Annotated in this window: 96 protein-coding genes, 1 tRNA gene and 4 pseudogenes (2 of these 101 running past the window's edge); 57 read left to right on the top strand and 44 right to left on the bottom strand. The window is 71.8% G+C overall.

Annotated elements, in window-relative coordinates; genetic code table 11:
* Both AB0383_RS22655 and AB0383_RS22650 read right to left on the bottom strand, forming a co-directional pair.
* Positions 1-246, bottom strand: the 5' end (the start) of a protein-coding gene (locus AB0383_RS22655; RefSeq protein WP_364170790.1) for a CDP-alcohol phosphatidyltransferase family protein. 348 nt of this gene lie to the left of the window's left edge; only the first 246 of its 594 coding nucleotides appear in the window; it begins with the start codon at positions 244-246; the stop codon falls past the left edge of the window.
* Positions 247-439: 193 nt separating this feature from the next.
* Positions 440-691, bottom strand: coding sequence for a hypothetical protein (locus tag AB0383_RS22650; protein ID WP_220240887.1), 252 nt, complete (start codon positions 689-691; stop codon positions 440-442).
* Positions 692-1,014: 323 nt separating this feature from the next.
* On the opposite strand from AB0383_RS22650, the gene AB0383_RS22645 reads away from it, so the two are divergent.
* Positions 1,015-1,521 carry a hypothetical protein gene (locus AB0383_RS22645; protein ID WP_364170792.1) on the top strand — a complete coding sequence of 169 codons (507 nt, stop codon included), beginning with the start codon at positions 1,015-1,017 and terminating at the stop codon, positions 1,519-1,521.
* A gap of 27 nt (positions 1,522-1,548) precedes the next feature.
* Here the strand turns inward: AB0383_RS22645 and AB0383_RS22640 are convergent, their stop codons facing one another.
* Together AB0383_RS22640 and AB0383_RS22635 are read right to left on the bottom strand one after the other, a co-directional pair.
* The gene (locus tag AB0383_RS22640; RefSeq protein WP_364170794.1) at positions 1,549-3,267 is read right to left on the bottom strand and encodes an AMP-binding protein; all 1,719 of its coding nucleotides are present in this window, start codon (positions 3,265-3,267) and stop codon (positions 1,549-1,551) included.
* A 34-nt stretch (positions 3,268-3,301) separates the two neighbouring features.
* The gene (locus tag AB0383_RS22635) at positions 3,302-4,144 is read right to left on the bottom strand and encodes a crotonase/enoyl-CoA hydratase family protein (RefSeq protein WP_364170796.1); all 843 of its coding nucleotides are present in this window, start codon (positions 4,142-4,144) and stop codon (positions 3,302-3,304) included.
* 113 nt (positions 4,145-4,257) lie between these two features.
* On the opposite strand from AB0383_RS22635, the gene AB0383_RS22630 reads away from it, so the two are divergent.
* On the top strand, positions 4,258-5,133 hold the full coding sequence (locus tag AB0383_RS22630; RefSeq protein ID WP_364170799.1) for an alpha/beta fold hydrolase: 876 nt from the start codon (positions 4,258-4,260) through the stop codon (positions 5,131-5,133).
* A 10-nt stretch (positions 5,134-5,143) separates the two neighbouring features.
* Here the strand turns inward: AB0383_RS22630 and cobA are convergent, their stop codons facing one another.
* From cobA to rpmB, 6 genes and pseudogenes are all read right to left on the bottom strand, one after another.
* Positions 5,144-6,370 (bottom strand): uroporphyrinogen-III C-methyltransferase, encoded by a 1,227-nt coding sequence (gene cobA, locus AB0383_RS22625; protein WP_364170801.1) that lies wholly within the window; start codon positions 6,368-6,370, stop codon positions 5,144-5,146.
* A 28-nt stretch (positions 6,371-6,398) separates the two neighbouring features.
* Positions 6,399-6,790: pseudogene (locus tag AB0383_RS22620) on the bottom strand (ankyrin repeat domain-containing protein).
* A gap of 40 nt (positions 6,791-6,830) precedes the next feature.
* On the bottom strand, positions 6,831-7,067 hold the full coding sequence (rpsR, locus tag AB0383_RS22615; RefSeq protein WP_364170803.1) for a 30S ribosomal protein S18: 237 nt from the start codon (positions 7,065-7,067) through the stop codon (positions 6,831-6,833).
* Between the two features lie 5 nt (positions 7,068-7,072).
* Positions 7,073-7,378 (bottom strand): 30S ribosomal protein S14, encoded by a 306-nt coding sequence (rpsN, locus tag AB0383_RS22610; protein WP_364170805.1) that lies wholly within the window; start codon positions 7,376-7,378, stop codon positions 7,073-7,075.
* A complete protein-coding gene (gene rpmG, locus AB0383_RS22605) occupies positions 7,378-7,545 on the bottom strand; it encodes a 50S ribosomal protein L33 (protein ID WP_220240903.1) in 168 nt (55 codons plus the stop codon). Before rpmG ends, rpsN begins: the two co-directional genes overlap by 1 nt.
* Entirely contained in the window at positions 7,546-7,782 is a 237-nt protein-coding gene (gene rpmB, locus AB0383_RS22600; RefSeq protein ID WP_364170808.1) for a 50S ribosomal protein L28, read from the bottom strand.
* Positions 7,783-7,860: 78 nt separating this feature from the next.
* On the opposite strand from rpmB, the gene AB0383_RS22595 reads away from it, so the two are divergent.
* From AB0383_RS22595 to AB0383_RS22555, 9 genes are all read left to right on the top strand, one after another.
* A complete protein-coding gene (locus AB0383_RS22595) occupies positions 7,861-9,120 on the top strand; it encodes a GTP-binding protein (RefSeq protein WP_364170810.1) in 1,260 nt (419 codons plus the stop codon).
* Complete coding sequence (locus AB0383_RS22590; protein WP_364170812.1) at positions 9,117-9,380, top strand: type B 50S ribosomal protein L31; 264 nt, start codon at positions 9,117-9,119, stop codon at positions 9,378-9,380. Before AB0383_RS22595 ends, AB0383_RS22590 begins: the two co-directional genes overlap by 4 nt.
* Positions 9,380-9,538 carry a 50S ribosomal protein L32 gene (gene rpmF, locus AB0383_RS22585; protein WP_364170814.1) on the top strand — a complete coding sequence of 53 codons (159 nt, stop codon included), beginning with the start codon at positions 9,380-9,382 and terminating at the stop codon, positions 9,536-9,538. The genes AB0383_RS22590 and rpmF overlap by 1 nt, the downstream gene beginning before the upstream one ends.
* Positions 9,535-10,629, top strand: a complete 1,095-nt coding sequence (locus tag AB0383_RS22580) for a GTP-binding protein (protein ID WP_364170816.1) — start codon at positions 9,535-9,537, stop codon at positions 10,627-10,629. The genes rpmF and AB0383_RS22580 overlap by 4 nt, the downstream gene beginning before the upstream one ends.
* A 214-nt stretch (positions 10,630-10,843) precedes the next feature.
* Complete coding sequence (locus AB0383_RS22575; protein WP_364170818.1) at positions 10,844-11,035, top strand: hypothetical protein; 192 nt, start codon at positions 10,844-10,846, stop codon at positions 11,033-11,035.
* Positions 11,032-11,286, top strand: coding sequence for a MarR family winged helix-turn-helix transcriptional regulator (locus AB0383_RS22570; RefSeq protein ID WP_364170820.1), 255 nt, complete (start codon positions 11,032-11,034; stop codon positions 11,284-11,286). The genes AB0383_RS22575 and AB0383_RS22570 overlap by 4 nt, the downstream gene beginning before the upstream one ends.
* Positions 11,283-13,010 (top strand): MFS transporter, encoded by a 1,728-nt coding sequence (locus AB0383_RS22565; protein ID WP_364170822.1) that lies wholly within the window; start codon positions 11,283-11,285, stop codon positions 13,008-13,010. Before AB0383_RS22570 ends, AB0383_RS22565 begins: the two co-directional genes overlap by 4 nt.
* A complete protein-coding gene (locus AB0383_RS22560) occupies positions 13,007-13,750 on the top strand; it encodes a dienelactone hydrolase family protein (RefSeq protein ID WP_364170824.1) in 744 nt (247 codons plus the stop codon). Before AB0383_RS22565 ends, AB0383_RS22560 begins: the two co-directional genes overlap by 4 nt.
* 27 nt (positions 13,751-13,777) lie before the next feature.
* Positions 13,778-14,050: a DUF6295 family protein gene (locus AB0383_RS22555; protein ID WP_220240918.1), complete on the top strand. Its 273-nt coding sequence runs from the start codon at positions 13,778-13,780 to the stop codon at positions 14,048-14,050.
* Between the two features lie 40 nt (positions 14,051-14,090).
* On the opposite strand, the gene AB0383_RS22550 is transcribed toward AB0383_RS22555, so the two are convergent.
* From AB0383_RS22550 to AB0383_RS22535, 4 genes are all read right to left on the bottom strand, one after another.
* On the bottom strand, positions 14,091-15,509 hold the full coding sequence (locus tag AB0383_RS22550; RefSeq protein WP_366188437.1) for an aminotransferase class V-fold PLP-dependent enzyme: 1,419 nt from the start codon (positions 15,507-15,509) through the stop codon (positions 14,091-14,093).
* Positions 15,506-16,825, bottom strand: a complete 1,320-nt coding sequence (locus AB0383_RS22545) for an MFS transporter (RefSeq protein WP_366188436.1) — start codon at positions 16,823-16,825, stop codon at positions 15,506-15,508. The genes AB0383_RS22550 and AB0383_RS22545 overlap by 4 nt, the downstream gene beginning before the upstream one ends.
* Before the next feature lie 134 nt (positions 16,826-16,959).
* On the bottom strand, positions 16,960-17,985 hold the full coding sequence (locus AB0383_RS22540) for an LLM class F420-dependent oxidoreductase (protein ID WP_364170830.1): 1,026 nt from the start codon (positions 17,983-17,985) through the stop codon (positions 16,960-16,962).
* 15 nt (positions 17,986-18,000) lie between these two features.
* On the bottom strand, positions 18,001-18,927 hold the full coding sequence (locus tag AB0383_RS22535) for an oxygenase MpaB family protein (protein WP_364171366.1): 927 nt from the start codon (positions 18,925-18,927) through the stop codon (positions 18,001-18,003).
* A gap of 91 nt (positions 18,928-19,018) precedes the next feature.
* Between AB0383_RS22535 and AB0383_RS22530 the strand changes: the two genes are divergently transcribed.
* A complete protein-coding gene (locus AB0383_RS22530) occupies positions 19,019-19,615 on the top strand; it encodes a TetR family transcriptional regulator (RefSeq protein WP_364170831.1) in 597 nt (198 codons plus the stop codon).
* A gap of 2 nt (positions 19,616-19,617) precedes the next feature.
* On the opposite strand, the pseudogene dmpG reads toward AB0383_RS22530, so the two are convergent.
* Positions 19,618-20,587, bottom strand: a pseudogene (dmpG, locus tag AB0383_RS22525) (4-hydroxy-2-oxovalerate aldolase).
* 79 nt (positions 20,588-20,666) lie between these two features.
* Positions 20,667-21,440, bottom strand: a pseudogene (locus tag AB0383_RS22520) (acetylating acetaldehyde dehydrogenase).
* Positions 21,441-21,481: 41 nt separating this feature from the next.
* Here AB0383_RS22520 and AB0383_RS22515 point away from each other — a divergent pair.
* The 4 genes from AB0383_RS22515 (at position 21,482) to AB0383_RS22500 (ending at position 25,686) form a co-directional block, all read left to right on the top strand.
* On the top strand, positions 21,482-22,240 hold the full coding sequence (locus AB0383_RS22515) for an IclR family transcriptional regulator (protein WP_364170833.1): 759 nt from the start codon (positions 21,482-21,484) through the stop codon (positions 22,238-22,240).
* A 111-nt stretch (positions 22,241-22,351) separates the two neighbouring features.
* A complete protein-coding gene (locus AB0383_RS22510; RefSeq protein ID WP_364170835.1) occupies positions 22,352-24,196 on the top strand; it encodes a phospholipid carrier-dependent glycosyltransferase in 1,845 nt (614 codons plus the stop codon).
* Positions 24,197-24,218: 22 nt separating this feature from the next.
* On the top strand, positions 24,219-25,085 hold the full coding sequence (locus AB0383_RS22505) for a DUF4397 domain-containing protein (RefSeq protein WP_364170837.1): 867 nt from the start codon (positions 24,219-24,221) through the stop codon (positions 25,083-25,085).
* Positions 25,075-25,686 carry a class F sortase gene (locus tag AB0383_RS22500; protein ID WP_364170839.1) on the top strand — a complete coding sequence of 204 codons (612 nt, stop codon included), beginning with the start codon at positions 25,075-25,077 and terminating at the stop codon, positions 25,684-25,686. The genes AB0383_RS22505 and AB0383_RS22500 overlap by 11 nt, the downstream gene beginning before the upstream one ends.
* Position 25,687: 1 nt before the next feature.
* On the opposite strand, the gene AB0383_RS22495 is transcribed toward AB0383_RS22500, so the two are convergent.
* The 6 genes from AB0383_RS22495 to AB0383_RS22470 all read right to left on the bottom strand — a co-directional run bounded on the left by AB0383_RS22495 (position 25,688) and on the right by AB0383_RS22470 (position 30,902).
* Positions 25,688-26,848: an LLM class flavin-dependent oxidoreductase gene (locus tag AB0383_RS22495; protein ID WP_366188435.1), complete on the bottom strand. Its 1,161-nt coding sequence runs from the start codon at positions 26,846-26,848 to the stop codon at positions 25,688-25,690.
* Positions 26,845-27,873, bottom strand: a complete 1,029-nt coding sequence (locus AB0383_RS22490; protein ID WP_366188452.1) for an ABC transporter substrate-binding protein — start codon at positions 27,871-27,873, stop codon at positions 26,845-26,847. Before AB0383_RS22490 ends, AB0383_RS22495 begins: the two co-directional genes overlap by 4 nt.
* On the bottom strand, positions 27,866-28,594 hold the full coding sequence (locus AB0383_RS22485; protein WP_366188434.1) for an ABC transporter ATP-binding protein: 729 nt from the start codon (positions 28,592-28,594) through the stop codon (positions 27,866-27,868). The genes AB0383_RS22490 and AB0383_RS22485 overlap by 8 nt, the downstream gene beginning before the upstream one ends.
* The gene (locus tag AB0383_RS22480; RefSeq protein WP_366188433.1) at positions 28,579-29,412 is read right to left on the bottom strand and encodes an ABC transporter permease; all 834 of its coding nucleotides are present in this window, start codon (positions 29,410-29,412) and stop codon (positions 28,579-28,581) included. Before AB0383_RS22480 ends, AB0383_RS22485 begins: the two co-directional genes overlap by 16 nt.
* 261 nt (positions 29,413-29,673) lie before the next feature.
* The gene (locus tag AB0383_RS22475; RefSeq protein WP_366188432.1) at positions 29,674-30,384 is read right to left on the bottom strand and encodes an MBL fold metallo-hydrolase; all 711 of its coding nucleotides are present in this window, start codon (positions 30,382-30,384) and stop codon (positions 29,674-29,676) included.
* 17 nt (positions 30,385-30,401) lie between these two features.
* Positions 30,402-30,902, bottom strand: coding sequence for a DUF664 domain-containing protein (locus AB0383_RS22470; RefSeq protein WP_366188451.1), 501 nt, complete (start codon positions 30,900-30,902; stop codon positions 30,402-30,404).
* A 191-nt stretch (positions 30,903-31,093) separates the two neighbouring features.
* Here AB0383_RS22470 and AB0383_RS22465 point away from each other — a divergent pair, with 191 nt between their 5' ends.
* From AB0383_RS22465 to AB0383_RS22450, 4 genes are all read left to right on the top strand, one after another.
* A complete protein-coding gene (locus AB0383_RS22465) occupies positions 31,094-31,465 on the top strand; it encodes a hypothetical protein (protein ID WP_364170849.1) in 372 nt (123 codons plus the stop codon).
* A 516-nt stretch (positions 31,466-31,981) separates the two neighbouring features.
* The gene (locus AB0383_RS22460; protein WP_366188431.1) at positions 31,982-33,157 is read left to right on the top strand and encodes a serine hydrolase domain-containing protein; all 1,176 of its coding nucleotides are present in this window, start codon (positions 31,982-31,984) and stop codon (positions 33,155-33,157) included.
* 428 nt (positions 33,158-33,585) lie between these two features.
* A complete protein-coding gene (locus tag AB0383_RS22455) occupies positions 33,586-33,708 on the top strand; it encodes a hypothetical protein (RefSeq protein ID WP_366188430.1) in 123 nt (40 codons plus the stop codon).
* Between the two features lie 82 nt (positions 33,709-33,790).
* A complete protein-coding gene (locus AB0383_RS22450; RefSeq protein ID WP_366188429.1) occupies positions 33,791-34,630 on the top strand; it encodes a DMT family transporter in 840 nt (279 codons plus the stop codon).
* Between the two features lie 3 nt (positions 34,631-34,633).
* Here the strand turns inward: AB0383_RS22450 and AB0383_RS22445 are convergent, their stop codons facing one another.
* Positions 34,634-35,674, bottom strand: a complete 1,041-nt coding sequence (locus tag AB0383_RS22445) for an iron chelate uptake ABC transporter family permease subunit (protein WP_366188428.1) — start codon at positions 35,672-35,674, stop codon at positions 34,634-34,636.
* Positions 35,671-36,723, bottom strand: coding sequence for an iron chelate uptake ABC transporter family permease subunit (locus AB0383_RS22440; protein WP_366188427.1), 1,053 nt, complete (start codon positions 36,721-36,723; stop codon positions 35,671-35,673). Before AB0383_RS22440 ends, AB0383_RS22445 begins: the two co-directional genes overlap by 4 nt.
* 114 nt (positions 36,724-36,837) lie before the next feature.
* Here AB0383_RS22440 and AB0383_RS22435 point away from each other — a divergent pair, with 114 nt between their 5' ends.
* The 3 genes from AB0383_RS22435 to AB0383_RS22425 all read left to right on the top strand — a co-directional run bounded on the left by AB0383_RS22435 (position 36,838) and on the right by AB0383_RS22425 (position 41,460).
* The gene (locus AB0383_RS22435) at positions 36,838-38,529 is read left to right on the top strand and encodes an ABC transporter ATP-binding protein (protein ID WP_366188426.1); all 1,692 of its coding nucleotides are present in this window, start codon (positions 36,838-36,840) and stop codon (positions 38,527-38,529) included.
* The gene (locus tag AB0383_RS22430) at positions 38,526-40,301 is read left to right on the top strand and encodes an ABC transporter ATP-binding protein (protein ID WP_366188425.1); all 1,776 of its coding nucleotides are present in this window, start codon (positions 38,526-38,528) and stop codon (positions 40,299-40,301) included. Before AB0383_RS22435 ends, AB0383_RS22430 begins: the two co-directional genes overlap by 4 nt.
* A gap of 82 nt (positions 40,302-40,383) precedes the next feature.
* On the top strand, positions 40,384-41,460 hold the full coding sequence (locus AB0383_RS22425) for an iron-siderophore ABC transporter substrate-binding protein (protein WP_366188424.1): 1,077 nt from the start codon (positions 40,384-40,386) through the stop codon (positions 41,458-41,460).
* A gap of 157 nt (positions 41,461-41,617) precedes the next feature.
* Here AB0383_RS22425 and AB0383_RS22420 read toward each other — a convergent pair whose 3' ends face one another.
* The 4 genes from AB0383_RS22420 to AB0383_RS22405 form a co-directional block, all read right to left on the bottom strand.
* On the bottom strand, positions 41,618-41,920 hold the full coding sequence (locus AB0383_RS22420; RefSeq protein ID WP_366188423.1) for a DUF885 family protein: 303 nt from the start codon (positions 41,918-41,920) through the stop codon (positions 41,618-41,620).
* 216 nt (positions 41,921-42,136) lie between these two features.
* Positions 42,137-42,346: an MbtH family protein gene (locus AB0383_RS22415; protein ID WP_364170864.1), complete on the bottom strand. Its 210-nt coding sequence runs from the start codon at positions 42,344-42,346 to the stop codon at positions 42,137-42,139.
* Positions 42,347-42,360: 14 nt separating this feature from the next.
* Positions 42,361-65,916 carry a non-ribosomal peptide synthase/polyketide synthase gene (locus AB0383_RS22410; protein ID WP_366188422.1) on the bottom strand — a complete coding sequence of 7,852 codons (23,556 nt, stop codon included), beginning with the start codon at positions 65,914-65,916 and terminating at the stop codon, positions 42,361-42,363.
* Between the two features lie 53 nt (positions 65,917-65,969).
* On the bottom strand, positions 65,970-67,310 hold the full coding sequence (locus AB0383_RS22405; protein WP_364170868.1) for a lysine N(6)-hydroxylase/L-ornithine N(5)-oxygenase family protein: 1,341 nt from the start codon (positions 67,308-67,310) through the stop codon (positions 65,970-65,972).
* A 146-nt stretch (positions 67,311-67,456) separates the two neighbouring features.
* Between AB0383_RS22405 and AB0383_RS22400 the strand changes: the two genes are divergently transcribed.
* Both AB0383_RS22400 and AB0383_RS22395 read left to right on the top strand, forming a co-directional pair.
* Positions 67,457-68,404 carry a methionyl-tRNA formyltransferase gene (locus AB0383_RS22400; RefSeq protein WP_366188421.1) on the top strand — a complete coding sequence of 316 codons (948 nt, stop codon included), beginning with the start codon at positions 67,457-67,459 and terminating at the stop codon, positions 68,402-68,404.
* Between the two features lie 122 nt (positions 68,405-68,526).
* Positions 68,527-68,841 carry a pyridoxamine 5'-phosphate oxidase family protein gene (locus AB0383_RS22395; protein ID WP_366188420.1) on the top strand — a complete coding sequence of 105 codons (315 nt, stop codon included), beginning with the start codon at positions 68,527-68,529 and terminating at the stop codon, positions 68,839-68,841.
* Positions 68,842-69,001: 160 nt separating this feature from the next.
* On the opposite strand, the gene AB0383_RS22390 is transcribed toward AB0383_RS22395, so the two are convergent.
* Positions 69,002-70,639: an ABC-F family ATP-binding cassette domain-containing protein gene (locus AB0383_RS22390; protein WP_364170873.1), complete on the bottom strand. Its 1,638-nt coding sequence runs from the start codon at positions 70,637-70,639 to the stop codon at positions 69,002-69,004.
* A gap of 132 nt (positions 70,640-70,771) precedes the next feature.
* On the opposite strand from AB0383_RS22390, the gene AB0383_RS22385 reads away from it, so the two are divergent.
* Entirely contained in the window at positions 70,772-71,683 is a 912-nt protein-coding gene (locus AB0383_RS22385; protein WP_364170875.1) for a PaaX family transcriptional regulator C-terminal domain-containing protein, read from the top strand.
* The gene (locus AB0383_RS22380) at positions 71,680-72,450 is read left to right on the top strand and encodes an enoyl-CoA hydratase/isomerase family protein (protein ID WP_364170877.1); all 771 of its coding nucleotides are present in this window, start codon (positions 71,680-71,682) and stop codon (positions 72,448-72,450) included. Before AB0383_RS22385 ends, AB0383_RS22380 begins: the two co-directional genes overlap by 4 nt.
* A 4-nt stretch (positions 72,451-72,454) precedes the next feature.
* On the opposite strand, the gene AB0383_RS22375 is transcribed toward AB0383_RS22380, so the two are convergent.
* Positions 72,455-73,324 (bottom strand): CU044_5270 family protein, encoded by an 870-nt coding sequence (locus AB0383_RS22375; protein ID WP_364170879.1) that lies wholly within the window; start codon positions 73,322-73,324, stop codon positions 72,455-72,457.
* The gene (locus tag AB0383_RS22370; protein ID WP_364170881.1) at positions 73,317-73,889 is read right to left on the bottom strand and encodes an RNA polymerase sigma factor; all 573 of its coding nucleotides are present in this window, start codon (positions 73,887-73,889) and stop codon (positions 73,317-73,319) included. The genes AB0383_RS22375 and AB0383_RS22370 overlap by 8 nt, the downstream gene beginning before the upstream one ends.
* A 208-nt stretch (positions 73,890-74,097) precedes the next feature.
* Here AB0383_RS22370 and AB0383_RS22365 point away from each other — a divergent pair, with 208 nt between their 5' ends.
* Both AB0383_RS22365 and AB0383_RS22360 read left to right on the top strand, forming a co-directional pair.
* Complete coding sequence (locus tag AB0383_RS22365; RefSeq protein WP_364170883.1) at positions 74,098-75,273, top strand: alginate lyase family protein; 1,176 nt, start codon at positions 74,098-74,100, stop codon at positions 75,271-75,273.
* 151 nt (positions 75,274-75,424) lie between these two features.
* A tRNA-Pro gene (locus tag AB0383_RS22360) sits at positions 75,425-75,498 on the top strand.
* A 312-nt stretch (positions 75,499-75,810) separates the two neighbouring features.
* Here AB0383_RS22360 and AB0383_RS22355 read toward each other — a convergent pair.
* Together AB0383_RS22355 and AB0383_RS22350 are read right to left on the bottom strand one after the other, a co-directional pair.
* Entirely contained in the window at positions 75,811-76,434 is a 624-nt protein-coding gene (locus AB0383_RS22355; protein ID WP_364170885.1) for a hypothetical protein, read from the bottom strand.
* A gap of 646 nt (positions 76,435-77,080) precedes the next feature.
* Positions 77,081-77,494, bottom strand: a complete 414-nt coding sequence (locus tag AB0383_RS22350) for a hypothetical protein (protein WP_364170887.1) — start codon at positions 77,492-77,494, stop codon at positions 77,081-77,083.
* A gap of 311 nt (positions 77,495-77,805) precedes the next feature.
* On the opposite strand from AB0383_RS22350, the gene AB0383_RS22345 reads away from it, so the two are divergent.
* The 4 genes from AB0383_RS22345 to AB0383_RS22330 all read left to right on the top strand — a co-directional run bounded on the left by AB0383_RS22345 (position 77,806) and on the right by AB0383_RS22330 (position 85,241).
* Positions 77,806-78,312, top strand: a complete 507-nt coding sequence (locus tag AB0383_RS22345) for a hypothetical protein (protein WP_364170889.1) — start codon at positions 77,806-77,808, stop codon at positions 78,310-78,312.
* 585 nt (positions 78,313-78,897) lie between these two features.
* Positions 78,898-79,305 (top strand): hypothetical protein, encoded by a 408-nt coding sequence (locus tag AB0383_RS22340; protein ID WP_364170891.1) that lies wholly within the window; start codon positions 78,898-78,900, stop codon positions 79,303-79,305.
* 194 nt (positions 79,306-79,499) lie between these two features.
* Positions 79,500-84,461: an AAA family ATPase gene (locus AB0383_RS22335; RefSeq protein ID WP_364170893.1), complete on the top strand. Its 4,962-nt coding sequence runs from the start codon at positions 79,500-79,502 to the stop codon at positions 84,459-84,461.
* 336 nt (positions 84,462-84,797) lie between these two features.
* Complete coding sequence (locus tag AB0383_RS22330) at positions 84,798-85,241, top strand: hypothetical protein (protein ID WP_364170894.1); 444 nt, start codon at positions 84,798-84,800, stop codon at positions 85,239-85,241.
* A gap of 64 nt (positions 85,242-85,305) precedes the next feature.
* On the opposite strand, the gene AB0383_RS22325 is transcribed toward AB0383_RS22330, so the two are convergent.
* Positions 85,306-86,217, bottom strand: coding sequence for an alpha/beta hydrolase (locus AB0383_RS22325; protein WP_366188419.1), 912 nt, complete (start codon positions 86,215-86,217; stop codon positions 85,306-85,308).
* A 148-nt stretch (positions 86,218-86,365) separates the two neighbouring features.
* Between AB0383_RS22325 and AB0383_RS22320 the strand changes: the two genes are divergently transcribed.
* Positions 86,366-87,226 (top strand): helix-turn-helix domain-containing protein, encoded by an 861-nt coding sequence (locus AB0383_RS22320; RefSeq protein ID WP_364170898.1) that lies wholly within the window; start codon positions 86,366-86,368, stop codon positions 87,224-87,226.
* Positions 87,223-87,567 carry a DUF2255 family protein gene (locus AB0383_RS22315; RefSeq protein ID WP_364170900.1) on the top strand — a complete coding sequence of 115 codons (345 nt, stop codon included), beginning with the start codon at positions 87,223-87,225 and terminating at the stop codon, positions 87,565-87,567. Before AB0383_RS22320 ends, AB0383_RS22315 begins: the two co-directional genes overlap by 4 nt.
* Before the next feature lie 25 nt (positions 87,568-87,592).
* Here the strand turns inward: AB0383_RS22315 and AB0383_RS22310 are convergent, their stop codons facing one another.
* The 4 genes from AB0383_RS22310 to AB0383_RS22295 all read right to left on the bottom strand — a co-directional run bounded on the left by AB0383_RS22310 (position 87,593) and on the right by AB0383_RS22295 (position 91,822).
* Entirely contained in the window at positions 87,593-87,850 is a 258-nt protein-coding gene (locus tag AB0383_RS22310; protein WP_364170902.1) for a hypothetical protein, read from the bottom strand.
* Positions 87,851-88,051: 201 nt separating this feature from the next.
* On the bottom strand, positions 88,052-89,581 hold the full coding sequence (locus tag AB0383_RS22305) for an AMP-binding protein (protein ID WP_364170903.1): 1,530 nt from the start codon (positions 89,579-89,581) through the stop codon (positions 88,052-88,054).
* A 677-nt stretch (positions 89,582-90,258) separates the two neighbouring features.
* Positions 90,259-91,236, bottom strand: a complete 978-nt coding sequence (locus tag AB0383_RS22300; protein WP_366188418.1) for a flavin reductase family protein — start codon at positions 91,234-91,236, stop codon at positions 90,259-90,261.
* Positions 91,237-91,291: 55 nt separating this feature from the next.
* A complete protein-coding gene (locus AB0383_RS22295) occupies positions 91,292-91,822 on the bottom strand; it encodes a PadR family transcriptional regulator (protein ID WP_364170907.1) in 531 nt (176 codons plus the stop codon).
* A gap of 94 nt (positions 91,823-91,916) precedes the next feature.
* Here AB0383_RS22295 and AB0383_RS22290 point away from each other — a divergent pair, with 94 nt between their 5' ends.
* From AB0383_RS22290 to AB0383_RS22265, 6 genes are read left to right on the top strand one after another with little or no spacing between them, the layout of a single operon-like run.
* Positions 91,917-93,473, top strand: a complete 1,557-nt coding sequence (locus AB0383_RS22290; protein WP_364170909.1) for an AMP-binding protein — start codon at positions 91,917-91,919, stop codon at positions 93,471-93,473.
* Positions 93,470-95,854 (top strand): xanthine dehydrogenase family protein molybdopterin-binding subunit, encoded by a 2,385-nt coding sequence (locus tag AB0383_RS22285; protein ID WP_364170911.1) that lies wholly within the window; start codon positions 93,470-93,472, stop codon positions 95,852-95,854. The genes AB0383_RS22290 and AB0383_RS22285 overlap by 4 nt, the downstream gene beginning before the upstream one ends.
* Positions 95,854-96,633 (top strand): enoyl-CoA hydratase/isomerase family protein, encoded by a 780-nt coding sequence (locus tag AB0383_RS22280; RefSeq protein ID WP_366188417.1) that lies wholly within the window; start codon positions 95,854-95,856, stop codon positions 96,631-96,633. Before AB0383_RS22285 ends, AB0383_RS22280 begins: the two co-directional genes overlap by 1 nt.
* A gap of 3 nt (positions 96,634-96,636) precedes the next feature.
* Complete coding sequence (locus tag AB0383_RS22275) at positions 96,637-97,479, top strand: FAD binding domain-containing protein (protein ID WP_366188416.1); 843 nt, start codon at positions 96,637-96,639, stop codon at positions 97,477-97,479.
* Positions 97,476-98,693, top strand: coding sequence for a 2Fe-2S iron-sulfur cluster-binding protein (locus tag AB0383_RS22270; RefSeq protein ID WP_364170917.1), 1,218 nt, complete (start codon positions 97,476-97,478; stop codon positions 98,691-98,693). Before AB0383_RS22275 ends, AB0383_RS22270 begins: the two co-directional genes overlap by 4 nt.
* The gene (locus AB0383_RS22265; protein WP_364170919.1) at positions 98,690-99,850 is read left to right on the top strand and encodes a serine hydrolase domain-containing protein; all 1,161 of its coding nucleotides are present in this window, start codon (positions 98,690-98,692) and stop codon (positions 99,848-99,850) included. The genes AB0383_RS22270 and AB0383_RS22265 overlap by 4 nt, the downstream gene beginning before the upstream one ends.
* Here AB0383_RS22265 and AB0383_RS22260 read toward each other — a convergent pair.
* Positions 99,804-100,682 (bottom strand): SDR family oxidoreductase, encoded by an 879-nt coding sequence (locus AB0383_RS22260; protein ID WP_366188415.1) that lies wholly within the window; start codon positions 100,680-100,682, stop codon positions 99,804-99,806. The genes AB0383_RS22265 and AB0383_RS22260 overlap by 47 nt on opposite strands.
* Positions 100,683-100,782: 100 nt before the next feature.
* Between AB0383_RS22260 and AB0383_RS22255 the strand changes: the two genes are divergently transcribed.
* Together AB0383_RS22255 and AB0383_RS22250 are read left to right on the top strand one after the other, a co-directional pair.
* Positions 100,783-101,139: an ArsR family transcriptional regulator gene (locus tag AB0383_RS22255; RefSeq protein ID WP_364170924.1), complete on the top strand. Its 357-nt coding sequence runs from the start codon at positions 100,783-100,785 to the stop codon at positions 101,137-101,139.
* Positions 101,140-101,173: 34 nt separating this feature from the next.
* Positions 101,174-102,007, top strand: a complete 834-nt coding sequence (locus AB0383_RS22250) for an alpha/beta hydrolase (protein ID WP_366188414.1) — start codon at positions 101,174-101,176, stop codon at positions 102,005-102,007.
* A gap of 4 nt (positions 102,008-102,011) precedes the next feature.
* On the opposite strand, the gene AB0383_RS22245 is transcribed toward AB0383_RS22250, so the two are convergent.
* Positions 102,012-102,533, bottom strand: coding sequence for a hypothetical protein (locus AB0383_RS22245; RefSeq protein ID WP_366188413.1), 522 nt, complete (start codon positions 102,531-102,533; stop codon positions 102,012-102,014).
* A gap of 169 nt (positions 102,534-102,702) precedes the next feature.
* On the opposite strand from AB0383_RS22245, the gene AB0383_RS22240 reads away from it, so the two are divergent.
* From AB0383_RS22240 to AB0383_RS22210, 7 genes and pseudogenes are all read left to right on the top strand, one after another.
* Positions 102,703-103,170, top strand: a complete 468-nt coding sequence (locus AB0383_RS22240) for an SRPBCC family protein (protein ID WP_364170930.1) — start codon at positions 102,703-102,705, stop codon at positions 103,168-103,170.
* 55 nt (positions 103,171-103,225) lie between these two features.
* Positions 103,226-103,525 carry a hypothetical protein gene (locus AB0383_RS22235; protein WP_366188412.1) on the top strand — a complete coding sequence of 100 codons (300 nt, stop codon included), beginning with the start codon at positions 103,226-103,228 and terminating at the stop codon, positions 103,523-103,525.
* A 50-nt stretch (positions 103,526-103,575) separates the two neighbouring features.
* A pseudogene (locus AB0383_RS22230) lies at positions 103,576-103,906 on the top strand (plasmid stabilization protein).
* 94 nt (positions 103,907-104,000) lie between these two features.
* Entirely contained in the window at positions 104,001-104,360 is a 360-nt protein-coding gene (locus tag AB0383_RS22225; protein WP_364170934.1) for a VOC family protein, read from the top strand.
* Between the two features lie 37 nt (positions 104,361-104,397).
* Positions 104,398-104,859 carry a hypothetical protein gene (locus AB0383_RS22220; protein ID WP_366188411.1) on the top strand — a complete coding sequence of 154 codons (462 nt, stop codon included), beginning with the start codon at positions 104,398-104,400 and terminating at the stop codon, positions 104,857-104,859.
* A 70-nt stretch (positions 104,860-104,929) separates the two neighbouring features.
* On the top strand, positions 104,930-105,430 hold the full coding sequence (locus AB0383_RS22215; protein WP_366188410.1) for a hemerythrin domain-containing protein: 501 nt from the start codon (positions 104,930-104,932) through the stop codon (positions 105,428-105,430).
* Positions 105,431-105,469: 39 nt separating this feature from the next.
* On the top strand, positions 105,470-106,081 hold the full coding sequence (locus AB0383_RS22210) for an endonuclease (protein WP_366188409.1): 612 nt from the start codon (positions 105,470-105,472) through the stop codon (positions 106,079-106,081).
* A gap of 42 nt (positions 106,082-106,123) precedes the next feature.
* Here AB0383_RS22210 and AB0383_RS22205 read toward each other — a convergent pair whose 3' ends face one another.
* Complete coding sequence (locus AB0383_RS22205) at positions 106,124-106,531, bottom strand: SRPBCC family protein (protein ID WP_366188408.1); 408 nt, start codon at positions 106,529-106,531, stop codon at positions 106,124-106,126.
* A 232-nt stretch (positions 106,532-106,763) separates the two neighbouring features.
* Between AB0383_RS22205 and AB0383_RS22200 the strand changes: the two genes are divergently transcribed.
* Genes AB0383_RS22200 through AB0383_RS22185 form a run of 4 tightly spaced genes read left to right on the top strand, consistent with a single transcriptional unit; the run spans position 106,764 to position 110,446 of the window.
* Positions 106,764-107,177, top strand: coding sequence for a phage holin family protein (locus AB0383_RS22200; protein WP_366188407.1), 414 nt, complete (start codon positions 106,764-106,766; stop codon positions 107,175-107,177).
* Positions 107,174-107,485, top strand: coding sequence for a DUF3618 domain-containing protein (locus AB0383_RS22195; RefSeq protein WP_366188406.1), 312 nt, complete (start codon positions 107,174-107,176; stop codon positions 107,483-107,485). Before AB0383_RS22200 ends, AB0383_RS22195 begins: the two co-directional genes overlap by 4 nt.
* Before the next feature lie 49 nt (positions 107,486-107,534).
* Positions 107,535-109,325: a thiamine pyrophosphate-requiring protein gene (locus tag AB0383_RS22190; RefSeq protein WP_366188405.1), complete on the top strand. Its 1,791-nt coding sequence runs from the start codon at positions 107,535-107,537 to the stop codon at positions 109,323-109,325.
* A 26-nt stretch (positions 109,326-109,351) separates the two neighbouring features.
* Positions 109,352-110,446, top strand: coding sequence for a Vms1/Ankzf1 family peptidyl-tRNA hydrolase (locus AB0383_RS22185; RefSeq protein ID WP_366188404.1), 1,095 nt, complete (start codon positions 109,352-109,354; stop codon positions 110,444-110,446).
* A gap of 149 nt (positions 110,447-110,595) precedes the next feature.
* Here the strand turns inward: AB0383_RS22185 and AB0383_RS22180 are convergent, their stop codons facing one another.
* Positions 110,596-111,696, bottom strand: coding sequence for a malic enzyme-like NAD(P)-binding protein (locus tag AB0383_RS22180; protein ID WP_364170952.1), 1,101 nt, complete (start codon positions 111,694-111,696; stop codon positions 110,596-110,598).
* Positions 111,697-111,771: 75 nt separating this feature from the next.
* The gene (locus tag AB0383_RS22175; RefSeq protein ID WP_364170954.1) at positions 111,772-112,734 is read right to left on the bottom strand and encodes a TIGR03557 family F420-dependent LLM class oxidoreductase; all 963 of its coding nucleotides are present in this window, start codon (positions 112,732-112,734) and stop codon (positions 111,772-111,774) included.
* Between the two features lie 207 nt (positions 112,735-112,941).
* On the opposite strand from AB0383_RS22175, the gene AB0383_RS22170 reads away from it, so the two are divergent.
* From AB0383_RS22170 to AB0383_RS22160, 3 genes are all read left to right on the top strand, one after another.
* Complete coding sequence (locus AB0383_RS22170; RefSeq protein WP_364170956.1) at positions 112,942-114,042, top strand: ionic transporter y4hA; 1,101 nt, start codon at positions 112,942-112,944, stop codon at positions 114,040-114,042.
* 79 nt (positions 114,043-114,121) lie between these two features.
* Complete coding sequence (locus tag AB0383_RS22165) at positions 114,122-114,709, top strand: TIGR03086 family metal-binding protein (protein ID WP_366188403.1); 588 nt, start codon at positions 114,122-114,124, stop codon at positions 114,707-114,709.
* Positions 114,710-115,053: 344 nt separating this feature from the next.
* The gene (locus AB0383_RS22160; protein WP_364170960.1) at positions 115,054-115,164 is read left to right on the top strand and encodes a hypothetical protein; all 111 of its coding nucleotides are present in this window, start codon (positions 115,054-115,056) and stop codon (positions 115,162-115,164) included.
* Between the two features lie 58 nt (positions 115,165-115,222).
* On the opposite strand, the gene AB0383_RS22155 is transcribed toward AB0383_RS22160, so the two are convergent.
* Positions 115,223-115,343, bottom strand: the final stretch of a protein-coding gene (locus AB0383_RS22155) for a hypothetical protein (RefSeq protein ID WP_366188402.1). The gene runs 749 nt beyond the window's last position; only the last 121 of its 870 coding nucleotides appear in the window; its start codon lies beyond the right edge, outside the window; its stop codon occupies positions 115,223-115,225.

Below are 115,343 nucleotides of genomic sequence, written 5' to 3'. Positions count from 1 at the left end.
GGCGGGGTCGAGAAGCTGGCCCAGCCGCGACATCTGGTCGAGCCAGCGGGCGAGCTTGCCGTCGAGCCAGTCGGTCAGCGCCGAGAAGACGAGCAGCGCGAGCGCCCAGCCGTCCTCCTTCGGGCCGAGCAGCAGCCAGAGGAACACGGGCACGCCCGCGAGCCGCAGCAGCGACAGGAGGTTGGGGACGTTGAACGCCTGCCGCAGCAGGGAAGGCTCCGTCTTGGGCTCGGGGACCGTGGTCACTCGCTCAGCCTAGAGGTGAGGACCGGCGCCGACGCCGGTGGTCACGCGGTCGGGTCGCGGGTTCGTGGCGCGCGACCCGACCGCGGGGCTGTGGGTGGAAAAGCCGTCGGGCATCGAAGCCGTGGGCCCTCAAGCTGTCGGCTCTCCGGCAGTGGGGCTTCGAGGTGGTCGGCCGGGAAAGCCGCGGCGGTGCTCAGCCGGCGCGGCGGTGGCTCCAGCCGCGGCGCTGCAGCTCCGCGCTGCTGAGGCGCTCGGGGCGGCCGCGGTCGTCGTTGCCGACCCAGCGGGCTCGGCCGGCTCGGCCTTCGAGGACGTACGGGCGGCCGCAGCACCACACCACGCTGCAGGGCGCGGTGGGCGGAGTGGTCTCAGTGGGCCGCTCGGACGGGTCGGTGAGGGCGGACGCTGACGGGATGGCGGGCTCGCTGGCCGTTTCGGTGGTCATGCTGTGCGGTGCTCTTGTCTCTCGGGGTCGGCGGGTGATCGGGGACGGGAACGCGCCGGGGCGCTCCTCACCTATTTCGGTCCGAGAGCGCCAGACGTTAACGTCCGCGCCGGAGATTCGTCCGATCGGTGAGCGAGCGGTTCCCGGTGTCTCACTTCGTGAACGCGATGTTAACCGTCCACAATAGACAGACTTTCGCGGGAGCCCGGCGAGGCGGAAGCCCCGGTTCCGGTAACCTCCGCCCGCCGCGCCGGGTGTCGGTGCGGGTCACGGCGCCGGCGGCGGGCCAGAATGCCGGGAAGACCTCTGGCGAAAGGACCCCGGTGCCCCCGTCGAAGCCCGCGTGGCGGCCGCTGCTCGCGGCCTGGCTCGTGCTGCCGGCGCTCGCCGCCTGTTCGGGGGAACCCGAGCCCCGGGCGGCGGTACCGCCGCCACCGTCCGCGACCACGCCCCCACCGACGACCTCGTCGGCGCACTCGGTTCCTCCCCCGCCGCCTGAAACGACACAGGCGCCGCCGAGCACGCACACTCGGGCCCCGAGCACCACGCCGGCCGTCCCGGGGTCCTGCGGCACCGTGACGGCCGCGAGCGGGCTGACCCTGTACGTGTTCGACAGCCGGGCGGGCGGGGTGCCGTGCGCCGAGGCCATGGCGCTCGTGCGCGACTTCCACGCGAAGATCGCCGGCCGGCAGGACACGGGGTCCAACGACGCCGTCAACGACACCGTGTCGGGCTGGCTGTGCACCTCCGGCCCGCCGGCGGCGCAGGGCGGCACGACGTGCAGCAAGGGCGAGCAGACGGTGTTCGCGGCCGTCGTCCCCTCGGAGTGAAGCCGAGGGGGACGACGGCCGCACGGCTCAGGCCTTGAGGTCCGGGAAGTCGTCCTCGCGGTACTCGCCCTCGGGGCGGGTGTTCTCGCGCCCGCGCAGCTCGACGCGGCGGATCTTGCCGGAGATCGTCTTCGGCAGCTCGGCGAACTCCAGGCGCCGGATCCGCTTGTACGGGGCGAGGTGCTCCCGCGCGTAGGCCAGGATCGCACGCGCGGTGTCCGCGGTGGCCTCGTGGCCCGCGGCCAGCACGACGTAGGCCTTCGGCACGGCGAGCCGGATCGGGTCCGGCGCGGGCACCACGGCGGCCTCGGCGACGGCTTCGTGCTCCAGCAGCACGCTCTCCAGCTCGAACGGCGAGATCCGGTAGTCCGACGCCTTGAACACGTCGTCGGTGCGCCCGACATAGGTGATGTAGCCGCGTTCGTCGACCGAACCGACGTCACCCGTGTGGTAGTAGCCGTCGCGGAAGGCTTCCGAGGTGCGCTCGTCGTCGTCCGCGTAGCCCGTCATCAGGCCGACCGGCCGGTGCGCGAGGTCGAGGCAGATCTCGCCTTCCGCGGCGCGCTCGCCGGTGACCGGGTCGACCAGCGCGACCACGAAGCCCGGCAGCGGCCGGCCCATCGAGCCGGGAACCACATCCTGGCCGGGAGTGTTGGCGATCTGCACGCTGCTCTCGGTCTGGCCGAACCCGTCGCGGATGGTGACGCCCCAGGCCTTCTCGATCTGCTCGATCACCTCGGGGTTGAGCGGCTCGCCGGCGCCGACCACCTTCTGCGGCGGGGTTTTCAGCGCCGTGAGGTCGGCCTGGATGAGCATGCGCCACACCGTGGGCGGCGCGCAGAAGCTCGTGACCCCGCAGCGATCCATCTGCGCCATGAGCGCCGTGGCGTCGAAGCGCGTGTAGTTGTACAGGAACACCGTGGCCTCGGCGTTCCACGGCGCGAACACGTTGCTCCACGCGTGTTTCGCCCAGCCGGGCGAGGAGATGTTCAGGTGCACGTCGCCCGGTTCGAGACCGATCCAGTACATTGTGGACAGATGCCCGACCGGGTACGACACGTGCGTGTGCTGCACGAGCTTCGGCTTCGCCGTGGTGCCCGAGGTGAAGTAGAGCAGCAGCGGGTCGCCCGCGGCCGTCACGCCTTCGGGGGTGAAACCGGCCGGCTCGGCGTACGCGGTGGCATAGGCGTGCCAGCCCTCGACCGGCTCGCCGACGGCGATGCGCGTGTAGTCGCCCGCCACGTCGGCGAACTTCGGCGCGTCGGCCGAGCGCACCACCACGTGCTTGGCCTTGCCGCGCTCCACGCGGTCGACGAGGTCGGCCGGGCCGAGCAGCGTCGAGGCCGGGATGATCACGGCGCCGAGCTTGATCGCGGCGAGGATCGTCTCCCACAACTCGCCCTGGTTGCCCAGCATGAGAATCAGCCGGTCGCCGCGCGAGACGCCGAGGCGGCGCAGCCACGTGGCGACCTGGTCCGAGCGGGCGGCCATCTCCGGGTAGGTCCAGCGGTTCTCGGTACCGTCCTCCTCGACGATCCAGAGCGCGTACCGCTGCGCGTTCGCCGGGTCGCGGGCCACCACGTCGAACCAGTCGAGGGCCCAGTTGAACTCCGCGGGCTGCGGCCACGCGAACCCCCGGACGGCGGTGTCGTAGTCCTCGCGGTGGGACTGGAGGTAGTCCCGCGCCTCCCGAAAGACCTGGTGGGCCTCGCCGGCCCGCTGGTTCCCCGAAGCGCCATTGCTCACGTCGTGCTCCCTCGTGCTCGCGTACGTGCCTGTTCTACTCGCCCTTGAACTCGGGCGCGCGGCGCTCCATGAACGCCTGCACGGCCTCGGCGAGGTCCTTGCTCGGGAGGAACGCGGAGTTCCACGCCGCGACGTACCGCAGGCCCTCGGCGACCTGGCGCTCGGTGTTGGCGGCGAGCACCTGCTTGGTGCCCTGCACGACCAGCGGCGGGTTCGCCGCGATCTCGGCGGCGAGCTTGCGGGCCTCGGCCAGCAGTGTGTCGGAGTCGGGGTAGACGTCGTTGACCAGGCCGATCTTCTCGGCGCGCGCAGCGTCGACGTCCTTGCCTGTCAGGGCGAGCTCGCGCACGTGGCCCTCGCCGACGATCGTGGCCAGCCGTTGCAGGCTGCCGAGGTCGGCGACGATCGCGACCTTCACCTCGCGCACGCTGAACTTCGCGTCGGCGCTGGCCAGGCGCACGTCGGCGGCGCTGATCACGTCGACGCCGCCGCCGATGCACCAGCCGGACACGGCGGCGATCACGGGCTTGCGGCACTCGGCGATCGAGCTCACGGACTCCTGCAGGCGGCGGACCTCGCGGTGGAAGTCCGTGCGCGGGCCGGCCAGCGCGTCGCCGGCGAGCATCGGGGCCCAGCCGCCCATCATCGCAGGCAGGTCGAGGCCGTAGGAGAAGTTCGTGCCGCTGCCGGTGAGCACGATCGCGCGCACGCGCGGGTCGGCGTCGAGGGCGGCGAAGACCAGCGGCAGCTCGCGCCAGAAGTCGGGGCCCATGGCGTTGCCCTTCGCCGGGCCGAGCAGGGTGACTTCGGCGACGTGGCCGTCGAGGTCGACCTTCAGCGAGACGAGCTCGGGCAGGGAGTCGGCAGGTGCGGTCATGCCTGTCATCTTGAACCATCCGGTTGACGCTGTGCCAATTCGGTCGCGGGATGCTTTCCTGGGAGGGGCACGAGAGATCGAAGCGGCCCTCGACCACGAGAGGAAGGTGGCGCATGGCCCCGGCCCCTGTTCTTGCCGTCGACGACCTGCCGGCGGATCCCCCGCCGGCGCGCCGCTCGCGTCCGATCGAGCTGTCCGGCTCGTTCACCTGCGACGGCCACCGCCTGGCCTATACCGAGTACGGCTCGGGCGAGCGCGTGGTGGTCCTGATGCACGGCATCATGTTCACCCGCCGCATGCACGCGCCCCTGGCCCGCCGGCTCGCCCGCTCGGGCTTCCGCGTGATCACCCTCGACCTGCTGGGCCACGGCGAGTCCGACCGGCCGACCGAGTCGTGGCGCTACTCGATGCCGGCGTTCGGGGAGCAGGCCGTGGCGCTGCTCGACCACCTCGGCCTGGACGAAGCCGTGCTCGGCGGGACGTCGCTCGGCGCGAACGTGGCGCTCGAGGTGGCGGTCGCGCAGCCGTCCCGCGCCCGCGGGCTGGTCGTGGAGATGCCAGTGCTGGACAACGCGATCGTCGCCGGGCTGCTCACGTTCGCCCCGCTGCTGTTCGCCGCGCGCTTCCTGCCCGTGACCGTGCGCGGAGTCGCGCTGGCCGCCAACCTCGTGCCCCACGGCAGCCAGTGGGTCGACGTCGTCACCGACACCCTGACCCAGCAGCCCGAGCCGATGGCCGCGCTCCTGCACGGCGTGCTGTTCGGCCGCATCGCGCCGCCGAAGTCGGTGCGCCGGGCCATCACCACGCCCGCGCTGGTGATCGGCCACGAAGGCGACCCGATCCACCCCTTCGGCGACGCCGACACCCTGGCCGCCGACATGCCCGGTGCGGAGTTCGTCCAGGCGCGCAGCCCGGTCGAGCTCCGCTCCGACCCGAAGCGCCTGACCTCGGCGATCACCGACTTCGCCGAGCGCTGCTACGAAAGCTGACCCGGCCTGGTCACTTCGCGAGGCCGGCCACCGGGCCGAACACGATCACCGCCGGCGGGCGGACACCCGCGGCGGCCGCTTCGCCGGCCACCTTCCCCAGCGTGGAGCGCAGAGTGCGCTGCGTGCGCATGGTGCCGTCTTCGACGATGGCGACCGGCGTGTCGGCCGGGCGGCCGCCGTCCAGCAGCGCCGACGCGAACTGGGGCAGGCGTTCGACGCCCATCATCAGCACGATCGTGCCGCGCAGGCCGGCCAGCAGGGACCAGTCGACCAGCGAGCGCGGGTCGCCGGGGGCGACGTGGCCCGAGACGACCACGACCTCGTGGGCGACGCCGCGGTGGGTGACCGGCACGTCGGCCACGGCGGGGACCGCGAACGCACTCGTGATACCCGGGACCATGGTCACCGGCACGCCCGCCTCGGCGCAGGCCAGGACCTCCTCGAACCCGCGACCGAACAGGTAGGGGTCGCCACCCTTGAGCCGGACGACGAACTTCCCCTCCTTGGCCTTCTCGATCAGCGTGCTGTTGATCACGTCTTGGCTCGCGGCGCGGCCGTACGGGATCTTCGCCGCGTCGACGACCTCGACCTCGGGCGCGAGCTCGTCCAGCAGCTCGCGCGGCGCGAGCCGGTCGACGACCACCACGTCGGCGCGCGAGAGCAGCCGGCGGCCGCGGACGGTGATCAGGTCCGGGTCGCCCGGACCGCCGCCGACCAGGGCGACGCCCGGCAGCTCGGTATCGGTGTCTCGCGGCGCGCGGCCGCCGGCAGCATCCTTGACGGTGCCGGCGTGCAGGGCGTCGAGGATGCTGTCGCGCACGGCGGCCGAGCGCAGCGGCTCACCGCCGGACAGGACGCCGAACAGCAGCCCGCCGTGGCGGCCCGAAGCCGGGGTCACGGCGCTGCCGGACTCCCCCTCGTCGGCACGCACGCAGAACACGCGCTCGCGTTCGGCCTCGGCGCACACCGCGGCATTGACCTCGGGGTCGTCGGTGCAGGCGAGCGCGTACCAGGCGTCGGCGAGGTCGCCCTCGGCGTAGCGGCGCTCGTGCCAGACCAGCTCGCCCGCGTCGGCCATCGCGCTGACCGACGGCGTGGTGTGGGGCGAGACCAGCTCCACCCGCGCGCCCGCGCGGATGAGCCGCGGGAGGCGGCGCTGGGCGACCGAGCCGCCCCCGACCATCACGACGCGGCGGCCGGCGAGCTGGAGTCCGGAGAGGTAGTGCGGGTCGTCCATAGCCCGAAAGTCTGCCTGCCCGGCCCGCTCAGCTCTGCAGCAGGGCCAGCAGCCCGGTGTTGCCGAACATCGTCGCCGCCTCGACCGCGGACGGCGTGCCCGCCCGCGGGTCGGCACCACCCGCCACAGCGCCTTCACGACCTCGAGCTCGTCCTTGAACACGGCGCCGGCGAGCGGGCTCTGGCCCCGGTCGTTGACCCGGTTCGGATCCGCGCCGCGCGCGAGCAGCGCGGCCACCGTCTCCGCGTGCCCGTGGTAGGCGGCGAGCATCACCAGGGTGTCGCCGCGGTCGTTGGTGAGGTTCGCGGGAATGCCGGCCTCGACGTAGGCGGCGAGGCGCTCCGTGTCGCCCTCACGCGCCATGGTGAACACGCGGGCCCACAGGTCGAGCTCCTCGTCCGACGGCGTCCCGGAAGCCATGCGCCGAGTCTGGCACGCCGGCTCCCGGGACGCCGGGCGGTCAACCCCGGGCGGAGTTCGGGTAGGGCAGCAGAGCCATCTCCCGCGCGTTCTTGATGGCCGAGGCCACCTGCTTCTGCTGCTTAGGCGTCAGCCCCGTCACGCGGCGGGCGCGGATCTTGCCGCGGTCGGAGATGAAGGTCCGCAGCAGGTCGATGTCCTTCCAGTCGACGGCCGTGATCCCGCGCGCGTGCAACGGGTTCGCCCGCTTGCGCGGCACGCGTTCGTGCTTCGGCATGCGGCTCACCAGCTCGACTTCGAGACGCCGGGCAGCTCGCCGTTGTGCGCCATCTGCCGCATCCGCACGCGCGACAGGCCGAACTTGCGCAGGTACCCGCGCGGGCGGCCGTCGGCGGTGTCGCGGTTGCGGATGCGCGTGGCGCTCGCGTCGCGCGGCATGCGCTGCAACGCCACCACCGCGTCGGCCTTGTCCTGCGCCGACGAGCGCGGCGAGGCGATCACGGCCTTGAGCGCCCGGCGCTTCTCGACGTAGCGGGCGGCGATCACCTTCCGCTGCTCGTTCTTCGCGATCTTCGACTTCTTCGCCATCAGCGCTCTTCCTTGAACTCGACGTGCTTGCGCACCACCGGGTCGTACTTGCGCAGGACCATCCGGTCGGGGTCGTTGCGCCGGTTCTTCTTCGTGACGTACGTGTAGCCGGTGCCCGCGGTGGAGCGCAGCTTGATGATCGGCCGGACGTCGGTGCTCTTCGCCATCTAGATCTTCACCCCCTTCGCGGCCAGTTCCGCGACGACCGCGTCGATCCCGCGCTTGTCGATCGTCTTCATGCCCTTCGCCGACACCTTGAGCCGCACGGTCCGGCCGAGGCTCGGCACGAAGTAGCGGCGGGACTGCAGGTTCGGCTCCCAGCGCCGTGACGTGCGGCGGTGCGAGTGCGAGACCTGCTTGCCGTAGCCCGGCTTGCGGCCGGTGACCTGGCACACGGCTGACACGGACCCTCCCGAGTTGATAGTGATATTCGTTTTCAATTACGCTGGCCACCGTACCCCGTCCCGTCGACTGGAGCTTCAGTGACCCCACACCCGCGTGTCCCGCTCGTGCTCGTCAGCGGGCTCGCCGCCGAAGGCAACGACGAGCTCGCCGAACTGCTGCGCCGCGCCGGCCCCGGCGTCGCCGTGGTCCACCACGACCTGCGGCAGATCGGCAGCGGTGTCGTCCGCAGGCGGATCCGCCTCGGCCCCCGCGACCAGCTCACCGCACTGGAACTGGCCCACGGCTGTGTGAACTGCACGCTGCGCGAAGACCTCCTGCCGCTGCTGCGCCGGCTCGCCCGGTTGCCGGAGGTGGACCGGATCGTGCTGCGCCTCGACGAGGCCATGGAACCCGAGCCCGTGAGCTGGGCGATCGCCAACGTGCTGGTCGGCGACCGGCCCGTGAGCGACGACGTCGAGATCGAGGCCGTGTTCACCACCGTCGACCGCGCCGCCTGGCTCGCCGACGCCTCCGGCGACGAACTGCTCCTGGAACGCGGCCTGCTGGGCAGCCCCGAGGACGACCGGAGCGTCGCGCAGGTCGCGCTCGCGCAGGTGGAGTTCGCCGACGTGCTGGTGCTCGCGGGCGAAGTGCCCGACGCGTGGTGCGCCGCGAAGACCGCGGCCGTGCTCGACCGCGTCGCACCGTCGGTCCCGCGGGTCGTCCTGAAGGGCGCGAACGCCGGGCTGCTGTTCGCCGCCGTGCCCGCGCAATCGCGGCGCGGCGAGGTGGTCGACCTGCACGGCGCGCTCCTGCGGGGCCAGCCGCCGCTGCACGCCGACTGCGGGATCGAGGTGCTCACCTTCACCTCGCAGCGGCCGTTCCACCCCGAGCGCCTGCACGAGGCGATCGACACGCTGCTGGGCGGCGTGATCCGCACCCGCGGCCGCGCGTGGGTCGCGAGCCAGCCCGACATCGCGTTCTGGCTCGAGTCGGCGGGCGGCGGCCTCGCGATCGGGCACGCCGGGCCGTGGCTGGCCTCGCCCGACGGCCCGGACTGGGCCGAGGTCTCCCCCGAACGCCGCACGCTCGCGTCGCTGCGCTGGCACCCGGTGCACGGCGACCGCGCGCAGGAGCTCGTGGTCGTCACGGATCTGGTGCCGCCGAAGGAAATCGAGGACGCGCTGCACGCCGCGCTGCTGACCGACGCCGAGCTGGCCGAGGGGGAAGCTGCCTGGCGCAGCTACCCCGACCCGTTCGGCGAGTGGCACGAAGACCCGTGCGAGGCCACCGAAACCGACGACGAAGACGAAGAGCGGCACGTCAACGCCGCGAACCGAAAGGAAGAACCGCAGTGAAACCCGGCATCCACCCCGACTACCACCCGGTGGTGTTTCGCGACTCGTCCACGGGCGACGCGTTCCTCACCCGCTCCACCGCCACGTCCGAGCGGACGATCGAGTGGAGGGACGGCAACACTTACCCGCTCGTGGTCGTGGACATCAGCTCGTGGTCGCACCCGTTCTGGACCGGCAACCAGCGGATCGTCGACTCCGCGGGCCAGGTCGAGAAGTTCCACCGCCGTTACGGCCGTCGCGAGAAGGGCGGTGCGCGCTGATGGCCGCGCCGAAGCGGAAGAAGTCACGCAGCAACACCCGCGCCCGCCGTGCGCAATGGAAGGCCGCGGTGCCCGACCTGGTGCCGATCACGGTCGACGGCGAGCGCAAGCTCGTGCCGCGCCGCCTGATCAAGCACTTCCAGCGGCTCGACCGGTGAGCGTACCCGTCACCGTCCTGTCGGGGTTCCTCGGCGCGGGCAAGACGACGCTGCTCAACCACATCCTCGCCAACCGCGAAGGCCTGCGGGTGGCGGTGATCGTGAACGACATGAGCGAGGTCAACATCGATGCGGCCCTCGTGCGCGACAGCGTCTCCCGCACCGAGGAGCGCCTGGTCGAGCTGACCAACGGGTGCATCTGCTGCACCCTGCGCGAGGACCTGCTCGACGAGGTCACGCGCCTGACGGCGGAAGGACGGTTCGACCACCTGCTCATCGAGTCGAGCGGGATCTCCGAGCCGATGCCGGTCGCCGCCACGTTCTCCTTCCCCGGCGACGTCGGCACACCGGCGCTCTCCGGGGCCCGGCTGGACACGATGGTGACCGTGGTCGACGCCGTGAACTTCGGCCGTGAGCTGGCCGGTGGCGACTCGCTGGCCGAACGCCGCCTCGACCAGTACGAGGGCGACGAGCGCACGGTCAGCGACCTGCTCGTGGACCAGGTCGAGTTCGCCGACGTGCTGCTGCTGAACAAAACCGACCTCGTCTCCCCCGCCGAGGCCGACCGGCTGGTGGCGGCGCTGCGCCGGCTCAACCCGGGCGCCGACGTGGTGACGGCGCAGTTCGGCCGGGTGCCGCTCGGGCGGGTGGTCGGCACCGGCCGCCACGACCCGCTGCGGGCGCAGCAGGCCCCGGGCTGGGTCGCGGAGCTCAACGGCGACCACGTGCCGGAGACCGAGGAGTACGGCATCTCCAGCGTCGTGTTCCGCGCCACCCGGGCGTTCGACCCGGCGCCGCTGTGGGACTTCGTCACGACCCGCCTCGACTCGGGCGAGTTCGGCACGGTGTTGCGCTCCAAGGGGTTCTTCACGCTCGCGTCGCGACCGGGCGTGCTCGGCCTGTGGTCGCAGGCGGGCTCGGTGGCGCGGTTCGAACCGCAGGGCGTGACCGACGCGCCGCGGCAGGAGCTGGTCTTCATCGGCGTCGGGCTCGCCGGCGGCCCGCTGCTGGCCGCGCTCGAGGCGTGCCTGACCAACGAGCCGGTGACGGCTGATCCCTTCCCCGGATGGGAGCCCGTGCACGTCCACTGAGGACAGACGCACCGAAGGCCGCGCGACCTGGATCACAACGGTCGCGCGGCCTTCGTGTTCCCGGGAGTTCCTTGATCGTTCACCGCCCGCGTCATCATGCGGATCACGCTCGGTCCACGCCGGACACACCACGTCTGAACTGGGCGATTCGGTGGGGTTAGGGGTGTTTCGCGAAGGTTGATCAATCCAGGTTTATCAGTCTAGGTTGACTAATGTGCCGGATCGGATCACCAAAGATCTCGTGGAGGCCGCCGCCGACCTGAGGGTCGCGCTCGGGCGGCTGGTGCGGCGGATGCGGCAGGGCTACGTGGCGGGCGAGGCCACGCTCTCGGAAAGCTCCGTGCTCTCACGGCTCGACCGCGACGGGCCCTCGACGCCCGGCTACCTGGCGAGCAGGAGCGGGTGAAGCCGCAGGCCATGGGCGCGACCCTGGCCGGGCTCGTCGAACGCGGGCTCGTGAGCCGAAGCCCCGACGCCGCCGACGGCCGCCGCGTCCTGATGGCCGTGACCGCGACCGGCCGGAAGCTCCTGACCGACCGGCGCTCCCTGAGCACCCAGCGCGTCGCCCAAGCCCTCGCCGGCGGCTTCAGCGCCGAGGAACGCCGCCGACTACTCGAGGTGATCCCGTTGCTCGAACGCCTGGCAGACCAACTGTGACAACCACAACCACCAGCCGCGGAGACCGCTACAAGTGGGTCGCGCTCTCCAACACCACCCTCGGCGTGCTCATGTCGGCGCTCGACGGGTCGATCGTGATCATCTCGCTGCCCGCGATCTTCCGCGGCATCGGGCTCGACCCGCTCGCGCCGGGCAACATCGGCTACCTGCTCTGGATGATCCTGGGCTACCTGCTGGTGTCGGCGGTGCTCGTGGTCACGCTCGGGCGCCTCGGCGACATGTTCGGCCGCGTGAAGATGTACAACGTCGGGTTCGTGATCTTCAGTGTCGCCTCGGTGGCGCTGTCGTTCGACCCGTTCCACGGCGGGCGGGGCGCGCTGTGGCTGATCGGCTGGCGCATCGTCCAAGCCGTCGGCGGGTCCATGCTCACGGCCAACTCCGCGGCGATCCTCACCGACGCGTTCCCACGCGAGCAACGCGGTATGGCGCTCGGCATCAACCAGATCACGGCGCTGGCCGGGCAGTTCCTCGGTCTCGTCGCGGGCGGCCTGCTCGCGGAGATCGACTGGCGCGCGGTGTTCTGGGTGAGCGTGCCGTTCGGCATCCTCGGCACGGTGTGGTCGATCCGCAGCCTGCGCGAGATCGGCAAGCCGCGCCGGGCGCGCGTCGACTGGGGCGGCAACGTCACTTTCGCCCTCGGCACCGGTGTGCTGCTCGCCGCGATCACCTACGGCATCCAGCCCTACGGCGGGGCGGCCACCGGCTGGGGCAGCCCGTGGGTGCTGGGCGGCATCGGCACCGGAGTGCTGCTGCTCATCGCGTTCGGCGTGATCGAGACACGCGTGAAGGAACCGATGTTCCAGCTCTCGCTGTTCCGGATCCGGGCCTTCACCGCGGGCAACCTCGCGGTGCTGCTCACGTCGATCGCGCGCGGCGGGCTGCAGTTCATGCTGATCATCTGGCTGCAGGGCATCTGGCTGCCGCTGCACGGGTACGAGTACGAGAAAACCCCGCTGTGGGCCGGGATCTACTTGCTGCCGCTCACGGTCGGGTTCCTCATCGCCGGCCCGATGTCGGGCTACCTGTCCGACCGGTTCGGCGCGCGGCTGTTCTCCACCGGCGGGCTCGTGCTCGTCGCCGGGTCGTTCCTCGGCCTGCTGGCGCTGCCGGTCGACTTCTCCTACCCCGTGTTCGCGCTGCTGCTCGTGATCAGCGGGATCGGGCAGGGGATGTTCTCGGCGCCCAACACCTCGGCGATCATGAGCAGCGTCGCCGACCACCAGCGCGGCGTCGCGTCGGGCATGCGCTCGACGTTCCAGAACTCCGGCACCGCGCTGTCGATCGGCGTGTTCTTCTCGCTGATGATCGCGGGCCTGGCCGGCTCGCTGCCCGCCACACTCACCAGCGGGCTGCAGGCCCACGGCGTGCCCGCCGACGTGGCGGCGAACGTCGCCCAGCTGCCGCCCGTGAGCACACTGTTCGCGGCGTTCCTCGGCAGCAACCCGGTGGCGCACCTGCTCGGTCCGGGTGTCCTTTCCGGACTGTCGCCGAGCGACTCGGCGGCGCTGACCGGCAAGGAGTTCTTCCCGCAGCTCATCTCCGGCCCGTTCCACAACGGACTGGTCACGGTCTTCACGGCGGCCGCCGTGATGGCGCTCGTCGCGGGCCTCGCCTCGGTGTCGCGCGGCAAGCGCTACTTCCACCCCGACCTCGCCCCGCGCGCGGGCGAGCAACGAAGCACCCCGGACAAGGAGAACGGATGAACGACACGCTCACCGCCGGCACCGTCACGATCACCGGCCACGGCGGTGACGAGATCGAGGCGTACCTGGCGCGCCCGCTCGACCCCGCTCCGCGCGGCGGCGTCGTGGTGATCCACCACATGCCCGGCTACGACCCGGCGACCAAGGAGATGGTGCGCCGCTTCGCCGCCGAGGGTTTCGCGGCGCTGTGCCCGAACCTGTACTCGCGCGAGGCGCCGGGCGCGAGCCCGGACGACGCCGCCGCGACCGTCCGCGCCAACGGCGGCGTGCCCGACGAGCGCCTCGTCGGCGACGTCGAAGGTGCGGCCGCGTACCTCAAGGCGCTGGACGGCGCCAACGGCAAGATCGGCGTGATCGGCCACTGCTCCGGCGGCCGCCAGACATTCCTCGTCGCGTGCTCGACCCAGGTCGACGCGGCGGTGGACTGCTACGGCGCGTTCGTGGTGAACGAGCCGCCGGCCGGCATGCCCGCGTCGATGAAGCCGCTGCTGGGCCTCGCGCCGCAGCTGTCGGCCCCGCTGCTCGGCATCTTCGGCGCCGACGACCAGTACCCCGCCCCCGAGGAGACCGCGAAGCTCGCCGCCGAGCTCGACCGCCTCGGCAAGGAGCACGAGTTCCACACCTACACCGGCGCCGGCCACGCGTTCTTCGCCGTCGACCGCCCGAGCTACCGACCGGAGGCCGCCGTGGACGGCTGGGCCAAGATCCTCGACTTCTACGGCCGGCACCTCGCGGCCTGATTCCGCTTCGCAGGAAGGACGTTTCCCATGTGCACCTACCTCACCGAGAAGTTCGCCGTGGAGGGCAGCGGCAAGAGCGCGACCGGCTGGCACAGCGTCAACGAAGCCACCGTCTACGTCGACCACCCGACGCACGCCCGCTTCGCCCACACCGTGAACATCGACTTCCGGAACCCGGCAATGGGCCCGGCCGCGCGCGTCGCGCTGGAACTGACCGAAGAAGACGCGCTCGCCCTCGCCGACGCGATCCACACCGCGCTGGCCTCCGCGCCGGCCGGGCTGGCCTCGCGCAACCAATGAGCCGCACCGGCTGTCCCGGGTTCAGGCCCGGGCCAGCCGGTCAGGGCGTGTAGAGCGCGCCGAGGAACTCCAGCAGCAGCCGTTCCCGCAGCGGTTCCGCCGCCGTCGCCAGCAGTGCGTTGATCGGTGCCATGCGCTCGGGCAGGCCGGCGTCGCCGACGAGGCCGGCCGCGGCGAGCAGGCCCGCGAACTGCTCCGCCGTCAAGGTTTCCGGGTCCAGTGCGGCCACGAACGCGGCCACGTCCGGGTCCACTGACGTCGGACCGGCTTCGCGGGCCGAGGCGACCGAGGCGGTCAGGTCCGCGAGGAACTCCGCCTCGCTGCCGTGGTTCGCGGCCGTGATCGTGAGGTGCAGGTTCAGCGGCGAGCCGCCGTGCGCGAACTGCGGCTGCACGTACCAGCCACGCACCTTCATCTCGTCCGCGACCGTGAACAGATCGAACCCGTCGTCGGCGGTGCCGGTCGTGGCGAAGGCGATCAGCGTCGAGTCCGGGTCACCCAGGATCCGCAGGCCCGGCAGGGTCTCGACCCCCACACGGATCCGGGTCACGGCCTCGCGCGTCACCTCCGCGAGGCGCAAGTAGCCGTCCTCGCCGAGGTGGTTCACCACGGCCCACGCGGCCGCGAGCGGGCCGCCCGAGCGAGTGCTCTGCAGCGTCGGGTTCAGCATCGTGTAGCCCGGCCAGGCCGCGCTGGCGAAGTAGTGCGTGCGCCGCAGCTCGGCGTTCGCGTGCAGCAGTACCGAGACGCCCTTCGCACAGTAGGCGTACTTGTGCAGGTCCACCGAGATGCTCGTGACGCCCGGCACGCGGAAGTCGAACGGCGGCACGTCCGCGCCCAGCTTCGCGAAATACGGCAGCACCCAGCCGCCGATGCACGCGTCCACGTGCATCCGCACACCGCGAGCGGCCGCGGCGGCCGCGATCTCCGGGATCGGGTCGACCACGCCGTGGGCGTAGGAAGACGCGCTCGCCACGACGAGCACGGTGGACTCGTCGATTGCCGCCGCCATGGCGTCCGGCACCGCACGGAAGGTCTTCGCGTCGGCCGGCACCATGATCTTGCGCAGCCCGAACAGGTGCGCCGCCTTGTGGAACGCCACGTGCGCGGTGTCGGGCAGCACGATGCTCGGCGCGGTGATGTCCGGCCGGGCGTCCCGCGCGGCCAGCACCGCGAGCAGGCACGACTCGGTGCCGCCGGACGTCACCGTGCCGACCGTTCCCGCGGTTCCGCCCAGGAGCCCCGCCGCGCGCCCGACGAGGTCGTTCTCCAGGCGCAGCAGGCTCGGGAACGCCGTGGGGTCCAGCCCGTTGGCCGACGACGCGAGCGCGTGCGCGGCCGCTGCGATCTCGTCCACTTCGGACAGGCCGCTGTCGTAGACGTAGGCGAGCGTGTGCCCGCCGTGCGTCGGCAGGTCGCCCGCACGCAGCTCCCGCAACTCGGCCAGGACGTCGGTCACCGCTGCGGCTCCACCGGCCGCGGCTCCAGCACCTTGCGCCGCAGCAGCGGGATCGCCAGCGCGATGAGCACCGCGGGCAGCACCGAGGAGCCCACGGTGATGGCCGTGATCGCCGAGGACGGCTGCGCGGTCGTCGCGTCGGTGCTCGACACGTAGCCGCCGGCCTGCAGCACCAGCCCGAACAGACCCGGGCCGAGCGCCAGACCCAGCGTCTCCGACGCCGTCCACACGCCCGCCGTGATGCCCGCGCGGGTCTCGCCGGTGCGTTCCTCTTCGGCGCTGATGAGGTCGGGCAGGATCGCCAGCGGGAACACGGAGATCCCGGCGTACCCGATGCCCGACAGCGCGACGAACACCATCGTCACCGCGAACGGGATGTCCTTGGCGAACAGCATCCCGAGCAGGCCGACGGTGAACGAGACCGTCGCGATGCGGAAGCCCACGAGCTTGCCCCAACGGTGCCCCAGCCGCGGCCACAGCGGCATCGTGATCAGCGCCGGGCCGACGAAGCCCACGAACAGCACCGTGCGGTAGCTCGGGTCGCCCAGCACGTGCTCGGCGAAATACGGGATCGCGGCGAGCACCGTGCCGATGCCCAGCGCCTGGATGAAGTACGAGCCCATCAGCCAGCAGAACGGGCGCCACTGCGCGATCGTGCGGATCAGCTGCTTGAAGCTCACGGCGTTGGGCCGCAGCGAACCGACGGGCGCGCCGCGCAGACCGAAGTAGACACCCAGGGTGGCGAGCAGGATGATCACGGCCATCACGAGGCCCATCACCCGGTAGCCGGCCACGCCTTCGAGGATGTCGGTGATCGCCGGGGCGGCGCCGCCGGACACGAGGATCGCCACGGCCAGCACGCCGATGCGCACGCTGGTGAGTTTCGTGCGTTCCTCGGCCGAGTCCGTGAGCTCGGCCGGCAGCGCGTTGAACGGCACCTGGAAGAACGCGTACGCGGTGGCACACAGGAAGAACACGATCACCACGTAGGTCGCGTCGATCGCGGGCTTGCCGAACCCGGGGTGCGCGAACAACGCGAAGAACAAGATCGCGACGCCGATGCCGCCGCCCAGCAGGAACCGCCGCCGGCTGCCGCTGCGCACCAGGTCGGCGTCGGACAGGCGGCCCGCCACCGGGTTGAAGATCACGTCCCACGCCTTCGGCACGAACACGATCACGCCGGCCGCCGCGGCGGGCACCGCCATCGTGTCGGTGAGGTAGGGCAGCAGGAGCAGTCCCGGCACCGTGCCGAAAGATCCGGTGACGAACGAGCCGAGCGAGTAGCGAAAACGCGTCCGGCGGGGCAGCGGCGCCAAGGGTCCTCCTCGAAGGCGGTCCGACGAACGCAATACCTAGTGGATCTTCGCCGTTCCCCGGTAGTGGTCGGGAGGAATCGTGCCACCGTCGTAATGCACCGCGCGTACCGGGCCGACCTCGCCCCGTGCCCTGCTCACGACAGGGCTTCGGCCACCTTCGCCAGCGATCCCGCGTCGCCGCGCAGCAGCAGCGTCGTGACCACAGTGTCCTCCCAGGCAGCGAGCTCCTCGCGGATCTTCGCGGCCGGGCCGACGAGCGAGGTGTCCTCCACGAGCGACGTCGGGATCGCGGCGACGGCCTCGTCCTTGCGCCCGGCGAGGTAGAGCTCCTGTACCTTGTCGGCCACCTCCTCGTAACCCAGGCGCGCGAACACGTCGTGGTGGAAGTTCACAGCCTTGGCGCCCATGCCGCCGATGTACAACGCGAGCGCCGGCTTGATCCAGCTCGCCGCCTCCTCCACGTCGTCGTGGACGATCACCGGTACCGAAGCGGGCACCTCGAAGTCCTCGGGCTTGCGCCGGGCGCCCGGCCGGGCGAACCCCTCGGCGAGCGCGGCCCGGTAGAACGCGTCGGCCTTGGGCGAGAAGAACAGCGGCAGCCAGCCGTCGCAGATCTCCGCCGACAGCGCGACGTTCTTGGGTCCTTCGGCCGCGAGGTAGATCGGGAGGTCTGCGCGCAGCGGGTGCACGGTCGGCTTGAGCGCTTTGCCCAGCCCCGCTCCTCCTTGCAGTGGCAACTGGTAGAACTGCCCGTCGAACGTCACGGGTGCCTCGCGCGCCAGCACCTGGCGGATGATCGCCACGTACTCGCGCGTGCGGGCCAACGGCTTCGGGTACGGCTGGCCGTACCAGCCCTCCACCACCTGCGGGCCCGACGCACCGAGCCCGAGCACGAACCGGCCGCCGGAGAGGTGGTCGAGCGTCAGCGCCGTCATCGCGGTGGCGGTGGGCGTGCGCGCGGACATCTGCACGATGTTCGTGCCGAGCTTCACGCGGCTGGTCGACGCACCGGCCCAGGCGAGCGGGGTGAACGCGTCGGAGCCGTAGGCCTCCGCCGACCACACCGAGTCGAACCCGAGGCGCTCGGCCTCGAGCACGGCCTCCAGCGCGCCCGGCGTCGGGCCGCTCCCCCAGTACCCGAGGTGGTAACCCAGCTTCATGCGGCCCTCCGTGCTTCAGATGTTCGGCGAGTAGTGCTCCGGCTTGCCGCGTTCCCCCACGGGCGGCAGGTTCCTCCGTGGAGTCTCGACCACGGGCGCGCCCGCGGCCACCTCACCCCTCGCCCGGCGCCGGCCGGCGCGCGCCCGCGGGTGGTAGCGGCGGTCGTGCGGGACGAGAGAGAACACGGCGTTGATCGCGCGGCCGGCGAAGCGGTGCCGGCGTTCGTCGCGCGCAGTCCAGGTGAAGCCGAGCAGGTCGCGGATCTCCGGGTCGTAGAGCCCGACCGTGAGCCAGACGAACTGCCGCGCGATCACCCCCGAGACCGGCCGCCACAGCAGGTCGGGCAGCCAGGGCAGGAACGGCGGTTTCGTGATGCCGCGCAGATCCAGGACGTCGCGCGTGGCCTTGTTGTCCTCCAGGACCTCGGCGCACATGTGCTTCCAGTACCGCCGGAAGTCCTCCCAGGACTCGGGCACCGGCCGCATCGTCATGTCGTACATCCGCCACCAGCGCACGTGTTCGTCGAACAGCTCGCGCTTCTCCTCTTCGCCGATGCCGCGCATGAAGTGGTCGGCGATGAGGATCGTGCTGACGAAGAACGTGGAGTGGGCCCAGTAGAACGTGTCCGGGTCGAGCGCGTGGTAGCGGCGGCCTTTCGCGTCGACACCCTTGATGCGGTCGTGGTACCCGCGCACCTCGAGCGCGGTCCGGCGGGCGAGCGGCCCGTCGTAGACCACGCCGCCGATCGGGTAGAGCGAGCGGAACAGCCGCTGCCAGCGTTCCTCGAAGAACCGCGAGTGCTGCTCGACGCCGGCGCCGAGACCCGGATGCATGTTCTGCATCGACCCGGCCCACAAGGCGATCAGCAGCCCCCGCCAGTCGCCGAAGTAGCGCCACGTGAGCGAGTCCGGTCCCAGCGGTTCGGGTTCCTCCCCCGGAATGGCGCCCCTCCCCTGGTTGTGTCGATGAACTGACTACGCCTGTTGTCAGGTTAGGATGTGACAACGGGCGTGGTCAACTACGGGAGTGGATATGCCGGGCCGCACGTGGGCGGGCACGACGCTGGACGATCGGAAGGCGGCGCGGCGGGACCAGCTGGTCGCCGCGGGCCTCGACCTGCTCGGCACCGAGGGCTCCGCGGCGGTCAGCGTGCGCGCGGTCTGCCGCCAGGCCCACCTGACCGAACGCTACTTCTACGAGAGCTTCACCGACCGTGAGGAGCTCGTCGCGGCCGTGTACGAGCACGTCGGCGAGCGGGCGCGCCAGGCTTTGGTCGACGCGATCCGCGACGCAGCCGATCCGCGGCGGCGGGCGGAACGCGCCGTGCGGGCGTTCGTGGCCCTCCTGGTCGACGACCCGCGCCAGGGCCGGGTGCTGTTGCTGGCGCCGCTGACCGATCCCGCGCTGACGCGCCGCGGCCTGCACCTGTTGCCGGCGTTCGCGGGCCTCGTCGGCGAACAGCTCTCGCGCGGCGACGAGACCGACCGGCAGCTGGTGTCGATCGGACTGGTCGGCGCGCTGAGCAACGTGTTCATCGCCTACCTCGACGGCACGCTGCGGGTGAGCCGGGAACGGCTCGTCGCGCACTGCGTCCGGCTGGTGCTCGGGGCGGACGAGTTCGATCACTGAGCTCATCGTGCCGGGGCTCGTTCTGCCCGCAGCCGCAACGCGATGTCGATGATCATGTCCTCCTGACCGCCGACGTACCGCTCCGCGCCGACGCGGTAGAGGATCTCGTGCGCCGGCACGCCGTAGCGTTCCGCCGCACGCTCGGCGTGCAGCAGGAAACTCGAGTACACGCCGGCGAAGCCCTGCACGATCGACGAGCGGTCCATCACCGGCAGCCGGGTCAGGTACTTCTTCACGACGTTCTCGGCCGCGGCCATCAGCACGTCCTTGTCGACGCCGGTCGGAATGCCGAGGCGTTCGAACATCGCCGCGAGCACCTCGGTCGGCGAGTTCCCCGCGCCCGCGCCGAGGACAGCGAGGGAACCGTCGATCTGCCGCGCCCCGGCGCGGTGGGCGAGCACGGAGTTGGCGACGCCGAAGCTGAGGTTCTGGTGACCGTGGTAGCCGACCTGCGCGTCGTCGCCCAGCTCCGCGACGAGCGCGGCGACGCGATCGGCGGCTTCTTCGAGGATGAGCGCGCCGGCGGAATCGACCACGTAGACGCACTGGCAGGCGACGTCAGCCATGATCCGCGCCTGCTTCGCGAGGTCCTCGGGCGCCGCCATGTGCGCCAGCATCAGGAATCCCACCGTTTCCAGACCGACGTCGCGGGCCGCGCCGAAGTGCTGCACGGAAACGTCGGCTTCGGTGCAGTGGGTGGCGATGCGGGCGGCGCCGGCGCCGAGGTCCGCGGCGGCGCGCAGGTCGGTGACGGTGCCGAGCCCGGGCAGCAGGAGCACGGCGATCTTGGCGCGGTTCGCCTCGTCGACGGCGGCGGCGATCAGCTCGCGTTCGTCGGTGAGGGAGAAGCCGTAGGTGAAGGTCGAACCACCGAGCCCGTCGCCGTGGCTCACCTTGATGAGCGAGATCCCGGCGTCGTCCAGCGCGCAGGCAGTGTCTGCGCACCTGGCGTTCGGTGAAACGGTGGGCCATGGCGTGGCTGCCGTCGCGCAGGGTGGTGTCGACCAGTCGCACCGACGCGTTCTCCGCCGGCTGGTTCGGAGGGGCGCGCTCATGCCGACACCAGCTCAGCGGCCACCAGGTCGCCGACGCGGGCCGCCGCGGCCGTCATGATGTCGAGGTTGCCGGCGTAGGTGAGCAGGTAGTCGCCGTTGCCCGCGACTTCGAGGAACACGCCGACGCGCGCGACGCCGTTCCACTCGGGACGCGGCGGATCGAACTGCGGATCGGCTTTGAGCGTGCAACGGGTACGTACCGGCGGACCTCGGCGACCATGCGGTGGATCGAGTCGGTGATCGCCGCGAAGTCCGCGTCGGCGGCGACCGCGCAGAACACGGTGTCCCGCATGATCATGGGCGGGTCCATCGGGTTGATGATGATGATCGCTTTGCCCTTCGCTGCGCCGCCCACCTCTTCGAGGCCCCGCGCGGTGGTTTCGGTGAACTCGTCGATGTTCGCGCGCGTGCCCGCGCCGGCCGAGCGCGAGGACACGGACGCGACGATCTCCGCGTACGGCACCGGAGTCACGTCAGGTCGATCGAGCGGATGCCCGCTTCGGCGTAGTGCGGCGCGTGCGCGAGGTGCGTTTTCGCCGACGTCGCCTCGAAAACGAGCTGCGGAAGTTCGGCTTGGCGCAGGAGCCAGTCGACGCCGTCCGCCGAAGTCTCCAGGCCGAGTCGCGCCGCGCGGGCGAGCTCGTCGGACACCGGGTCGACCCGACCAGGTACCGCACGTCGATCTTCTCGCTGCGCCGCAGCTTCGCGAGCAGGTCCGTGCCGATGTTGCCGGGGCCGACGATCGCGGCCGTCACCTTGCGTTCCGCCATGTTTTCCGACGGTCCTCGCCGCGGCGGTGCACACTCAACCCGTGCGTACCACTGGACGGAACGGCGGCGAAGGCCTGGTCGCCTCGCGCGTCGCGGCGATCCTGGGCGCCTTCCGACCGGGCGACGACACGGTCGGTGTGTCGGAGCTGGCGCGGCGGACGGGGCTGGCGAAGACGACCGTGCACCGCCTGACCCGCCACCTCTGCGACACCGGCCTGCTCGAACCCGACGGCACCGCGCTGCGGCTCGGGCTGCGGCTGTTCGAGATCGGCCAGCTCGCGATCCGGCGCCGTGGTCTGGTCGAGGCCGCGCGCCCGTCGCTGGCCGACCTGCGCGAGGCCACGCGCAACACCGTGCACCTCGCCGTGTTGGAGGGCACCGAGGTGGTCTACCTCGACGTGCTGCGTGGCCCGGACGCCCCCGATGTGCCGTGCCGCATCGGCGGCCGCTTCCCGGCCCACGCCACCGGCGTCGGGAAGGCCATCCTCGCGTTCTCGCCGGAACCGCTGGTGGCGCGGGTGATCGACGCCGGTCTCCCCCTCATCAGCCGGCGCACCATCACCGCGCCGGGGTTGCTGCGCCGCCAGCTCACGCGCATCCACGCCGAGGGCGTGGCGTTCGAACGAGAGGAGTCCGGCGTCGGAGTGGTCTGTGCCGTGAGTCCCCTGCTCGACGCGGCGGGCACGGCGGTCGCGGCGATCTCCATCACCGGCTGGGCGACCCGGATGCGCACGGAGCGTGTCGCCCCGGCGGTGCGCACGGTCGCGCTCGCGTTGTCGCGTTCGTTTGTCCAGACCTGAGCAGTCGGAAAAATTCGTGCCACACAACGGGTTACGCGAGGGTTAGGCCGTTCGGATGACGTCGGGGGCGCAGGTCTGGTCCCGTGATTCTCCGTAACTACGATCGTCCGGATGGCCCAGCAGAGCTGGGGGATCACGTTCCCGGGCCGGTCTCCCACGCCGATCTCCAGGGTCCGCCGCGATCCCGTCGTGGCGGCCCGAGCCCGGCTGCTGTCGCTCGATCTCGTGCTCGGCCTGCTCGCCCTCGCCGGCGGTCTGCGCGTGGTCTACCTCTCGGCCACCACGCCCGCTCTGCCCGGAGAAGCCACGACCGTCGCCCGCGCCTACGCGCTCGGCCACCTCACGGCGTACGGCGGTACGACCACGGCCGGCGCCAGCCCGTTCGGACAGCTGCAGCTCGCCGGGTACACGATGTTGTCCCACGCCTTCGACCGCGCGGCGACGCCGGTCGCCGCCGTGCGCGAGGCGATGATCGTTGCCACGGTGGTGACGACGGTGCTGGTGTGGCTGCTCGCCCGCCGGCTCGGCCTTCCGCGCTGGGCGGGACTGGTCGCCGCGGTGCTGCTCGCCGTGTCGCCGCTGGCGATCGGGCTACAGCACGTGGTGGTCGTCGAGCACCTCGCGGTGATGTGGGCACTGGCCGGGCTGTGCCTCGTCGCCACGCCTCTCCGTTCCTCCGACGCCACCGGCGACCACAGTGGACCTGCGCGCCACGGCCTTGCCCAGGACCTGCTGGGCGCGGGCTGCCTGCTGGCCGCCGTGCTGACCTCACCACTCACGCTGCTGTTCCTGCCCGCCGCGGGCTGGCTGCTGCTGCGCCGTTCTCCGGCGCGGGCCGGGCTCGTCGCCGTGGTGGTGAACCTCGGCCTGGGCCTCGCCTTCGGGCCGCTGGCGGCGTGGTTACGCCCCGCTCTCGCCACCGGCGGCGAGCCGGCCCTGCCCAGGTGGCTGGTTTTCGATCCGGCCCTCACGGCGGTATCGGCGCTCGCGTTGATCGCCGGCCTGTTCGTCGCGACGGTGCGCCCGCTCGCGGTGTCCGGCATTCTCGTGGCCGGTCTGCTCGCGGTCCCCGGGTTGCCGGCCACTGCGGTGCTGGCCCTGCTGCTGCCCCTCACGCCGCTGGTCGCGGCCGGGGTGGCGCACGCCGTGCTTTCCGCGCACCACGAACCGGAGCACCGGCGCGCGCCCGCCCGGCCCGGGGCCGGCGTCGCCGTGGGCACGGTGGTCCTGACCGCGGCGTTCGCGCTGAGCTGGACGTACGGGTTCACCTCACTGCGCCCCAGGCCAGCGGGCCCCGACCCGGCCGTCGAGGCCCGCACCTGGTTGCAGGCCAACGCGGTGGGCTCCCGTGTACTCGTCGACGACGCCACCTGGACCACGCTCGCGGCGGGCGGGTGGCCGAGTGGGCTGCTCGTCACGACGGCCGACGCGAACCCGCCACCGGACTGGGCCGCGCTCACCCCACCGGCACTGGCCCAGTCCTCCACAGTGGACTCCCCCGACGCGGCCGCGGTGTTCGGCAGCGGCGCGGGACAAATCACCGTCGCCCGGCTCGGGCCGCCCGTGCTCGTGCCGGACGAAAACGGCGAGAAGACCGCGCGGGCCCACGCGGGTGCCGCGCTCACCAGGTCCGGACGCGTGAACTGCGTGCCGGAAACGCGTGCCGTGCTCGGCCGGGGCGATCTCGATCCCCGGCTGATCTCGACGCTGGCGGCGTTCGCGTCGCAGCAGCCGGTGCGCGTCGCGGCGTTCCCGCCCGTGCCCGGCGAGGACGCGGCGGGGCAGCCGCGCCGGCAGGTGCTCGTCACCGGCGCCGACGACGCGGCCACCCGGTTCTACGCCGGGCAGCGCGCCGTGTTCCGCCCGGCCTCGGTCGTGCGGACGGCCGGCGGCGTGCTCGTCACCTACCCGCCGTTCGCGCCGCCCGGCCTGCTCACCTCCTTCACCGCACCCTGATCCCTCCGAAAGGTCCCCTCCGATGCGCCTTCGAACCCTTTTGAGACCCACCGGTCTCCTCGCGGCCGCCGGGCTGCTGCTGCTCACGACCATTCCCGCCGCGGAAGCGTCCACCGGCCCCGGCCCCGGCCCCGGCGTCGGCTGGATCCGCGTCGGGCACCTGTCGCCGGGTGTGCCGCCGGTCGACATCTACTTCGCGCCGTTCGGGCAGCCGGAGAAGGTGGTGATCCGCAAGGCGGGCTACGGCGCCGTCACGCCGTACTCGTCGCTGGACCCGGGCCAGTACACGCTCTCGATGCGGCCCGCCGACGCCGCACCGACGACCGCACCCGCGCTCAGCGCGACGATCTCCGTGGCACAGCAGACCGCCTACTCGCTGCTGGTCTTCGAGAACGGTCCGGACGGGACGCTGCACGGCGCCCTCGTGACCGACGACCTCACCGCCCCGGGCGCGGGCAAGGGCCGCGTGCGCGTGGTCGAGGGGTCGGCGACACCCGCGCCGGTGAGCGTCGGCGGGCCGGACGGCATGGCGCTCGCCACGAACGCGGCCTACGGCGACACCACGCCGTACGCCGAAGTGCCGGAGGGCACCGTGCCCCTGCAGCTGACGAGCGGCAGCGTCAAGGCGAACGCCGACGTTCCCGTGGCGGCGGGCTCGTCGACCACGTTGCTCGTGACGCAGGACAACGGCGCGCTGAAGGCGACCCCGATCTCCGATGGCGCCGACCTGCCGAACCCGCCGAAGCTCGGCGTCGAGACCGGGGGCGGCGCCACGGCGTCCGGCGGCGACCACTCCGAAGGGTGGTTCGCGATCGGCGTCGGGGTGTTCCTGCTCGTGCTGGTGCTCACGCCGCTGGTCCGGCGGATTCGGGAAGGCCGTGCGCGCTGACCTGATCCGGGTGTGCTGCGCGGTCGCGCTGGCCTGCGCCGCATGCACGCCCGCACCGTCCACAGTGGTCTCCGCGACGACGTCCGGCTCCGCTCCCACGGCAACAGCCACCGAACCGGCCGGCAGCATCGGGCCGCTGCCTCCCGCGGCGAGCGTGAGCCCGGTCCGCCTGATGATCCCGGCGATCGGGGTCGACGTGCGCGGGCTGGTCCCGCTCGCCCTCGGCCCGGCGCACGAGCTGCGGGCGCCGGAGAGCTTCGCCGACGTCGGCTGGTACGCCGCCGGCCCGGCACCGGGTGACCCCGGGCCGGGGGTCATCGCCGCCCACGTGGACTCCCGGTCCGGCCCGGCGCCGTTCTTCCGCCTGCGCGAGCTTCAGCCCGGAGACGAGGTCCGCGTCGAACGCTCCGACGGCGGCGGCGCCCGCTTCGTCGTCGACGCCGTGCAGCGATACCCGAAGGACGCCTTCCCGACCGACGCCGTGTACGGCCCCGCCCCGGGCGCCGCGCTGCGCCTGATCACCTGTGGCGGCGCCTTCGACGCCGCCGCCCGGTCCTATCGCGACAACGTGGTGGTCTACGCCTCGACCCGCTGGACCTGACCTACTGGGCCCCCACACTCCGTTGCGCGAGCTCCTCTTCGAACCGCAGCACAGGCTCGTCGGCCAGCAGACCGCGGCGGGCCAGCGCCGGCCGCACACCCTCGCCGAACCAGTACGCCTCCTCCAGGTGCGGGTAGCCGGACAGCACGAACTCCGAGACGCCCACCGCGTGGTACTCCTCGATGAGGTCGGCGATCTCCTCGTGGCTGCCGACCAGCGCCGTGCCCGCGCCGCCGCGCACGAGGCCGATGCCGGCCCACAGGTGCGGGTGGATCTCGAGCCCGCGCGCACCCGCGTCGAGGCGGCCGCCGTGCAGCGCGACCATGCGGCGCTGGCCCTCCGACTCGCTGGCGGCGAGCTGGGCCTGTGCCTGCGCGATCTGCGCGGGGTCGAGCGCGTCGAGCAGGCGCTGCGCTTCGGCCCACGCCTCCGCCGACGTGTCGCGCGCGATCGTGTGCAGGCGCACGCCGAACCGGACGATCCGGCCCTCGGCCGCGGCCAGCGCGCGCACCTTTCCGATCTTCTCCGCGACCTGCGCGGGCGGCTCACCCCACGTCAGGTAGACGTCGGCGTGGCGCGCGGCCACCGGCAGCGCGGCGGGCGACGAGCCGCCGAAGTACAGCGGTGGCACCGGATCGGGCGCGGCGAGGGTGGTCGCGCCCGCGACTTCCAGGTGCTCGCCGGAGAAGTCGAACGGGCGGCCCGACCACACGCCACGCACGATCGTGAGGAACTCGTCGGTGCGGGCGTAGCGGGCGTCGTGGTCGTGCCAGTCGCCGAAGCGGCGCTGCTCCACCGCGTCGCCGCCGGTCACGATGTTGAGCAGCACCCGGCCCGACGACAAGCGCTGGAAGGTACCGGCCATCTGCGCCGCCAGCGTCGGTGAGATGACGCCGGGCCGGAACGCGACGAGGAACTTCAGCCGGCGCGTCTCGCGGATCAGCGCGGCCGTGGTGAGCCAGGCGTCCTCGCACCACGTGCCGGTGGGTGTGAGCACACCCTCGAACCCGAGCTGCTCGGCCGCCCGGGCGATCTGGGCGAGGTAGTCGACATCCGCCGGTCGCTGCGCGGCCCGGCCCAGGGACTTGTTGGCGTGGAAGCGTTCCACGATCGTGCGGCCGTCGCCGCTCGTCGGCAGGAACCAGTGCAGTTTCAGGCTCATCCGTTGCTCCTCAGGGCTTCGATGGCAGGCCCGTAGCGGCGGTCGGCGAACGCCGCGAAATCGACCTTCCCGGGTAAGGTGCCGTCTTCGGTGAACGCGTCGGCGAGCTGCTGCTCCGACGCGACGACCGAGTCGTCGAGCGGGATCGGCTCGTCGCGCCCGGCGGACACGGCCTTCTGCGCCACGGCGGGCTCCAGGCCCGTCTCGGCAGCCCACGCCTTCGCCCACGCGTCGCGGTGGGTGTTCGCCCACAGCTGCGCCTTGACCACGCGCTTCACGAAGTCCTGGATGGCGGAGTTGCGTCCCGGATCGGCGAGTGCGGCGGTGCTCGCGGTCTCGAACGCGAGGCCGTTGGAGCTGCCGCGCCCATCGGAGAGCACGCGGGCGTGCGCGTCGAGCTGCGCCTGGGCCGTGTACGGGTCCCAGATCGCCCACGCGTCCACCTGGTGCTGGGTGAACGCTGCGTACGCCTCCGACGGCTGAAGGAACGACAGCTTCACGTCCTTCGTGGACATTCCCGCGCGCTTGAGCGTGTTCAGCAGCTGCCCGTGGGCGGAGCTGCCCTTCGACACCGCGATCGTCTTGCCCCGCAAGGACGCCACGTCCTTCAGCGGCGAGTCCGGCGGCACCAGGATGGCCTCGCGCTCGACGTTGCTCTTCGCGACGCTGACCACCGAGATCTTCGCCTTCGCCGCGGCCGCGAAGAGGGGCGGGGTGTTGCCGACGCGGCCGACGTCGATCGCGCCGGCCGAGGCCGCCTCCAGCAGCGGCGGGCCGGAGGTGAACGTGGACCACTCGATGCGGTAAGGCACGCCGGACAGCAGGTTCGCCGCCGTGAGCAGCGACTTCACGCCGCCCTTCTGATCGCCGACGCGCAGCGTCACCTTCGCCAGATCGGCCGCCGAGACGGGGGCGGGCACGGGCGCGGGTCCGGTCGCCGCCCCGGAGGACGAACAGGCGGTGAGCCCGCCGAGCGCTACGGCCGCGGCCAGCGCGAGTGCGGTTTTGCGGGCAGCGTTACGCAGGTGCACCTTCGGTCACTCCCAGGTCGGCCAGCACGCGTGAGCGCACGTCGGCGTGATCGGTGGCCGTCCGCGGCCGCGGGTGGCCGAGGACGTGTTCGGAGACGATGCGGCCCTCGTCGAGGACCAGCACGCGGTCGGCGAGCAGCAGGGCCTCGTCGACGTCGTGGGTCACGAGCAGCACCGCGGGTTCGTGCGTGCGCCACAGCCGTTCGACGAGCCGGTGCATCGCGAGGCGGGTCAGCGCGTCGAGCGCGCCGAACGGTTCGTCGAGCAGCAGCAGGTCCGGTTCGCGCACGAGCGCGCGGGCGAGCGAAACCCGTTGTGCCTCACCGCCGGACAGCGTCAGCGGCCAGTCGTCCTCGTGCCCGGACAGCCGCACTTCTTCCAGTGCCAGCTCGGCGACGCGGCGGTCGCGCGAGCGGTTCTCGCCGTCGCGGCGCAGGCCGAGCACGACGTTGCGCCAGACCTTGCGCCATGGCAGCAGGCGCGGCTGCTGGAACGCGACCGACACGGTGCCCTCGACGCGCGCGGTGCCGTCGATCTCCGTGTCGAGCCCGGCAAGGACGCGCAGCAGCGTCGACTTGCCCGAGCCGCTGCGGCCGAGCAGCGCGACGAACTCGCCGCGGCCGATCTCGAGTTCGAGTCCGTCGAGGACAGTGCGCTCGCCGAACCGTTTCGTCAGGTCGCGCACCGCGACCACCGGTGTCACGGGGCCAGCCATCGCAGCGCCCTCCGTTCCAGAACCCGCACCAGCGCGTCGGTCGCGAGGCCGAGGATCGCGTAGACGATCAGGCCGACCACCACCACGTCCGTGCGCAGGAACTCACGGGCGTTGTTGATCAGGTAGCCCAGGCCGGCGTCGGCGTTCACGGTCTCGCCGACGATCAGCGCCAGCCACGCGAGCCCGAGCGACTGCCGCAGTCCGACCAGCGCCTGCGGCTGCGCGCCGGGCAGGATCACGTGCCACAGCCGTTCGCCCCGCGTGAATCCCAGTGCCCGCGCGGCTTCGACCAGCCGGGCGTCGGCCGTGCGGATTCCCGAGTGGACATTGAGGTAGAGCGGGAACGCGACCCCGAGGGCCACGAGCACGATCTTCGTCTCCTCGCCGATCCCGAACCACAGGATGAACAACGGGATCAGCCCGAGGAACGGCAGCGTCCGCAGCATCTGCACGGGCGGGTCGACCAGCGCCTCGCCCCACCGCGACAGCCCGGCGACGATCCCGAGCAGCACGCCGGCGACGGCGCCGATCGCGAACCCCGCCCCGACCCGGCCGAGCGAAACGACGAACGCGTTGCCCAGCTCACCGGTGCGGGCGAGGTCGAACGCGCTGGTCAGCACCGTCCACGGGGCGCTGAGCTTCTCGGGTGGCAGCACGCCGGTGAAGCTCGCGAGCTGCCACGCGGCCACGAGCACGACCGGGCTGATCCAGCGGCGGAGGGAAACTCGCCGCCGGGACGGCCGTTGCGCGGGCTTCGGCGGCCCGTTGGCTTCGGATTTTCGGGCGCGCGTCAGCACACCCGTGGTGGAAATCGACACGGATTTCTCCCGGGTACAGGTTTTGCCACAGGGAAAGGGGAACTGCTCAGCGCGGACGGCAGATCGCGCTCGCCTGCTGCCGGAGGTCGACGTGCAGGCGGCTCACGAGCAGCGCGCCGAGGTTCATGCCCCGAGCTTCACCCGATCCGGCGGACCGCGTCAACAAAGCCCGGGCCGGCTCCCAGGCACTGGAACCGGCGCGGCGCTTGTTCCGCGTGTGCCCGCTCAGAAGGCGCGCGAGATCCGAGGAGTGGGACGGCGTCAGGCGCCGAACATCCGGTGCCACTCGTCGAGGGAACGCGGCCGGAACACGAAGTTCGTGTCCTTCACGTGCGACAGCGCGGCCGACGGCTCGGCCGAGTACTGGTGCCCCGGGTAGACGACCGGGTCGCCGGGCAGCGTCGCGAGCCACTGGAGGCTGCGGTAGATCGCGTCGGCGTCGCCGCCGGGGAAGTCGGTGCGGCCGCAGCCCTCGAGGAACAGCGTGTCGCCCGAGACGAGCCGGTCGCCGACGAGGAAGCACTGGCTGCCCGGCGTGTGGCCGGGTGTGTGCAGGAGCCGGATGTCGACCGCGCCGACGCTGAGCACGTCGTCGTGGTCGTGCGCGCGCAGGTCGGTGCCGGACACGCCGGTGACGCGGCGGACCCACTCGGTCTCTTCGGTGTTGACGTGGATCGGGACCTGCTGGATCGCGAGCAGCTCGGCGATGCCGGGCAGCGAGAAGCCCATCATGTCGCCGCCGACGTGGTCGGGGTGGTGGTGCGTGGCGAGCACGCCGACCAGGCGCATGCCGTCGTCGTGGAGCACCTGCACCAGGTCGCCCACCGCGTAGGCCGGATCGACGATCACGGCCTCACCCGACTCACGGTCGCCGATCAGGTAGGCGAAGTTGACCATCTGCGTCGCGACCGGGTCCCCGACCGCGAAATCCCGGCCGGCGAGCAGTTGGCGGAAGTACAACTGGTCTGCCATGCGGGCAGCCTATCGGCTCACTCCCCCACGTCTCCGTCCGCCGGCTCGCGCAGCGCGTCGAGGTGGCCGACGTGGCGGGCGGTCTCCTGCACGACGTGGGCCGGCACCCACCGCACGGTGAACTCCCCGCCGCGGCGCGTCCGGTCCTCGGGCCTCGGTCCTGTCAGCGCGGCAGCCGACCGCTCCCACTCCGCACGGCAGGCGGCGACCATCGACACCGGGTCGTCGCCGGCGGCCGGGTCCCAGCGCGGGTCCGGCGAATCCGGCCACAACGACGGCGCGTCGGAGCCACCGGCCTCGAGCGAGAGCCACCACCGTTCGACGGCCGTCAGGTGCTTCACCGCCCCGAGCGCACTCGTCCGCGGCGAGCTCGGCAACGGCGGCTCTGCCGCCTGCTCCCGGGTGAGGCCCACGCCCTTGTTCACCGCGGTCGCCCGCGGGAACTCGAGGAAACGCAGCTGGACGGCCGGCTGTGACCGTGGACGGTACTCGTCACCGACGAACGCGCACGACGTCAGTGTTTCGTCGCAGCTGTGAGCGCTTGTTGTCACCGATTTGCGCGGTGGTTCTCACCCGCGCCGACCCCCGTCGGTGACATGGAGAGCGCTGTCGACCTTTGCCGGTTGAGGTCGGACCCCGCGGTGGTGAGGAGCTTATTCACCCCTGGTTTTTCAACGGTGCGCAGTCGAGCGACCTCGTCCCCGAGAACGTGCCCGTACGGTTCCCGCTGCCGCGTGCGCGGGCGGGCTTCGGGTTCGCCGAGGTCGCCCGGCGCCACGGCGACTTCGCGCTCGCCGGCGTCGCCATCCTGGTCCGAGTGTCCGGTGAGCAGGTGGAGGAGGCCGTGCTGAGGGCCTTCGGTGTGTCCGGCCGGGCGGTCACTCGCGATGTCACCGCGATGGTGCGCGAAGCCGGAGGCGACGCGGACGCCCTCGCTGAACCGGCGGCGCTCGCCGGCGAGCTCGTCGACACCGCCGGGGACCCGCACGGCTCGCCCGCCTGCCGGCGCCGGCTGCTGTCCGCACTGGGTGCGCGGGAGCCGGCGCGCGCGTACCGTTTCGCCACGAGGGGAAAGCGGTGATGACGCTTCCTCGCTCGGTCCTGGCGCGGAACTCACCAAGCACCTCGGCGACGACCGCAACCGCGGCCGGGTGCGGGTGGCCGTCGGCCCGATCCGGCTCTCGTTCGCCCGGCCCGAGCACACGGCCGAACGCGACGCCGGCGCACACCGGCTCCGCGTCGTCGGCCCAGGGCGAGGACGCCGGTGGCGGCCGGACGCAGGCCGGCATCGTGCTGGTCGCCCAGGCCCAGCCGGGCGGGGCGCGGCTGCGGGCCACCACTGCCTTTACCTCACCGGGCGGATCGCCCAGTTCGGCCGGGCACTCGCCGGCGACGTCAGCCGGCGGAAGTTCGAGCAGTTCGCGGGTGGCGGTGGAGAAGACCGCGGTTCCCCGGGGCACCCGCCGCCCCGCGGAACCCCGAGCGCCATCGTCCTGGTGGCAGGCACGCTCCGTTCGCGAGCGCGCAATTGGTGGCGGCGCATCCGTGGCCGTCGTTCCGGCAGGGACCCACAACACGTGATGAGGAGAACTCAACGGTGAGCTCGACTTCGACGATCGACACCTCGGCTATCGACCGAGTGCTACGAGACGCGGTCGGCGCTGGGCACGCGCCCAACGTCGTCGCCGTCGCGGCGGACCGTGACGGCATCATCTACGAAGGCGCGGCCGGACCTCGTGCCGTGGGGGCGCCGGAGCCGGTCTCGGCCGACTCGCACTTCCGGATCATGTCCATGACCAAGATGGTGGGCACCGTGGCCGCGCTGCAGCTGCGCGACCGCGGCGAGCTCGAGTTCGACGCCCCCATCGACACCTACCGGCCCGAGTTCGCCGATGTCCAGGTGCTGGAGGGCTTCGACGGCGAAAACCCGGTGCTGCGCCCGCCCGCGAGCCGTGCGACTGTCGCGCAGCTGGTGACGCACACGACCGGCCTGAGCTACTGGTTCTGGAACGACGACATCGTCAAGTGGGAGCAGGCCACCGGCACGCCGAACGTGCTGGCCGGCAAAACCGTGATCTTCCAGGCGCCGATGGTGGCCGACCCGGGTACGACGTTCGAGTACGGCATCAACACCGACTGGCTCGGCCGGGTCGTCGAGGCCGCGTCCGGCAAGTCGCTGGACGTCTACTTCAAGGAGAACATCACCGGACCGCTCGGCATGGCGGAGACCACGTTCGTCGCGAGCGCCGAGCAGCGGGCCAACCTGGTGCCCGTCCACGTGCAGGGTGAGGACGGCACGTGGGCGGTCACGGAGATCGACCTGCCCACCGAGCCCGAGTACTACACCGCCGGCCACGGGCTCTACTCCACACCGCGCGACTACCTGAAGTTCCAGCGCATGCTGCTCGGCGGCGGCACGCTCGACGGGGTCGAGGTGCTTCGGAAGTCCACAGTGGACGAGGCGTTCACCAATCAGGTGGGCGAGATCGAGTTCCCGGCGCACATCCCCACCGCGGACCCGGCCTCGACGCACGACCTCGACCTCGGCCCGGGCCTCAAGTGGGGCTGGGGCCTGGTGCTCACCACGGCGCAGGTGCCGGGCATGCGCGCGCCCGGCAGCGGTGCGTGGGCGGGGTTGTGCAACTCGCACTTCTGGGTCGACCCGGCCAGCGGCGTCACCGGCGCGATCTACTCGCAGTCGCTGCCGTTCGTCCCGCCGGGGCAGCTCCAGATGTACGCAGGTTTCGAGCGGGCGCTCTACGCCTCGCTCTGAACCCCGGCGAGAACCGTGAAGGGCGCTCTTCCGGTTTCAGGGGAGCGCCCTTCACGGCGGTTCACGCCTTCTCGGTCCGAGACCGGTCGCGGTGCGGACGCGCCGCTCGGTGAACTCATTTCGATCTCGCCGGGTTTCCTCGGCTGTGTCCTCGGCCCGAAGCTGAGACCCGGCTCGACCTTCGAACCCGTGTTCGATATGACGGGAACCCTGCCACGCGGGTCATGCGATTGCCACCGCCGGAGTGGGAGCCTTGACGCCCTCAACGGCATGCTCCCGGGAGGCTACGTCCCCGTCGACGGCGCCTGGGTCCTGCGCCGGCTCGACTCGGAGGTGTCTCGCCGCGCGCTCGGATACGCGGCGACAGTGCACTGGCCGGAAGAGAATCTCGGTACTGCCACCCGGGCAACCGCTGCGCCGTCGCCGCCATGATCGCCGCCGCCCAACGCGATGAGGGACCGACCCTGTTCGACAAGATCGTCGACATCATCCGCATCCACGGCCCCGGCGGCCGCGAATCCGAGGACGGCATCCTGCCGGAATTGGCCTGACCGGCGCTGTCCGAACCGGACCGCACACCCGCCGGGTGAACAGCCTGACCTCCGCTCGAGCGCCCGGAATAGGGTGACGGTCATGGTGTGGGGACTGCTGTGTGCGCTGCTCTCGGCCGTGGCGTACGGCGTCGCTTCGGTGATGCAGGCCGTGGCGGCGAAGGCGACGCCCGACGCGGGCGCAGGGGTCGACCCGCGGTTGCTGCTGCGGGTGCTGCGGCAGTGGAAGTACGTGGCTGGCCTGGGGCTGGACGTGCTCGGGTTCGTCGCGCAGATCGCCGCCCTGCACGTGTTGCCGTTGTTCGTCGTGCAGGCCACGCAGGCGGCGAGCCTGGCGGTGACGGCCGTGGCCGCTCGGGTGTTCGGCGTGCGGCTCGGGGCGCGCGAGTGGGCGGCCGTGGTCGTGGTCTGCGCGGGACTCGCGTTGCTGGGTTCGTCGGCGCAGAGCGAAGGTTCGGATCAGGTGGGTTTGGGCTTCCGGCTGGCGCTCGCGGGCGCCGTGGTCGTGCTCGGGCTGGCCGGGATCGCGGCGGGCAAGGCCGGGCGCCGCGTCCGGACGCCGGCGCTGGGCCTGGTCGCGGGCCTGTGCTTCGGGCTCGTCGCCGTGGCCGGCCGGATCATCCCGAGCCTCGCCCCGCTCGACCTGCTGACCGACCCGGCGCTCTACCTCGTCGCCGTCTCCGGTGGCATGGCGATGTTGTTCTACGCCACGGCGTTGCAGCGCGGCAGCGTGACCACGTCGACCGCGATGATGGTGCTCGGCGAGACCGTGCTGCCCTCGCTCATCGGCGTCGTGCTGCTCGGCGACCGCACGCGGCCCGGCTTCGTGATCGTGGCCGTCACCGGGTTCGTGCTCGCGGTCACCGCGGCGCTCGCGCTCGCCCGGTTCGGCGAGCCGGCGCCGATCGAGCAGCCCGTCTGAGGATCAGCCGCGGTTGCGCCGCCACTGGTTCGACAGCAGCCACATCAGGTAGAGACCGCCGATCGCACCGGTCGCGATGCCGACCGGCAGCCCTTCCTCACCGAACACCAGGCGCGTCACCAGGTCGCTGGCCACGAGCAGCAGCGCGCCCATCAGCGCCGAGGACACCAGCGCCGGTTTCGCCGAGCGCGCCAGCCGTTTCGCCAGCTGAGGCGCGGCGAGGGCGACGAACGCGATGGGTCCCGTCGCTGCGGTGGCGATCGCGCACAGCGTCACGGCCACCGCGAGCAGCACCGCCCGGCTGCGCTCGACCGGCACGCCGAGCCCCTTGGCCGAGTCGTCGCCCATCTCCAGCAGCGCGAGCCGGCGGCCGTAGCCGAACGCGAGCGGCAGCAGCACCACCACGGCGATCGCGACCGGCCAGATCTCGTCCCAGCCACGGCCGTTCAGACCACCGACCAGCCACGCCTGCGCGGCATACGCGTCCTGCAGCGAAGCCCGCGTGATCAGGTACGAGTTCACGGCCGTCAGCATGGCCGCGACGCCGATGCCGACCAGGATCATCCGGAAGCCCTGCAGCCCGCGCCGGTAGGCGAGCAGCCCGACGGCCAGCGCCGTGAGGATCCCGCCGACGAGCGCGCCGAGCGCCACCGCACCGGAATCGCCGTGCGCCAGCACGATCACGAGCAGCGCGCCGGTCGCCGAGCCTTCGGTGAAGCCGATGACGTCCGGGCTGCCCAGCGGGTTGGCGGACAGGCTCTGCAGCACGCCGCCGCTCACCGCGAGCGCCGCGCCGACCAGGACCGCGAGCAGCAGCCGCGGCAGCCGCAGCGTGGTCACGATGAACTCCGTGCCCGCATCGCCGAAGCCGAAGAGCGTCTTCACGACGTCGAGGACCGACAGCGGGTAGTCGCCCGTCGTCATGCTGACGGCGCTGAGCACGAAAAGCACCACGGCGAGCACGATGCCCACCACCAACGCGCGCGGTGTCACGCGCAGCGAAACCCGCCGCACCCGGACGGGACGTTCCTCGATCGCGGTCACAGGCGCGCCAGCTTCCGGCGCCGGCACAGCGCGATGAACACGGGCGCGCCGAGGAACGCCGTCACGATGCCCACCTGCAGCTCCTCCGGCGGGTTGAGGATGCGGCCGATCACGTCGGACGCGATCAGCAGCACCGGCGACAGGATCATCGAGTACGGCAGCACCCACCGCTGGTCCGGACCCACCAGGATCCGCACCGCCTGCGGCACCGCCAGGCCGATGAACGCGATCGGCCCGATGGCCGCCGTCGAAGCGCCGCACAGCAGAGTGACCGCGATCGCGCCCAGGACCCGCGTCCGGCCGATGTGCGCGCCGAGCGCCTTGCCGGTCTGCTCGCCCAGCGCGAGCACGTTCAGCGGCCGCGCGAGCAGCAGCGCCAGCACGATGCCGATCGCGACGAACGGCGACACCTGCACCAGCACGTCCGCGCGCCGGCCGCTGAGCGAGCCGACGTTCCAGAACCGGAACTGGTTGAACGTGTCGGGGTCGATGAGCAGCACCGCACCGATGTAGGCCTGCAGCACAGCGGTGAGCGCCGCGCCCGACATCACGAGCCGGTCGGGCGTCGCGCCGCCGCGCCCGGCCGTGCCGAGCAGGTAGACCACCACCGAAGCGACGGCGGCGCCGAGGAACGCGAACCACACGTAGCCGAGGACAGTCGTGACGCCGGTGAACGCGATGGCCGAGACCACCGCGGCGGCGGCGCCGTTGTTCACCCCGAGCAGGCCCGGGTCGGCGAGCGGGTTGCGCGTGAGCGCCTGCATCACCGCGCCGGCGAGCCCGAGGGCGGCGCCGACGAGGGCGCCGAGCAGCGTCCGGGGCAGCCGCTGGTCGTGGATGATGACCGCGTCCGCGCTGCCGTCGTTGTGCCAGAGGACCGACCAGGTCGAGCCGAACGGGATGCTCTTCGAGCCCACCCAGAGGCTGACAAGCATGATCAGCACGAGCAGCGCGACGGCACACACCAGGCCGCCGCCGCGCAGGGTTCGGGCCCGCCCCCGGTGCGCGGGTGGCCCCGCCGCCACGGGTGGGCTGACGCTGACGACCACCGACACCTCCTGGGGATCGGGCACTCCTTCGCGGGCGGTTCTTAGACTAGCCTTACCTATCAAACTGCGGTGCAGGCGGCACGCTGAGCAGGTGGAGCGAAGGGGAGGGCGCCGGTGACGACGGCTGCAGCGAGGACCGGGCGGGACGTGCTGCGGCGCGCGATCTCCGGACAGCGGGGGGCCGTGACGCTCTCGTCCGTTCTCGCCGCCGCGCACCAAGGGGGTGAAGCCCTGGTGCCCGTGGTGATCGGCGTGGTCATCGACCACGCCGTGGCCGACAGCTCCGTGCTCACGCTGCTCACCTGGCTGGGAGTGCTGGCGGTGGTGTTCCTGGTGCTGTCCTACAGCTACCGCTTCGGTGCGCGGGCCGCGGAACGCGCCGCCGAGCGCGCGGCGCACGACATCCGGCTCTCGATTTCGCGGCGCGTGCTGCATTCGCGGGGCGGCACCGAAACGGGTGCGCTCGCCGGTGAGCTGGCCAGCATCGGGACATCGGACGCGCGCCGCGTCGGGATGATCAACGCGACGCTGCCGTTCGGGATCTCGGCGCTGGCGGGCCTCGTGGTCAGCGCGGTCGCGCTGCTGCGGATGTCGGTGCCGCTCGGCCTGCTGGTGCTGCTCGGCACTCCCCCGTTGCTGTTGCTCGCCCATCTGATCGGCAAGCCGCTGGAGAAGCGCAGCGAGGTGGAGCAGGAGCGCGCGGCGCACGCGTCGGGCGTCGCGGCCGACCTGGTGGCGGGGCTACGGGTGCTCAAGGGCATCGGCGCCGAACCGGCCGCCGTCGACCGGTATCGCCGCACCAGCCGGAATTCGCTGCTGGCCACCGTGCGCGCCGCCCGCGCGCAGGCCTGGCACAACGGCGCGCTGCTCGCGTTGACGGGCATCTTCATCGCGCTGGTCGCGCTCGTCGGCGGGAACCTGGCGGCCGACGGCGACATCAGCGTCGGCGACCTCGTCGCGGCGGTCGGGCTCGCGCAGTTCCTGCAGACCCCGTTCTCGATCTTCGCGTGGGTCAACGGCCAGTTCGCGCAAGGCCGCGCGTCGGCCGGGCGCGTCGCGACCGTGCTGAACTCGCCGCTCGCCGTGCCCGAGGGCAGCGCGTCCCTGCCTGCGCCGGCCGCGGGCGGGATCGACCTTTCCCGCGTGACGCACGGAAAGCTGCGGGAGCTCGACCTGTCCGTGCCCGCCGGACAGCTGCTGGGGGTCGTCACCGCCGACCCGGCCACGGCCACCGACCTGCTCAACTGCCTCGGCCGCTTCACCGACCCCGATGCGGGCATGGTCCGCGTCGACGCGGTCGACCTGTCCACTGTGGACCCGGACCGCGTGCGGGAGGTGGTGCTCGTGGCCGCTCACGACGCCGATCTGTTCGAAGGAACCCTGGAGGAGAACGTGCGAGCGGGTGGTCCGGCGGTGCCGGACGGAGTGCTGGCGGCCGCGGCCGCCGACGAGGTGGCGAGCACGCTGCCGTCGGGCATGGCCACGGCCGTCACCGAACGGGGTCGCTCGCTCTCGGGCGGGCAACGACAACGCGTCGCGCTCGCACGGGCGCTGGCGGCGGACACACCGGTGCTCGTGCTGCACGACCCGACCACGGCCGTCGATACGGTCACCGAAGCCCGGATCGCCGAAGGCATCGCCCGGTTGCGCCGCGGTCGTACCACGATCGTGGTGACGACCAGCCCGGCTCTGCTCGCGGCCACCGACCGCGTGGTGCTGCTCGACGAAGGACGCGTCGTCGCCGAAGGCGAGCACGCCGGCCTCGTGCGCGAGCGCGCCGACTACCGCGCGGCGGTGCTCTCGTGAGCACCCGCGAACTGCTCCCGACCGCGGACGGGCACCGCATCCGCGCTGTACTGGGCGAACTGCTGCGCCGGTCGAAGGCTCGCGCCGCGGGGTCGTTCGCCTTCGTCGTGGCCGCCACGGCCGTCGGCCTGCTCACCGCGCCACTGCTGGGCCGCGTCGTCGACATCGTCGCGCAGCACCGCCCGGCCTCGGACCTCGTGACGCCGGTGGTGGAGCTCGTGCTCGTGGCGGTCGTCTCGGCGATCGCCACGGCCATCGGGACCTCGATGCTCGCGCGCCTCGGCGAGACGATGCTGGCGGATCTGCGTGAGCGGTTCGTGGACCGTGCGCTGGGCCTGCCGCTGGAGCAGGTCGAGAAGGCCGGTTCCGGCGACCTCACCACACGCGTGACCAACGACGTGTCGGTCGTCGCCGAGGCCGTGCGCGAGGCGCTGCCGGAGCTGGGCCGGTCGGTGCTCACGATCGTGCTGACGCTCGTGGCCATGGCCGTGCTCGACTGGCGGTTCCTCCTCGCGGCCCTGCTCGCCGTGCCGATCCAGCTGCACACCGTGCGCTGGTACGTCCGGCAGGCGAAGCCGCTCTACGCGGCGCAGCGGGCCGCCGTCGGTGCACAGCAACAACAGTTGCTCGACACGATCGGCGGCGCCAAGACCGTGCGCGCGTTCCGGCTGGCCGACGAGCACGTGGAGCGAGTGCGTCAGCGTTCGGACGGCGCGGTCGAGCTGGCGCTGCGCGGGATCCGGCTGGTCACGCGGTTCTTCGGCCGGCTGAACCTCGCGGAGTTCGTCGGGCTCTCGGCCGTGCTGGCGGCGGGCTACCTGCTCGTGGGCGCGAACCTCGCGACGGTCGGTGTCGCCACCGCGGCGGCGCTGTACTTCCACAGCCTCTTCGGCCCGATCAACACCGCGCTCGCGCTCGTCGACGACGCGCAGGCGGCCGCGGCGAGCCTCGCGCGGCTGATCGGCGTGGCCGACCTGCCGGCACCGGTCGAGCCGCAGCAGCCGGCCCGGCCGGTCGACTCGTCGGTGAAGGCCGGCGCGTTGCGGCACTCCTATGTGGACGGTCACCCGGTGCTGCGGGAAGTGGACCTCGACCTCGCGCCCGGCGAACGCGTCGCGCTGGTCGGCGCGAGCGGCGCGGGCAAGACGACGCTGGCGAAGCTCATCGCCGGCATCCACCCGCCGGACTCGGGTTCGGTGTCGCTCGGCGGCGTGCCGCTCGCCGACCTGGGCCCGGCCCAGACGCGGCGGACCGTGGCGCTGATCAGCCAGGAAGTACACGTCTTCAGCGGCACACTGGCCGACGACCTGCGGCTGGCGCGCCCTGAAGCGTCCGAAGAGGACCTGCGCGCGGCGCTGACCACTGTCGGCGCGCTGGAGTGGGCCCAGGCGCTTCCTGAAGGGCTCGACACGGTCGTCGGCGACGGCGGGCACCAGCTCACCGTCACGCAGGCGCAGCAGCTCGCGCTCGTGCGGCTCGTGCTGGCCGACCCGCCGGTCGCGATCCTCGACGAGGCCACGGCCGAAGCGGGCAGCGCGGGTGCCAAGACACTGGAGGCGGCCGCCGCGGCGGCGCTCGCGGGCCGGACCGGACTCGTGGTGGCCCACCGGCTCACTCAGGCGGCGGCGTCGGACCGGATCGTGGTGCTCGACGCGGGCGCGGTCGTGGAGACGGGCACGCACGACGAACTGGTCGCCGCGGGCGGCCGGTACGCGACGTTGTGGGCCGCGTGGTCGGGGACGCGCCGGGTGGACGACCCGGTAACGGGGTGAGGCTCGCCGCAGTGGACGTGGTTGCATCGACAGGGCGGTCTGACTTAGGTTAGGCAAACCTGATTAATCGAGAGGACCGACGATGGCCCGCTTCTCCCTTCTGTCCGCCGCGCGCGGGCGCGCCCGGACCGCCGGGGCGCTCGCCGCGGCGCTCATGCTCGCCGGCGCGCTCACCGCGTGCGGCTCCGACGCCCCCGCGACGCCGGGCGCGGCTGGTGAGTCCCACGCCACGGACCCCGGCGCGTTCCCGGTCACCATCGAGCACAAGTACGGCTCGACCACCATCGAGAAGGCACCGCAGCGCGTCGTCACCGTCGGCCTGACCGAGCAGGACTCGCTGCTCGCGCTCGGCGTCGTGCCCGTCGGCACCACCGACTGGCTCGGCAACTTCCCCGGCGCCATCGCGCCGTGGGCCAAGGCGAAGCTCGGCAACGTGCCGCTGCCGACCGTCCTGAAGGACGCCGACGGTCCGCAGTTCGAGAAGATCGCCGCGCTGAAGCCGGACCTCATCATCGGCCTGTACTCCGCGCTCACCCAGGAGCAGTACACCACCCTGTCGAAGATCGCGCCGACGATCGCGCAGCCCAAGCAGTACAACGACTACGGCATCCCGTGGCAGGACACGACCAAGACCGTCGGCAAGGCCGTCGGCAAGGCGAAGGAAGCCGACGCGCTCGTCGCCGGGGTCGAGGACCAGTTCGCCAAGGCCCGCGCCGCGCACCCGGAGTTCGCCGGCAAGAGCGCCCTGATGGCCACCCAGTACGACGGCTACTTCGTCTACGGCAGCGAGGACCCGCGCTCGCGCATCCTGACTTCGCTGGGCTTCAAACTGCCCCCGAACCTCGACCAGCTCATCGGCGACAAGTTCGGCGCGAACATCAGCGCGGAACGCACCGACCTCCTCAATGTCGACGCCCTGGTCTGGATCGTCGACACCATCCCGGGTGGCCAGGCGACCCTGGCGAAGGACAAGCTGTACTCGGGCCTGAACGTCGCGAAGCAGAAGCGTGAGGTCCTCATCGAGGACCCGAGCACCTACGGCAGCGCCACGTCGTTCGTCAGCGTGCTCAGCCTGCCCTACACACTCGAGCGGATCGTCCCCCAGCTCACCGCCGCCGTCGACGGCGACCCGGCCACGGACGTGAAGCCCGCGGCCTGATCGCCGCGCGCGCCCCAACGCCCGGCCGGGAGACGTCCTCCGGCCGGGAGTTGTCGTGTGGTGCGCGGAATTCCGTTCTGGGTTCAGAGATTCGGCGACGCGGGAGCTCGGGCCGAAGATACGCAGCAGCTGCGCGTTCGCCGGACTGCCTGCTGAGTCAACTTGTGGGCGAGGCAGCGGACTCAGTCCGCGGCGGGGTACACGAGCCGATCCACGTGGTGACGATTTCGTCGAGAACGGACAGCGGCACCTGACCCTCGGAAAGCACTGCCGCGTGGAAAGCGCGAAGGTCGAACCGGTTGCCGAGCGCGTGACTGGCCTGGTTGCGCAGTCGGCCGATCTCACGGCGGCCCACCATGTACGCCAGGGCCTGCCCCGGCTCCGACAGGTAACGGTCCACTTCGGACTCGATCAGGGCCGGCCGATCCGGTGCAGTTCGTCCGGCGAATGCCGGACCCACTCATGGTGTCATCCCGATCCTGATCGGTCGCGGGCACGCCCACAGCGTGGTGAGTCGTCCTCGACTGCGGTCCGGCGCACCGTGCGAGCCCCAACCCGAGAGAAGCCGTCGTCGTGTGGTGCGAGGGAATCTGACTCTTGTGCGGCCGCCACCGAGCCTGAAATACCAAACCGCCCGGCCGGATGTTCTCCGGCCGGGCCGTTTCGCATTGCCGTGTTAGGACTCCATGGCCTCGATGAGCGACTTGGGCCGAAGGTCGGTCCAGTTTTGTTCCACGTAGTCGAGGCACTGCTGGCGGGCGTCGGGGCCGAAGGCGGTGGTCCAGCCGGCCGGAACGGCCACGAACTGTGGCCACAGGCTGTGCTGGCCCTCGTCGTTGACGAGCACGAGGTAGGTGCCGTCGGGGTTTTCGAAGGGGTTGGTCACGGTGTTTTCCTTTCTCACTTCGAGTCTGGTCGATCAGCGGAGGCGTGGCGCACCAGGGCGCCCAGCGCGCGGAACCACGTTTCGGCCAGGTCGCGTACCCGCGCTTCGGGTGCGAGGGCCTCGGGCCACGACCAGTGGGCCGCCAGGGCGGGGCCGTCGGGCCGGTCTTCGGCCAGGGCGTTGACGGTCAGCGCGTGGGAGACGCGCTTGCCGGGATCGGCGCCGAGGTCGGCGGCGTCGCCCTCGGGGGCGTACTCCCAGTCGCCCTGGTCGGCGTGGCCGAAGCGGCCCATGTAGTTGAACTCGATCTCCGGGTCGGGCAGCGCGGCGAGCTCCGGCCCGGTCACGGGATTCAGGTGTCGCAGCAGCCCGAAGCCTGTGCCCGCGACGGGTGCGGCGTCCAGCTCCGCCCGCACGCGCTCGAGTGCCGTGCGCGCCGCCGGGCCGCCTGCCAGGGCGTCGGCGAGGTCGAGTTCGCCCAGGTCGAGGCAGACCGGCACGACGCTGGTGAACCAGCCGACCGTGCGCGACAGGTCCGCGCCGCCGGCGAGCTCGTCCTCGCGGCCGTGGCCCTCGAGGTCGACGAGCGTCGCCGTGCCCTCGCCCGCGCCGTGGCGGCGGCGCCAGTCGGCCACCGCGAGCGCGAGGCCGGTGAGCAGCACGTCGTTTACGGTCGCTCGCAGCGCCGCCGGCACGCGGCCCAGCAGCGGGCCCGTCACCGCCGCCGGCAAGGTCAGCGACAGAGCCGCCAACCCCGAATCGACGTCCACCTCCGGATCACGCGGACGCAGCAGTGGCAACGGATCTCCGCCGGCGAGCACCGAGCGCCACCGGTCCAGCTCCGCCTCGCGAGCCGGCTCCACCGCGCGCGCCGCGAGCTCCTCCGACCACTGCCGGAACGACACGTCCACCGGCGGCAGTTCGGGCTTACGCCCGGCGGCCACGGCCTCCCACGCCACCGCGAAGTCGGGCAGCAGCACCCGCCAGGACACCCCGTCGATCACGAGGTGGTGCACCAGCACCAGCAACCGGCCCCGCTCCGGCCCGGCGTCGAACCAGGTCGCCCGCAGCATCGCGCCGACGTCCGGGTCGAGCCGCGCCCGCGTGGCCAGGGCCTCCGCCGCGATCACGCTCTCCAGCTCGGCACCCGCGAGCCCGCGAACGTCCACTCGCGACACCCAGCCGCCCACGTCCACCGGCTCCGGGACCCGCAACGCCCACCGCTCGGGCTCCCGGTCGAGGCGCGCCCGCAGCATCGGGTGCCGGTCGACCACGGCCCGCAGTACGGCCGAAAGGCTTTCGCCCGTGACCTCGGCCGGCGTGATCAGCAGCGCCGCCTGGTGGTACCCGGCGATCGGCCCGCCCAGTTCCCGCATCGCGTGCATGATCGGCGTCAGCCCGACGGTGCCGGTGCCGTCGTCGGACACCGGCTTCACGACGCCGGCCTCGGTGGCCACCGCCGAGAGCCCCGCCACCGTCCGGTGCCGGAAGATGTCGCGCGGCGAGATCCGCAGTCCACCCGCGCGGACGCGGGCCACCAGCTGCATGGCCACGATGCTGTCGCCGCCCAGCGCGAAGAAGTCGTCGTCGACGCCGAGCCCCGGCACGCCGAGCACCTCGCCGACCATCGCGCACAGCTCGCGCTCCCGCTCGGTCGACGGCGCGCGGCCGCCGACCTGGGCCGAGAAGTCGGGCGCGGGCAGGGCCGCGCGGTCGAGCTTCCCATTGGCCAGCACCGGAAGCCGCTCAAGCACCACGAAGGCCGCCGGGACCAGGTGGTCGGGCAACGTCGAGACGGAGTACTGCCGTAGCTCCGCGGCGTCCACCGGCGCCGCCGGCACCACGTACGCCACCAGCTGCTTCACGCGCGCCTCGCGCACCATGACCACCGACTGCGCCACGGCCGGGTGCCGGTCGAGCGCCGCTTCGATCTCCGCGGGCTCCACGCGGAAGCCGCGGATCTTCACCTGGTCGTCGGCGCGGCCACCGAAGTCGAGCCGGCCGTCGGGCGTCCACCGCGCGAGGTCGCCCGTGCGGTACATGCGCGTGCCGGCTTCGCCGTACGGGTCCGCGACGAACCGCTCGGCCGTCAGCGCCGACCGGTCGAGGTATCCCCGCGCCAGGCCGCCACCGGCGAGGTACAGCTCGCCGGTGACGCCCGGCGGGACGGGCCGCAGCGAACCGTCGAGCACATACGCGCGGGTGTTGGCCACCGGCCGGCCCACGAGCGGCCGGTCGCTTTCCGCGATCCGCGCCACCAGCGCGTCCACAGTGGACTCCGTCGGCCCGTAGAGGTTGACCGCCTCGGTCCCGTCCAGCTCGGCCAGCCGGCGCCAGAGCGCGTCCGGCACCGCCTCGCCGCCGACGCCGACCACGGCCAGCGGGCACCGGTCGCCCTCGACCAGCCCGGCGTCGGCCAGCTGCGTGAACAGCGACGGCGTGACCTCGATGAAGTCGAGCCCCTCGCGCCGGATCAGGTCGGCGAGCATCTCCGGGTCGCGGCGCACCTCGTCGGGCACCACGTGCACGGCGTGGCCGTCGAGCAGCCACAATTGCGGCTGCCACGACGCGTCGAACGAGAACGACCACGCGTGCCCCACCCGCAGGTGCGCCCGCCCGGTGCGGGCCACGGCCGGCCGGTGCAGCATCGCCCGGTGGCTGTGGAACAGGTTCACCAGCCCCGCGTGCGGCACCACGACGCCCTTCGGCGTGCCCGTCGAGCCGGACGTGTAGATCACGTACGCCGGGTTCTCGGGCCGCAGCGGGCGCAGCCGGTCGGCGTCCGTCAAGTCCACTTCGGACACTTCGGACACCTCGGCCGCCAGGAGATCCGGCAGCAGCACCGTTTCGTCGAACTCAGGCAGAGCACCGCGAACCTCCGTGACGGTGACCAGCAGCCCGGGTCGGGCATCCGCCAGCATCGCGACGAGCCGTTCGGCCGGGTACTCCGCGTCGAGCGGCAAGTAGCCCGCGCCGGCCTTGTGCACGGCGAGGATCGCCAGCAGCACGTCGGCCGACCTCGGCAACGCCAGCGCCACCAGCGTCTCCGGCCCGGCACCGCGCTCGACCAGAGCCCGCGCGAGCCGGTTGGCTCGCGCGTTCAGCTCCGCATAGGTCCACTTCGCCCCGCCGACGACCGCGACGGCGTCGGGCGAGCGCCGCACCTGCGCCTCGAACAGCCCGGCGACGGTCGATGGCTCCACCGCTAGTGCGTTGTCGTTCCAGTCGAGCAGGATCCGTCGCGACAGCTCGGCCGGCAGCACCTCGACCGTCCCGGCCGGACGGTCCACTTCGGACATCATCGCACCCAGCAGCAGTTCCATGCCGGCGAGCAGGCGCTGCGCGTCGTCGTCGGTGAACAGGTCCGCGCGGTACTCGGCGGTGAGCCGGAGCCGCTCGGCCGGTTCGACGGCCCACGTCAGCGGGTAGTGCGTCGAGTCGCGGTGGTCCACGATCGTCGCCCGCAGCCCGTCGTCAGGGTCTTCCTCGGCGCCCGGGTAGCTCTCGAACACCACCAGCGTGTCGAACAGCTCGCCCAGCCCGGCCTCCCGCTGGATGTCGGCCAGTCCCACGTGCTGGTGCGGCAGGAGCGCGGCCTGCTCCTCCTGCACGCGCTCCAGCAGCACCGACAGCGGTTCGGCCGGGTCGTGGCGCACGCGCACCGGCACGGTGTTGATGAACAGGCCGAGCATCCGCTCCACTCCGGGCAGCTCCGGCGGCCGGCCCGCGACCGTCGCACCGAACACCACGTCGGTGCGCCCGGTGAGCGACGCGAGCAGCAGGCCCCACGCCGTCTGGACCAGCGTGTTCACCGTGAGCCCACGCTCGCGCGCCAGCTTCGTCAGTTCGGCTGTCGCTTCGCGGGGCAGCTCCAACGTCCGCTGCTTCGGCAACGCGGGCGCCCGATCCGGGTCCACGGGCGCGAGCCGAGTGGGCTCGGCCAGTCCCGCGAGCGAGTCGCGCCAGGCCGCCTTGGCCGTGGCCTCGTCCTGGTCACGCAGCCAGCCCAGGTAACCGCGGTACGGCAGCGCGGGTGGCAGCACCCGGCCGGCATACAGCGCGGACAGCTCGGCCAGCAGCTGCGGCACGGACCAGCCGTCGAGCAGCAGGTGCTGGTGCGACACCACCAGCCGGTGGCGCCCGTCGGCGAAGCGCACGAGCAGGAACCGCAGCAGCGGCCCGGCGCTGACGTCGAACCGGCGGCGCTCGTGCGCGAGCTCCGCGTCGAGGGCGTCGTCGGTCGCTTCCCGCCACTCGGGCTCGGCCGACCGCGCGACGAGCGCGACCGGACGCCCGGAAGCCAAATACCGGTAGCTCGTGCGCAGGTTCGGGTGCCGCCCCAGCAAGTTCCGCACCGCCTGCCGCAGCTGCGACGGGTCGAGCGGGCCGGTGAGGTCGAACCCGAACTGCACCGTGTAGACGTCCGGGCCCTCGGTGTCGGCCGTGGCCAGGAACAGCAGCCCTGACTGCAGCGGTGTGAGCGGCCAGACCTCGGCCGCGTCGGGTGCGCTCGCCTGCAGCTCCGCGCGTTCCGCCTCGGTCAGGTCCAGCAGCGGCCGGCCGTCGTCCGACGACGGCGTGGCCAGCACCTCCCCCGCGACCTCCGCGAGGCCGGTGACCGTGCGGTGGCGGAACACGTCCCGCGCGCCGAGCAGCAGACCGGCGGCCCGGGCGCGGGCCACGAGCTGCATCGCCACGATGCTGTCGCCGCCCAGGCGGAAGAAGTCGTCGCGCACGCCGACGCGCGGCAGCCCGAGCACGCCGGCCACCAGCTCGGCGAGCGCTTCCTCGCGGGGCGTGGCCGGAGCGTCGTCGCCGGCCTCGAACTCCGGTGCGGGCAGCGCCGGGCGGTCGAGCTTGCCGCTCGGGGTGAGTGGCAGCGCGGCCAGCGGCACGACTGCGGCCGGGACCATGTGCTCGGGCAGCGTCTGCGCGACGTGCTCGAGAACAGCGCTGTCGAGCAGGTCGTCCGTGGCCCCGCTCGCGACGACGTAGGCGACGAGCTGCCGTCCTTCGTGGACGATCACGCGCGCCTGGGCGACGGCCGGGTGCGTGCCCAAAGCGGCCTCGATCTCGCCGAGCTCCACGCGGAAGCCGCGGATCTTGACCTGGTCGTCGGCCCGGCCCAGGAACTCGAGCTCCCCGTCCGCCGTCCAGCGCGCGAGGTCGCCGGTCCGGTACATCCGCTCGCCGGGCGCGCCGAACGGGTTCGCGACGAACCGCTCCGCCGTCAGGCCCGGGCGCGCGTGGTAACCGCGCGCCAGCTGCACGCCGGACAGGTACAGCTCCCCCGCCACGCCCGGCGGCACGGGCCGCAGGCGCGCGTCGAGGACGTGGGTGCGGGTGTTCCACACCGGACGTCCGATCGGGACGCGGCCCGACGGCGCCACCCGCGCGGGCGCCGCGGTGACGTCGACCGACGCCTCCGTGGGCCCATAGAGGTTGTGCAGTTCGGCGTCGAGGTCGAACCGCGCCACGACCTCGGCCGGCAGGGCCTCACCGCTGCACAGCACGCGCCGCAGGCTCGGGCACACGCGGGCGCCCGGTTCGCCGAGGAACATCTCCAGCATCGACGGGACGAAGTGGACAGTCGTCACGCCTTCACGCCGGATCAGTCCCGCGAGGTACCCGGGATCCTTGTGCCCCTCGGGTTTGGCGACCACCAGCGTCGCACCGGTGACGAGCGGCCAGAAGAACTCCCACACCGACACGTCGAAGCTCGACGGCGTCTTCTGCAGCACGCTGTCGTCGGCGGTCAGCGCGTACTCGTCCTGCATCCACTGCAACCGGTTCACGATCCCGGCGTGCGGGACCACGACGCCCTTGGGCCGCCCGGTCGAGCCCGAGGTGTAGATCACGTACGCGGGCGCGTCCGGCGCAACCGTCAGCTCCAGGTTCGTGCTGTCGTGACCGGACGCGTCGACCGGACCGTCGAGCACGACGGCCGGAGTGGCATCGGCGAGCATGAACTCACGCCGGTCGGCCGGGTAGTCCGGGTCGAGCGGCAGGTAGGCCGCGCCCGCCTTGTGGATCGCGTAGAGCGAAACCACGAGGTCCAGCGACCGCGGCAGCGACACCGCGACCACGGATTCCGGCCCGGCGCCTTGCTCGCGCAGCCACCGGGCGAGCTGGTTGGCCCGCGCGTTCAGCTCCGCGTACGACAGCGACGCGCCCTCGAACACCACCGCGGCGGCATCCGGAGTCCGAGCGACCTGCGCCTCGAACAGCTCCGGCAGTGTCGCCGTGACCACGTCGTAATCGGTGGCGTTCCACGTCTCCAGCAGCGCCGATTCACCGTCCGACAGCACGTCGACCAACCCGACCGGCACCGAGGGGTCCGCGGCCACCTGCTCCAGCACCCGCACCAGCCGCGTCGCGAACGACTCCGCCGTCGCGCGGTCGAACAGATCCGCGTTGTACTCCACCGCACCGGCGATCGCGCCGCCCGGCTGCTCCAGGAACCCGAACTCCAGGTCGAACTTCGCGACGTCCTGCGTCACGTCCTCGCGCACGACCTCCAGGCCCGGCAACTGCGGCGGGTCCGCGCCCTCCGGCAGGTACACGACCATGGTCTGGAACAGCGGGTGCCGCGCCAGGGAACGCTCCGGGTCCGCCGCCTCGACCACGCGGTCGAACGGCAGGTCCTGGTGCGAAAACGCGGCCAGGTCCGACACCCGCACCCGGCGCAGCATCTCGCCGAACGCGGGATCACCCGCGAGATCCGTGCGCAGGACCAGCGAGTTCACGAAGAACCCGACCAGGTCCGTGAGCCGCTCGTCCGTGCGCCCGGACACCGGCGCGCCCAGCGGGATGTCGGTGCCGGCGCCCAGGCGGTGCAGCAGCGTGGCGACCGCGGCCTGGCCGAGCATGAACATGCTGGTGTCGTGCTCGATCGCCAGTGCGCGCAGCCGCGCCGTGAGCTCGGCCGGCACCTCGAACGTCACGGTGCCGCCGCGGTGGCTGGACTCCGCCGGCCGCGGCCGGTCGGCGGGCAGATCCAGCTCCTCCGGCAGCCCGGCGAGCGCGTCGCGCCAGAACGAGCTCTGGCTCTCGTGCTCGCCGTCGAGCACGGCCTGGTGCCACAACGCGTAGTCCGCGTACTGCACCGGCAGCGGTGTCCACTCGGGAGCGACACCGTCGAGCCGCGCGCGGTAGGCCGTCGCGAGATCGGCGAGCAGCGGACCTTCCGACCACTCGTCGGTGACCACGTGGTGCAGCAGCACCTGCAGCACGTGCTCGTCGTCGGCCGCGGTGAACACGCGCACGCGCACCGGCGGGGCCTCGTCGAGCCGGAACGGAACGTCCACTTCGGACCGGATCCGCGCGGCCACCTCCGACACGCGCTCGACGGCGAAGTCCAGCGGCGCGCCGGCGAGGATCCGCTGCGCGGGGACCCCGTCGTGTTCTTCGAAGACCGTGCGCAGCACCTCGTGCCGGGTGACGACGTCGCCGAACGCCGCGCGCAACGCGTCGAGGTCCAGCGCGCCCCGCAGCCGCCACGTGTGCGGCACGGAGTACGTCGACGTGGGGCCGTCCAGGCGGTAGAGGAACCAGAGCCGTTGCTGCGCCGCCGAAAGTGGGAGCATCTCCGGCCGCGTCGCCGCCACCAGTTCGGGCCGTCCGGCCGACAGACCGTCGAGGCGGGTGGCCAGCTGCGCGACCGTCGGCGCGTCGAACACCGTGCGCAGCGGGACGTCGACGCCGAGGGCGCCGCGGATCCGGCTCACCAGCCGCATCACGAGCAGTGAATGCCCGCCGAGAGCGAAGAAGTCGTCGTCGACACCCGGCTCGGCCACGCCGAGCACCTCGGCGAAGAGCTCGCACAGCTCGGTCTCGCGCGCCGTCCGGGGCGCCCGGCCGGACCCGGCCGAGAACTCCGGCGCCGGCAGCGCGCGGCGGTTCAGCTTGCCGCTCGGGGTGAGCGGCAGCTCCGCCAGCTCGACGACCGCCGCCGGAACCAGGTGCGCGGGCAGCGTTTCCGCCGCCCGCGCCCGCAAACCGGCCACGTCCAGCGCACCGGCCGGGACGACGTAGGCGACCAGCAGCCCGTCGCGCGCGGCCACCCGGACCTGCGCCACCGACGGGTCACCGGCCAGCGCGGCCTCGACCTCACCGGGCTCGATCCGTACGCCGCGCACCTTCACCTGATCGTCGGCACGGCCCACGAACTCCAGCACGCCGTCGGCGCGGTGGCGGGCCAGGTCGCCGGCGCGGTACATCCGCGAACCCGGCGGGCCGAACGGGTCGGCGACGAAGCGGTCCGCCGTCAGGCCGGGCCGCCCGAGGTAACCACGGGCGAGTTGCGCGCCCGCGAGGTACAGCTCGCCGATCACGCCCGGCGGCACCGGCTGCAGGCGCGCGTCGAGCACATACGCGCGCACGTTCCAGCCCGGCCGCCCGATCGCGATCGGCCCGCCGTCGTCGGTCCAGGCCAGCACGTCGATCGACGTCTCGGTCGGGCCGTAGAGGTTGTGCAGCGGGATGCCGAACACCTCGCGGAACCGGGCGGCCAAGTCGCGTCCCAGCGCCTCGCCGCCAACGACGATCCGCGTGAGGCTCGTGCACCCGGCCGCGGCGGGTTCTTCCAGGAACAGCTGCAGCATCGACGGCACGAAGTCGGCGGCCGTCACGCGCTCGGACTGGATCAGCTCGGCGAGGTACCGCGGGGCGCGGTGCCCGTCCGGGCGCGCGACGACCACGACGCCGCCGACCGTCAGCGGCCAGAAGATCTCGCTCACCGACACGTCGAAGGTGATCGGTGTCTTGTGCAGCATGCGGTGCGTCGCGTCCAGCGGATACGCGTGCTGCAGCCAGCGCAGCCGGTTCACCACGCCGTCGTGCGGGACCACCACGGCCTTCGGCCGGCCGGTCGAACCGGACGTGTAGAGGACGAACGCGGGGTTCGCCGGGCACGCCACTCGTTCCGGTGCCGTGGCGGGGTAGCCGGCCAGCCGCCCGAGGAGCGCCGGGTCGTCGAGGACGCACACCGGAGCGGCGTCGGCGAGCAGGTACTCCACGCGCCCAGCCGGCTGGCCGGGGTCGAGCGGCAGGTAGGCGGCGCCCGCCTTGTGCACGGCGTACAGCGCCACGACCAGCTCGACCGAGCGCGGGAGCGCGACCGCGACCACCGATTCGGCGCCGGCGCCCTGCTCCCGCAGCCAGTGCGCGAGCCGGTTGGCCCACGCGTCCATCTCGGCGTAGGTCAGGGAAGTGCCCTCGAACACGACGGCCACACCGTCCGGCGTCGCCGCCACCTGGGCTTCGACCAGCTCCGCCACCGTCGCCGGTTCGCTCTCGTGCGCGGTGTCGTTCCACTGGCGCACAACGAGCTCGCGTTCGTCGTCGCCGAGCAGGTCGTAGTCGCCGATCGTGGCGACGGGTTCGGTGGCGACCTGGCCGAACAGGGAGACCAGCCGCGCGAGCACCCGCTCCGCAGTGCCCGCGTCGAACAGATCGGTCGCGTACTCGAGCTGCAACGTGATGTCGGCACCGGCGCCGTCGACCATCGTGAAACTCAGGTCGAACATCGCGGTCTCACCGGGCACCTCGAGCCACTCGGTGGGCAGCCCCAGCACGTCCGGGTCGCCGTCGGGCCGGTAGTGGTAGCCCGTCATGACCTGGAACAGCGGGTTGCGCCCCCGCACGCGGTCCGGGTTCAGCTGCTCGACCAGCCGGTCGAAGGGCAGGTCCTGGTGCGAGAACGCGGAAAGGTCCGCGTCGCGCAGCCGGGCGAGCAACTCGGCGAACGTCGGCTCGCCGGACAGGTCGGCGCGCAGCACGAGCGTGTTGACGAAGAACCCGACCAGCTCGTCGAGCGCGGCGTCGGTGCGGCCCGCGATCGGCGCGCCCAGCGGGATGTCCTCGCCCGCGCCGAGCCGGTGCAGCAGCGTCGCGACGGTCGCGTGCAGCACCATGAACATGCTCGCGCCCGACGACGCCGCCAAGCCGTGCAGCGCCCGGGCGACCTCGGCCGGCAGTCCGGCGCGCACGGTCCGGCCGGCACCGCTCGGCCGCGCGGGCCGGGGCCGGTCGGCCGGCAGCGCCAGCTCGTCCGGCAGGCCGCGCAACGCCGTGGTCCAGAACTCCAGCTGCTCGGAACCGAGCCGGTCGAGCAGTGCCTCCTGCCAGAGCGCGTAGTCCGCGTACTGCACGGGAAGCGGCGCGAGCTCCGGCGAGCGGCCGGCCACGCGCGCCTCGTACGCGGCGGTCAGGTCCGCGAGGAACGGCCGGTCGGACCACTCGTCGGTGGCGACGTGGTGCAGCACGATCGCCACCACGTGGTCACGATCGCCCAGCCGCAGCACTTCGGCGCGCAGCGGCGGCTCGCGACGCAGGTCGAAGCGGTACCGGGCCAGCTCGCGCAGCCGCTCGGGCAGGTCGGCCTCCGCGCGGTCCCCGACCGTGAGCTCCGGCTCCGCCGCGGGGAGAACCCGTTGGTACGGCGAGCCTTCGTGGTCGGCGAAGACGGTGCGCAGCGACTCGTGCCGGGCGACAACGTCGCCGAGCGCGGCGCGCAGCGCCGCCATGTCGAGGTCCCCGCGCACGCGGAAGAACAGCGGGAAGTCGTAGGCCTCGCCGACCTCGCCCAGCTCTTCGAGCAGCAGCAGCCGGCGCTGAGCCGCCGAAAGCGGCACGCGCTCGGGCCGCTGCGCGCGCACGACCGAAGGCCGCGCGGGTTCACCACTCCCGGCCCGGGCCGCCAGCTCCGCGACGGTCGGTGCCTCGAACAGGTCCTTGATCGCCAGCTCGGCGCCGAGCTCGGTCCGCGCGCGGCTGATCAGGCGGGTGGCGAGCAGCGAGTGCCCGCCGAGGTCGAAGAACGAGTCCTCCACACCCACGCGCTCGAGGCCGAGGACCTCGGCGAACAGCTCGCAGAGCACCTCTTCCTCGCGCGAAGCCGCGGGCCGGCTCTCGGCCAGCGACACGGCGGGTTCGGCATCGGGCAGGGCACGGACGTTGAGCTTGCCGTTGTCGGTCAGGGGCAGGCTGCCGAGCGTCACGAACGCGGCCGGGACCATGTACTCGGGCAGCTGCCGCTTCAGCTCGTCGCGCAGCACCTGCACCAGCTCGGCGCTGCTGCGCGCGGCGGTGGGGCGGTTGGCGAACCGCGGGAGGTTCGTGCCGGTCGCCGCGGGCACGTACAGGCCCGAGACCGGTGCTTCCGCGCGGGCGAACACGGCGTCGAACACCCCGTCGACGCCGGTCGACCACGTCGTGTGCACGGCATAGCCCAGGCGCTCACCCAGGCGGTGCACCGCTTCGGGTTCAACGCCGTCACCGCTGCTGTGGAAGCGATCCAGCACGTCGAGCAGCGGCGCGCCCGCGTCGAGCGCCCGCATCGCGGCGAACTCCGCGGCGAGCCGCGCGTCCGGGATCCGGCTGACGCGCAGCTGGTCGCCGGTCAGCCTGTTCTCCAGCTCGGTGAGCGACCCGACCTCGTCCCACAGCACGCGCGGCGCCTGCGCCACCGGCACCTCGCCCGTGGTGTCCTTGGTGAGCACGACGTCGTAGCGGTAGCGGCTCAGCTCGTTGTGCAGTTCGGCCCGCTTCACGCGAATGCGCGCGCCGACGCCGGGCAGCGTGTGCGCGAGCGCCGTGAAGTAGTCCGGGTCGAGCAGGAGTTCCTTCTCCAGCGCCACACCGCGTTCGATCGCGCGGCGCAGCTGGGCGACGTCGGACGTCGCGTCGGCGCGTGTGAGCTGGATGGCCGTGTGGAACGACCTCGCCAGCCGCAGGTTCCGCACGTCGCCGACGAACAGCGAACCGCCCGGCGCGAGCAGATCGAGCGCCGTGCTCAGCACCTGCGTGAGGTAGTCGACGCTCGGGAAGTACTGGATCACGGAGTTGATGACGACGGTGTCGAAGTGGCCACGCGGCAGGTCGCCGAACTCGTGCGCCGGCTGCGCCCGCAGCGTGACTTTGGCGGCCAGCTGCGGGTCCCGCTCCAGCTCTCGCGTGAGCTTGCCGATCACCGGCGCGGCGAGGTCGGTGCCCCAGTACTCCTCGGTGTGCGGCGCGAGCTGCCCCATCAGCAGGCCGGTGCCGACGCCGATCTCCAGGATCCGCCGCGGCGCCAGCTCCCCGATGCGCGCGACGGTGGCCGCGCGCCACTCTCGCATGTGCGCCAACGGGATCGGCGTGCCGTCATAGCTGGAGTCCCAGCCGGCGAAGTCCTCGGTGAACAGCGCGGTCGGGATCTCGGTGTACTCGTCGGAGTAGATCTGCTGCCATTCGCCGACCTGGTCGGCCTCGGCCGCGTCGCGCTCGTCGCCGCTCAGCTCGGCCGGCACGACGTAGCCGACGAGCCGTTGCAACCCCGGCGCCGACGGGTCCGGCCGCGCGATCACGGCCGCCTGCGCGACCTGTGGGTGCCGCGCCAGCGCCGTCTCGATCTCGCCCAGCTCGACGCGGTAGCCGCGGATCTTCACCTGGTCGTCGGTGCGGCCGAGGAAGTCGAGGTTCCCGTCGGGCCGCCGGCGCACGAGATCGCCCGTGCGGTACATGCGCGCGCCGGGCCCGCCGAACGGATCCGCGACGAACCGCTCCGCGGTGAGGGCCGCCCGCCCGAGGTAGCCGCGGGCCAGGCCGGTGCCGGCGATGTAGAGCTCGCCGGGCACGCCGTCGGGCACCGGCCGCAGCCAGTTGTCCACGATGTATGCGCGGGTGTTCCAGATGGGCTTGCCGACGGTGGGTGTGTCGCTGTCGGTCGTGCCGCCGCCGAGGGTGTTGATCGTGTACTCGGTGGGGCCGTAGAGGTTGTAGCCGTAGACGCCTTCGGTGTCGCGCAGGCGGTTCCAGACCGATTCGGACACGGCTTCGCCGCCGAGCAGCACCAGCGCGGGCCGGTGGCTCGCAGTGTCTTCGTCGAGGGGACCTTCCTCGAGCAGGCCCTCCTCGATGAGCAGGTGCGCGTAGGTCGGCGTCACGTTCACCACGTCGACCTGGTGGCGGTCGCAGTACGCCACGAGCGCGCGGGCGTCGCGGCGCAGCTCCTCGTCGCACACGTGCACCTCGTGGCCCTCCACGAGCCACAGCAGCTCTTCCCACGACATGTCGAACGCGAACGACACGGTGTGCGCGATCCGCAGCCGCCGCCCGCCGGCCGACGCGATGGCCGGCCCGAAGATCGCTTCCTGGTGGTTGAGCTGCATGTTCGTCAGGCCGCGGTAGGGCGTGACGACGCCCTTCGGCTTCCCCGTGGAACCGGAGGTGTAGATGACGTACGCGGGGTGCTCCATGCGGCCGGCGCGGTCGCGGCCGAACAGCGGGCGCTCGGCGTCCACCAGTTCGCCGCCGGACAGCGCGCCGAGTTCCGCGCGCGTCTCCTCGCTGTCGAGCAGTACCCACGGCAGGTCCTCCGGCAGGTCCTGCGCGACGGCCGTGGTCGTGACCAGGCAAAGGGGGCCGGCGTCGTCGAGCATCAGCGCGAGGCGGTCGGCCGGGTAGTCGAGCTCGAGCGGCAGGTACGCGGCTCCGGTTCGCAGTACGGCGAACAGCGCCACGACCATGTCGATCGAGCGCGGCAGGCCGAGCGCGATCACGCGTTCCGGCTCGGCGCCGCGGGAAAGCAGCAGCCGCGCCATACGGTTCACGGCTTCGTCGAGCTCCGCGTAGGTCAGCGTCTGCTCGCCGAACACGAGGGCGGTGGCATCCGGTGTGTGGGTGGCCTGGGCGGCGAGCAGGTCGGCGATGGTGTCCCGCACCATCGGGTGCTCGGTGGCCGACCAGATCTCCGCCAGCTCCGCGCGGCGCTCGGCGGACACCGTCTCCAGCGAGCCGACGGGTGCGGTGAGGTCGCCGACGAGCTGCTCGACGAGCGCCGTGAACCGGCTCAGCAGCACGGCGGCCTCGTCGGCCGCGATCACGTCGTCGCGGTAGGACAGGGTGACGCGCATCGGCTGCCCCGGCGTGACGACCAGCGTCAACGGGTAGTGCGTGGCGTCGACGTTCACGAGGCTCGTGATGCCGTGGCGGTGGCGCAGCCCGGCGTAACGCTCGTCGCCGTCCGCGCCGCGGAGCACGAACAGCGTGTCGAACAGCACGCGGTGGCCGGCCTCGCGCTGCAGCACGCCGAGGCTCATGAACTCGTACGGCGTGAGGTCCATGCGCTCGGACTGGATGCGGCGCAGCAGGTCGAGCACCGGCTCGTCCGGTACGAGCCGCACGCGCGTCGGCACGGTGTTGAGGAACAAGCCGATCGTGGTCTCGATGTCCGGCACGGCGGCGGGCCGCCCGGCGACGGCGGCGCCGAACACCACGTCCTGGCGGCCGACCATCGTGGACAGCACGAGCGCCCACGCGGCGTTGAGCACCGAGTTCACCGTGAGACCGTGGCGCCGGGCCTCTTCACGCAGCCGGTCGGTCAGCTCGGGCGTCAGGTGCGCGTCGAGGTTGACCGGCGTGACGGGTTCCAGCCCCTGCGTGTCGGGGCCGATCAGCGTCGGCTCGCCCAGCCCGGACAGCGCCGAGCGCCACGCCGCCGTGGCGTCCTCGACGTCCTGACGGGACAACCACTCCAGGTAGTCCACGTAGGACCCGCTCGCCGGCTGTTCGCCACCTTCGTAGTGCGCGAAGAGCTGCTCGATGAACAGCCACGCGGACCAGCCGTCCCACAGCAGCAGGTGCCGGTTGAGCACCACGCGGTCGCGTTCGTCGCCGAGGCGCACGAGCGTGATCCGGAACAGCGGCGGGGTGCCGAGGTCGAACCGGGTCGTCCGGTCGCGCTCCATCAGCTCGGCCAGCCGCCGCTCACGGTCCGCTTCGGACAGCCCACGCAGGTCCACTTCGGTCACCGGCGGCGGGAAACCGGCGGTGACGAACTGCACCGGCCCGCGCAGTCCGTCACTGGTGAAGCCCGCGCGCAGGCTGGGTGTGCGGTCCATCAGCGCCGCGCACGCGGCACGCATGCGGGCGGCATCGAGGTGCCGGGCGAGGTCGATGGCCTCCTGGATCGTGTAGACGTCGATGCGCGACTGGTCGTAGCTGGAGTGGAAGAACAGCCCTTCCTGCAGCGGCGAAAGCGGCCAGATGTCCGACAGCGGCAGCGGGCTCAGCCGTTCGACGTGCTCGATCTCGTCCTGTGCCAGTTCGATCAGCCTGAGGTCCGACGTGGTCAGCCCGGCCGCGGCGACGTCCGTCGCGGCGAGGTCGGCCAGTGCGACGACCACGCGGTCGACGAAGTCCGGTGTGGCACCGGCGAAGGTGAGCACCAGCACCGGTCCTTCCGGCGTGTCCTCGCAGACCGCGCCGATGCGCAGCGCGTGCGCGCCGACGGGTGCGCCCGGGCCGGCCGCGAAGTCCCAGTCCCGCGCGCCGAACGGCACGTGGCCCGCGTACCGCAGCAGCACGTCGGCGCGGGCGAGCTGGGCGAACAACGGCGCGGCCTGCGGGTTGAGGTAACGCAGCAGCCCGTAGCCGACGGCGTCGGGGGCCGCGCGGACGAGGTCCTTCACCTGTTTGAGGTCCGGGTCGGTCAGCCGCACCGGACGCACGGTGTGCAGTGCGCCCACCGCGGCGGGTGTACCTTCAGGACGGTCGAGCACGTCGACGATCAGCTCGCCGCCGGCCTGCGCGAGGGCCGTGAGCAGCACGTCGGTCACGTCGCCGCGCACCGACGCCGGCAGCTGTTCGACGAGGGCCCGGCTCTTGTCGAGTGGGAACCGCACGGTGCGTTCGATCGGCGTCCCTGCGACGGGGACCGTCGCGGCGCCCGGTGCGAGCGTCGCGGCCCAGTGTTCCAGGTCTGCCAGCAGCTCCGGCGCCTGCGCCCGCTCGGTGACGGCGCGGGCGTGGGTGCGCAGCGAGGTTTCCACCGGGGCGAACACCGGCGCCCGCCCGGCCTGCACCGCCGTCCACGCCGTGGCGAGGTCGGCGGCGATCGTGCGCCACGACGGCGCGTCGACCACCAGCGGATGGGCCGCGAGCAGGAGCCGGTCGCCGGACCGGACGGCCTGCAGCAGGATCCCGGCGTCCGGGTCGAACTCGGCCGTGGTGTCCGCGGCCGTGGTGTCCGCGGCAGTGGTGTTCTCGGCGAGCAGCACCTCGGCGGCATCGACCGCGCCGGCCGGGCGCGTCTCGAGCGACCACAGCACGGACGCGACGCGGCTGCGCTTGAGCCGCAGCCCGTCGTGGTGGTCGAACACCGCCTGCAGTGCGGCCGCGAGACTTTCGGTGTCCGCGTCGGCCGGCAGGCGCAGCTGGATCGACTCGGCGCCGGCGTCGCCCAGTTCACGCAGGCGGTGGACCTCAGGCAGCAGCGGCACGTCGCCGACACCGTCCGGGTCGGACACCGGCCGCTGCACCACGGGCGTTCCGCCGAGCACCGCCAGCGCGGCGGGTGTGCGGTGGGTGAACACGTCCTTCGGGCTCAGGTCGAACCCGGCCCGGCGGGCCCGGCTCGACACGCTGATCGACGTGATGCTGTCGCCGCCCAGCAGGAAGAAGTCGCCGTCCGCGCCGACCTCGGCCAGCCCGAGTACGTCGGCGAAGATCGCCGCCAGGGCGGACTCGCGGTCGTCGCCGCGCTGCACCGTCGCCGCGGCCGCGGGGACGGCCGGCGCGGGCAGGGCGCGGGAGTCGAGCTTGCCGCTCGGGGTCAGCGGGAGTTCGTCGAGCACCACGAGGACGTTGGGCACCATCGTCGCGGGCAACGCCGCGGTCAATGCGGCCCGGAGCGCGTCGGCGTCCACGGCACCGGCTGCGTAACCGACCAGGGCGCTGTCGCGCACGACGACCGTGGCCGCCTGAACGCCCGGCTGCGCCGCGAGCACGGCTTCGATCTCGCCCAGCTCGATGCGGTTGCCGCGGATCTTCACCTGCCGGTCGGTGCGGCCGAGGTATTCGAGCTCGCCGTCCGCGCGGCGCCGCGCCAAGTCGCCGGTGCGGTACATCCGCGCGCCGGGCTCGCCGAACGGGTCGGCCACGAACCGTTCCGCCGTCAGCGCGGGCTGCCCGTGGTAACCCCGCGCGAGCTGCACGCCCGCGAGGTACAGCTCCCCCGCCACCCCCTCGGGCACCGGGCGCAGGCACGTGTCCAGCACGAGCAGGCGCGTGTTCCACACCGGACGTCCGATGGGGACAGTCGTTTCCGGACCGTCGCGGAACGGGAAGTACGACACGTCCACGGCCGCCTCGGTGGGGCCGTACAGGTTGTGCAGCGGCACCCCCGTCAGCCGCCGCCAGCGTGCCGCGACCTCGCCGGGCAGCGCCTCGCCGCTGGTGAACACGTGACGCAGCGACGCGGCCCAGTGCCGATCGTCGGTGACCTCCTCGACGGAAAGGAACGCGGCCAGCATCGACGGCACGAAGTGGAGCGTTGTCACACCGTGGGTGCGGATCACCTCGGCGAGGTACGCCGGGTCGCGGTGGCCGTCGGGCCGGGCGAACACCACAGCCGCGCCTTCCCGCAGCGCCCAGAAGAACTCCCACACCGACACGTCGAAGCTCGACGGCGTCTTCTGCAGCACGCGGTCGTCGGCGCCCAGCCGATACTCGTGCTGCATCCACGCCAGCCGGTTGACGATCGCGCGGTGCGTCACCACAACGCCCTTGGGCCGGCCGGTCGAACCGGACGTGTAGATCAGGTAGGCGGCGTTATCCGGCCCCGTGACCGGGCCGAGCTCGGCCGCGACGTCCGGACCATCGACGGGCACCTGCTCCGGGCCGGCCGGAACCTGCGCCGCCGTCGCCGGTTCGGTGACCACCAGCGTCGCTCCGGAGGACGCGAGCATGTACTCGAGCCGTTCGGCCGGGTAGTCCAGGTCGAGCGGCAGGTAGGCCGCGCCGGACTTCACCACGCCCAGCAGTGCCACCATCAGCTCGGCCGAACGCGGCACCGCGACGGCGACCACCGACCCGGGCCCGGCACCGCGGGCCCGCAACCGCCGGGCCAGCGCGGCCGCGCGCGTGTCCAGGTCCGCATAGGACAGTCGCTGGTCCTCGAACAGCACGGCCGTCACGTCCGGAGCCTCGGCCACGTGCCGCTCGAACGCCGTGAGCAGCGTCTGCTCCGGCATTGACACGGCGGTCGCGTTCAGCTCGCCCAGCCGTTCCAGCTCCGCGGCCGAGACGAGGTCCACGTGCGCCACCGGCACGTCCGGGGCCGCGGCGAACGCTTCGAGCACGCGCACGAACCGCTCCGCGAGCTGCTCGGCCGCCCGCGCGTCCAGGCGCGCCGCGTCGAACTTCAGCCCGAACTCCAGCGTGTCGCCCGGCGTGGCGATGAGCGCTACCGGGTAGTGCACCGCGTCCACGACCTCGACGCCGGTCACGCGCAGCGCGCCCGCGTCGTCGTTCTCGCGCGGGTAGTTCTCGACCACGACGAGCGTGTCGAAGAGCTCTTCCTGGCCCACGCCGGCGATCCGTTGCAGCTCGGCGAGCCCGAGGTGCTGGTGGTCCAGCAGCGCGGCCTGCTCGTCCTGCAACCGCCGCAGCAGCCCGGCGACGGTGTCGCCCCCGGTCCAGCGGACCCGCACGGGCAAGGTGTTGATGTACAGGCCGACGGCGTCCTCGATCCCCGCGATGCCGGGGTCGCGGCCCGACACGGTGCTGCCGAAGACCAGGTCGCCGCGGCCGGTCAGGCGGCCGAGCAGGAGACCCCACGCACCGTGCAGCACGGTGCCGAGCGTGAGCCCGTGCTCGCGCGCGAACGCGCCCACTCGGGCGGTGGTCGCCGCGTCGACGGCGAAGTGCACGCGCGAAGGACGCCGTGGTGCCACTCCGGCGGGCGTGGTCACCAGGCGGGTCGGTTCCTCGATGCCCGCGAGCGCTGCACCCCACGCCCGCTGTGCCGCGTCGTGGTCGCGTGCGGCCAGTCGGCGCAGGTGCGCCGTCCGCGAGGCGGGCTCGGGCCGAAGCGCTTCGGTGGCGCCGTAGCGGGCGAGGATCTCGCGCACCATCACGGCGACCGACCAGCCGTCGGCGACGATGTGGTGGAACGTCAGGGCGAGCCGCTCGCGCCCGACGAGCGTGGCGCGCAGCAGTGGCGGCCGGTCGAGGGGGAAGTGGCGGTCGCGGTCGGCGGCCAGCGCGTCGGCGGCGGCCTCGGGCGAGACCTCCCGCCACGGCAGCTCGGCGTGCGCGGCCACGACCTGGACCACGCGGCCGTCGTCGAGCTGGCGGAAACCCGACCGCAGCGACGAATGGCGGTCGAGGAGGTTCTGCACCGCGCGGCGCAGCGTCGGCGGGTCCACCGGTCCGGCGAGGTCGAAGACCTCCTGGACGGTGTAGACGTCGTCGTCCTCGAACGCGGCGTGGACGAAGAACCCTTGCTGCAACGGGGTCACCGGCAGCACCTCGGCGTGCGGGCCGAGGGCGGCCGAGTCCGTTTCCGACAGCTCCAGCAACGGCTCGGCCGAATCGTCGGCTGTGGTCACTTCACCGGCGCACGCGGCGAGCGCCTCCGCCGTGCGGTGCTGGAACACCTGCCGTGGCGTGATGGCGAGGCCGTGCCGGGCGGCGCCGAGCACGAGCCGGATCGACGAGATGCTGTCGCCACCGAGCGCGAAGAAGTCGTCGTCCGCGCCGGCGATGGGCACGCCGAGCACGTCGGCCATCACCGTGCACAACGCGACCTCGCGCGGAGTCCGAGGCGAGCGTCCCTGCGCCAGCGTCCCGAAGTCGGGCAGGGGCAGCGCGGCGCGGTCGAGCTTGCCGTTGGTCATGATCGGCAGGCGGTCCAGCGGCACGAACGCCGAGGGCACCAGGTAGTGCGGCAACGCCTCTTCGACGTGGGTGCGCAGATCCTTCATCAGCGACGCGGGATCGCGGTAGGCCACCGGCACGTTGGCGAGCGGACCGTCGGTCGCACCGAGGTACGTCGCGACCGGCTCCTCGCGCGACAGCACGAGGTCGAACGCCGTCGCCGTCTCCCCCGACCACGTGGCCGCCGCGCGGTAACCGGCCGCGCCGGCCAGCTCGGCCAGCACGTCCGGGTCCGTCGCCGCACCGCCGGCGGGCGCCGGCTCCCCGTCGAGCGCCCGCAACGCCGTGAGGTCCGGGATGAGCCGCTCGTTCGGAATCCCCGTCACGCGCAGCGCGGCCGGCTGGTGCTCGCCGAGGTGAGCCGAGAACGCCCCGGACGAGCCGAGCTCGGCCCACGGCACCGCCGGGACCTCGCGCGGGCCTGCGGATTCCGTCCGCAGCACGACGTCGTAGCGGTACCGGCTGAGCTCGTTCTCGTACGTCGCGCGCTTCAGCCGGACGTCGGCCTCGGTGAACGCACTGATCCGCCGCGGCAGCGCGGCGAAGAAGCCCGGGTCGAGCACCAGCTCGTCCTCCCGAGCGACACCCGCGTCGACCGCGGCCGGCGTCGCGTCCCCCTGCGCGGCCGCGATACCTGCGCGCAGTACGCGCTGCAGGCTCAGGTTCCGCACGTCGCCCACGAACACCGAGCCACCGGGTGCGAGCAGCCCCGTGACCTGCCGCAACACGTCGACGAGGTAGTCCGCGCTCGGAAAGTACTGCACGACGGAGTTGATCACCACGGTGTCGAAGTGCCCCTGTGGCAGATCGCCCAGCTCGTGCGCCGGGCGCGCCCGCAGATGTACCTTTCCAGTCAGCTCCGCCCGGTCCGCGACGCGGCTTTCCAGCAGCCGCACCACTTCTTCGGACAGGTCCAGCGCCCAGTACTCGTCGGTGTCCGGCGCGAGCTTCGACAGCAGCAGCCCGCTGCCCACGCCGAGCTCCAGCACGCGACGCGGCCGCAGCGCCCGGATCGAGTCCACAGTGGATTCCCGCCACGCGCGCATGTCGCCCAGTGGCAGTGGTTCCCCGTCGTAGCTGGAGTTCCAGCCGGTGAACCCCTCGTCGAACTGGTCGCGATCGGCGACCGAGTAGAGCAGCTCGTGCACGTTCTTCCAGCGGTCGACCTGCGGAGCCTCCCGCGCCGCGTCCCGGTCGGCACCCGGCGCCTGCTCCGGCACCACGTACGCGACCAGCCGCCGATCACCAGGCTTGACCTCGCGCGGCACCACCGCCACGCGTGCGACGCCGTCGTGCGCCGCGATCACCGATTCGATCTCACCGGGTTCGACACGAAAGCCGCGGATCTTGACCTGGTGGTCGGCGCGGCCCAGGAAGTCGAGGTTCCCGTCGGCGCGCCAGCGCACGCGGTCGCCCGTGCGGTACATGCGCTCGCCCGGGCCGGCGAACGGGTCGGCCACGAACCGCTCGGCGGTGAGCCCGGCACGCCCGACGTACCCGCGCGCGAGGCCGCGGCCGCCCACGTAGAGCTCGCCCTCGAGGCCCGGTGGCACGGGGTTGAGCGCGGTGTCCAGCACGTAGCAGCGGGTGTTGGGGTCGGGGCGCCCGATCGGGATCGGCCCGGTCCAGTCCGCTTCCGCGAGCCACAGTGTGGAGTTCACCGTCGCTTCGGTGAGCCCGTACGCGGCGACCACACGCAGGTCCTTCGCCCAGCGCGCGATCAGCTCGGGCGGCACGGTTTCCGTGCCGACGATGAGCACAGCGCCCTTCGGCAGCTCGCAGTCGGCCGGCAGCGCGGCCACCAGCGAGGGCGGCAGGATCATGTGCGTGGCGGCGTTGTCGGCGATGTAGCCGGTGAGCTCGACGCCCGCGACGCGACGGTGCGAGGGCACCACGATCACGCGCCCGCCCACGCACAGCGACATCGCGAGATCCCACACCGTCACGTCGAACCCCGCCGACGCGAACTGCACGACCCGGCTCTCGGGAGTGATCCCGATGCGCTCGGTGGCCGTGACGATCAGGCTGCCGATGCCGTCGTGCGAGAGCACCACGCCCTTGGGCTTGCCGGTGGAACCGGAGGTGTAGATGACGTACGCGGCGCGGTCGAGCCGCAGGCCGCCGAGGTCGACGGGCCCGCCGTCCAGAGCGGTGAGCTCCGCGCGCACCACAGGGTCGTCCAGCAGCACGACGTCGCCGACCACGGGCAGGTGGTCCGCGGATCGGGCGACCGACAGGACCACCCGCGCGCCCGCGTCCGTCAGCAGGTACTCCAGGCGGTCCTCGGGCAGGTCCAGATCCAGCGGCAGGTACGCGGCACCGGCCTTGAGCACGCCCAGCAGGCCCACGACCAGGTCGATCGAGCGCGGCAGCGCCACGGCGACCACGTCCTCGGCCGCCACCCCGCGGGCGGCGAGCAGGCGCGCCAGGCGGTTCGCGGCGGCGTCGAGCTCGGCGTAGGTGAGCTGCCGGCCCTCGCACACCACGGCGACGGCCTCTGGCTGCCGCGCGACGACACGGGCGAAGGCCTCGGGCCAGTTCAGCTCCGGCGACTCCGCGGGCGAGGTCGCGAAGTCGGTCAGCACCAGCTGCCGTTCGCGTTCGGTGAGCAGGTCGATCGCCGCGATCGGACGGTCCGCGTGCGCGGCCATCGCGTCGAGCACGGCGAGGAAACGGCGTTCGTGCTCGGCGAGCGTTTCGGGCGTGCCGGCCGCGGCGAACTCGAGCCGCAGCGCGCCGCCCGCGCCGGCGTCGTGCGCGGTCACGGCGAGGTCGGTGACGGGGCCGAGCGCGACGCTGTGCACCGTCGCCGCGGCTTCGCCGAACGCGACCGAGACCTCCGGCAGGAAGTTGAGGCTCAGCCCGGTGAGCTCGTGCATCCCGCCGGTCAGGTTCGCCTCGCGCGCGAGGTCCTCACCCCGGTAGCGGCCGTGGTCGAGCAGGTCGGCGACCTCGCGGGCGACCGCGGCGACCAGCTCGGCCGGCGTCGTCGAGGGCCGCGCGGAAACCCGCAGTGGCAAGAGGTTCGACAGCATTCCGGGCCGGTCGCGCAGAGCGACGTCGGCACGCGCTGCGACGGGCAGGCCGAGCACGAGGTCCTCGGCGCCCGTCACCCGGTGCGCGTAGGCCGCCAGCGCCGCGAGTGCCACGCGCGACAGGCGGGTGCCGTGGTTGCCGGCGAACTTCCGCAGCGCGTCGGCGCGGGCGGCCGGCAGCGTGACCGACCGCCGGACCACCTCACCGTCGCCGCCGGCCAGCCGCACCGGATCGGGCCGACCGGCGAGCTTTTCGCGCCAGTACGTGCGATCCGCTTCGTAGGCGGCCGATTCCCGGTACTCGCCATCGGCGGCCACGAGCGGCGCCACCGACCAGTCCACGGTGGACTCGGCGCCGTCGTAGAGCTCCGCGGCCCGGCGGGTGAGCACCGCCTGGCCGTACGCGTCGGTCACCAGGTGGTGGAACGTCTGCGCCCACCACACGCGATCCGGTCCCAGCACCAGCACCGCGTGCGCGGTCAACGGCCCGCGCGCGAGGTCGACCGGCTCGGCCAGCGCCGCCCGCGCCCACGCGTGCGCCGCCGCTTCGGGGTCGGGCTCGCCGGACAGGTCCACCACGGGCACCGCGGCCGCCCACGGCGCCGGGTACTGCCGCGGCACGCCGGTCTCGTCGGCCTCGGCCCTCACGTGCAGCCCCTCGGCTTCGCCGACCGCCCGGCGCACCGCGTCCGCGACCCGTGCCGGATCGACGCGGCCGCGCACGTCGGCGTACCAGCCGATGCGGTACGCCGGGTCCGCCGGGGCGAGCGACTGCGCGAAGAAGACCCCGGCCTGCGCCGCGGTCAAGGGGGAACCGGGCACGACGCCGGTCATCTGGGAGCCTCCACCGTTGGACTGAAGCTGGACTGACTCTGGGCGCCGCGCCGTCAGCGCGTGCCGCTCACCGCGTACTCGGCCAGGTGCGCCACGGCGGCCCGGCGATCCACAATGGACCGCAGGATCTCACCGACGCGCACCGCGGTGTTGGACAGCAGCGACGACGTGATGCCGTGCGTGTGCTCGGTGCCGCCCTGCAGGTAGAGCCCGCCGCGCACGGCGGCGTCGGTGGTGATGCGGTAGTCGCGCTCCACGCGCAGCCGGCCTTCCGCGTCGCGCCGGCAGCCCGCGGCGAGCTCTCCGAGCAGCGGCGTCGGGTCCGCGGGCAGGTACCCGGTGGCGTAGACGACCGCGTCGGCGTCGAGCACCGCGCGTTCACCGGTGGTCAGCGATTCGACGGTCGCGCGCACGTGCGTGCCGTGGTCGGTCACGTCCACGGGCCGGGAGACGTTGAACAGCCGCAGCCGCTCCACGCCGAGCACCTTCTCCTGGTACACGCGGCGGTAGAGCTCGTCGATCAGGTCGAGGTCGACCGCGGAGTAGTTGGTGGCCCCGTGGTAGCGCATGAGCCGGTCCTTCACGGGCTCACTGGCGCCGTAGAAGTGGTCGACCGCCTCCGGGTCGAAGATCCGGTTGGCGAACGAGCTGTCGTCGGCCGGGCTGTAGCCGTAGCGCGCGAAGACCGCGCACACCTCGGCGCGAGGGAACTCGTCGTGCAGCAGGGCCGCGACCTCGGCCGCGCTCTGGCCCGCGCCGACCACCACGAACCGCTTCGGTTCGCTGCCGCGCAACCGTTCGACGCGCGGCAGCAGCTGGCTGTTGTGCCAGATCCGCTCACCGCCGGTGACGCCCTCGGGCAGGTTGGGTCGCAATCCCGTGCCCAGCACGAGGTTGCGGGCGCGCAGCTCCACGATCTCGTCGCCGGATTTCGCGCGGACGTCGAAGAAGACCACCTCGTCGCCGTCGCGGACCGGCTCGACCGAGAGCACCTCGGTGCCGTAGGACACGACGTCGTCGACCTTGGCGGCCGCCCACTCGAAGTAGTCGTGGAACTCGATCCGCAGCGGGAACAGGTTCTTGTGGTTGATGAAGTCGATCAACCGGCCCTTGGCGTGCAGGTAGTTCAGGAAGCTGAACCCGCTCGTCGGGTTGCGCATGGTCGCGAGGTCCTTGAGGAACGAGACCTGCATCGTGGCGGTGTCGATCAACATCCCGCGGTGCCAGCCGAAGCGCGGCTGGCGCTCGAGGAAGTGCGCGGTGACCGTGTCACCGGACCCGGGCGCGGCGTTGTACTCGGTCAGCGCGATCGCGAGGGCGAGGTTCGATGGTCCGAACCCCACCCCGACCACGTCGTACACCGGCACCCGGCCATCGACCACTGCTCGTGACATGAAAGTCCCCTAGCGCGGCACTGCCGCATCTCGGTTCGGCTCAGCTCCACTCGAAAAGCTCAGGAAACCCTAACCTAACTTAGGAGAGGCTCAGCTAGTACCTTGTGGGTGATGTTCGTCCCCTCGACCGTGAAAGGGATTCGCCGATGCGCGTGGCCATGTTCGGCTACCAGACCTGGGGGCACCGCACCTTGCGGGCCCTCATCGACGCTGGTCACGAGGTCGTCCTCGTGGTCACGCACCCCAAGAGCGACCACGCGTACGAGAAGATCTGGGACGATTCGGTGGCCGAGCTCGCCGAGGCCCACGGAATCCGCGCCCTGCTGCGCAACCGCCCCGACGACCCGGAGCTGCTGGCGGAGCTCAAGGCCGCGGAGCCGGAGCTGATCGTCGCGAACAACTGGCGGACCTGGCTGCCGCCGGAGATCTTCGACCTGCCGCCGCACGGCACGCTCAACGTCCACGACTCGCTGCTGCCCGCGTACGCCGGGTTCTCGCCGCTGGTCTGGGCGCTGGTCAACGGCGAACCCGAGGTCGGCGTGACCGCCCACATGATGAACGCGGAGCTCGACGCCGGCGACATCGTGGTGCAGCGCGCGGTGCCGGTCGGCCCGAAGGACACGACCACGGATCTGTTCCACCGCACGGTGGATCTCATCGAGCCGATCGTCGCGGAGGCGCTCTCGCTCATCGAGACGGGCACCGTGGTGCCGATCGCCCAGGACCGGTCGAAGGCGAGCTTCTTCCACAAACGCGCGCCACGCGACAGTCTGATCGACTGGACGTGGCCCGCTTCGGACATCGAACGGCTGGTGCGGGCGCAGTCCGACCCGTACCCCAACGCGTTCGCCTACCACCGCGGGGCGCGGCTGCGGATCGTGCGGGCGTCGGTGTCGGCCGGGCATTACGGCGGCACGCCGGGCCGCATCTTCATCAAGGAGGGCGACGGCGTGGTGATCGTCGCCGGTCCCGCGGCGCGGCGCGGTCACTCCCCCGGCCTGCTGGTGGAACGCGTGCGCACGGAGGACGGCACGGAGCTGGCCGCGGCCGACTACTTCACGACGATGGGCGGATACCTCACCGACCGGCCGTGAGCGCGTTTTGGCGATCGGCTGAAACTGCCGGGTGAGCCGGTTTTGTCGGTGCGCCGGGTTACGGTGGCCGCAACCGTGACCCGGCTTGAGCGCGCCGGGCCCGACCACTGGAGGAACCCGAGATGGCCACCCCGATGTCCGCCGAACGCGCCCGCACTTTCCTCATCGAAGGCAGCCGCAGCGCCATCTTCGTCACCGTCCGTGCCGACGGCCGCCCGCACGCCGTCCCCGTCTGGTTCGCCGCCGTCTCGGTGAACGGGACGGCCGAGATCGTCACCGACCCCGCACGTGTACGTAGCGGTTCGGAACTCATCGCGCGCCGCTACCTGCCCGCCGAAGGAGTGGACCAGTTCGTCGGCTACGCCACCTCGCCGGGCAAGGTCCTCGTGGTGGTCCACCCGTCGCACACCACGGGGGTCGACGCCGTGGCCGGCTGACGCGTCTCGATCACCGGAACGTCGCGCGGCACGCTCGCGCGCGGCCGATCCGCCGCCGCGCCGGACACGGCTCGCGACGGCAGAACGGGCTTCACTCGCCGCCGCGGTGTTTCGCGCGACCTGACAAGCCTTCCGCCCTACGCCGTGGCCGGCTGACGCGTCAGGACTCGGTGACTTTCCCGTCCACCACTTCGAAACGCCGCGTGACCGAGACGGCGTCGAGCATGCGGCGGTCGTGGGTCACGAGCAGCAGTGTGCCGGGGTAACGGTCCAAAGCGGACTCGAGCTGTTCGATCGCGGGCAGGTCGAGGTGGTTGGTGGGCTCGTCGAGCACGAGCAGGTTCACCCCGCGCGCCTGCAGCAACGCGAGAGCGGCGCGCGTGCGCTCGCCCGGCGAGAGCGTGGCCGCGGGGCGCAGCACGTGCGCGGCTTTGAGGCCGAACTTCGCGAGCAGCGTGCGGACCTCGGCGTCGGGCAGTTCCGGGACCTCGCGCGCGAACGCGTCGGCCAGCGGGACGTCGTCGAGGAACAGCCGGCGCGCCTGGTCGACCTCGCCGACGACGACGCCGGGGCCGAGCGCCGCGCTGCCCTCATCGAGCGGCAGCCGGCCGAGCAGGGCGGCCAGCAGCGTGGACTTGCCCGCGCCGTTGGCGCCCGTGATGGCGACCTTGTCCGCCCAGTCCACCTGGAGGTCGACGGGACCGAGCGTGAAGGGGCCGCGGTGCACGACGGCACCCCGCAGCGTAGCGACGACCGCGCCGGCACGCGGGGCCGCCGCGATCTCCATGCGCAGCTCCCACTCCTTGCGCGGCTCGTCCACGACCTCCAGGCGCTCGATCATGCGCTCGGTCTGGCGCGCCTTCGACGCCTGCTTCTCCGTGGCCTCGCTGCGGAACTTACGGCCGACCTTGTCGTTGTCGGTCTGCTTGCGCCGCGCGTTCTTGACGCCCTTCTCCATCCACGAGCGCTGCATCTGCCCGCGCGCCTCCAGCGCGGAGCGAGTGGTGGCGTACTCCTCGTAGTCCTCGCGCGCGTGGCGGCGCGCGACGGCGCGTTCCTCCAAATAGGACTCGTAGCCGCCGCCGAACGTGTTCACCTGCTGCTGCGCGAGATCCAGCTCCACCACGCGGTCCACGGTGCGGGCGAGGAACTCGCGGTCGTGGCTCACGAGCACCGTGCCGGCGCGCAGGCCGGTGACGAACCGCTCGAGACGGGTGAGGCCGTTGAGGTCGAGGTCGTTGGTGGGCTCGTCGAGCAGGAAGATGTCGTACCGGCTCAGCAGCAGCGACGCGAGCCCGGCGCGCGCGGCCTGCCCGCCCGACAGCGAGACCATCGGCTGGTCGAGGTCCACGGCCAGCCCCAGCTCCGCGGCGACCTCGCCCGCGCGGTCGTCGAGGTCGGCGCCGCCGAGGGCGAGCCAACGGTCGAGGGCCGTCCCGTACGTGTCGTCGGCGCCGGCGACACCCTCGGTCAACGCTTCGGTGGCGGCGTCGAGTTCACGCTGCGCTTCGGCGACCCCGGTGCGCCGCGCGAGGAACTGCCGCACCGACTCCCCCGGCCGCCGCTCCGGCTCCTGCGGGAGGTGACCGACGGTGGCCGTCGGCGGGTTCAGCCGGATCCCCCCCGACTCGGGCGGCTGCAGGCCCGCGAGGGTGCGCAGCAGCGTGGACTTGCCGGCGCCGTTGACGCCGACCAGCCCGACGACGTCGCCGGGAGCGACGACCAGGTCGAGGCCGGAGAACAGGATGCGGTCGCCGTGGCCGGAGGCCAGGCCCTTCGCGACGAGTGTTGCGCTCATTTCCCGGCTGATTCTACGGGTGCCGCTCCGCGCCGCCGACGCGCTCCCAGTGTGTCGAGTGTCGTCTCGGTCACTGAACGTGGGTAGCCTGGGCGGGTTACGTACCACGGAGCAGTGAGGTCGGTGAAAGCGATGGCGGAACCCGCCACGTCGGTCACGCTCGGCCAGCGCACGAAGCAGCGGGAACCCCGCTCGGCGGCGCCGCGGCCGACGGTCAGCAGGCGCCGCGAGGTCAGCCACGCGAGTGCCCGGTCCCTGTTGATGACCGTGCTGGGCGAGTACGTGCTGCCCCGCGACCGTCCCGTGTGGACGTCCATGCTCGTCGAGGCGCTGGGGATACTGGACATCGAGGAGAAGTCGGCGCGCCAGGCACTCGCGCGCTCGGCCGCCGAGGGCTGGCTGGTGTCCGAACGCGTCGGCCGGCGCGTGCGCTGGTCGCTCACGCCGCCCGGCCGTCGGCTGCTCACCGAAGGCGCGGAGCGGATCTACGCGTTCGGGCGCGAGGCCGTCGCGTGGGAGGGCCGCTGGCTGATGCTGATCGTGTCGGTGCCCGAGGCCAAACGGGACCTGCGCCACCGGCTGCGCACGCGCCTGACGTGGGCCGGGTTCGGCTCGCCCGTCGCCGGCGTGTGGGTGAGCCCGGACCCGGGCCGGCAGCACGAAGCGCAGCAGATCGTTGCGGAGCTGCAGCTCGACGCCCAGGCGATGTCGTTCACGGCCGCATACGGCGAGGTCGGCGAGCAGGAGAGCATGGTCGAGCGGTCGTGGGACCTCTCGGAGCTGACCGACAGCTACGAGGACTTCATCGACCGCTTCACCGGCCTGCGCCCCACGGGCGACCCGGCCGTCCTGCGCGCGCAGACCGAGCTGGTGCACGAATGGCGGCGCTTCCCGTTCCTCGACCCGCGGCTGCCGGCCGAGCTGCTGCCCGCCGAGTGGAGCGGGCGCAAGGCGAGCGAGCTGTTCCACCGAAAGCACGTGGAATGGCGGCCCGCGGCCCAGGCGTACTGGGACAAGCTGCTGGACAACGAGGAGAACGCGTGACCCGGCTCGACCGCGAAGACGGCCTGGCGGTGCTGACGATCGACGCGCCGCCGCTCAACCTCTACACCGCTTCGCTGCAACGCGACTTGCTCGAAGCCGTCGCCGCCCTGGAAGCCCAGCCGGCGCGGGCGTTGCTCATCCGGGCCGAGGGCCGCGTCGTCAGCGGTGGCGTGGACGTCGCGCTGTTCGACGCGCAGGGCTCGCCGGCCGAGGCGAAGGTGTTCTTCGACGAGCTGCTCACAGTGCCCGACCGCATCGCCGCGCTGCCGTTCCCCACGGTGTTCGCCGCGCACGGCCTGTGCCTCACGTGGGCGTTCGAGGTCGCCGTGGCGTGCGACCTGCTGCTGGCCGCTTCGCGGGCCAAGTTCGGGCTCGTGGAGAAGGTGGTGGGCCTGACGCCGACGATGGGCGGCACCCAGCGCCTCGCCGCCCGCGCGGGAGTGGCCCGCGCCAAGGAGTTCGTGTTCACCGGCGACACCTACTCGGCCGAGACGCTCGAACGCTGGAACGTGGTGAACCGCGTGCTGCCCGACGAGGGCTTCGACGCCGCGGCGCGCTCCTTCGCGCGCGGGCTGGCCGAAGGCCCCACCCGGGCGCACGCGGCCACCAAACGTGTGCTGGCGCACTTCGAGCACGGTGGTGTGCCTGAGGCCAACGCCCACGTCACCGCGATCGCCGCCGAGCTGTTCGACACCGACGACCTGCGCGGCGCGGTGAAGTCGTTCCTCACCGAAGGGCCCGGCAAGGCGAGCTTCACCGGCCGCTGAGGCCTCAGCGCGGCAGCTGCCCCACGTGGTCGACGATTCCGTAGCCGACCACGGCGCCCTGCGTGGTGCCGAGGTAGGTGAAGGTCTTCGCGTCGAAGACCAGGGTCACGCCGTTGCCGGGCCAGGTGATGCCGACGCCCGGGCGGCCCGCCGCGTCGGTCACGTGGTCCACGGCCTGCAGCCCGGGCACCTTGGCGGCGGCGTCGAACAGGGCGGCCTTCGTCTGCGGCGGCAGGTAGGTCTCGCCGACGAGCATCTGCACGTCCTTGCCCATCGCGTTCACGTCGCCGGCGTCGCCGCTGTGGTTCTTGTTCAGGTAGCCGATCATCGCGGCGGTGGTGGTCGGCAGGTCGGTCCGGTACGCCGGCACCACGACGCACGGTTCTTCCGTGCCGTTGGCGGCCGGGTTGTTGGCGCCCTCGACGCGGTACTCGCCGTCGACGCAGGCCGGCAAGGGGAAGGCCTGGCCGTCCTGCTTGACGTAACCGTCGTGCTTGCCGTCGGCGGAGATCCAGGCTTCGCGGTCGCTGTAGGCGTACTGCGTTTTGACGTACACGAACTGGTCAGGCCGCGGCGGCGTGTCGGGCAGCTTCAGGGCCTCGGCCGCGGCGCCGTGCAGCACGCGCACGGGGTCGGCGGCCGCTTGCGGAGGGGTCAGCGGTCCGTCTCCGGTGGGCGCGAACGAGACTACGGCGGTGATGGCCGCCGCGAGCCCCAGCGTCGCGGCACCGGCCCGCCGAAGGCGTTTCCCGGTCTTGCGGCGAGGTTCGCTCGCGGCAGCCGAGAGCAGCCGGGCGCGGGCGGCGCCCAGCTCGGCCAGGTCGGGCAGCGGGACGTCGGCCGCGCGGTCGCGGACCAGCCGCAGCTCATCCATGGGACGGAACCTCCTTCACGTCGGGGTGTTCGGCACCGCCGAGGGCGGCGCGCAACTGGCGGCGGGCGCGGTTGAGCCGGGACCGCACGGGCCCGACGGGTATTCCCAGCGCCTGGGCGACCTCCTCGTAGGAGAGCTGCTCGGCGGCGATGAGCAGCACGACGTCGCGGTCTTTGGCGTTGAGGGCCGCCAGCGCCGCGCCGAGTTCCGGCCCGCGGGCCTGGGCACTGACCTGCACGGCCACGCGGTCGGCGTGCCCGTCGACCGCGGCCTGCGGGCCGACTGCGCGCAGCAGGCGGTACTGGCGCACCTCGTCGCGGCGGTGGCGGCTCACGATGTTGGTCGCGATGCCGTAGAGCCACGGCCGCGCGTCGGACCGGGTGCCGTCGTAGTGAGCCCGTTTGCCGAACGCGACCAGGAACGTGTCCGCCAGCGCGTCGTCGGCCACGTCCCGGCCCAGCCGCCGCGCGAGGTAGCGGTGGATGTGCGGTGCGTGCCGGTCGAAGATGGCGGCGAACAGGTCGGGCTCGGCCACGGACCGGCCGATCACCCCCGCGTCGTCCATCGATCACCCCTTCTCGGATGCAGTGTCACGGGTTATCCGCAGAAGCCGCCATTCGAGTTCATTCAGCGGGCTGAACACGTTTTTCGAATGCGAATTATGTCCACGTTCCTGCTTGACGTGAGGTGGTCTGGACCATGACACTGGTGCGCAGCGCTCACCGGTGATCGAGATCGACGACGACCTCCCTTCCCCCTCACCGAGGAGAGCCATGTCCTTTCGGGCCCGAAAACTCGCGTCGCTGGTCGCGACGATCCCCGTTGCTCTGGGACTGCTGGCGGCACCGGTCTCCGCCGCTCCGGCCACGTTCACCCACCCGGGCGTGCTCGTGAGCCGTCCGCAGCTGGACTTCGTGCGCGCCAACGTGAACGCCGGCGCGCAGCCGTGGAAGAGCGCGTACGACCAGATGATGGGCAGTAAGTACGCCTCGCTCACGCGCACGGCGAAACCCCGCGCCGTCGTGGAGTGCGGCTCGTACTCCAACCCGAACAACGGCTGCACCGACGAACGCGAAGACGCCATCGCCGCCTACACCGACGCCCTGGCCTGGTACATCACGCAGGACGCGCGCTACGCACAGAAGGCCATCGCGTTGATGGACGCGTGGTCCGCGACGATCACCAGCCACACCAACAGCAACGCACCCCTGCAGACGGGCTGGGCCGGCGCGTCGTGGTCGCGCGCCGCGGAGCTCATCAAGTCGACCTACACGAGCTGGCCCAACGCCGGCCGCTTCGCGACGATGCTGCGCAACGTCTACCTGCCCAAGCTCCTGGCCGGCTCCAACAGCAACGGCAACTGGGAGCTCGTCATGACCGAGGCCGCCGTCGGCATCTCCGTGTTCCTCGACGACAAGTCCAGCTACGACTCCGCCATGACCCGCTACCGCAACCGCGTCGCGGCGTACGTGTATCTGTCTTCGGACGGCGCCCTCCCGAAAACGGTGCCCGGCAGCGGACTGTCCACCCGCGACCAAATCGTCAACTACTGGCAGAAACAGTCCACCTTCACCACCGGCCTCACCCAGGAAACCTGCCGCGACTTCGTCCACACGGGCTACGGCATCGCCTCCATCGCCGACGTCGCCGAAACCTCGCGCATCCAGGGCCAAGACCTCTACGGCACCGACATCGGCGAACGCCTCCGCCAGGCCCTCGGCTTCCAATCCAAGTACGAACTCGGCGCCGCAGTCCCCTCGAACCTCTGCGGCGGCTCGTTGAACCTCGGCCTGGGCCCGGTGACGGAGGTGGGTTACAACGCGCTGCATGGGCGCCTCGGCATCGCCATGACCAACACCCAAGCCCTGACGGAACGCCAACGCCCGGCGGGGACGAACAACCTGTTCGTCGCCTGGCAGACGTTGACGCACGCTGAGAACCCGAACTGAGGTTGGGTGGTCGACGCCCCGGGGTTCACCCTCTGTGGCCGGGGTTTCCGCTGCTCAGGCCGCAAATATGGACCTCCCTGCAACCCCCCGATCGCGACCCGCTACAGTACTCACATCGCGCTTCACGGAGCACCTCCGGGGAGCACGGGTCCGGGCTGTGGCGCAGTTTGGTAGCGCACTTGACTGGGGGTCAAGGGGTCGCAGGTTCGAATCCTGTCAGCCCGACCGGGACAAAAGGGACGCTTGAGCGGTAAAACCGCAGCTCAAGCGTCCCTTTTGCGTTCATGGGTCATCGCGGTCATGATCCCCGCTGGGGACCATTTGGGGACATGCCTGACTAAGTGCCTGACTACGGTGCCCGGACCCTTCTGCCCACGATGCCGTCCATCGCCGTCGCAGCCTCAACCATCACCGGCCGAATCTGGCGCCTGCAGACCTGCCCAGTCACCGCCATCCCGCTGTGCCCGCACAGCCGCGCGACGCACGGGTTGCACACCGTAGACTTTACCGCTTCTGACCTGATCCACTGTTGGGCGGTCAGTACCGCAGCTGATCGGGAAGCACTGGACCGGCTGCCACCTGCCCCGTACGGGGATCGACCGTGACGAGTTCGGTGGATCCATCGTGATCACCAAGCCACGCGTGGCAGTGGATGCCCTCGGAGTCCGCGCCCGTGATGCTGAGGCCGTCGAGAGCCAGCCGAGGCGATTGCCATGCCAGGCCATTGACGCCGACTGCTACCAAGTCGAGGTCATTGGCCAGCAGCAGAAGCTGGTGTTCCTCGTCGGCGACTACGTGTTGCACCTGGTCCTGGACGATGACGGCACCGTCGATCGGCGAATCGACGCGGATGAGGTAGGCCATCCCTTCCGCGACCACACACAGCTGCCCGGGCCCGGGGCAGGCGAAGGTCTCATCGACTTGACCGAGCCCGCCGTTGGCGAACATACCGAGCCACGCTGGCCCCTCCGCGGGCTCGACTCGCGCGATCAAGGCCGTCCGAGATTCGAACACCGCGCGCGGGTGCGCCCGGCCGTCGGTGTCCACCTCGACGATCGGGCAATCCCAGGTCCCGTCAGGCGGGAACGGCGGGTCCACCTCGACCGTGTAGTTCGGTTCGAAGCCGAAGGTGTGGAACCGGCGGCGGTCATAGCTGTCCATCAGACGCTCTCTTGCTGGGTCTCTGGCATGAAACCTGTGATCCGACCGGTGATGTGCGACAGACTTCCGCCATCTGATGTGCATCGCCTAGCGTGATTGCAGGCGGTGATGTCGCGCTGTGGGGGGAACGCGCCCCCGGCTGCGCATCGCGTTGGTGGCGGGTGTTGAGGATGGCTTGGAGTTGTAGCCAGGTCGGGTCGGTCGTGGTTGCAGTGGTCACGGTTGCTAGGTCGTCTGCCGCCCACGCGCGGGTTCCGTCGGTCGTGACGAGCTGGTCCCACAAAACGCCATCGTCGGGAACCTCGGACGTGGCGTCCACAAAAGCTATGACGGCGTCTCGCATCGCACCACCGTTCAACGCTTCCGCATTCGCGGCGTCAGTGCGCACGGAGACGAGCGCCAGATCCCCCGCACCGCCGGCGACGACGAGGTCACCGCTGCTGAGAGCGCACAGCCCTGTCACCGGGAGTCCCCCAGTACGTCATGCTCCACGGCCTGCTGATCGTCCACGCCAGCAGGTCGAGGCATCCCGGGATCGAGGCGAGATCAGCGTGGAGGTACCGCTGCCTCAGTTCGCTGCCCGATCGCCCACCCTGTCGCATGTCGGTCAGGGAGTGCTCCACGTCGCTCGCCTCCAAGGCAACCCCTACCTGGGCGTGTCTTCATAGAAGACTGGGTGATGTCCCAGAAAGTCAGCATTCCAGACACCAGCTTGTCGCGCCGGCTCCTCGAGCTGGCCGAGGATTTCCCGGGCCTCTTGGTCCCAATCGGGACCGTGCATCAGGAGGTACCGGGCATAACAGAGCCTGGAGCGCACATCCTTGACCCCGAGCGCGAAGAGTCTTTCGTATGTCGTCTTGACCACATTCACTGGGAGACTGAGCCCGACGTCGTAACGCAATACCTCACCGAGGCGGTATGCGGGGGTTTCAGCCTTCACCAACCTAAGAAGCGCATCGGAAGCGCGGTCCCAATCCTGTGGCGTCCAGGTTTCAGAGGGGTCTACGTGTTCAGCCTGCCGCGAATACTCCCGGGCAAGTTCGATGGTGTCGTTCCACATTGAGTCATGTCCTTTTAATTCATGGTGTCGAAGATCGATTCGCCACGGCACAACGCAACACGATCCGCGCTCGCAGAGCGGCCCCGTTCATCCTACACCGACAACCTTTCGATGTTCGGTATCGAAGTTTTGGAAGGCTGCCAAGAAGTCTCATGCCAACATTCTTCCCCACGTCGTTGAACAAGTTTCGTTATGGCGAATATGAAGGCACATACATACAAGATGGCGAAGATGACTATCCCCCACGTCGGAACATTCCACAAATGTAGCGTGTGCCTGATCGGCGCGAGTGACTCCGATAAGATGCCAGCATGAACGATACATGGCGACGTGTGGAACTGCCAGGCGGGCGCTCCTTCCAGGCCCGCCGGGACAGTCCGGTGGACGCAGCGTTTCCCGAACACGGTGATGCTGACGTGCCGATGCCATGGAGCCTGGGCATGCTCGGCGACCTCATGTGGATGCGCCTGCCCGAGACCCGCCCGATCCTGGCCGAGCACATCGCTCGAGAGGTCGAAGACGCGATGGACGCGGGCCGCGAGCTCATGATGCTGGTCGGCAGCATCGCCCCGGACGCCCTGTGGTACCCCGTGATGGAGCCAACGCTGGAAGCCTACCCTCACACCAGAGATCGGGTCGCGGCCCAGCTGATGGTTGTCTGGGAGGCTTATCACGCCGAACACCCTGATCGAGACGCCACACAGTACGCGCTCGAGCAGTACGTTTTCATCAATCTGCAATATCCCCCGTACCGCGGCATCGTCGAAGAAATCCTTCCAGATCTGGCGACCCTGCTGGCGTCGCGAGAGTGGATGTGAACGACGCTCCGGGGAATTCACGCCTCGACGAGAGGTGTCGGGGTTCCCGCATACTACTCGTCTTCCTTTGTTGCGCGCCAGGTAATGACCAAAGCCGCTGCCCCGCACCCTCGGCACCAGCCGCTTCTCAACCACGTATAAGTGGGGCTCTTCGTCCATCCCGTCGACCTGGCGCCAGCCCGATCAGGTCTGTCAAGGGGGCACCTTCCACCTGTTGTGAGCGTGCCTGCGGTCCCCTTGACAGACCTGATAGCCCTTGTGGAGGTCGACGGGATGGACGACAGGCACACACGAACGCAACCGTCCTGCTCTTCTCGACCATCCTGGAGACCTGCCAGTCCGGCGAGGACATATCATTTTCTTTTCGCCTCTCCGGCCCACACGGAATCACGCTTTCGGCCCACATATCCCCTGCTCGGTAACAGTTCTTTGTCAGTGCCTGGTGTCGCCATCGACAGCATCGGAGCTGACGGGCAGCGATTTCGACAAGATCCCGCCGTCATGGGCACGCTTCGGTGTAGAGCAGACGTGCCGCTGGGTTGGTTGGCGACCGCGTCGGTGCGACCGGCCACTGGGAAGTGGCACATGGCGGACACCCCGGTCACGCAGCGGTTCGAGTCGGCGATCAAGGAAACGATCCTGGAGGAGTCGCCGGCAGCGGCGAAGCTACTCCAGCGTCGTCCGGTGCCGTACTGGCTGACGAGGCGGCCGGGCTGGCTGAAGCAAGGTTGCGACCTCGTCACACTGGTGCAGTGCCGCCAGGTCCGCGGCCTGCTGCTTGGCCACTTCGGTGAGGTCGTGCTCGCCGGTGACGTCGCGGTGCGCGTCCTCGACGGCAATGTGCTCGTTATGGGCGTCGATGCGCGCGCCGAGCTCGTGCCGCCACTCGCGCGAGAGCCGCCAATGGGTACCCGCCACGGCATGTACCACCGCGCGTCCTCGTCGGGGCTCACGGAACCGGCTTCGTTTACGGACCTGTCAAGACGCGCTTGATTTCCGAAACCCTCGGAGTTTCACGCTGGGTGAGCTCGTTACCGAAGTTTGGTTCCGTCCGGCATCCGGGATACGGCGGAATGGCGAACTCGGAAAGAGCGACGAACAAGAAATTGATTCACCTTCGTACGAGGGGTCGTAATCCCGCTGGAACAGGTGTAGGCAGGAGTCGCGGTGGGTCGTGGAGGTGTCGGATGGACACTGGTGGGCTGCCGGGGCGCGGTTCGTCCGCCCAGGTTGCCGTGCTGAGCGAGACCGGGCGCACGCGCGTCTGCCGAGTGTCCCTCGGGAAGCGGACCGTGGTGTGCAAGCAGCCGCTGGGCCCGGACGCACCCAAGCGGCTGCGGCACGAGCGCGCGATGCTGGAACGGCTTCGCGGGATTCCGAATGTCGCACAGCTGCTGGACGCGCCACGCTATGCGGGGTCGATCGTGCTGGCGGACGCGGGCGGCCGAAGCCTGGCCGGACGGGCGGAGCCACTTCCCGTCGACGTCCTGCTCGGGGTCGGGCTCGGGGTGGCCCGAGCCGTGGCGGCGATGCACCGGCGCGGGGTGTTGCACCGCGACATCACCCCCGCGAACATCGTGCTCTCCCCCGACGGCACTCCGTGCCTGCTCGACTTCGCGCTGGCCACCTCCCTCACCGACCCCCCTCCCCCCTCCCCCGGCCGCAGCGACATCGTCGGAACACTGGCCTACCTCGCGCCCGAGCAAACCGGGCGGACCGGCCGTCCGGTCGATCAACGCAGCGACCTCTACGCCTTGGGGACCACGCTCTACGAACTGGCGACGGGCGCGCCGCCGTTCGGCTCTGGGGACCCGCTGCGCCTGGTCCACGACCACCTGGCCCGGGTGCCTGCACCCCCGGTCGAGGTGAACCCGGCCCTGCCCTCGCCGCTGTCCGAGATCATCCTGCACCTGCTGGAAAAGGAGCCGGACAACCGCTACCAGACCGCGGAGGGTGTCATCGAGGACCTGGAACGGTTGCGCGACGCCTCGGCCGGGCGAGCCACGGAACCGATCCGGATCGGGCACCACGACTTCCCGCGCCGGCCCGTCGCCCCGGCCCGGCTGGTGGGGCGCGATACCGAGGTGACCGCGTTGCAGGCGGCGTTCGAGGACGCGCTGGCGGGCCAGTGCCGGGGAGTGCTGATCGGCGGCGCGGCCGGAGTCGGCAAAACGGCGCTGGTCCACGAGCTACGCCCGGCGGTCACCAGCCGAGGTGGCTGGTTCCTGGCCGGCAAGTTCGACCAATACCGGCGCGACCTGGAATTCGACGGGGTGTTCCAGGCGTTCCGCGCGCTGGGTCGGCTGCTGCTGGCCCAGCCGGAGAGCGAGCTGGCCCAGCTCCGGCATCGGATCACCGCCGCGATCGGCCCGAACGCGGGCCTGCTCACCGCGATCGTGCCGGAATTCGCCGCGCTTCTGGCCGTGCCGCCCGACCCCGGCGACCCGCTCACCGCACAAGTGCGCGCGCAGCACAACAGCGTCCAGCTTCTGCGCTCGATCGCCTCCGCGGACCGGCCGGTGCTGCTGTTCCTCGACGACCTGCAATGGGCCGGCCCCGGCCCGCTCGGCTTCGTCGATCTCCTGCTCGACACCGACCCGATCCCCGGCCTGCTGCTGATGGGCGTGCACCGAGGCAACGATGAGGAAACGGCACAGCCACCGACGCTGTCGCGATCACGCGACCGGCCCGGCGTGCGGTACCTGCAGCTGGAGAACCTGCCCACCTCAAGCCTGATCGCCCTGGTCGCCGAAATGCTGCACGCCGACGCAGCCGCGGCGGCGGGCCTGGTCGAGGTGATCGCGCCAAGCACGCGCGGCAACCCCTTCGAAACCGTGCAGCTGCTCACCGCGCTGGCTCACCACGCCGTCCTCACCGCGACCTCCGCGGGATGGCAATGGGACCCCGCAGCGGTGCGCGCCCACCTGGGCCCGGCGGAGGGCGGCCACCTGCTGACGTCGCGGATCCGGGCCCTGCCGCCGCCTTCGCGGCAGCTGGTGGAGGCGATCGCCTGCCTGGGTGGGCAAGTCGAGACAGAGGTGCTGCAGACCGCCACCGGCGAGCCGGCGAACGTGGTGGCACAGCGCCTGACCCCGCCAACCGATGAGGGTCTCCTCCTGCTGGAACGCGGCGCCGTGCGGTTCCGCCACGACCGCATCCGCGACGCCATCCTGCGCGGGCTCAGTCGCCGGCGGCGAAGCGCCTTGCAACTGGCCATGGCACGACGGCTGGCAGGAGCACCCGGCCTGTTCGCGGTCGCCGCCGAGCAGTACCTGCCGGTGCTCGACGCGGTCGAGGACCTCGCGGAGCGGCGAGAGGTGACCGAGCTGCTGCAGCGCGCGGCCGGTCAGGCTGCGCTGATCGGCGATCACACGCTGGTGAACGCGCTCCTGGTGGCCGCGTTGCAGGTGGTCGACCCCGCGGAGACCGCCTTGGCGCTCGAGCTGCGCACGGCCCGGCAGGCAGCGCTGTTCAGTTTGGGCCGCCTGGTGGAGGCCGACGAGGAGTACCGGGAGATCGAACGGGTCTGCCCGAGCACGCTGGACCGCGCGGGCCCGACCGCGATCCACGTGCGCAGCCTCAGCCACCAGGGCCGGTTCGGGGAGGCGATCCGCCTGAGCCTGCAGTCGCTGCGAGAGTACGGGCTCGTCGTCCCGTCGGCGGAGCGGCTCCCCACCGAAATCGACCGGCGGTTCGCCCTCCTGCACCACTGGCTGGAGCACAGCGAACCCGCCGACGACCTGGCCCGGCCGGACCTCACCGACTCCGTGCTCCTGGCTGCGTCCCACGTGCTGGACGCGGCTTTCCTGGCGGCCTACTTCGCCGCCGATTACGCCTCGGTCGCGTGGGTCGGACTGGAAGGCTTGCGGATCTGGATCGAGCACGGCCCCTGCCCCGCCTTGCTCGGACCCGCCGGCGCCGCTGCCTACTGCGCCGTCGCGCAGCGCGGCGACTACGTCGGCGGATACCGGGCGGCACGGCGGCTCCTGGCGTGGGCCGAGGCCCGCGGCGCCGAGCCCGGCACTTCGCGGGCGCGCCACAGGTCCGCCCTCCTCAGTTGCTGGCTGGAGCCGATCGAGAACGCAGTCCACGAAGCCCAGCGGGCCCGGGAGGGGCTGATCGCCGGGGGCGATCTGACGAACGCCAGCTACACCTACCTCTTGACAGTGCGGTCCCTGGCGGACTGCGCCCCCTCGCTGGAAAGCCTCCTCACCGAGGTCGACGGTGGGCTGAACTTCGTCCACCGGACCGGCAACGAGCAGACCGGACAGGTACTCGAGACCTACCGTTGGCTGGCCGACGTGCTCTGCGGCGAGAGCCCTGCCGACCCGATCACCCTCGACCGGTTCACCGACAACCCGCTCGCGCTTCTCCACGCGTATCTCGCCCGCGCGATCGCCGCCGCCGTCTCGGGGGATCTGGCCGGTCTGGTCCGAGAGAGTGCGGCGGGAATGCGGCTGCTCCCGGTTGTCGCCGGCTTCTACCCCGCCGCCGTGGTCCGCGCGCTGCACGGGCTGGCCCTCGCCGAGCGGGCCCGCGCGGCCGACGGCGACGAACGCGCCGCGCTGCTGTCCGACCTCGACGAGGTGACAAGCTGGCTGGCGGCCCGCGCCGCGGACGCCCCGGACAACTTCCTGCACCTGCTGCGGTGGGTGGAGGCCGAGCGGGCCTGGGCGGCGGGTGATGTGCAGGCCGCCGAGCTGGCGTTCGACGCGGCCCGCAGCGAGGTCTCCCGCCGCTCCCGGCCCTGGCACCGTGCGTTGATCACCGAGCGCGCCGCACGCTTCCACTTGGCCCGCGGCCTGGACCACGCCGGTCGCGAACTGCTCGCCCAGGCCCGTCGGCACTACGCCGCCTGGGGCGCGAGCGCCAAGGTCACCCAACTCGACTGGGCCTACCCCACCCTGCGACGACACTTCGAGGCGAGCCTCGGACCGGCCGTGAACCAGCCCGGCGAGCTGCTGAACCAACCCGGCGCGGTTACCACGGGCACCCTCGACCTGCTCGGCATTCTCTCCGCGTCCCAGGCACTGAGTTCCGAGACCAGCATCGAGCGCCTGCACACGCGAGTCGTCGAGGTGCTCAGCGCGATGACCGGGGCCACCGGCGTCCGCCTGCTGCTGTGGAGCGACGAACTGCAGAACTGGTTGCTGCCCGAACCCACGGGCACCCCTGGTGACGACCGCGCGGTGCCGATGTCGGTGCTGCGCTACCTCCGCCGGACCGAAACACCACTGGTGGTCGACGACGTCACCCACGATGAACGCTTCGCCCGCGACCCGTGCTTCACCGACCTCCCCGGCTGCTCGCTACTGGCCGTACCCATCCTCAGCCGCGCCACCCTACGAGCCGCGCTGCTGCTGGAAAACCGCCTGATCCGCGGCGCGTTCACCACCGACCGGCTCGACGCCGTCAAACTCATCGCCGGCCAACTCGCCGTCTCGCTTGACAACGCCCAGCTCTACGCCCAGCTCACCGCCTCCCGAGCCCGCATCGTCACCGCCGCCGACCAAGCACGCCAACGCGTCGAACGCGACCTGCACGACGGCGCCCAGCAACGCCTGGTCGCCCTCACCCTGCGCGTGCGCGCGATCCAAGCCGAAATGCCACCCGACGCCGGCCCCCTCACCACCGAACTCGACAACCTCGCCACCGAAACCACCGGTGTGCTGGACGAGCTACGTGAAATCGCCCATGGCCTCCACCCCGGCATCCGGGCCACCGGCGGACTCGCACCGGCCGTCCGCGCTCTCGCCCGCCGCTCACCGATCCCGGTCGAGCTCGACCTGCACCCGCTGCCACCCCTACCCGAACCCATCGAAGTCAGCGCCTACTTCATCATCGCCGAAGCGCTTACCAACGCGGCCAAACACGCACGCGCGTCCTCGGTCACCGTCACCATCGATCCCGACCCACCCACCGGCATCCTGCGCATCACGGTTCGCGACGACGGCGTCGGTGGCGCCGACCTCACCCAAGGCACCGGGCTGCTCGGCCTCAAAGACCGCGCCGAAGCCATCGGCGGCCGACTCCACCTCCAAAGCCCACCCGGCGCGGGCACCACCCTGCACGTGAACCTTCCCCTCGCGGGACCGGACCAGAGATCACCCCGACCAACCAGGGCACCGTCGAACCATGACCTGGGCTGACATGTACCGGGCGCGGACACTAGCGATCCTGACCGTGCCGATAGTCACTGAACTGCGGCGGCGAAATCACTGATTCGATTTTCGACAGCCGCGCCAAGAGCCGCGAAACGGCGAACAAGATCAACGGGAACCATCTTCAGGGAGATAACTGCCGACTACTTCTGCTCCATCTCGCCCGATGCGCTCTACAACGTCTACGAAGAGCCCAAAGAGCTCACCATTGGGCAGTTATCGGAGTCCGAAGAGCAAGTTCGGCAGCTTTTGGAGGGCGAGCAACCCCTCTTGCCTACTACCCTGTCTGGCCGGCGACCTGCTGCGCGCGCTGGGGTACACGGTGTGGACGAGATCCTCGGTGGCACTTCGCCGCTCGACCGCCTGGGCGAGCTGCTCACTGCCGCGGGGCCGCCGGCCGAGCGGGTCAACGCGGCGTGGCGGCACATCGCGGACCCGGCCCGGCTGCCCCACCTGCAGCTGTTCTTCGCGCGGTTCGGGATGGCCGCAGGCGTGCCGGGCCGGCACCCGGAGTTCCTTGCGCAGATGCGCGACCGGTGGATCGACGTCGTTGCGGACGCGCTGCGGAAGGACGCCGCGATCAGCCGGCCCGAGGACACCGCCACCGCGGTCGTCGCGTTGTGGCGGGGGCCGCAGATGCTGCTCATCTGCGGTACGCCGCAGGTGACGGTCGACGACGTGCACGCGCACGGTTGTGGTCGCCAGCGTCGTCCACTCGTGAGAACGGGCGGTGAACCTCCGTTGCTGGCCGCAAGGCACCCGGATTAGCTGCTGGTGCCACGGACGGGCACACCTCGCGCGCCTACGCTGAGGTCCACTGTGGACTCGTCCCTCAGAGGTTCTCGGTGAAGAAGCCCGCCAGTTTGTCCACCGCCGGGCCCACGTACTGCTCCTTGTCGTAGAGGTCGACGTGGCTCGCGCCTTCGACGTGGTGCAGTTCCTTGGGTCCGGTGGCCTTCTGGAACGCCTCGACGCTCATCCACGCGGTGATCGCGCGTGTACCGACGATCATCAGCAGCGGGCGAGGGCCGATCAGCGGCACGGCGGCGAAGGCGTCGAACGTGGCGAACTTGTCGACGCTCGTCCAGTCGAGGAACTCGGCGGAGCGCGGGTGGTGTCCGCGCGTGGTGCGGTAGTACTCGAAGCCCTCCGCGCCGTGCTCCCCGCCGAGGGCGCGGGCCTGTTCGACCGTCTCGGGGAACAGCGTGAGCGGCGCGGGCTTCTCGCCGGCGGCCGCCACGGTGCGGGCGTGGGCGGCGGCGTCCAGCATGCCTCCGAATACGGCCGCGTCCTGCGTGCCGTCGGCGCCCAGGCGGAACTGGCGGGCGATGTCGACGCCGCTGACCGTGGCGACGGCCTTCACGCGGCGGTCGCTGCCCGTGGCTGACAGCACGTAGCCGCCGGACGCGCAGATGCCGAGCTCGCCGATGCGGCCGGCGTCCACTTCGGAACGGGTGGTCAGGAACGACACGGCGGCCTTGAAGTCCTCCACGCGCTGGGCGGGGTCTTCGAGGCCGCGCGGCTCGCCGCCGCTCTCGCCCTGGAAGGCGGCGTCGAACGCCAGCGTGACGAACCCGCGTTCGGCCAGGCGGGTCGCGTAGAGCCCGGCGGCTTGCTCCTTCACGCCGCTGCCGGGGTGGCCGACGATCACGGCCGGGCTCGGGCCGTCGGCCTCGGCCGGAACGTAGAGGTGGCCGGCGAGCCGGACGCCGGCGCTGTCGAAGGTGACGTCGATCTTCGGCACGGGGTGCTCCCTGGGAATCTGGGCCCGGCGGGGTGCCGGGGCCTTGCTCCACGATCCGGCCGTATCCGCGGGGCCACCAGAGACGGGTTTCCGGGTGGTCAAGATCCTGGCCCTCTTGCGCGCGGCGGGCCGGGCGCAGAATGAACCCATGACCACTCCGTCCGGCTGCGCGCGGCTCGGCGACTTCCTCAAGGCGCGCCGCGCCCAGCTGACCCCTCGCGACGTCGGGCTGCCCGAAACCGGCACGCGCCGCAAGGTCGCTGGGCTGCGCCGCACCGAGGTCGCACAGCTGGCCGCGATCAGCGTCGAGTACTACACGCGGCTGGAACAGGGCCGCGTCCAGGCGTCGGCGACGGTCCTGGCCACGCTCGCACGCGCCCTGCTGCTCGACGACGACCAGCAGACCTACCTCTACGACCTCGCCGGCAAGGCCGACGCCCGCCCGCGCCGCCGTCGCACGGTCCAGCGGGTGCGGCCCGCCATCCGGCGCCTGCTCGACCAGCTCACCGAGACCCCCGCGATCGTCCTCGGCAAACGCCTCGACATCCTGGGATGGAACACCGCGGCGACCGCCCTGTACGTCGACTTCGCCCAGGTAGCGTCGGCGCGGCGCAATTACGTGCACCTGATGTTCAGCGAGCCGGCGTTCCGCGCCCTCCACCCGCACTGGCAGAACGACGCTCGGGTGGCCGTGTCCGCCCTGCGGATGGAAGCGGCCACCGACCCCGAGGATCCGGAGCTGGCGCGCCTGGTCGGCGAGCTTTCCGTGCAGGACGGCGACTTCCGCACGTGGTGGGCCGAACACCGGGTGACCAGCGCGGGCTTCGGCACCAAGAACTACCGGCACCCGCTCGTCGGCGACCTCACGCTCGACTGCGACACCTGGCTCAGCCCCGACGACTCCGGCCAGCGCCTGATGGTCCTCACCGCCGAGCCCGGCACCCCGTCGCGCGACGCGCTGGACATCCTGCTGTCCTGGAACGCCGAACACTCAGCGGCCGAGCGATGACCTGGACCGCTTCGGAACTGGCTGCACTTTCGGCCTCGGACTTGCTGAAGCTCAGTGCGGGGTCCTACGGTGACGCCTGGGTGGAGGTCGGTTTCGTCCTCGTCGACGGCGCGCTGTTCGTCCGCGCGTTCCGTGGTCCCGGGTCCCGGTGGTTCCAGGCCGCGTCGAACCACCACCGGGGCTGCATCCGGATCGCCTCGCTGAGCCGCGCCGTCGCGTTCGCTGCCGACGGCGAGGATCCGGTCGATATCGACGAGGCTTACCGCGCCAAGTACGGAGCCGCTTCGCTCGTCACCACTGCCCCCGCGCGAGCGGCGACGCTCCGGATCACCCCGGCGTAGCGCGATCGGCCGGCAACGACAGCGCTCAGCAGTCCTGCTCGTCGACGCGGTCGACGAGCAACGTCCGGAGGAGACTCACCGATGCGGGAGGCTCGGGGTGGGCCCGGCCCCACGCCGTGATGGCCCCGGCGACGGCTTTGATCTGTTCCGTGGTGGGGGTTATCGAACACGATCGCGGTCCCCAGCAGTCGCCACGCCGACTGCTCCACCACGGCATCGTCACCTTGCTGAACTGCGCGAACGCCGTGCCGATCACGGCCATCACCGCACCGGCCGTGAACATCGAGCCCTGCCCAGCGCCCCGACCATCCCGCACACCAGCGCCACCCCGGCGGCGACGGCGACCTGACCCGCCACGGCGCCGAGTCCCGGACACAGGACGCGCCGATGACTCCGCTCACGTCCTCACCTCCCCGATCCGCAGCAGAAACAAGCTACGCGGGAACTGGTATTTACTCCACTGTGGACGGACGCGGCCGGCAGGTCAGCACGTGAGACTGCGCGCGAGGACGTCCTTGCGCACCTTGCCCATTGCGTTGCGCGGCAGCTCCGGCACCAGCTCCAGGCGCGTGGGCCAGTACCACTCCGTCATGCCGAGCGTGGCGAGGTGGTCACGCAGGCCGGCGAGCGTCGGCGGCTCGGCAGCGGCCACGACGACCGCCGCGGGCAGCTCGCCGCCGGAGGTGTCCGGGTAGCCGACGAGCGCGACGTCGCGGACGGCCGGGTGCTCCAGCAGCGCGGACTCCACGTCGGCCGCCGGGATCATGAGCACGCCGCCGATGCGGTCGGCGTCGCGGCCCAGGAGGCGGATGCCGCCGCGGCCGTCGGGGATCGCGAGGTCACCCGTGTCGTACCAGCCGTCGTCGTGGTCGGCCGGCACGGTGAGCTCACCGGTGTCCCGCCCGACGGTGGCCAGGCAGACGGTGGCACCCCGGACGTAGAGCCGGCCCGGCCGTTCCGCGGTGATTTCCCCCAGGTCGGACCGCAGATCGAGTTCGCTGCCCCGGGAGATCCGGCCGACGCTGTGCAGCGCCCAGTCCGGCGGGTCGTCGGCGCGCATGAGGGTGCCGCCGCACTCGGTCATGCCCCAGCACGTGCGCAGCGGCACGCCCAGGACGCGGGCGACGTCCGTGACGAGCGCGGGGGGAGTCGCGGTGCCGAGCGTCGTCACGGTGCGCAGCCGGCCGGGCCGCGCGTACGGCAGCAGCTGGGTCAGGAACACCGGCGCGATCAGCAGCTGTGTCACGGCGGTGTCTTCGAGGTAGGCGCCGATGGCCTCGGGTTCCCAGCGGTCCGAGACGACCCCGCAGCCGCCGGTGAGCAACGGGCGCATGAGGCAATGGAAGATGCCGCCGGTGTGGGTGAGGGAGTGCGGGGTGAAGAACCGCTCGGCCGGCCCCTGGTCGTCGGCCGTGACGTGCGCGGGGGCGGTGGCGTACTCGGTGTTGAGCGTGTGCAGCGCGCCCTTCGGCCGGCCGGTTGTGCCGGAAGTGAACAGCACCAGGCACACCTGGTCGGGATCCGGCCGGGCGTCCTCCAGGGCGACGGCGTGCCGCGTTTCCCACGGTTGTCCGAAGTGCTTCGTGAAGTCGACCTCGTCCGCCGCGACCCGCGAGCCCAGCACGACCCGGTGGCGCAGCTTCGGCAGCCGCGGGGCGATCTCCGCCAGCGCCGCCGCGTGGTCGTAGCCGTCCCAGACGTCGGCCGTCACGCACACCGAAGCGCCGACCCGGGCGAGCACGCGCTCCAGCTCCCGCGACCGGATCGCCGGCATCACGGGCGCCACCAGCGCGCCGACCCGGAAACAGGCCAGCAGCAACGGATTGACCTGCCACACGTTCGGCAGCTGCACAGCCACGACCTGCCCCGGCCCCACGCCCAGCTCGGTCAGCGCCCCGGCGTACCGCTCCACGCACCGCGCGTACTCGCGATAGGTCAACCGCGTCGTGTCGCCCGTCGTCGTCCGAAGCGCGACGAGGGCGGTCGCGTCCGGAGTCTCGTCTCGCCACCGCACAAGGTCCTGCAGCGGATTTCCTTCCCGCCACACCCCTTCCGCGTGAAACCGGTCCACAACGGACGGTGGCGGTCTGAGGCTGAACACCGTCCGTCCCGGTCCTGGCGTGAACACGTCGGTGATGGCCGGCCCCTTCGGCTCGCAGGCGGTGAACGGCACGACCACGCTACGGTCCCCGCCCCACCCGGCCCGAGGCCCCGCCGGGCAGAGTTTTCCGGCCGACCGGGCAACGCGATCCGCCCTTCGCACGGATACCTCTCGAATCGAGGGGGGAACCGATGCCGACCCGACCAACGCCGAGATCAAGGCGGCCGGACGATGGCTGGAGAAGCACGACGTCCCGGCGAGTCGGCTCACGCCGTTGCTCGCGCGGCGGCTCGGCGTGCGCGCAGGTGCGCGACCCGGGCCGACGTGGTCCGGAACGCTCGCCGGCCTGCTGGTGATCGCGTTCGGCTCGTTCGCGATGCAGTTCTTGGCACTGCTGCCCGGAATCGACCACGACGACCTGCCCGAGGGCCGCGCCACCTTCTGCCTCTTCGCCGGGCTGCAGCTCACCCTCTGGCTGCCCGTGCGGTGGGCCGACCGGCGAACCGCGGCCTGGCTCGGCGCCACGACGCCCGCGCAGCGACCTTCATGGCACGAGGTGCTGAACGGGTGGTACGTCGCGGCCGCCGTGGTCACGTTCGGCGGCGGCGCGGGCCTGGCGGTGGCGATGGTCGTGTCGTCCGGCAGCGTCTGGGCGCTGCTGTGGCTCGGGCTGCTGACGCTCGGTGCGGTCGTGGTGGCGGCGGTGCTGATCGGCGTACTGACGCGGCCGGTGCTTGCCGGCGACGAGCTCTCCCGCTCCGTCGACGGAATCCTCCGCCGTAACGAGCCCTACCTCGCGCTGCCGGCGTTCTACGCGCTGCCAGTGCTCGCCGACCTGGCGACGACCAACCGCCAGCCGCCCGGGTTCGTGCCGTGGCTGATCGCGTACGTCGTGGGTCGCCGTCGGCGCGCAGGCGGCAGGGCTGGTCCGGCACCGGCGCCGGGCCCTGACCGTGGCCGCGTGAGGCGATGGCGGGCGTCTCGGACCGGAAGCTGTGCCCGAGCTGCTCGCCGAGGCCGAAGTAGTGGCGGAAGTTGTAGATCAGCGGGCTCCACTTCGCGGGATCCACGTGCTGGGTGGCGGGCACGACCAGCTCCGGCGAGCAGTGCACCCGCAGCACGTCGGCCTCGATGACGAGGAACCCGGCGCGCTCGCGGACGGCGGCCGCGCGGGCTTCCAGCTGCAGCGGGCATTCGGCGATGCGCGGCGGCCGGACCAGCTCGGCCGGTTGCGGCCGCAGACCGGCCGCGGCGAACTTGTCCGGCTCGTGCCGGAATCGGTCGCGTTTGTGCTCGGGCACCGGGTCCGCGCCCGTGAGCGGGGCGAGCCGCTCCACCACGGCCCACTGGCCCGGGCCGGGCAGGTTGATCACGAGGTCGGGACGCGAGGTGAGGTTGCGCGCGCCGTGGCCGCTGCGAGCCAGCCCGAGCACCACGACCTCACCGAGCGCCCAGGCCGACGACATCGGCGTGATGTTCGGGGAGCCGTCGGCGTTTTCCGTGGTCAGCAAGGCGACCGGAGTCCCGAAGTACAGGATGCTGGGGGCAATCGCGACATGATCGTTCACGAGCGCCCACGCTAGGGGCGCGGCGCTTCGGCCCCGGCCGAAGCGATCGGCGGCCTCAGAACTCCTCGGCGATCGACGACCAGAAGCGCAGTGCCGCTCGTTCCATTTCCAGCCCGAGCCGTAGCGGGATCATGCGGCGCGCGTACTTGGCCTCGGAACCGAACCGGCGCTGCATGTCCTCGTACACGGAGATGCGTTCTTCGTGCTGTTTGATCTGCTCGCGCGCCAGGTTCACGATGTTGCCGGAGTCGCCGAGCTCGTTGAAAAAGAGCTTCATCTCGGCGATGTCGCGCATCTCGAAATGCTCGTGCGTGGGCGCGGCGAGCCACGCGCGCACGGCTTCGCGACCTTCGTCGGTGAGGCTGTAGACCTTGCGCCGGCGCCCGGTCTGCTCGGTCTCGACCTCCAGCAGCCCCATGCGCTCCAGCCGCTCCGGCTCCGAGTACAGCTGCGCGTGGGGGAAGGACCAGAAGTACCCGACCGAGTGCCCGACGGCGCGCTTGAGGTCGTACGGCGTGGACGGGCCACGCAGCCCGATCGTCCCCAGCACGACGTACGAAGTCGTGCTCAACCGTCCGCTTGACATGCCTTCGACCCTACCGTAATTTCGCCAATAGTCCGAAACAGACGATGCGAATCGGACTGTCGATCTCCGGATCTCCGGGAGTGAGAGTGCGCCGATGGACTTGGTGAGATCTTTCCGTTGGACGGCCGAGCGGTACCCGCACCGCCGGGCCGTGGGTGGCCGGCATCCGATGACGTACGCCCAATGGGACGACCGCACCGACCGCCTGGCCGGCGCGCTGACCCGGCTGGGCGTGCGCCCGGGTGACCACGTCGCGCTGCTGCTCGCCGGCGGGGAGCCGCTCGCCAGCCTGCACCTCGCCGTGCAGAAGACCGGCGCGATCTCCGTTCCGCTGTCCACGCGCTTCAGCGCCGACGACGTGGCCTACTGCCTGCACGACTGCTCCCCCGCGCTCCTGATCACCGACAGCACCACCGACCACACGGTCGCCGGCCTTCCCGAACTGCCGGCCCGGGCGCATTCCGGAGCCGCGCTGGACACACCCGACCGGGTGACGCCGCTGGCGCGGCTGCTCGACTCCCCCGCGCCGAAACACCAGCCGGCCGAGGGCGACACGAGCGTCATGCTCTACACGTCCGGCACCACGGGCCGGCCGAAAGGCGTGCCGCGCCGCCACTCCGCCGAGCACGCGGCCGCGGTGGCGCACCTGATCCAGACCCAGCACCGCCCCGGCGAGGTCGCCCTGGGCGTGATGCCGATGTTCCACACCATGGGCATGCGTGCGCTGCTGGCCAGCATCCTCGCGGCGGGCACCTGGGTGCCGCAGGAGAAGTTCGACGCCGAGGAGTCGCTGGAGCTCATCACCGCGGAGGACGTGAGCGCGCTCTACCTGGTGCCCACCGCGTACTGGTCGCTGGTCCACACAGGACGGCTGGCCGAGGCGAAGTCCGTGCGGCGGCTGGCCTACGCGGGCGCGTCGATGACGCCCGCGCTCGCCGAGCGGCTCGACGCCGAGTTGCACCCGGAGGTGTTCGTCAACCACTTCGGCAGCACGGAGATCTACACCTTCACGATCGGGCCCGACGTGCGCCGCAAACCGGGCTGCGCCGGCCGCGCCGGGGTCTTCTCCCGCGTCCGCCTGGTCAGCCCGGCCGAGGGCGCGTCCCCGGACGACGTCGTCGCGCCGGGCGAACCGGGCCAGGTCGCGGTGTCGCTCGAGAGCCCGGAGGCGTTCAGCGGGTACTGGCACCGGCCCGACGCCGACGCGAAGTCGCTGCGCGCCGGCTGGTACTTCACCGGCGACCTCGCGACCGAGGACGAGGACGGCGACCTGTGGGTCGCGGGCCGCGTCGACGACATGATCAACTCCGGCGGCGAGAACATCTACCCCGAGGACATCGAAGACGCCCTCGTGCGCTGCCCGGCCGTCGCCGAAATCGTGGTCGCCGGGCTCCCCGACGACCGCTGGGGCAGCGCGGTCACGGCGTTCGTCGTGCCCTCGGCCGGGTACCGGCCCGAGGAAACGCTGGCACAGCTGGAGTCCTACGCGCGGGAACACTCCGGACTGCCGTCGCTGAAACGGCCCAAGCGCTACCTGGCCGTGGCCGGCATCCCCAAGTCGGCCGTCGGCAAGATCCTGCGCCGCGAGCTGACGGCGGGCCACTACCGCCGGCTGGCGCAGCTCGTGCCGGGCAAGGAGGAGCGCGCATGACAGCGGCCCGCATCGAGGACGTTCCTTTGCTGTGCGGCAAGGGGAAGTTCCTCGACGACCTCGACCCGATGCGCGGCTCGCTGGTCGCGGCGGTCGTGCGCAGCCCGCACCCGCACGCGCGCATCCGGTCCGTCGAGCTGTCGCGGGCGCGGGCGCACCCGGGCGTCGCGGTGGTCCTCGGCCCGGACGAGGTGCTCGCGGCGCTGAAGCCGTTCCCCCTCTCGCTCAAGACACCGATCCGCTACTACCCCACCGGGACCGACAAGGTGCGGTTCGTCGGCGAGCCCGTGGCCGTCGTCGTCGCGACCGACCGCTACACCGCCGAGGACGCGGCGGAACTGGTCGAAGTGGACTACGAGCCGCTGCCGCCCGTGGTCGACTCCCTGCGCGCGATCGCCGAGGACGCGCCGCTGCTGCACGAGGAGCTGGGCAGCAATGTCGCCACCGACCGCACTTTCAGCTTCGGTCCCGTCGACGAGATCTTCGCCGCCGCCGCGCACGTCGTGACCGGCGAATACCGGTTCCCGCGCTACACGTCGGCGCCCATGGAGTGCTATTCGGTCGTCGCGGAGTGGCTTGAGGACGCCGACGGACCGGGTGTCACGGCGTGGGCCAACTTCCATGGGCCCTTCTCCATGGTCCCGGTGCTGGCGGCGGGCCTCGGGCTGCCGACGTCGCGAGTGCGGCTGCGCGTGCCCGCGGACATCGGCGGCAGCTTCGGCATCAAGTCGGGCATCTACCCCTACGTCGCGCTGATGGCCTTGGCCAGCAAGCACTGCGGCCGGCCGGTGCGCTGGACCGAGGACCGCGTGGAGCACCTGCTGTCGAGCTCGGCGGGTTCGGACCGGTGGATGCGGTTCGAGGCCGCCGTCGACGCCGACGGCAAGGTCGAAGCCCTGCGCGCGGACCTCGTCGACAACGTCGGCGCGTACCTTCGCCCGCCCGAGCCCAGCACGCTCTACCGCTGCTTCGGCAACATCACCGGCGCGTACGGCATCGGCGCGGTGGCGATCCGGGCCCGGGCGGTGGTCACGAACAAGACGCCCACCGGCCTCAACCGCGGCTTCGGCGGCCAGCAGCTCTACTTCGGGCTCGAGCGGATCATGGATCGCGTCGCCCGCGAGCTCGACCTCGACCCCGCGGAGATCCGGCGGCGCAACCTGATCCAGGCCGGCTCGTTCCCGTACCACACACCCAGCGGCGGCGTGTACGACTCGGGCGACTACCCGCGGGCGTTCGAGCTCGCCCTGCGCAACGCCGACTACGAGAAGCTGCGCGAGCGCCGGCGGCACGCTCGTGAAGCCGGCGAGTACTTCGGCATCGGCATGGCGACGATCGTCGACCCGTCGGCGACCAACATCGGCTACGTCGGTCTCGCCACCCCGGCCGAGCAGCGCGCGAGCGGGCGCGGGAAGTCGGGCAGCACGGAGCACGTCCGGATCAGCGTCGACCCGCAGGGCGTGGTGTCGGTGCTGCTGGGCACCGTGCCGCAGGGCCAGGGACACGCCACCGTCGCGCGCCAGCTCGTGGCGCAGCGGCTGGGGCTGACGCAGGAGTCCGTACGGCCGGTGGTCGAGATGGACACGGCCACCACGCCCTGGACGATCACCTCAGGCAGCTACTCCTCGCGCTTCGCTCCCCTGCTCACCAGCGCGCTCGTCGCCGCGGCCGACAAGATCGCCGAGACGATCCGGGCCGCGGCCGGGGTGCTGCTCGACACGGATCCCACCGGGCTGGAGCTGGCCGACGGGTTCGTGCGCGAACGCGACGCACCCGATCGGCGCGTGGCCTTCCGGCACGCCGCCGGCTTGGTGCACTGGGACCCCGGGTCGCTGCCGGAAGGGGTGCCGGCGCGGCTGTACGAGGAGGCGGCGTTCAACCCGCCCCAGGCCAAGGCACCGTCCACAGGGGACCAGATCAACTCCAGCCTGTGCTACGGATTCGTCGCCGAGCTGGTCGCGGTGCGGATCGACCCGGTGAGCCTCGCCGTGGAGGTCGAGCTGGTGTCCACGGTGCACGACGCCGGCACGATCCTGAACCCGAAGCTGCTGGAGGGCCAGGTGCACGGGGCTCTCGCGCACGCCCTCGGCGGCGCGCTCTACGAAGAGCTCCGCTACGCCGATTCGGGCCAGCCCACGTCGGCGACCTTCATGGACTACCTCTGCCCCACCAGCGCGGAAGCCGGCTATCCGCTGATCAGCGACCACCTCGAGACGCCCTCTCCGTTCACCACGCTCGGCGCGAAGGGCTGCGGCGAGGGCTCGAGCATGAGCCTGCCGGTGGCGATCGCCAACGCGGTCACCGACGCACTCGGCGTCGAAGTCACGACCCTGCCCCTGCACGGCAATGTCGTGCACGAACTACTGGAAAGGAAGGCCTGATGGCGCTCACCGGAGGCGAGATCCGGCTCGGCCGCACCCACGACGGGCAGGTCGCCGAGCTGACGCTCTCCCACGGCCGCTTCACGATCATCACGTGGGAGATGCGCCAGCGGATGGCGGAGCTGTTCGCCAAGATCGACGCCGACGACGACGTGCGCGTGGTGGTGCTGAAGTCCGACGGCGAGCACTTCTCCTCGGGCGGTGACATCCCCGGCTTCATGGAGGTCGAGCCGGTCGGCTTCACCGATCTCGGCCACAACGTCACCGCGCCCGCGCGCAGCAGGAAGATCGTGGTCGCGGCCGTCGACGGCTACTGCTTCGGCGTGGGCCTGGAGCTCGTGCTGTCCACGGACATCCGCCTGGCCACGCCGCGCAGCCGCTTCGCGCTGCCGGAGATGAAGCTCGGCATGATCCCCGGCAGCGGCGGCACTCAGCGGCTCGCGCGGCTGATCGGCCTTTCACGCGCCAAGTTCCACATCCTCACCGCAGAGCGGATCACCGGCGAACAGGCGCTGGACTGGGGCCTGGTGGCCAAGCTCGCGGCCGACCGCGACGAGCTCTACGCGGAGACGGACAAGGTCGTCGAGACGCTGCTGGGCTACTCCCCCATGGCGGCGCGCACCGCCAAGGAGGTGCTCGACAATGGCGTCGACGGGCCGCTCTACACCGGCATCGAGCTGGAGCGCAAGGCATACGCGATGCTGCGCGCGAGCCACGACTTCGCCGAGGGCGTGGCGGCGTTCAGCGAGAAGCGGCCCGCGAAGTTCCAGGGGCGCTGAGCCGTGAAAGCCGCACCGTTCGCCTACGTCCGGCCCGCGACGCTCGACGACGCCGTCGCCGAGCTCGTGCGCAGCGCCGGTGAGGGCAAGGTGCTCGCGGGCGGCCAGTCGCTGGTGCCGATCCTGGCGATGCGGCTGGCTCGCCCGTCCACCGTGGTCGACATCGGGGCACTGTCCGAACTGGACTTCGTGCGCCGCGACGGCGACGAGCTCGTGATCGGGGCCCTGGTGCGTCAGCGGACGCTGGAAGGGCACCCGCTCGCCGCGGCCGTGCCCCTGCTGCGCCTGGCGCTGCCGTGGATCGGGCACCGCGAGCTGCGCAGCCGGGGCACCGTGTGCGGCAGCATCGCGCACGCCGACCCCGCCGCCGAGCTGCCCGCGGTGGCCTGCTGCCTGGGCGCGTCGCTCGAGATCGCCGGTCCGCACGGCCGGCGCACCGTGGCGGCGGCCGAGTTCTTCCACGGCGCCATGGCCACCTCCGTCGGCGCCGAGGACGTGCTGGCCACGGTGCGTTTCCCCATGGCCCGCCCGGGTGAGGGCTTCGGGTTCGCCGAGATCGCGCGCCGCCACGGCGACTTCGCGCTGGCCGGGGTGGCCACGCGAGTCCGCGTCTCGAACGGACGAGCGGCAGAGGCCGTGCTCACCGCGTTCGGCGTGTCCGATCGTCCGGTCACGCGCGACGTCACCGGTCTCGGCGACGACGAAGTGGCCGACCTGGCCCGCGACCTCGTGGACACCGCGGGCGATACCCACGGCTCACGCGAGTACCGGCAGCGGCTCGTAGCGGCGCTGGCCGTGCGCGAGCTGGCCCGGGCCCGGCGAGCGGCGGAAGGAGGAACGTCATGACGCTGCCGCGGCCGGTCCGCGCGGAAGCCGGCGAGCCCGTCGACGTGACGATGACCGTGAACGGCACGGAGGTGTCACTGTCGCTGCCCGCGCGCGTGACGCTCGCCGACGCGCTGCGCGACCACCTCGGCCTCACCGGCACGCACCTGGGCTGCGAGCACGGCGTGTGCGGGATGTGCACCGTGCTGGTCGACGGCTCCGCCGCCCGAGCGTGCCTGTTGTTCGCCTGCCAGCTCGACGGCGCGGACATCGTGACGGTCGAGGGCCTCGGCCGCCCGGACGACCTGCACCCGTTGCAGGAGGCGTTCGGCTCGCACCACGCGCTGCAGTGCGGCTTCTGCACGCCGGGGTTCCTGCTCAGCTCCTACGACCTGCTGGCGCACAAGCCGGACGTCGCCGAGGAGGACCTCCCCGTGGAGCTGTCCGGCGTGCTGTGCCGGTGCACCGGCTACCGCAACATCCTCTCCGCGGTGTCCGAAGTGGCCGGTGCGCACCGCGACGGGATCCCCGAGCCGCGCAACTGCGGGCACCACGTGCTGATGGGCCACACCGCGGCCAAGCCCGGCGCCGAGTCCGCGCCCGAGCCGGCGGGCGTCAAGGAAATCGAGCTGCCGCAAGGGGATCCGACGTTCACCGTCGAGGTCACCCAGGAGCTCACCGCGTCGCCGGAGAAGACGTGGGCCGTGCTCGACGACATCGACCTCGTCGCCGCGTGCCTGCCCGGGGCGGAGATCTCTGAGCACCTCGGCGACGACCGCTACCGCGGCCGGGCGCGCGTCGCCGTCGGGCCGATCCGGCTTTCGTTCGCGGGGCTGGCGCAGGTCACCGAACGCGACGCGCAGGCGCACCGCCTGCGGGTGATCGGCCAGGGCGAGGACGCCGGGGGCGGGCGCACCCAGGCCGACATCCTGCTCGTCGCGGAGGAAACCGGTGCCGGGACGAGGCTGCGGGCGACCGCGCAGGTGTACCTGACCGGCCGGATCGCGCACTTCGGCCGGGCGCTGGCCGGCGACGTCAGCCGGCGGATGTTCGAGCAGTTCGCCGCGGCCGTGGAGGAGACCGCGGTGTCCGGGGTGCGCACGACGGCAAGGAAGCCGCCGGGCGCACTGGCCCTCCTCGCAGCCACTCTCGCGGCGAAAGCCCGGGAATGGGGCCGGCGCCTGCGCCGGGCCGAGCACAACCCACCCACACATCCGAAAGGGACTCAACGATGAGTTCGACCGCCCCGATCGACAAGATCCTGAGCGACGCCGTCGACGCCGGCGACGTGCCCAACGTCGTGGCCATCGCCGCCGACGACAACGGCATCATCTACGAAGGCGCCGCCGGCCCGCGCGCCGCCGGCAGCGCAGACCCGGCGTCCGCGGACACGCACTTCCGCATCATGTCGATGACCAAGATGGTCACGACCACCGCCGCGTTGAAGCTGGCCGACCAAGGGCAGCTCGACCTCGACGCGCCGGTCGAGCGGTACCGGCCCGAGTTCGCCGAGATGAAGGTGCTCGAAGGCTTCGACGGTGACCAGCCGAGGCTGCGGGCGCCGGCCTCGCAGGCGACCGTGCGGCAGCTGATGACGCACACCTCGGGCCTGAGCTACTGGTTCTGGAACGACGACATCGTGAAGTGGGAGAAGGCCACCGGTATCCCCAACGTGTTGTCGGGCCGGAAGATCGTGCTGACCGCCCCGATGATCGCCGATCCCGGCACGAAGGTCGAGTACGGCACCAACACCGACTGGCTGGGCCAGGTGGTCGAGGCCGTCGCCGGGGTGACGCTGGACGTGTTCTTCAAGGAGCACATCACCGGGCCGCTGGGGATGACCGAGACGTCGTTCGCCCCGACCGGCTCGCAGCGCGGCAACCTGGCCCCGGTGCACGTCCTGGGCGAGGACGGCAAGTGGCTGGCCACCGACATCAACATCCCCGAGCAGCCCGAGTACTGGGCCGGGGGCCACGGCCTGTACTCGACGCCGCGCGACTACCTCAAGTTCCAGCGGATGCTGCTGGGCGGCGGCACGCTCGACGGCACCAAGGTGCTGGAACGGTCCACTGTGGACGCCGCGTTCACCAACCAGATCGGCGACCTGGACTTCCCGGCGCGCATCCCGACCGCGGACCCGACGTCGTCGTTCGACTTCGTCGCGGGGCCGGGCCACAAGTGGGGCCTCGGGCTCGTGCTCAACAGCGAGCAGCGACCGGGGATGCGCGCCGCGGGCAGCGGAACGTGGGCCGGGTTGTGCAACTCGTTCTTCTGGGTCGACCCGGTGAACCGCGTGACGGGCGCGATCTACAGCCAGTCGCTGCCGTTCGTGCCGCCGCCGTTCGTCAAGCTGTACGAGGACTTCGAGCGGGCGCTGTACGCGACGCGCTAGTTCTTGAGGCGGCGACGTCCCCGGCCGGGTGCCGCGACCATCCGGCCGGAGTCGTCCGACTCTTCGGGTCAGGCGGCCAGCGCCAGCCCGCCGTCCACGGCGAGGACCTGACCGGTGAGCCAGGCCGCGTGCGGGTCGGCCAGCCGGACGATCCAGGCGGCGACGTCGGCCGATGACCACGCCGACCCAGCGGGATGCGCTCGGCCTCGGCCGCCTTGACGCGGTCGACCTCCTCCGGCGACAGCCCCGCCGACACCAGCGCTTCGCTCTCCGTCGGCCCGGGGGCGACCGCGTTGACGCGCACTCCGCCGGGCGCCAGCTCGAGTGCCCAGCTGCGCGTGAGGGATTCGACAGCCGCCTTCGAGGCGCCGTAGTGGGCCGCCCCGGCCAGCGGGCGGTGGCCGAAGGTGCTGGAGACGTTGACGATCGCGCCCCGGCTTTCCCGCAACGGCTCCAGCGCGGCGCGCGCGAGCAGGCTCGGCGCGACGACGTTGACCGCGAACAGGCGCTCGACACCCTCGGCGGTGGTGTCTGCGAGCGGCATCCCGGTGAAGATCCCGGCGTTGTTGACCAGCACGTCAAGCCGGCCCCAGCGGTGCAGTGCGGCGTCCACAACGGACTCCGCGGCCCCGGTCCGCGCCAGGTCGGCCGCGTGGACCTCGATCGCCGGATGCCGGGCGGCGGTCTCCGCGAGGGCTTCGGCCCGCCGGCCGACGACGAGGACTTTCGCCCCCGCGTGCGCGAACGCCTCCGCGCTCGCGCGGCCGATGCCCGATCCGGCACCGGTGACGATCACGACGTGTCCGGACAGGTCGCTCGACGTCGGGTCCACGGGCTCACTCCTTCGTTCGATGTTCTGCGAACGTCGAACGTAGCACGTTGTTCGGCCGTCGTAGAATGACGGACGACGCTCCCCCGACGAACGGATCCGCATGAGGCACCCGACGCCCCCGCCGGCGCCCGAGGACATGAAGCTGGCCGAGGTGCTCACCGCGTTGAGCGACTCCGTCCGCCTCGGCCTGGTGCGCCAGCTCGCCGACGGCGCCGAACGCGGGTGGGGCGACCTGCGCGCGCCCGTCGCGAAGTCCACGCTCAGCCACCACCTGAAGACCCTCCGCGGCGCCGGCGTCACCGAAACGCGCGAAGACGGCACCCGCTGCTTCGTCACCCTCCGCCGTGGCGCGCTCGACCAGCGGTTTCCCGGCCTCCTGGACGCAGTGCTGAAGGCTGCCGACGAAGAGCAGATCGGCGAAGCGCCCGCGCTCGACAGGACTGCCCCGCGCCCCTAGCCTGACTAGAGCGATCGCTCTAGTGGGAGGCGCCATGCCGACGATCGAACTGTCCGCCGGGCCGATCGACTACGCCGACACCGGCGGCCCCGGGCCGGTGGTCGTGTTCACGCACGGCTTTCCGATGAACGAGACGCAGTGGCGCAAGGTCGTCCCACTGCTGGCCGACTACCGCTGCGTGCTGCCGACGCTCCCCCTCGGCGCCCACCGCAAACCGATGCGCCGCGACGCGGACCTGTCCCAGCGCGGCCAGGCGCTGCTGCTCGGCGAGTTCCTGGAGCGCCTCGGCCTCGCCGATGTCACCCTCGTCCTCAACGACTGGGGCGGCCCGCAGTTCCTCGTGTCCGAAGGCCGCGCCGACCGCGTCGGCCGGCTGGTGCTCGTCGCGTGCGAGGCGTTCGACAACTTCCCGCCGCCACCCGCCCGGCCGCTGGCGCGGCTGGCCGAAGTTCCCGGCGGCGCCTGGCTCCTCATGCGACTGTTGCGCACGAAGTTCTTCCGCCACAACGAGAAAGCCTACGGCGGCCTCGCCAAGCACGGCATCGCCGACACCGTGCTCGACGACTGGTTCGCCCCGGCCACCCGCGACCGCGCCATCCGCCGCGACCTCGCCAAGTTCGCCGTCTCGACTCCGAGCCGCGACGTCCTGCTGCGGTGGACGGCACGGCTCTCCGACTTCGACCGCCCCGTGCTGGTCGTGTGGGCGCCGGAGGACCGCATGATGCCGGTGTCCCACGGCCGCCGCCTGGCCGAACTCTTCCCAGGCGGCCGGCTCGTCGAAATCGCCGACTCGTGGACGCTCGTCCCCGAGGATCAGCCGGACCGCCTGGCCGAAGTACTGCGGGAGTTCCTGTCCGCGGCTGGCTGAGTCGCTACTGCTGATACGGCCGGTGCTGCGGCTGGTATCCCGGCGGCGGCGGTTGCTGAAACCCTCCCTGCGGCGGGAATCCCGGCGGCTGCTGGTACCCCGGCTGTTGCTGGGACCCCGCCTGCTGCTGGTACGCCGACGGCTGCTGGGACCCCGGCGGCGGAGCGAAGCCGGGCTGCTGCACGGGCACGGGCTGGGAAACCGGGCCGGACCCCTGGTTGGCCCTGCGCCGGATCGCGACCACCAGCCGCCAACCGCACGCGGCCGCGATCCCCGCGCCGATCCCGAACGTGACCCACCGGCCGCCGCCCTCGAAGGTCTTCGCGTCGTCGATCGACTCCTGCAGTTTCTCTTCGTAGGTCTCGCTCGACGTCACGCCGTACTGGGTCCTGTCGCAGGTCTGCCCCGGCCGCATTTCGTCGCTGCCGCACAGCACCTTGCCGGATGACCCGGTGCCGAACACGCCGAGCGCCATCAACCCCAGCCCGAACAGCAGGCCGACAGACCACCAAACCACGCTTTTCATCCATCCCCCACTGCGTCATATCGGATAGCGAGGCATATCAGACCACAAATCGAACTGTGACGCACAGGCTTCCGACGTAACTTCCGAAAGAGTCAACCGCTCGTGTCCGTTTCGGTCCTTCCGCACGGGGTAAGCCGCGAAGGAACGCAGAGACGACGAAGGGAGCCCCATGAGCACCATCACCGAGTTCGTCGACGTGCACGTACCGGTTTCCGCGGCGTACAACCAGTGGACGCAGTTCGAGTCGTTCCCGCGCTTCATGGACGGCGTCGAGGAAGTACGCCAGGTCGACGACACGCACACGCACTGGAAGATCGCGCTGGGCGGGGTCACACGGGAGTTCGACGCGACGATCACCGAGCAGCACCCGGACGAGCGCGTGGCTTGGGCGTCGGACTCCGGGCCGACGCACGCCGGCGTGATCACGTTCCACCGGCTCGACGATGAGACCACCCGGGTGACGGCCCAGATGGACCTGGATCCCGACGGGTTCGCCGAGACCGCGGCCGACAAGCTCGGCATCCTCGACCGCCGGGTCAAGGACGACATGCAGCGGTTCAAGACGTTCATCGAGCACCGCGACGGCCGCGAAACCGGCACGTGGCGTGGTGACGTCGCTCCTCCGCCGCAGCGTTGACCCGGTTTCACCGTCCGTGCGCGGTGGTAACCGAGAGGCAGGAAGGGAGCCACCCATGACTGCCGACGAGAAGCAGCTGGACGAGCAGCTCGAGGAAGTGCGCCACGCGATCAGCGAGGCCAAGGACGCCGCCCAGGAAGCCCGCGATTCGCGCCCGGACCCCATGGGCTCCGGGTCCGGGTCGGCGGACCCCGGCGAGCGGGAGGAGGACTCAACCATGAGCGACCCGGAAAAGCACGAAGAACGCGACGATCCCTACGGCGAATCCGCCGAGGAGCAGCGTGAGACCGTCCGCGGCGAACAAGGCACGTCGCAGGACCCGCATGACGACACCGACCCGCAGTCGGGTTCCTGACGGTTTCACCTGCGCCGCAACGGGTGTCCGTCGGCCGCGAAGGAGGAGCCGTGCCTCAGGAAACCTGGAGCGACAAGCGGGAGCGCCAGTACGAGCACATCAAGTCGGCACAGAAAGACCGCGGCGCGAGTACTTCGCGGGCCGAGGAGATCGCCGCCCGTACGTGAACAAGAACCGCGCCCGTTCCGCGAGTCCCGCACCGCGAGCAAGACCTCGATCCGCGACAAGAGCTCGCAGCAGCGCGGCGGGGAACGCAGCGGCAAAGGCCTCGGGCCGGGCGGGCCGACCAGGGCTCAGCTGTACAACGAGGCCAGGCAGCGCAACGTCAAGGGGCGCTCGAGCATGACGAAGAAGGAACTGCAAAGAGCCCTGGGCCGCTGACTGCCGGCCCGAGCCCGATCCCGTCGGCAGCCGCCTGCCGACGGGATCGGCGCGTCCACTCTGGACTTTCATCGCCTGAAGAGGGAGGCGGATCGTGAACAGCCGGCTGATCGCCGTCGCCATCGACTGCCGCAACGCCGAGGCACTGGCCGAGTTCTGGCGCGAGGCCCTGGACTACCCGGCCACCGAACGCTGGACCGACCACCACGGGCTGACCTACGTCGAGCTCAAGGCGCCCGGCCGCGTGTCGCTGCTGTTCCAGCCCGTGCCCGAGGGGAAGACCGTCAAGAACCGGCTGCACCTCGACGTCGCGCCCGGCACCGTCGAGCAGCGCGACGAGGTCGAACGCCTCGTCACCCTCGGCGCGAAAATCCTCGACGACCCGGACGACGAGCACTGGATCGTCCTGGCCGACCCCGAGGGCAACGAGTTCTGTGTCCTGCCGCGGCGCTGACCTCGGCCGGTTCCGACGCGAGTACCGAGGAGGGTCCATGCAGCGCGAACGACAGCCGGTCCTGGAAACGACCGAGCCGAGGCAGTCCGCCGAACCCCCGCAGTTCACCGAGGTGCACTACCGAATGTGGGCCCGCTTCGCCGGCCCCGCGTGGCTGCGCCGCCTCCTCGGCGACCGCAACGGCCTCCGCCTCGACGCAGAAGGTCTGTCCGTGCGCCTCGGCTCCTGGCTCGTCACGACGCCACTGGACAACCTCGCCGGCGCCCGGGTCACCGGGCCATACCGCACGTGGCGCGCGCTCGGCCCGCACCTGTCCTTCGCCGACCGCGGCCTCACCCTCGGCAGGACCACCGAACGCGGCGTCTGCCTCGGTTTCCGCGGGCCGGTCCGCGGGCTGGACCCGTGGGGCCTGGTCCGCCACCCCAGCCTGACCGTGACGGTCGACGAGCCGGAGCTCGTCGCCGAGGTCGTCAACCGCGTCGCCGACCACGGTAAGTGACGCTTCACTCAGGCGGTTGACCCCATGCGGAGTGGGTACCCGACGAGGCGATGACGCTGGGAGCACAACCATGAGCACCGATGACCTCGTCTCCGTCCTCGCCGACGACCACCTGGAGTTGAGCAGGATCTGCACCGAACTGGAAACCGACCACGGCAGCCCGGAGAACCGCAGGGAAGTGGCCGATCACCTCATCGCCCAGCTCGTGCGGCACGAGGTGGCCGAGGAGCCGTTCCTGCCGCCCGGCCCGGCCCTGCACGGCGCGGACGACCTGATGCGCCGGATGGAAGGCTTGGGTCCGCAAGACGCACGCTTCGAGCGCCTGCTGGCAACCTTGATCCACACCGTCCGGCGACACCTGCGCGAAGCCGGGCCCGCGGTCACCGGGCTGCGCAACCGCTACCCGGCCGACCGGTTGCGGGAGCTCGGCCAGGACGCGCTCGAAGCCCGCCGGGGCGCGGACTCACTGCCCCACCCGGTCATCGCCGACCGCACACCCCCGAACGCGCTGCTGCGGACGGGGCCGGGGTTCGTCGACCGGGTCCGGGCGGCGCTGACCTCCGTCCACTGAGGACCGTGCGACACCAGCCTCGAACCGGAGGAATCGCGAATGACCACAGTGGAGGACGTACTGGCCGAGTACGGCACCACCCACGCCGAGCAGGCCGGCATCAAGCTCGCCGACAAACCGCAGCCGCTGTACCAGCTGCTCGTCCTCACCACGCTGATGTCGGCGCGCATCGGTTCCGACATCGCCGTGGCCGCCGCGAAGGAGCTGTGGCAGGCGGGCTGGCGGACTCCGAAGGCCATGCGGGACTCCGAGTGGACCGACCGCGTCCACGCGCTGGGGCGCGGCCGTTACGTGCGCTACGACGAGAGCACCGCCCGCTACCTCGTGGACAGCGCGGAGTTCCTGCACGAGCGCTACCAGGACGACCTGCGCAACCTCGCCGACGCCGCCGGCAGCTCGCCGGAACGGCTGGAGAAGCTGCTCACGGAGTTCCCCCGCATCGGTCCGACCGGCGCGCAGATCTTCTGCGAGGAGGTCCAGGCCGTGTGGCCGTGGGTGCGCCCGTACTTCGACAAACGGGCGCTGGCCGGCGCGAAGAAGGCCGGGCTGCCGGCGGATCCCGAGAAGCTCGCCGGCCTCGTCGCGGGCGACGACGTGGCCCGGCTCGCCGCCGCTCTCGTACAGGTGAACATCCACGCGAAGAAGGACTGAGAACCGACGCTGCCGGGTCTCGCGCCGGCAGCGTCGTCTCGATCACGGGTCCACGGAGGAGTCGGCGACCGCGGTGTGGGCCAGGGCCGCGACCGTCTCCTCGAGGCCGCGCTGGATCTCGTCGCCGGAGCCCTCGCGGACGCTGCTCAAGGTCACCTCCACGCGGCTGGCCGTGGGTCCGGCCTCGTCGATCGAGAGGGTGCCGTGGTAGTCGTCCGGGCTTTCGGCGCCCCAGGACAGGGTGCGGGTGCCTTCGTCCACTTTGAGCCAGGCGTCACCTTCGACGTGCCGGCCGTGGACCTCGGCCTCGACGTGGACGGTGTCGCCGCCTTCAGGGCGCGCCGCTTGCATCTGCGAGAAGTAGTGCGGCAAGTTGCGCGGTTCGCGCAGGTAGGCGAACAGCTCGTCGGCGGGCAGTTCCACCGTGGCGCTGTGCCGGTAGTCGGTCATGGGACCACCTCCTGGCCCGCCGGGTACCCACACGGTCCGCCGCGCCAACCACCGCCGGGCGGCTCCGCCGGCCGCGCGCGTTGCGGGACCACGACGTGCTTCAGGTTTCTGGTACGGCTGCGGCGCTCGAAGCGAACCGCGCCCGATGAAGGTTGAGCCGAAGCGAGAGCGGGAACCCGGAGACCACCCGGCGGCCCGCGCCGGAGGGCGACGCGACGATGGAGGTGCTGTGGTGACCGAAGAGGTGCAGCCGATTCCGCCGAAGGAACGCTCGTTCGGCGAGCTCGTCTCCGACCTCACCGACCAGGTGAAGCGGCTGGTGCGCGACGAGGTCCGGCTCGGGGTCCTGGAGCTGAAGCAGAAGAGCACGCGGATGGGCGTGGGCGCCGGGTTGTTCGGCGCCGCCGGACTCGTCGCGCTGTTCGGCGCGGGGGCGCTGGTGGCCGCCGCGATCATGGCGCTCGCGCTCGTGCTGCCCGGATGGGCGTCGGCGCTGGTCGTCGCGGGCGCGTTGTTCGTCGTCGCCGGGATCTCGGCGCTCGTCGGGCGCACGCAGATCAAGAACGCGACGCCGCCCGTGCCGCAGGAAGCCATCGAAGGCGTCCGCGAGGACGTCGAAATCGTCAGGCAGGAGGTGCGCTCGTGAGCCGCGAGTTCCCGGATACCCCGGACGAGGTCCGCATCGACCGCGACGCCACTCGCGCCGAGCTCGCGCAGACGCTGGAAAGCCTCGAGCAGAAGCTCGACGTACGCCCGAAGATCAAGCAGGGCATCGACGACCGGCTGGACCAGGCCGAAGCCAAGGTCGGCACGGTCGTCGGCGAACCGACGGCCGCGAAGTTCCGCCAGGGCGCCGAAACCGTGCGCGCCAACCCGGTCCCGGTCTTCGCTAGCCTGCTCGGCCTGATCGTCGTGCTGCGGCTCATCCTGCGCCGGCGCTCGCACGAAGATTGAGCGGCCCCGCCGATGTTTGCCCGCCGCGACCCCGCGGTACCCGGGCGGAATGACCACAACCGTTGCGGACTACGTGTTGCAGAGGCTGCGCGAATGGGATGTCGAGCTGGTGTTCGGCTATCCCGGGGACGGGATCAACGGCCTCGTCACCGCGTTCGGCGCCGCGGGGAACGAGCCGCGGTTCGTGCAGGCGCGGCACGAGGAGATGGCCGCGTTCGAGGCCGTCGGGTACGCGAAATTCAGCGGACGCGTCGGCGTGTGCGCGGCGACGTCCGGGCCCGGCGCGATCCACCTGCTCAACGGCCTCTACGACGCCAAACTCGACCACGTGCCCGTGGTGGCGATCGTCGGCCAGACCGCGCGCAGCGCGATGGGCGGCAGCTACCAGCAGGAAGTCGACCTGCAGGCGCTGTTCAAGGACGTCGCGAGTGAGTACCTCGTCGAGGTCAACGTGCCCGAGCAGCTGCCCAACGCGCTCGACCGCGCCATCCGCACCGCGCTCGCGCAGCGCGCCCCCACGGCCCTGATCATCCCGGCGGACGTGCAGGAGCTGCCGTACTCGCCGCCCGAGCACGAGTTCAAGCACGTGCCCTCCAGCCCGCCCGCCCACCCGCGCGCGAAGGTCGTGCCGCCGGACGAGGAGCTGACGCGGGCGGCCGAGGTCCTCAACGCCGGCGAGAAGGTCGCGATCCTGCTCGGCCAAGGCGCGCGCAACGCCGTGACCGAGGTCCGCGAGGTCGCCGAGCTGACGGGCGCGGGGGTGGCCAAAGCGTTGCTGGGCAAGGACGTGCTGCCCGACGACCTGCCGTACGTGACCGGCGCGATCGGCCTGCTGGGCACGCGCCCGAGCTACGAGCTCATGCACGACTGCGACACGCTGCTGATCATCGGCTCCGGCTTCCCGTACAGCCAGTTCCTGCCCCCGTTCGGGCAGGCGCGCGCAGTGCAGATCGACCTCGACGCGCGGTACCTGGGCCTGCGCTACCCCACCGAGGTCACCCTTCTCGGCGACGCCAAGTCCACTTTGGAACAGCTCCTCCCGTTGCTGGAGCGCAAGACCGAGCGCGCGTGGCGTGAGCGGATCGAGAAGAACGTGGCCGAGTGGACGGACACCGTCACACGGCAGGCCATGCTGGCGGCGGACCCGATCAACCCGATGCGGATCGTCCACGAGCTGTCCGAGCGGATCCCCGAGGACACGATCGTCACCGCCGACTCCGGCTCGACGGCGAACTGGTACGCCCGCAACCTGCGCATCCGCGGGCGGATCCGCGCTTCGCTGTCAGGGACTCTCGCGACGATGGGCCCGGGGGTGCCGTACGCGATCGGCGCCAAGTTCGCGCATCCCGACCGCCCGGTGGTCGCGCTCGTGGGCGACGGGGCCATGCAGATGAACGGCATGGCCGAGCTGCTCACCCTCGCGCGCTACCGCGAGCTGTGGCCCGACCAGCGGTGTGTGATCTGCGTCTTCCACAACGGTGACCTCAACCAGGTCACGTGGGAGCTGCGCGCGATGGGCGGCGCGCCGAAGTTCGAGCCGTCGCAGTCGCTGCCCGAAGTGTCCTATGCGGACTTCGCCCGCGGCATCGGGCTGGGCGGCATCGCGGTCGACGACCCTGAGCGGCTCGGTGACGCCTGGACCACGGCGCTCACCGCCGACGTCCCGACCGTTCTCGACGTGCGGTGCGACCCCGAGGTGCCGCCGATCCCGCCGCACGCGACTTTCGAGCAGATCAAATCCATGACCGAATCGGTGCTCAAGGGCGACCCCCACGCGTGGCACCTGGTCGCCCAGGGCCTCAAGACCAAGGTCCAGGAGCTCCTGCCGACGCGCACCTGATCCCGCGCACCAGAAAGGAGTCCCTTGTGGACACCCACGACCTGCGTCCCCTCACGACAGCGACCGGACCGTTCGCCTCGGTCCACTTCGACCAGTCACACGACACGGAAGACGCGGCGAAGCAGCTTCGACTGCGGCTCAAGGAGATCAACGCGGCGCTGTCCGAGCAGGACGCCGACCCGGCGACGGTCGCCGCGATCACCGACGCGATCGAGGCCGCTCCCCCGCCCGTCGGGCAGGCCGGGCGGAGCCTGATCGCCGCGCACGGCGAGATCGTGGCCGACCGCCGGCTCGCCGCGCCTCCAGCCGCGCAGGAGGCGCGGTACTCGGACCTGCCGTACTTCCTGCCGGTGGTGACGCACGCCGAGAACGCGCCCGAGCACGTGGTGGTGCTCGTCGATCGCCACGGCGCGGACGTGGAGGTGCACCACCCCGACGGCACCGTGCGCGCGGAAACCGTGCAGGGCCCCGAGGACGACGTGCACAAGGTCCGCGGCGGCGGCCCGGCGCACCGGAACCTGCAGCACCGCACCGAGGAAGCCGTGCGGCACAACCTCGAGGACGTCGCCGCAGCCGTGGCCAAGACGGTCGAACGGACCGGCGCCCGCCTGGTCGTGCTGGCCGGCGAAGTGCAGGCCCGCGCCGAGCTGCTCGGCCTGCTGCCCGAGCCCGTGCGCGCGGTCACCGAGGAGACGGACGCCGGGGGCCGCGCCGCCGGCGCCGACCGGGCCGAGCTGGACGAGCACGTCCACGAGCTGCTGGCCGGCCGCCGCCTCGGCGAGCTCGACGACCTCGCCCAACGCTTCCGCGCCGAGGCCGGTCGCGGTTCAGGCCTCGCCGTCAGTGGCCTGGAGGCCGTCACGGCGGCGCTGCCCGAGGCCAACGTCGCCACCCTGCTCGTCGGCGACCCCGGCGACGCCGAGGTGCTGACCGGCCGCGAACCCACCCAGGTCGGCGTCGCCGCGCCCCGGCTGGCGGCGCTCGGCGCTTCCGAACCAGCACCCCACCGCGCCGACGAGGCCCTCCCCTACGCCGCCGTGGCCGTCGGCGCGGACGTGGTGGTGATGGACGAGCGCCTCGACCTGCCCGGTGGGTTCGCCGCCCTGTTGCGCCACCCGTGACCCCCTGACCCCGGGTGGTGCGGACAGGCGGCGGGTGTGCCCGCACCACCCGGACACCACCAGATATCCCCCACCGGAGATCTCCGACCGGACATCACAGTGCCGAGGGCCGACCGGACACGCCGTTCCGGTCGGCCCTCGGCACTGCCTCAATCCTCCTTCGCAGCACCCGTCACCGCGCCCGCGACGGCTTCCACCACACCGTCGTCGAAGACGGTCGGCACGATGCGCTGCGGGGTGAGGTCGTCGGCGACGACGCCGGCGAGGGCGCGGGCCGCGGCGAGGAGCATGCGGCTGGTGACGCGGGGCGCGCCGGAGTCCAGCAGGCCGCGGAAGACTCCCGGGAACACGAGCACGTTGTTGATCTGGTTCGGGTGGTCGCTGCGGCCCGTCGCGACGATCTGCGCGTGCTTTCCCGCGACGTCCGGGTCGATCTCGGGGTCCGGGTTGGCCAGCGCGAACACGATCGCGCGGTCGGCCATCGCGGCGACGTCGTCTTCGCCGAGCAGGCCGCCGGCGCTGACGCCGATGAAGACGTCGGCGCCGGAGAGCGCGTCGCGCAGGCTGCCCTGGGCGGCCCCGTCGCGGTTGGTGTTCTCCGCGAGCCAGCGCTTCTCGCCGACGAGGTCACGGTCGGGGTGCAGCACGCCTTGGCTGTCGCAGACGGCGATCCGCTCGTAGCCGGCCTCGCGCAGCAGCCGTGCCGTGGCGCTGCCCGCCGCGCCCGCGCCGGAGATCACCACCGAAGTGCCGGCGGGCTCACGTTCGGTCAGCTTCATCGCGTTGTGCAGCGCGGCGAGCACGACGACCGCCGTGCCGTGCTGGTCGTCGTGGAAGACGGGGATGTCGAGCTCATCGTGCAGGCGGCGCTCGACGGTGAAGCACCTCGGCGCGGCGATGTCCTCGAGGTTGATCGCGCCGAACGAGATCGCGAGGTCCTTCACCGTCCGCACCAGGTCGTCCGGCTCCCGGCTGACCGGGCAGATCGGCCACGCGTCAACGTCGGCGAACCGCTTCAGCAACGCCGCCTTGCCCTCCATCACGGGCAGCGCGGCGGCCGGGCCGCGATCGCCCAGGCCGAGCAGCGCCGAACCGTCGGACACGATCGCGACCGAGTTGGCCTTCACCGTCTCTCGCATCAGCGCGGACGGGTCGTCGGCCACCCGTTCGGCCACCTCGGCGACCCCGGGCGTGTACTCCTTCGCCAGGTCCTCGGGTCCGTCGAGGCGGACCCGGGCCGAGATCTCCACTTTTCCACGGCTACAACTCATGTCCGCCGGATACCCCGGGCAGACATCGGGAAATCAGCCGCTTTTTCACCGGCGCTACGCCCGCAAAGCCGGCAACAGCTCCTTCTCCGCGAAGGCCAGGAACTCCTCCTGCCGGTCGCCACCGATCTGGATCAGCGCCAGGTCCGTGAACCCCGAATCCGCGAACTGCTGCACCGCTTCCCGGATCGGCCCCACCTCCGGACCACACGGGATACCCGCGGCCACGTCGTCCTGGCGCACGAACTGCGTCGCGCCCGCGAACCCGGCCGGCCCCGGCAGCTCCGAGTTGACCTTCCATCCCCCGCTGAACCAGCGGAACTGGTCGTGCGCTCGCCGGATGGCCGCGTCCCGGTCGGGATCCCAGCACACCGGCAGCTGGGCGACCTTGCGCGTCGGCGGGCCGAGGCGGGTGGCGTCCCATTCGCTGCACAGCGCCGGATCCGGCTCGACCGCGATCATCACGTCGGCCTGCGCGGCGAACCGGTGCACGGACTGCTTGCCGGACACGGCGATCCCGATCGGCACCCGCGTCGGCGAGAGATCCCAAAGCTTCGCGGAGTCCACGCGGAAGTGCTTGCCGTCGTAGTTGAACGACCCGCCGTCGAACAGGCCGCCGATGATCTGCACGGCCTCGGCGAGCATGTCGTGGCGCACGTTCACCGGCGGCCAGCCCTGCCCGGCGACGTGTTCGTTGAGGTTCTCCCCCGCGCCGAGGCCGAGGGTGAACCGGTCGTCGGACAGCAGCTGGATCGTCGCGGCCTTCTGGGCGACGACGGCCGGGTGGTACCGCATCGTCGGGCAGGTCACGAACGTCATCAGGTCCACCCGTTCGGTCACCTGGCTCACCGCGCCGAGCACGCTCCACGCGTACGGCGCGTGTCCCTGCTCCGCGAGCCAGGGCGAGTAGTGGTCGCTGCAGACCTCGAAGTCGAAGCCGGCCCGCTCCGCCCCGGCCGCGTGGGCGACCAGCTCCTTCGGCCCGGCTTGCTCGGTCATCAACGTGTAGCCGATGCGCATGCGGTATCCCCCGCTCGGTCGCGGCGTGGCGAACCGCCGCCGGTTCGCCCTTCCTCCACCGGGGTTGCCCGGCCCCCGCCGGACGAAACCGGCCGTCCCCCCTCCCGGGAACAGAAGGAGGACGGCCAGGCGGTCACGGGGATCGCCGTCACCCGGCGCGGCGCGCTCCGGGGGCGTTTGCCGGGGTGATCTGGGAAGCTGCCTTCCATGGCTTCCCGGACGAGTTCTCCCTGGTTGCGGTGGACGACGATCGCCCCGGCGGTCGCGGTGGTCGTGCTGGCGGTGACGTGGGGGCGGGTGCTCGGGACGGTGCCGGTGATCATCGTCGCGGTGGTGCTGGCGGCCGCGGTGCTCGCGGCGGTGCACCACGCGGAGGTGGTCGCACACCGAGTCGGCGAGCCGTTCGGATCGCTGGTGCTCGCGGTGGCCGTCACGGTGATCGAGGTGGCACTGATCGTCACGCTCATGATCTCCGGCGGCCCGAAGACGGCTTCGCTGGCGCGGGACACGGTCTTCGCGGCCGTGATGATCACGTGCAACGGCATCCTCGGCCTGTCGCTGCTGGTGGGCGCGTGGCGGCGCAAGACGACGGTGTTCAACGCGGAGGGCACCGGCTCCGCGCTGGCCACCGTCGCGACGCTCGCGACCCTCAGCCTCGTCCTGCCCACGTTCACCACTTCCCGCAGCGGCCCGGAGTTCTCTCCCGGGCAGCTGGCGTTCGCCGCCATCGCGTCGCTGATCCTCTACGGGCTTTTCGTGGTCACGCAGACCGTGCGCCACCGCGACTTCTTCCTGCCGATCGACGTCGAAGGCGCCGTCGTCGAGGAGGATTCGCACGCGAAGCCGACGACGACCCGCACCGCCCTGTTCAGCCTCGGATTGCTGCTGGTGGCGCTCGTGGCGGTGGTCGGGCTGGCCAAAGTGGAGTCACCGGCGATCGAGGCCGGCGTGGCGGCGCTGGGGTTCCCACAGTCGTTCGTCGGCGTGGTGATCGCGCTGCTCGTGCTCCTGCCCGAGACGCTCGCCGCCACCAACGCCGCGCGGCGCGACCGCGTGCAGGTGAGCCTGAACCTCGCGCTGGGTTCGGCGATGGCCAGCATCGGCCTCACGATCCCGGCGATCGCGCTCGCGTCGATCTGGCTCAGCGGGCCGCTGCTGCTGGGCCTGGACGCCACGCAGATAGTGCTGCTGGTGATCACCGTCGTGGTCGGCGGCCTCACTGTGGTGCCGGGCCGCGCGACGCGCCTGCAGGGCGGCGTCCACCTCACGCTGCTGGCGGCTTTCGTGTTCCTCGCCGCCAGTCCTTGAACCAGTCCCCAGGCCACTGTCGAGCCGGGCCGCGCCCGTTCGTCCTCGGGGTGCAAGGACCTCGTGGAAAGGACGGACGATGGACACTTTGGCGTTGTACCGGCAGGCGCAGGATGGGTTCGACGCGGTGCTCACCGCGGTGCCGGCCGAGCGCTGGGAAGCACGTTCGACGTGCCCCGAGTGGTCGGTGCGCGACCTCGCGGGCCACGCGGTCTGGGGCCAGCACCAACTGCGCGCCTGGGCCACCGGAGAGGACTACGCCGACCGCTCGGGCGCACCGGGTTCGCCCCACCCCGCGCCGATCGCCGGCGACGACCCGCTCACGAGCTGGCGGACGGCCCGCACGGCCTGCCTCGCCGCGCTGACCCCCGAGGCGCTCGCGCGGACCACCACGATCCCGGGCCTCGGCGAGGTACCGGTCGCCGCCGTGGTGAGCCTGCTGACCACCGACCTGGTGGCCCACGCGTGGGACATCGGACACGCCCTGGGTGCCGACGTGCGCCTCGACCCCGCCACGGTCGCCGCCGCCTTCGACTGGGCCCGCGCGCACGCCGTGCGCGCCCCCGGCTTCTTCGGCCCGGAACTCACGCCGCCGCCCGGGTCGGACGACCAGACGCGGATGCTCGCGTTCCTCGGCCGGGTCGCGTGGGAGCCGGTCGCCGCGTGACGCCGGCCGGTGGGTGTGTCCGATATGGACACACCCACCGGCACGCAGTCGGGGCTTTTGCCACATTTCGAGCCAGGTCGAGGACTTGGCCGTGGTTCCGCTCGCGCCCCTGGCGTAGCCGGGCGCCAGGGCTTCCTGACACCGGAAGAAGCTTCGGGAGAAACCCTTGAGACGCCTGGTCACGGTCCTGTCCGTCACCGCCTCGGCTGCCAGCACCGGCCTCGTCGGATTCCCGGCCGCGAGCGCGGCGCCGGCGAACGCGGTTCAGGACACCGAAAGCGGCGCCGAGCCCGGTCCAGGCCGAGCTGTTCGGCAATCAGCCCGGTCAGCAGATCGAGTATTCGGTGTACCTGCCCGATTTCGGCGGGTGGCAGCGACCCGGCAAGAACGGTCAGGAAGCGGGCACGACCGGGCTGAGCGAGCCGATCACCGCGCTGTGGGTCTCCAGCTCCTGACGCGGCGCCGGCGAACGGCGGGCGCGACTCCGGCCGTCGAGGTCTCGACCGCGCCGGGTCACTGGCCGACCGCCTTCCGGCCCCGGTCGAACGCGGCCAGTGCGGCGCCGACGGCGGCCGCGACCGTGACCTCGAAGACCTCGTCCTCGGTGTGGCCCGCGGCCAGCAACGCGGCGACG

This window comes from Amycolatopsis sp. NPDC051373 (assembly GCF_040689465.1).
Taxonomy (GTDB): Bacteria; Actinomycetota; Actinomycetes; order Mycobacteriales; family Pseudonocardiaceae; genus Amycolatopsis.
The sequence above is the reverse complement of the archived record's forward strand: the minus strand, read 5'-3'. Positions and strand labels throughout refer to the sequence as shown.

Excerpts from the sequence above, each read along its gene's own strand:
- AB0383_RS22650 (WP_220240887.1), bottom strand. The coding sequence starts at position 691 with ATGACCACCGAAACGGCCAGCGAGCCCGCCATCCCGTCAGCGTCCGCC.
- AB0383_RS22635 (WP_364170796.1), bottom strand. The coding sequence starts at position 4,144 with ATGACCGCACCTGCCGACTCCCTGCCCGAGCTCGTCTCGCTGAAGGTC.
- AB0383_RS22630 (WP_364170799.1), top strand. The coding sequence starts at position 4,258 with ATGGCCCCGGCCCCTGTTCTTGCCGTCGACGACCTGCCGGCGGATCCC.
- cobA (WP_364170801.1), bottom strand. The coding sequence starts at position 6,370 with ATGGACGACCCGCACTACCTCTCCGGACTCCAGCTCGCCGGCCGCCGC.
- rpsR (WP_364170803.1), bottom strand. The coding sequence starts at position 7,067 with ATGCCGAAGCACGAACGCGTGCCGCGCAAGCGGGCGAACCCGTTGCAC.
- rpsN (WP_364170805.1), bottom strand. The coding sequence starts at position 7,378 with ATGGCGAAGAAGTCGAAGATCGCGAAGAACGAGCAGCGGAAGGTGATC.
- rpmG (WP_220240903.1), bottom strand. The coding sequence starts at position 7,545 with ATGGCGAAGAGCACCGACGTCCGGCCGATCATCAAGCTGCGCTCCACC.
- rpmF (WP_364170814.1), top strand. The coding sequence starts at position 9,380 with ATGGCCGCGCCGAAGCGGAAGAAGTCACGCAGCAACACCCGCGCCCGC.
- AB0383_RS22560 (WP_364170824.1), top strand. The coding sequence starts at position 13,007 with ATGAACGACACGCTCACCGCCGGCACCGTCACGATCACCGGCCACGGC.
- AB0383_RS22555 (WP_220240918.1), top strand. The coding sequence starts at position 13,778 with ATGTGCACCTACCTCACCGAGAAGTTCGCCGTGGAGGGCAGCGGCAAG.
- AB0383_RS22540 (WP_364170830.1), bottom strand. The coding sequence starts at position 17,985 with ATGAAGCTGGGTTACCACCTCGGGTACTGGGGGAGCGGCCCGACGCCG.
- AB0383_RS22530 (WP_364170831.1), top strand. The coding sequence starts at position 19,019 with ATGCCGGGCCGCACGTGGGCGGGCACGACGCTGGACGATCGGAAGGCG.
- AB0383_RS22510 (WP_364170835.1), top strand. The coding sequence starts at position 22,352 with ATGGCCCAGCAGAGCTGGGGGATCACGTTCCCGGGCCGGTCTCCCACG.
- AB0383_RS22505 (WP_364170837.1), top strand. The coding sequence starts at position 24,219 with ATGCGCCTTCGAACCCTTTTGAGACCCACCGGTCTCCTCGCGGCCGCC.
- AB0383_RS22495 (WP_366188435.1), bottom strand. The coding sequence starts at position 26,848 with ATGAGCCTGAAACTGCACTGGTTCCTGCCGACGAGCGGCGACGGCCGC.
- AB0383_RS22485 (WP_366188434.1), bottom strand. The coding sequence starts at position 28,594 with ATGGCTGGCCCCGTGACACCGGTGGTCGCGGTGCGCGACCTGACGAAA.
- AB0383_RS22475 (WP_366188432.1), bottom strand. The coding sequence starts at position 30,384 with ATGGCAGACCAGTTGTACTTCCGCCAACTGCTCGCCGGCCGGGATTTC.
- AB0383_RS22455 (WP_366188430.1), top strand. The coding sequence starts at position 33,586 with ATGATCGCCGCCGCCCAACGCGATGAGGGACCGACCCTGTTCGACAAG.
- AB0383_RS22450 (WP_366188429.1), top strand. The coding sequence starts at position 33,791 with ATGGTGTGGGGACTGCTGTGTGCGCTGCTCTCGGCCGTGGCGTACGGC.
- AB0383_RS22425 (WP_366188424.1), top strand. The coding sequence starts at position 40,384 with ATGGCCCGCTTCTCCCTTCTGTCCGCCGCGCGCGGGCGCGCCCGGACC.
- AB0383_RS22410 (WP_366188422.1), bottom strand. The coding sequence starts at position 65,916 with ATGACCGGCGTCGTGCCCGGTTCCCCCTTGACCGCGGCGCAGGCCGGG.
- AB0383_RS22405 (WP_364170868.1), bottom strand. The coding sequence starts at position 67,310 with ATGTCACGAGCAGTGGTCGATGGCCGGGTGCCGGTGTACGACGTGGTC.
- AB0383_RS22400 (WP_366188421.1), top strand. The coding sequence starts at position 67,457 with ATGCGCGTGGCCATGTTCGGCTACCAGACCTGGGGGCACCGCACCTTG.
- AB0383_RS22395 (WP_366188420.1), top strand. The coding sequence starts at position 68,527 with ATGGCCACCCCGATGTCCGCCGAACGCGCCCGCACTTTCCTCATCGAA.
- AB0383_RS22390 (WP_364170873.1), bottom strand. The coding sequence starts at position 70,639 with ATGAGCGCAACACTCGTCGCGAAGGGCCTGGCCTCCGGCCACGGCGAC.
- AB0383_RS22385 (WP_364170875.1), top strand. The coding sequence starts at position 70,772 with ATGGCGGAACCCGCCACGTCGGTCACGCTCGGCCAGCGCACGAAGCAG.
- AB0383_RS22375 (WP_364170879.1), bottom strand. The coding sequence starts at position 73,324 with ATGGATGAGCTGCGGCTGGTCCGCGACCGCGCGGCCGACGTCCCGCTG.
- AB0383_RS22370 (WP_364170881.1), bottom strand. The coding sequence starts at position 73,889 with ATGGACGACGCGGGGGTGATCGGCCGGTCCGTGGCCGAGCCCGACCTG.
- AB0383_RS22365 (WP_364170883.1), top strand. The coding sequence starts at position 74,098 with ATGTCCTTTCGGGCCCGAAAACTCGCGTCGCTGGTCGCGACGATCCCC.
- AB0383_RS22355 (WP_364170885.1), bottom strand. The coding sequence starts at position 76,434 with ATGGACAGCTATGACCGCCGCCGGTTCCACACCTTCGGCTTCGAACCG.
- AB0383_RS22350 (WP_364170887.1), bottom strand. The coding sequence starts at position 77,494 with ATGTGGAACGACACCATCGAACTTGCCCGGGAGTATTCGCGGCAGGCT.
- AB0383_RS22345 (WP_364170889.1), top strand. The coding sequence starts at position 77,806 with ATGAACGATACATGGCGACGTGTGGAACTGCCAGGCGGGCGCTCCTTC.
- AB0383_RS22340 (WP_364170891.1), top strand. The coding sequence starts at position 78,898 with ATGGCGGACACCCCGGTCACGCAGCGGTTCGAGTCGGCGATCAAGGAA.
- AB0383_RS22335 (WP_364170893.1), top strand. The coding sequence starts at position 79,500 with ATGGACACTGGTGGGCTGCCGGGGCGCGGTTCGTCCGCCCAGGTTGCC.
- AB0383_RS22320 (WP_364170898.1), top strand. The coding sequence starts at position 86,366 with ATGACCACTCCGTCCGGCTGCGCGCGGCTCGGCGACTTCCTCAAGGCG.
- AB0383_RS22315 (WP_364170900.1), top strand. The coding sequence starts at position 87,223 with ATGACCTGGACCGCTTCGGAACTGGCTGCACTTTCGGCCTCGGACTTG.
- AB0383_RS22310 (WP_364170902.1), bottom strand. The coding sequence starts at position 87,850 with ATGTTCACGGCCGGTGCGGTGATGGCCGTGATCGGCACGGCGTTCGCG.
- AB0383_RS22295 (WP_364170907.1), bottom strand. The coding sequence starts at position 91,822 with ATGTCAAGCGGACGGTTGAGCACGACTTCGTACGTCGTGCTGGGGACG.
- AB0383_RS22290 (WP_364170909.1), top strand. The coding sequence starts at position 91,917 with ATGGACTTGGTGAGATCTTTCCGTTGGACGGCCGAGCGGTACCCGCAC.
- AB0383_RS22285 (WP_364170911.1), top strand. The coding sequence starts at position 93,470 with ATGACAGCGGCCCGCATCGAGGACGTTCCTTTGCTGTGCGGCAAGGGG.
- AB0383_RS22280 (WP_366188417.1), top strand. The coding sequence starts at position 95,854 with ATGGCGCTCACCGGAGGCGAGATCCGGCTCGGCCGCACCCACGACGGG.
- AB0383_RS22270 (WP_364170917.1), top strand. The coding sequence starts at position 97,476 with ATGACGCTGCCGCGGCCGGTCCGCGCGGAAGCCGGCGAGCCCGTCGAC.
- AB0383_RS22265 (WP_364170919.1), top strand. The coding sequence starts at position 98,690 with ATGAGTTCGACCGCCCCGATCGACAAGATCCTGAGCGACGCCGTCGAC.
- AB0383_RS22255 (WP_364170924.1), top strand. The coding sequence starts at position 100,783 with ATGAGGCACCCGACGCCCCCGCCGGCGCCCGAGGACATGAAGCTGGCC.
- AB0383_RS22250 (WP_366188414.1), top strand. The coding sequence starts at position 101,174 with ATGCCGACGATCGAACTGTCCGCCGGGCCGATCGACTACGCCGACACC.
- AB0383_RS22245 (WP_366188413.1), bottom strand. The coding sequence starts at position 102,533 with ATGAAAAGCGTGGTTTGGTGGTCTGTCGGCCTGCTGTTCGGGCTGGGG.
- AB0383_RS22240 (WP_364170930.1), top strand. The coding sequence starts at position 102,703 with ATGAGCACCATCACCGAGTTCGTCGACGTGCACGTACCGGTTTCCGCG.
- AB0383_RS22235 (WP_366188412.1), top strand. The coding sequence starts at position 103,226 with ATGACTGCCGACGAGAAGCAGCTGGACGAGCAGCTCGAGGAAGTGCGC.
- AB0383_RS22220 (WP_366188411.1), top strand. The coding sequence starts at position 104,398 with ATGCAGCGCGAACGACAGCCGGTCCTGGAAACGACCGAGCCGAGGCAG.
- AB0383_RS22215 (WP_366188410.1), top strand. The coding sequence starts at position 104,930 with ATGAGCACCGATGACCTCGTCTCCGTCCTCGCCGACGACCACCTGGAG.
- AB0383_RS22210 (WP_366188409.1), top strand. The coding sequence starts at position 105,470 with ATGACCACAGTGGAGGACGTACTGGCCGAGTACGGCACCACCCACGCC.
- AB0383_RS22205 (WP_366188408.1), bottom strand. The coding sequence starts at position 106,531 with ATGACCGACTACCGGCACAGCGCCACGGTGGAACTGCCCGCCGACGAG.
- AB0383_RS22190 (WP_366188405.1), top strand. The coding sequence starts at position 107,535 with ATGACCACAACCGTTGCGGACTACGTGTTGCAGAGGCTGCGCGAATGG.
- AB0383_RS22175 (WP_364170954.1), bottom strand. The coding sequence starts at position 112,734 with ATGCGCATCGGCTACACGTTGATGACCGAGCAAGCCGGGCCGAAGGAG.
- AB0383_RS22170 (WP_364170956.1), top strand. The coding sequence starts at position 112,942 with ATGGCTTCCCGGACGAGTTCTCCCTGGTTGCGGTGGACGACGATCGCC.
- AB0383_RS22165 (WP_366188403.1), top strand. The coding sequence starts at position 114,122 with ATGGACACTTTGGCGTTGTACCGGCAGGCGCAGGATGGGTTCGACGCG.